Source organism: Nonomuraea sp. NPDC050643 (genome assembly GCF_040654715.1).
GTDB lineage: Bacteria > Actinomycetota > Actinomycetes > Streptosporangiales > Streptosporangiaceae > Nonomuraea.
Map to the genome: position 1 here is coordinate 170,241 of NZ_JBFAIM010000005.1, position 111,563 is coordinate 281,803.

The window sequence follows — 111,563 nt, forward strand, 5'->3', positions numbered from 1 at the left end:
CCTCCAGCCCGATGCCGGAGGTGTTGGGGACCATGCCGACCGTCATCAGCGCGTGCGACCCCTCGGCGGTGCGCCCGTCTTCCAGCGTGACGACCACGCCGTCGGCCGTGCGCTTCACGGACGAGGCCCGGGAGCGGCCCATGACGTTCATCCCGCGCCGCCGGTAGACCTCTTCGAGCACCTCGGCGCCGTCGGCGTCTTCGTTGGGCATCATCCGGTCGCGGCTGGAGACCAGGGTGACCTCGGCCCCGAGCGAGCGGTAGGCGCCCGCGAACTCGGCCCCCGTCACCCCGGACCCGACCACGATCAGGTGCTCGGGCAGCTCCTCCAGGTCGTAGAGCTGGCGCCAGTTGAGAATGCGCTCTCCGTCGGGCTCGGCCCCGGGCAGCACGCGCGGCGTGGCGCCGGTGGCGAGCAGCACGACGTCGGCCCTGATCGTCCGGTCGCCGGCCCGCACCACCTGCGGATCCACCAGCCGCCCGGTCGCCTTGACGATCTCGACGCCCTCGGCTTCGACCCGCGTGGCGATGTCGGCCGACTGCGCCTGGGCCAGCTCCTTGACCCGCTTGTTGACCAGCGGCAGATCGACGCCCACCACCCCGGCGTCGCCGTCGGGCCCGCCGGAGAAGGCCACGCCGAGCGAGGAGGCGTCGAGCAGCGCCTGTTTACGCACGGAGGTGGCGATAAGGGTCTTGGAGGGCACGCAGTCGGTCAGCACGCATGCGCCTCCCGGGCCGTCCTGTTCGACCATCGTGACTTGCGCGCCTAGTTGGGCGGCGACCAGCGCCGCCTCATAGCCACCTGGTCCGCCACCGATGATCACGATCCTCGTCACATGTCCCATTCTCCCGCACGAGGCGGACCAAGCTGCAACGGGGCCATGAACCGGTCGGGACACGACGTCGCGCCGCCCCGATCCGATGGACCGGCGCGGCCGTCCAGCGTGGCAGGATGGCGCGGTAGCTGGATGATGAGCGGCACCCGGCGAGAGGGGTGGATCGTGGCGTGGTCTTCAGATCGTTCGGGCAAGCCCAGTGATCTCAGACTCTATGGCGCGTATGGCACGAACATGGACCCGGAGCAGATGGCCATGCGTGCCCCCCACTCACCGATCTGGGGTGTGGGCTGGCTGCCCGGCTGGCGTCTGACGTTCGGGGGCATGGACCTCGCGTGGGAGGGCGCCATCGCCACGATCGTCGAAGACCCCGACGAGCATGTGTTCGTGGTCCTCTATGACGTGCCCGACTGGGAGGAGACCTCGCTCGACCAGTGGGAGGGCGCGGTCCGCGGCGCCTACCACAAGGTGCGGATGCGGGTGCAGACGCTGGAGGGCGAGGTCGTGGCCTGGTTCTACGTGCTCGACGGCTATGAGGGCGGTCTGCCGTCGGCCCGCTACCTGGGCAGCCTGGCCGAGGCGGCCGAGCGGGCGGGCGCCCCCGACGACTACGTCAAGGAGCTGCGGGAGCGCCCCTGCACCTCATACGGCGGTTAGCGCAGCGGCTGGTCCTTGGTCTCCTTGAGGACGAAGAGGTAGACCAGGGTGGAGATCAGCGCCAGTGCGGACATGTACCACGGGAAGAGCTCGGGCATCTTGGCCTCCTGCAGCGCGGTGCCGATCAGCGGGGCGGTGCCGCCGAAGAGCGCCACGGTCAGCGAGTACGGGAACCCGGCCCCCGCCGCCCGCACCCGGGTCGGGAAGAGCTCGGAGTTCACCGCGGCCGAGATCGAGGTGAAGCAGCCCAGGAACACCATGCCGACGAGTTGCACGACCAGCAGGCTCCCGTAGGAGTCGGTCAGCAGCCCCAGCAGCGGCACGGGCAGGACCAGGAACCCGAGCCCGAACGTGATCAGCATCGGCCTGCGCCCGATCCGGTCCGACAGCATCCCGAGCAGCGGCTGCAGGATCATGAAGAAGACCAGCGAGATCGTGCCGATCTGGAGCGAGTCCGCCTTGTCGAAGTTCACGGTGATCTGGGCGTACGTGGGCAGGAAGCTGGTCCACGTGTAGTAGGCGACCGTGCCGGCGATGGTGATGCCCACGATCGTGGCCGCCGACCTCGGGTGGTGCTTGAGGAAGTCGAACAGCTTGGGCCGCTGGGCCTCGCCCCGGCGGATCTCCTCCGCCACGGCCGAGGTCTCGTCGGCGCCCTTGCGGATCCACAGGCCCACGAGGCTCAGCACGGCGCCCACGATGAACGGGATGCGCCAGCCGTAGGAGTCCATGTCGGCCTTGACGAGCGAGGTGGCCAGCAGCGCCGCCAGCCCGGAGGCCAGGAGCTGGCCGATGGTGGTGCTGACGTACTGGAAGCTCGAGAACAGGCCGCGGCGGTTGGGCGGGGCCGACTCCACCAGGAAGGTGGTCGCGGCGGCGAACTCACCGCCCACCGACAGGCCCTGGATGAGCCTGGCCAGGGTCAGGATGATCGGCGCCAGGACGCCGACCGCCGCGTAGGTGGGCGTCAGGCCGACGAGCAGGGAGCCGGCGCCCATCAGCACGATGGTGAACGTCATGGCGGCCTTGCGGCCGTACCGGTCGGCGAACGCGCCGACCAGGAGGCCGCCCAGGGGGCGCATGAAGAAGCCCACCGCGAAGACCGCGAACGAGCTCAGCAGCGGCACCAGGCTGTTGCCCGCGCTCTTCGGGAAGACCTGCGCGGCGAAGTACGTCGCCAAGAAGGTGTAGGCGTACCAGTCGTACCACTCGACCACGTTGCCGATGCTGGCCGCCATGAGCTGACGTACCCGGCTCTTGGGGATGCCGAGGGGGGATTGGGCCACAGGGGACTTGGCCACGTGGGCTCCTTTGCTTGCAAGAGCGGTGATGGCTTACTGTGCATTCGGGCGACCGAAACAGTCAAATTTCTCGTCATATATTTACAAACCCGACACAGAAACGGGTCCGAGTGGATGTTCTCGACCGGCGGCTCGTCGCCGCGCTGCAAGTCAGCCCACGTGCCTCGTGGGGCGAGATCGGCCGGGCGGTGGGCGAGCACGAACGCACGGTGGCCAGGCGGCTGCAGCGCCTGATCGCCGACGGCTTCGTCCGGGTCACGGCCATCTACGACGACCTGCGCACCGGGCATGGGCGCCCGGTGCACCTGCACGTCCACGTACGGCCGGGGACGGCGGGACAGGTGGCCAGGGCGCTGGCCGACCGGCGCGACACGCGCTCGGTCTACGCGCTGACCGGGGCCGCGGACATCGGCTGCGAGCTGGTCTCCCCCTCCAGGGAGGATCTGCACCACGTCCTGTCCACGCAGCTCTCCGACATCGACGGGGTGTCGCAGACGCAGACGCAGGTCGTGCTCCACACGTTCAGGACCGTCGCCGAGTGGCACGCGCCCTACCTCAGCGAGCAGGAGGTGGCCGAGCTGCGGCCGGACCCGCCGCCCGAGCTCCTGCCTGACGAGGAGGGCCTGTCACCCTTGGAGCAGGAGATCGCCGAGTTGCTCGCCGCCGACGGCCGCATCGCCTTCACCGCGATGGCCGAGCGGCTGGACGTCTCCGTGCCGACCGCGCGGCGGCGGGTGGCCTCGCTGATCGAGCGGCGGCTGCTGCTGCCGCGGGCCGAGGTGGAGCCCGCGCTGCTCGGTCTGGAGGTGGAGGCCATGCTCTGGCTCAAGGTGCGCCCGTACGGGCTGGACCTGGTCGGCCAGCGACTGGCCGCGCACCCCCAGGTCCGTTACTGCGCCGCCACCACGGGCACGCATTCCCTTATCGTGCAGGTCGTCGCGGCGCACGAGGCGGACCTCTACCGTTTCATGACCGGCGTCGTCGGCCGGCACGACGAGATCACCGACGTCGATCTGACCCTCATCACCCGCGCCTACAAGCGCGGGCACCTCCACAAGTCCGGACTGCTCACGCTGGATCACCATTGGGAGACAACGCCATGACACCTGCCGAGAAGGAAGTCGCCGACCTCTGCGTGGAGCTGATCCGCGTCGACAGCAGCAACTACGGGGACGGCAGCGGCCCCGGCGAGCGGGCCGCGGCCGAGGTCGTCATGGCCCGGCTGTCCGAGGTCGGCATCGAGTCCACCTACATCGAGAGCGAGCCGGGCCGCGGCAACGTGATCACCCGGGTCGAGGGCACCGACTCCTCCCTGCCCGCCCTGCTCGTCCACGGCCACCTCGACGTCGTCCCGGCCAACGCGGCCGACTGGTCGGTGGACCCGTTCGCGGGCGAGGTGCGCGACGGCTACATCTGGGGCCGCGGCGCCGTGGACATGAAGGACATGGACGCGATGATGCTGGCCGTGCTGCGCCAGCTCAAGCGCGAGGGGCGCAGGCCGCGGCGCGACATCGTCTTCGCCTGGGTGGCCGACGAGGAGGCCGGCGGCGTGTACGGCGCCAAATACCTCACCGCCCACCACCCCGAGCTGTTCGAGGGCGTCACCGAGTCGATCAGCGAGGTCGGCGGCTACTCGCTGGAGGTCGACCCGTCCCTGCGGCTCTACCTGATCGAGACGGCCCAGAAGGGCCTGGCCTGGATGAAGCTGACCGCCGACGGCACGGCCGGGCACGGCTCGATGCTCAACGACGACAACGCCGTCACCGAGATCGCCAGGGCCGTCGCCAGGATCGGCGAGCACGACTGGCCCCTGACGTACACGCCGACGGTCCGCCGCTTCCTCACCGAGGTGGCCGACGCCTTCGGCATCCCGTTCGACGAGAGCGACCCCAAGCCGGTCCTGGACACGATCGGGCCCCTGGTGCGGTTCGTGGGCGCGACGCTGCGCAACACCGCCAATCCGACCCAGCTCAACGCCGGCTACAAGTCGAACGTGATCCCCGGCCAGGCCACGGCCGTGGTCGACGGGCGGTTCCTGCCGGGCTTCGAGGAGGAGTTCTTCAAGACCGTGGACGGGCTGCTCGGGCCGAAGGTGCGCCGCGAGTTCGTGCACCACGACATCGCGCTGGAGACCTCGTTCGACGGGGCGCTGGTGGAGTCGATGATCGCGGCGCTCAAGGCCGAGGACCCGGCGGCGCGGGCGATCCCGTACTGCATGTCGGGCGGCACCGACAACAAGACGTTCTTCGCCGATCTCGGGGTGCGCGGGTTCGGGTTCGTGCCGCTGCGGCTGCCCGGCGACATGGACTTCGCGTCGATGTTCCACGGCGTGGACGAGCGGGTGCCGGTCGACGCGCTGCAGTTCGGCGTACGGGTCCTGGACAGGCTGCTTCTAAACTACTGAAGGTGACCAAAGACGCATATACCCTGGCCGACGAGGCCGCCGCGGCACTGCGTGACGCCGCCGGCCTCGACACCTTCGACGTGGCCCTCGTCATGGGGTCGGGGTGGGTGCCCGCCGCCGACGCGATCGGCGAGACGGTGAGCGAGATCCCGTTCACCGGCCTGCCGGGCTTCCGGGCGCCCGCCGTGGCCGGGCACAGCGGCAAGATCCGCGTCGTGCGCACCCCGGCGGGGCGGCACGCGCTGATCTTCCTCGGCCGCACGCACCTGTACGAGGGGCTCGGGGTCGACCCGGTCGTACACGGCGTACGGACGGCGGCCGCGGCCGGCGTACGCACGCTCGTGCTGACCAACGCGGCCGGCGGCCTGCGCCCCGAGACGCAGAACGTCGGCGACCCGGTCCTGATCAGCGACCACATCAACCTGACCGGGGCCAACCCGATCACCGGCACCACGTTCATCGACCTCACCGAGGTCTACTCGCGCCGCCTGCGCGCGCTGGTCCGCGAGATCGACCCGAGCCTCGCCGAGGGCGTCTACGTCGCCTTCCGCGGGCCCACGTACGAGACGCCGGCCGAGATCCGCATGCTGCGCACGCTCGGCGGCGACATGATCGGCATGTCCACCGTCCTGGAGGCCATCGCGGCCCGCGAGGCCAAGCTCGACGTGCTCGGCCTCTCCCTGGTCACCAACCCGGGCGCGGGCCTGTCCGGCGAGCCGCTCAACCACGAGGAGGTCCTCGAGGTCGGGCGCGCCACGGCCGCCCGCATGGGCGTGCTGCTGGCCAAGGTGGTGGACCGGCTGTGAACGACGACGCGAAGGCGCCGGCGGCGAGCGGGAACGACGTGCCCGCCACGGCGCTCCTGCTCCAGGAGGCCGGGCGGTGGCTGGCGCAGGACCCCGACCCCGACACCCGCACCGAGCTCTCCGGCCTGATCGAGCGCGAGGACCTGGCCGCCCTGGACGACCGGTTCGGGGCCAAGCTGGAGTTCGGCACGGCGGGCCTGCGCGGCGAGCTGGGCGCGGGCCCCAACCGCATGAACCGCGTCACCGTCATGCGCGCCGCCGCCGGCCTGGCCAAGGTGCTCGGGCCGGGCCGGCACGTGGTCATCGGCTACGACGCCAGGCACAAGTCCGACGTGTTCGCCCGCGACACCGCCGCCGTGCTGACGGGCGCGGGGCTGCACGCCTCGATCCTGCCCGCGCCGCTGCCGACGCCCGTGCTGGCCTTCGCCGTACGCCAGCTCGGCGCCGACGCCGGGGTCACGGTCACCGCCAGCCACAACCCGCCCCGCGACAACGGCTACAAGGTCTACTGGGGCGACGGCTCCCAGATCGTGCCGCCGATCGACAGCGAGATCTCGGCCGCCATCGACGAGGTGGGCCGCGTGGACGAACTCCCGCTGAACGGCCCCGGCACGCTGACCGAGCTGGGCGAGGACATCGTCGACGACTACATCGAGGCCGTGACGTCCCTGCCCCTGGGCGAGGCGCGTGACCTCCGTGTCGCCTACACCCCGCTGCACGGGGTCGGCGCGGCCACCCTGACCGGCGCCTTCCTGGCGGCGGGCTTCGAGACCCCGATGGCGGTCGAGGAGCAGCGCAACCCCGACCCCGACTTCCCCACGGTCTCCTTCCCGAACCCGGAGGAGCCGGGGGCGATGGACCTAGCCGCCGCCCTGGCCGCCAAGCTGAACGCCGACCTGATCCTGGCCAACGACCCCGACGCCGACAGGTGCGCGGTCGGGGTCCCGCTGCCGGGCGGGGACGTCCGCATGCTCACGGGCGACGAGGTGGGCGGCCTGCTGGCCGAGCACGTGATCACCCACACCACCGGCGACCGCCTGGTGGCCACCACGATCGTCTCCTCCACCCTCCTGGGCAAGATCGCCGGGGCCCACGGCGTGCGCTACGGCGAAACGCTGACCGGCTTCAAATGGATCATCAAGGCGGGCGCGGGGCTGGTGTTCGGCTACGAGGAGGCCATCGGCTACAGCGTCGGCTCGGACGCCGGCCTCCCGGTCAGGGACAAGGACGGCATCGGCGCGGCCCTGACGGTGGCCGCCATCGCCGCGACGGCCAAGCGGGCGGGCCGTACGCTCCTGGACCTCCTGGACGACCAGGCCCGCCGCTACGGCCTGCACGCCACGTCCCAGCTCTCGTTCCGGGTGGACGACCTGTCGTTGATCGCCGACGCCATGGACCGCCTGCGCACGAACCCGCCGGCCTCGCTCGGCGGGCGGGCGGTCGAACGGGCGGACGACCTGAACCAGGGCGACGGCGGCCTGCCCCCCACCGACGGCCTGCGCTACCGGCTGGTGGGCAACGCCCGGGTGGTGGTCCGCCCTTCGGGCACGGAACCGAAGCTGAAGTGCTACCTGGAGGTCGTCGTCCCGGTGACGGACGAGGTCCCACAGGCCCGCGCCCAGGCGACCCGTGAGCTCGACTCCTTGAGCGCCGACCTGACGGTTCACCTGGGCTTTTAGCGCATTCCGCTTGCCCGGGCCACCGTATGGGACCAAAGTTGGTGGGTCCACATCCGGTAGGACCAAATGTGGACCCATGGACCGAAGCATCTCGCGCGGGGTCGACGCGAGAGGGAGCCGGGCAGCCGTAACCGGAGTCACCCCTTTCCACCCGAAACACCTGGCGGTAGTCCCGTCGGCAGCAGGCCGCCGAGGCCGAAGGCGACGTTGCGCGCAGTCCGGTCACCTGCTGGGCGAACAGCGACGTCAGCGGCAGGTAGAGGCCGCTGCCGAGGGCGTCGACGAACATGCCGACGAGGAAGGGCCGCACGGCCGGGCTACGCGGAGGGGAGACGAGCATCCGCGACAGTGTGCCCGGCCGGCGGCGGGTGGCGGACCTGGGCCCCAGGTCCGACCCCGGCTGTCAGGCCAGCTTGAACTGCAGGTCGACGTCCCAGTTGTCGAGGTCGGGCTCCTCCATCGGGTTGGTCTTGTACAGCTCCAGCCGGCCCGCCCAGTGCTCGGCCCCGTCCTTCTCCGTCATGTCCCACGAAAGCCTCTGCTCCTGTGCCCACCGCAGGAGATCGGCGGTCACCTTCATGAGCCCGTCGGGGTGGCCGTGGTGGGAGACGGTGACGTAGCGGCCCGCGGGCAGGGTGCCGGCGAAGAGGTCGCCCTCGGCCTCCACCGGTGCGGCCACCGGGACGCCCGCCTGCACCACCAGCCGGTCACCGGCCATGTCGATGCTGTCGTAACGGAAGAACGGCGCCCCGGCCGGGTACGCGCCGCGTTCGGCGAGCCAGCCGATGATCTCTCCGATGCGGTCCCCGACGACGCCGAAGGTGGTCATGGTGATGGTTGCGCGCACCCCGACGTACGGACGCTCGGGGAACTCGACGATTTCTGGCATGTGATGTTTCCTCCTTCACCCCTCAGTACGAGACGCGGGCACCGAACTCATCGGCAGATCGAAGAAAGGGAACAATCCCGGGTCGAGATAGGTGCTCGCCCCCACGATCAGCCCGCCGGCCACCTCTACCACGACCAGGGCGAACGGCTCGCCGTTGAGATACTGGCCGAAGGCCGGGCAGCCGTTGGCCCGCGTCGCGACGAGGCGGGAGCCGGCGCACGGCGCGTCCGAGGCGAGCAGGACCGCGCGGATGGCCTCCCGTCCCCGCAGCCACCACGTGAACGGCGGCATCGACGACGTCGCGTCCTCGTGCAGCAGCGACACCAGCGTGTCCACGTCATAGCGCTCGAATGCCGAGACGTAGCGGGCCAGGAGTTCCTCGTCCACCTCCGGGTCGAGGGGCGCCGTCGCCGGAAGGCCGGCCCTGGCGCGTTGCAGGGCGCTGTTGACCGAGGCGACCGTGCTCTCCAGGAGGGTGGCCGTCTCGGCGGCGCTCCACCGCAGCACGTCCCGCAGGATGAGCACGGCCCGCTGCCGGGGCGGCAGGTGCTGCAGGGCGGCCACGAACGCCAGGCGTACCGTCTCCCTGCCCACCGCCACGTCCGCCGGGTCGAGGACGCGGTGGTCGGGGACGGGCTGGATCCAGCGGTCGGGCGGGAGCGGCTCGCCCAGGGCGGCGCCGGGGACCGCGGCGGGGCCCAGGTCCATGGCGCGGGCGCGGCGCTGCGGGCCCTTGAGCATGTCGAGGCAGATGTTGGTGGCCAGGTGGAACAGCCACGGGCGCAGCGGTCCGCGGCCGGGGTCGTAGGTGCGCCACGCCCGGACGAACGCCTCCTGCACCGCGTCCTCGGCCTCGAAGCCGGAGCCGAGCATGCGGTAGCAGTAGCCGGTCAGCTCGGCCCGGTGCGGCTCCAGTTCCAGCTCCGTCATGGGACGGGGATCACCTCGATCTGCAGCTCCGTCACCCATTCGTCCCGGTTCGGCGGGCAGTGCAGGGAGATCTCCCTGGCCAGGTCGCGGGAGCGGTAGCCGTGCTCCTCGATCCAGTGGGCCAGCGCCTGGAACGTCGGCCCCACCGCCTCCATCGGCCCGTGGTGGATGATCGTGGCCGCCGTGTCGATGCCCGGCAGGTCCACCACCTCGACGTCGTGCGTGCCGGGTTCGGCGTTCACCGGCAGGCAGGCGTGCACCATGATCGAGCCGTCGTCCTCGGGCACGTAGTAGGCCAGGCCGGGGCCGGTGATCCGGATGGCGGCGGCCTCCACGCGCCGGCAGATCTCCTCGAAGAGGGGGCCGATGACCGGGCCGATGTCCTCTCCCTCGTAGCTGGCCGCCCTGGCGCTGAGCCGGGCGACCCTGATCGGGCTCACCGTCTTCAGCACGACCTCCGCGGTCCTCATGTGCCCCTCCGTCTCGATCGTACGAAGCCGCGCCTCGACGCTGCGCAACCTGGCCAGGTCGGCGCTGATCTGCGCTTCGAGCTGGGCACGGCGCAGGCGCACCATGCCGTGCAGCTCCTCCGTGCTCACCTTCTCGTCGAGGATCGCCCTGACCTGCTCCAACGTGAAGCCGAGGTCCTTGATCGCGACGATGCGGTTGAGCCTGGCGAGCTGCGCGGCCTGGTAGGACCGGTATCCGCTGACCGGGTCCACGTGCGCGGGCCGCAGTAGGCCGATCGCGTCGTAGTGCCGGAGCATCCGTACGGACACCAGCCCCAGTCTGGCGAAGTCTCCGATGCCGAACATGTCACCTCCAGAGGTAGGGGCTGACACGGTGTCAGAGTCAACCTATGGCGATTCCTGTGGAGTTGGGGTATTTTCCGCTTCAAAGGGCGACCGAACGTTCGGTAGGAATCCAGATGACCACAGATGCCAGTGTGCGGATCCGTACGGCGGCGGTGCTGCTGTTCGCCCGTCACGGGTACGCCGGCACGAGCATCAGAGACCTCGGCAAGGCCGTGAACATGACCAACGCCGGGATCTACCACCACGTGACGAGCAAGGAGGCCCTGCTGGCCGACCTCATGCGCGTCGCCCAGCGCGGGCTGATCGAGACCACCGAGCGCATGCTCGGCCCCTACGACCGTCCCGCGGACCGCCTCTCCCTGCTGATCGGCTCACTCACCGCCATCCACGCCCGCAACCCGATGACCACCCGCGTCATGGACGGCGAACTGCGCTCCCTGACGCCCGGCTCCGCCGCCCACGACGAGATCATCGCCCTCCGCGACGCCTACGAGGACCACTGGAAGAGCGCGCTCGCCGACGGGGTCGCCGAGGGCGTGTTCCACTGCGCCGACCAGCGGCTGACCCGGCTCGCGCTGATGTCCATGTGCACCGGCACCAGCGAGTGGTACCGCCCCGACGGGGACTCCTCGCTGGAGCAGGTGTGCGCCGAGTTCGTCACGATCGGCCTGGCCGCCGTCCGCGCCCCCGCCCAGAGCGTCGCCACCGCCGATTTCTCCCTGCTGCCCGAGTACCCCTGGGAGCCGCCGGATGCATGAGACGATCCCCGACCTGATGAGGCACGCCGCCGCCACCTACGGCACGCGTGAGTTCCTCCGCTTCCCCGACGCCGGCCCGACCCGCCCCGGCGCCCGCGTGACCTTCGCCGACGCCGACGCGCGGTCCGACCGCCTGGCCGCGGCCCTGACCGGCAGGGGCGTACGGCCCGGCGACCGGGTGGCCGTCATGATGGACAACGTGCCCGGCTGGCCGCTGAGCTGGCTGGGGATACTCAAGTCCGGCGCGATCACCGTGCCGGTGAACGTCCGCTACCGGGCGGCCGACCTGGAGCACGTCCTGACCGACTCGGGCGCCGTCGCGACCATCAGCACGCCCGAGCACGCCGCGCACATCCCGGGCCCGGTGTACGACCTCGACGACCTCGACGGCGGAACCGGCCCGACCGTACCGATCAAGAGCGACGATGTCGCGAATTTTCAGTACACGTCGGGGACAACCGGATTCCCCAAGGCCTGCATGCTCACCCACGACTACTGGCTCAGGACCGCCCAGGTCGTCGTGGACCAGATCGGGCTCCGCGACGACGACGTCTTCATGATCGCGCAAGCGTACTCGTACATGGATCCCCAGTGGGTCACGCTCCTGTGCCTGACGGGCGGCATCCCCCTCGTCGTGCTCCCCCGCTTCTCCGCCTCCGGCTTCTGGCCCTCGGCCAGGGAGCACGGCGCGACGCTCACGTACGTGCTCGGCACGATGCCCCTCCTCATGCACAAACAGCCGCCCCACCCCCATGACCGCGACAACCGCATGCGCCTGGTGCTCTGCTCGGGCATCCAGCCCGACCTGCACCGCACGTTCGAGGAGCGCTGGGACGTGCCCTGGCGGGAGCTGTACGGCTCCACGGAGACCGGCCCCGACCTGGTCGTGCCCGTGGACGCGGGCGAGACGGTCGGCACCGGCGCCTTGGGCGTGGCGCCGCCGGGCAAGGAGGTGGTCATCGACGAGGAGAGCGGCGAGATCCTGGTCAGGGGCGTCCCCATGATGAAGGGCTACTGGAACCACCCCGAGGCGACCGCCCACGCGTTCAGAGGCGGCTGGTACCACACCGGCGACCTGGGCGTCCGCGACGACCACGGCCACATCCGCCACGCCGGGCGGATCAAGGACATGGTCCGCAGGGGCGGCGAGAACATCTCGTGCGCGGAGGTCGAGAGCGTGCTCGCGCGGCACCCGGCGGTCATGTCGGCGGCCCTGGTGCCGATCCCCGACGACCTGTTCGGCGAGCTGCCCAAGGCGTTCCTGCAGCTCCGCCCCGGCTACGAGGCCACCCGTGACACCGCCATGAGCGTGATCGAGCACGCGCGGGAGCGCCTGGCCCGCTTCAAGGTCCCGGCGTACGTGGAGTTCGTCGAGGAGTTCGCCCTGACCCCGTCGGCCCGCATCGAGAAACGCCACCTCCTCAACCCCGAACGCGACCAGCGCGCCGCCCCGGCCATCCCCGTCGAGAAGGAGCAGAGATGATCGACGTAGCAGTACGCGACGACGTGGCCGTGATCACGCTCGCCCGCCCCGAGAAGCTCAACGCCCTCACCTCCGCCATGCGCGCGGACCTGGCCACGGCCGTACGCGAGCACGGGCGGCACACCAGGGGCATCGTGGTCACCGGCACGGGCCGGGCGTTCTCGGCCGGCGAGGACATCCACCAGGCCGTCGGCCGATCGCTGGTCGAGGAGGTGGAGACCTTCCACGACATGACCAGGGCCGTGCTCGAGACCACGGTCCCGGTGGTGGGGGCGGTCAACGGCCTGGCCGTGGGCGGCGCCGCCGAGTGGACGCTCTGCTTCGACGCCCGGATCGGCACGCCGGCGGCCGAGTATTTCCTCCCGGAGAACCACATCGGCCTGTCGATCTCGAACGCCTCCAGCTACCTGCTCCCCCGCCTGGTGGGCGCCAGGGCGCTGCGGCTGGTGCTCGACTCGGCCCGCGTCAGCGCCGAGGAGGCCCTGGCCCTCGGCCTGCTGGACGAGATCGTCGCCCCGGAGAGGCTGGTGGAGGCGGCCATCGCCCGGATCCACCACTGGAGCGCCCCCGGCGCCGCCACCGCGGTCCACCTCGCCCTGCTGCGCCCGTCACCGGCGGAGGTCGAACGCGCCTTCGCGGTGGAGACGGAGGCGGCCGGGCGGGTGGAGGCGTCGGGCATCGCCCAGGCGGGGATGTCCAGATTCGTCAACAGGGCCAGGGGGTGACGATCAGGTGAAGACGACGGCCGCCACGATCAGCGCCACCGCGGCCACCAGCACCGCGATCGAGTCGTAGGACCAGGTGACCCGGACCGGCGCCGCCGCCTCGTCGCGGCGCCGGGCCGACTCGGCGCGATCGCGGATCTGGTCGCCCACCCAGTCGGCGTGCGTCTTGCCCGCGAACGCCTCCACCGCCGCCTGCTCGGACTTCGACAGCGTCGGCTCGGTCTTGAAGCGCCCGCGCTCGACCCGGGGCGCGCCGCGCCGCTGCGCCTTGGCCCGCTCTCTGGCGCTGCTCATCGGCGTCCACAGCCGCAGCTCCCGCCCGTCGCCGTGCTGGACGTTGATGGAGTGGGACACGGTCACGTCGTCGATGGCGGCCCACGGCACGAACGTCGTGCGGAACGGGTTGCGCCCTACCAGCCCCTCCTCCGTGAACACGGTGGCGGGGCGCAGCGCGACCGCGTAGACGAGCGCCGTCAGCGCCCCGAGCACGGCCAGCGCCACCAGCGACGACTTGCCGCTGAAGCGGGCGATCAGGTCGTAGACGTTGAACGCCACGAACGCCAGCCACACCCACCCGAGCACGAACGCGGTCCTGGAGCGGTAGACCTGCTTCACGGCTGCCACTTGAGCCGGGCGAACCCGGGCTTGATCACGCCGTTGATGAGCGCCAGCCGCTCGTCGAACGGGAGGAACGCCGACTTCATCGCGTTGACGGTGAACCACTGCAGGTCGTCCCAGCCGTAGCCGAACGCCTCGACCAGCTTGTGGAACTCCAGCGACAGGTTGGTCGCGCTCATCAGCCGGTTGTCGGTGTTGACGGTGACCCGGAAGTGCAGCCGGCGCAGCAGCCCGATGGGATGGTCGGCGATCGAGTCGGCGGCGCCGGTCTGCAGGTTGGAGGTGGGGCACATCTCCAGCGGGATGCGCTTGTCGCGTACGTAGGCGGCCAGCCGCCCCAGCTTCGCCGACCCGTCGCCGGCCACGGAGATGTCGTCGATGATGCGCACGCCGTGCCCGAGCCGGTCGGCGCCGCACCACTGGATGGCCTGCCAGATCGACGGCAGCCCGAACGCCTCGCCGGCGTGGATGGTGAAGTGGGCGTTCTCCCGCTGCAAGTATTCGAACGCGTCGAGGTGGCGGGTGGGCGGGTAGCCGGCCTCGGCCCCGGCGATGTCGAACCCCACGACGCCGCCGTCGCGGTAGCGCACCGCGAGCTCGGCGATCTCCCGGGAACGCGCCTGGTGCCGCATGGCCGTCAGCAGCGTGCCGACGCGGACGCCGCGCCCCTCGGAGCCCTGCCTGAACCCGTCGAGCACCGCCTCCACCACCTGGTCGAGGCTCAGCCCCCTGGTGGTGTGCTGCTCGGGCGCGAAACGCACCTCCGCGTAGACCACGCCGTCGGCGGCCAGGTCTTCGGCGCACTCGGCGGCCACCCGGACGAGCGACTCGCGGGTCTGCATGACCGCGACCGTGTGGTCGAAGGTCTCCAGGTAGCGTTCGAGTGATCCCGAGTCGGCCGCCTCCTCGAACCAGTGGCGCAGAGCGTCGGGATCGGTCGTGGGCAGCCGGCCGTAGTCGGTCTCCCGGGCCAGCTCGACGATCGTCTCGGCGCGGAGCCCGCCGTCGAGGTGATCGTGCAGCAACACCTTGGGAGCCCGCCGGATCTCGTCAAGCGTGGGGCTCATCTGGCCATGATATGAGCACCCGGGCCGCGCCTGCTCAGTCGCGTCCGGCGCTTTCCGGGGTGAAGGCGGGCAGGCACACGGCGACGTAGTCGGCGCCCTCGGGCCCGGTGCTGTAACGCACCTTCTCTCCGGGGTAGGTCACCAGCGACTGCCCGGCCCCGACCTCGGTCGTGCCCTCGGCGTGCTCGACGATCACCGTGCCGCGCAGGACCACGGTGTACTCGGTGAACGACGGCGTCTGGGCCGGCTCCTCCCAGCCCGGGGGCGCGCTCATGTGGGCGATGGAGATCGCCTCGTCGCCACTGCTGACGCGGCCCACGTGCTCGTCGATGAGCTTGCCGCCGGGTACGGGAATGCGGGCCGGAGCCTCGATCTTTCTCACCACGACGTCAGTGTGCCACGTCGACTATCAGCCGGTTGGGCGTGCCCTGCTCCTTGACCTGGAACGGCGCCTGCTTGTCCAGCGCCAGCCCGATGCCGACGCGCCCCTCGAAGTCCCCGGTCCTGACGACGTCGGTGAGGTTGCCCAGGTCGGCCGCGTAGACGGGACCGCCGTGCCAGGTGGGCGCGCCCTCGTCGTCATGGGCGTTGGCCGGGAAGAGCGTGACCTGGAGGTAGGCGCCGCCGCGGACGTCGATGGGCTTGCCGGAGCCGTCCTGGACGAACTCGTCCACCCATTTCACGCTGTAGCCGGGGATGGCGCCCTTGAGGTCGATGACCAGGCGGTCGTAGGTCTCGTGGGCGGCGTACCGCACGGCCGTCACGACGGCGGGCTCGATGCCGGCGCGGTCGACCTCCACCTCGGCGGTGCTCGTCGGGGTGTCGGAAGCCGGCCCACTGGCGGGCGGGCTTTCGTGCTGGGTTTCGGGCCCTGTCTCGGGTCCTGTTCCGGGCAGGGCGGTCTGCCGGGCCGGGCCGCAGGCGGCGAGCACGGCGAGGAAGACGACGGAAAGGGCCACGCGGGCGCGCGGGGACAGCGAGCGCATGACCGGTAGATGCCCAGCTCACAGCCCCGCAAGCGGCGTCGGCACGGGATTCCCGGCCGGCGGCACCGGCGCTGGGCGAGCAGACCCGTCAGGGCCCCGCCGCCGTCGCGGCGAGGCCCTGACCGGTTACCGATCAGACGGTCTCGTAGACCTTCGGGTCCGCCGGCTCGGCGGCCACCGCCGGCTTGCGGGCGCGCAGGCCGGTCGCCGAGATCGCCAGCCCGACCAGGGCCAGCACCAGCGACACGACGATGGCCGCACGCAGCGAGCCGATGGAGAGGGTCTCACCGCCGGAGGTGAGCACGGCGGTCACCACGGCCAGCACGATCGCGCCGCCCACCTGCCCGGAGGTGTTGAGCAGGCCGGAGGCCAGCCCCTGCTCGTCGTCGTCCACGCCGTTGGTGGCCTGGATGTTCAGCGAGGGGAACGACAGGGCGAACGCGATGCCCAGCAGGATCATGCCGGGGATCACCATGCCGCCCACGCTGGGGGTGCGGTCGATGCCGAGGAAGACGGCGTACCCGCCGGCCAGGGCCGCGGCGCCGATGACGATCAGTTTGCCGGTGCCGAACCGGTCGGCGAAGTCGCCCATCTTGGTCGAGCTGACCGCGACCAGCAGGCCGGCGGGGAGGAACGCCATGGCGGTGCCGAGAGCCGACCAGCCCAGCAGGTTCTGGAAGTACTGCATGGCCACGAACTGGAACGACACGTACGAGCCCATCAGGATGAGCAGCCCCAGGTTGGCCCGCACGAGGTGGCCGGAGCGCAGGATGCCCAGCCGCACCAGCGGGTGGCGCATCCGCAACTCGGCGAAGACGAACAGGCCGAGCAGCGCGGCCACGCCCGCCAGGGAGCCGATCGTCTGCAGCGAGGCCCAGCCGACCTCGGGCGCCTGGACGACCGTGAACACCAGCAGCAGCATCGAGGCCGTGATGGTCACGGCGCCGACCAGGTCGTGACCGCCCTCGGCCCGCTCCTCGCGGCCCCGCGGCAGCATCTTCAGCGCGGCGACCAGCGCGATGACCGCGACGGGCACCGGCATGAGGAGCGTCCACCGCCAGCCGATCTCGGTCAGCAGGCCGGAGAGCACAAGGCCGAGCGAGTAGCCGCTGGCGCCGCAGGCGGTGAAGATGCTCAACGCCTTGTTGCGCTCAGGTCCCTCGGGAAAGGTCGTCGTGATGATCGACAACGCCGCGGGCGCGGTGAACGCGGCGGCCACGCCCTTGACGAACCGGGCCGCGATCAGCAATCCCCCGTCGTCCACAACACCACCGAGCAACGACGCCACGGCAAAGACACCCAGCGCGACCAGGAAGACCCTGCGCCGCCCGAGCAGATCGGCGGTCCTGCCCCCGAGCAACAGAAGACCGCCATAACCGAGCACGTAGCCGCTGACCACCCACTGCAGAGAAGACGTAGTAAGGCCCAGATCGTGCTGGATGGCGGGCAGGGCGACACCGACCATCGAGACGTCAAGGGCGTCCAGGAAGATCACTGCGCAGAGCACGGCGAGCGCGCCCCAACGGGATGAGGAAGAGGACATGGATGAGAACACTACATGCAGGCGCATCTAATGCAAACGCATTTAATGCCGTTGCATGAGTTTTAGCGAAGTGGTAACCTCCGCGACATGGACGAGCAGTTCGTGGTGGACACCTGGCATTACGTCCTGGCCAAACACGCCAAGGCCATGTGCGCGCTGGAGCGCGAGCTGGGCGATCGGCACGGTCTGGGGCCGAGCGAGTTCGAGGTGCTGGATCGGATCGTTCACCATGACAGGAAGCTGCGCATCCAGGAGCTCTGCGACGAGGTCCATCTGAGCCAGAGCGCGCTGTCCCGGGTCGTGGCCCGCCTGGAGAAGGCGGCACTGGTCTCACGCGGAGTGTGCGACGCCGACCGGCGCGGCGTCTTCGTCTGCATCACCGACGAGGGCCGCACCCGCCACGCCGAGGCCCTGCCCACCCAGCGCGCGGTCCTCACCGAGATCTTCGCCGACGCCCCGGCCCTGACCCGCTGACCCGGCCGACCCCGACCCGCTGACTCCGGGCCGCCCGAGCGTGCCGACCACTGGTCCGCGCCGCCCCAGGCGGTCTGAGCGCGTCCAGGGGACGGCGGCCTCCCCGGGGGCCGCGGCCCGCCCGGCGGGACGCGCCCGGGGGGCTACAGGGCCGTGACGCGGTCGATGACCAGCGGCAGGTGCTCCTCGGCCGCCGCCCCCACCGCGTAGCCGCCCTCCAGCGCCTCGAGCGCCCGCTCGAACCGCCAGGTCTCATCAGCGTGCAGCGTCATCAGCGGCTGCCCCGCCCGCACCAGATCCCCGGGCTTGGCGTGCAGCATCACCCCGGCCCCGAAAGAGACCGGATCCTCCTTACGCGCCCGCCCGGCACCGAGCCGCCAGGCGGCCAGGCCCACCGCGTACGCGTCCAGCCGCGTCAGCACCCCGGACGAGGGCACCTCCACGGTCATCGTCTCGGCCGCCCTGGGCAGCAGCGCGTCCGGATCCCCGCCCTGGGCCGAGATCATGCGCCGCCAGGCGTCCATGGCCGAGCCGTCCTCCAGCGCCTTGGCCGGGTCCTTCCCGGCGGGCACCCCAGCGGCCTCCAGCATCTCCCGCGCCAGCCGTACGGTCAGCTCCACCACGTCGGCGGGCCCGCCGCCGGCGAGCACCTCGACGGACTCCTCGACCTCCAGGGCGTTGCCCACGGCCCGGCCCAGCGGCCGGTCCATGGCCGTCAGCAGGGCGACCGTGCGCACCCCCGCGTCCGTCCCGAGCGCCACCATGGTCTCGGCCAGTTCCCTGGCCGCCGGGACCGTCTTCATGAACGCCCCGGAGCCCACCTTGACGTCCAGGACGAGCGACCCGGTGCCTTCGGCGATCTTCTTCGACATGATCGACGAGGCGATGAGCGGGATCGACTCGACGGTGCCGGTGACGTCGCGCAGGGCGTACAGCTTCTTGTCGGCGGGGGCGAGGCCGGAGCCGGCCGCGCACACAACGGCGCCCGCCGTCCGCAGGACGTGCAGCATCTCGTCGTTCGAGAGCGAGGCCCGCCAACCGGGGATCGACTCCAGCTTGTCCAGGGTGCCGCCGGTGTGGCCGAGGCCGCGGCCCGAGAGCTGCGGCACGTACGCCCCGCAGGCCGCCACCAGTGGCGCCAGCGGCAGCGTGATCTTGTCGCCGACCCCGCCCGTCGAGTGCTTGTCGGCGGTGGGCCGGTCGAGGGCCGACCAGTCCATGCGCTCGCCCGAGCGGATCATGGCCTGCGTCCAGCCGGCGATCTCACGGCGGTCCATGCCGTTCAGCAGGATCGCCATGGCCAGCGCCGCCATCTGCTCGTCGGCCACGTCGCCGCGCGTGTAGGCGTCGATCACCCAGTCGATCTGGGCCGTGGTCAGCTCGCCCCGGTCACGCTTGGCGCGGATGACCTCGATGGCGTCCATCAGGCACTCCTGCTGAGGTCCTGCGGCCCGAACGCGTACGGCAGGATCTCGGCCATGCGCTTGGGCCCGTCCTCGGTCTCGATCAGCAGGTCCTCGCCGCCGAACTCGTACAGGAGCTGACGGCAGCGCCCGCACGGCATCAGCAGCTCGCCGTGGCCGTCCACGCAGGTGAAGGCCACCAGGCGGCCGCCGCCGGAGAGCTGCAGCGCCGAGACCAGGCCGCACTCGGCGCACAGCCCGAGGCCGTAGGAGGCGTTCTCCACGTTGCACCCCGTGACGATCCGGCCGTCATCGACGAGCGCCGCCGCCCCCACGGGGAACTTCGAGTACGGCGCGTACGCGTTCCGCATGGCTTCCGCGGCCTCGGTACGCAGGCCGTTCCAGTCGATGCTCAATGCTGTTCCCCCCGGCGATAGCTGACGCCGTCGGCCTTGGGCATCCGCAGACGTTGCGAAGCGACCAGGAGCACGAGCAGCGTGAGCACGTGTGGCGTGATGAAGACGAACTCGTTCGGCAACTGGTCCACGGTCAGCCAGAGCCAGAACAGGATGACCATGCCCAGAGCGGCGGCGGCCATCAGGGTGTACTGCCTGGTGCTCCTGACCACCAGCTCGGCGGGCTGGGTGGAGGAGAGCAGGCGGCGGACCTGAAGGGCGAGGAAGATCAGCAGCAGCACCGCGCCGAACAGGAAGAACGAGGTGACGGCCCGCTGGTTGCGCAGTTGCAGGCCGTCGGCATAGCCGAACAGCGAGGCGCCGGCCGCGAGGCCGCCGGGCCGCCAGTTGCCGAAGATCATGGCGGCCAGGCCGATGAAGCCGCGCCCGGCCGTCTGGCCCTCCACGTACTTGCTGGAGACGAAGACCAGGAACACGCCGCCGAGCCCGGCGAAGGCGCCCGAGATGACGACGGCGACGTACTTGATGAAGTAGACGTTGACGCCCAGCGACTCGGCCGCCCACGGGTTCTCGCCCGCGGAGCGCAGCCGCAGGCCGAAGGCCGTGTGCCAGAGCACGAAGAACGTCAGCGGCAGCATCAGGACGGCCAGGACCGTCAGCACGTTGACGTTGTGGGTGAGCCCGCGCAGGATGCCCGCCAGGTCGGACAGCAGGAACCAGTGCAGGGACTCGAGCTTGCCGAACAGGTCGGGCCCGGACGAGAACACGGGAAGGCTGATCTCCCACTTCTCCCCGATCGCGGGCGAGGTGGTGATGCCCGCGCCCGCCTCGGCCGCCTGGGTGCCCTCCTTGTACAGGACCTCCGACAGGAAGCGGGTGATGCCGGGGCCCAGCAGGTTGATGGCGACGCCGCTGATGATGTGGTCCACGCCGAACGACACGGTCGCGATCGCGTGCAGGAGCCCGCCGAGCGCGCCACCGAGCAGCCCGGCGATCAGCGCGGCCAAGGGGCCCCACTGGTATCCGGCCCAGCCGGCCATCCAGGTGCCGAGCACCATCATGCCTTCGAGACCGATGTTGACCACGCCGGCCCGCTCGGCCCACAGGCCGCCGAGCCCGGCCAGGCCGATCGGCACCGCGAACCCGAGGGCGGCGGCGAACGTACCGGAGGAGGTGATGTCGTTCTGGCCCGACACGTAACGGACCAGCGACATCAGCAGGATGAGCGCGGCGATACCGAGCAGCACCACATGGTATTTGCCGACCCTGGTCATGCCGTCACCTCAACGGGAGTGTTCCTGCCGAGCTCCTGGGCGGCCCGCCGCTCTTCGAGCCTGAGCGCGATCCGCTTCGTCACCTCGTTGGCCACCACCACCAGCAGCACGATGGTGCCCTGGATGATCGTGATCACGGACGGGGGGATGTCCGCGAACTGCAGTGGCCCCTGCGCCCGGTCGAGGAAGGCGAACAGCAGCGCGGCGACCGCGATGCCGACCGGCTTGTTCCGGCCGAGCAGCGCCACCGCGATGCCGAGGAAGCCCAGTCCGGCGGTGAAGTTGGAGTTGTAGGCGCCCTTGTCGCCGAGGATCTCGGGCAGGCCGATGAGCCCGGCGATCGCGCCGGACAGCACCATGGCCGCGATCACCATGCGCTTCGGGTTGACGCCCGAGGCGAGCGCGGCCGGGCCGTTGAGGCCGCTGGCCTTGACGTCGAAGCCGAACCGGGTGCGTTCGAGCACGACCCAGATGACCACGCCGAGCACGGCGGCCACGATGAGGAAGCCCCACAGGCCGCCGTTGCGGGTGGGCGCCGGCAGGCCGAACCCGTCGAACACGAAGTTCAGGTCGGGGAACATGGCCGACTCGGACAGCTCCGGCGTGGTCGTCGAGAGCTGGCCCTCCGCCCGCTCACCGGCGAAGGGGCCACGGACGAGGAAGGCCGCCAGGTTGATCGCGATGTAGTTCAGCATGATCGTGGAGATGACCTCGTTCACGCCCCTGGTCACCTTCATGACGGCGGGGATGAGCGCGTACAGGCCGCCGACCGCGGCGGCGACCACGATGATCACCGCGATCTGGATCGGCGCGGGCGCCGTGAACGTCGAGCCCACGTACGCCGCGCAGATGGCGGCGATCCGGTACTGGCCCTCGACGCCGATGTTGAAGAGGTTCATGCGGAAGCCGACGGCCACCGCCAGACCGGCGATGAACAGCGGCACCGCGCGGTTGAGGAAGGCGGCGATGCCGTTGGACTGGGTCCGCGCGGTGGCGCCGAAGTCGAAGAAGGCGCCCATCGCGTCGAGCGGGCTGGCGCCCGCGATGATGATCGCCACGCTGCAGATCGCGATCGCCAGGACGATGGCGACGATGACACCGGCGACGGTGAGCAGCGCCCGGTTGAGCCCGGCGGGCATCACGTCTCCTCAGTGCCGGCGATCGCGCCGGTCATGTAGCCGCCCAGCCGCTCGGGCGTGACGTCGGAAGGATCGAGCGCGGCCACGAGCCGCCCCCGGTAGACGACCTGGAGCGAGTCGGACAGACCGATCAGCTCGTCGAGGTCGGCGGAGATGAGCAGCACGGCGAGGCCGGCCGCGCGGGCGTTACGAAGATGGTCCCAGATGGCGGCCTGGGCGCCGACGTCCACGCCGCGGGTCGGGTGGGCGGCGATGAGGAACGCGGGTTCGCCGCTCATCTCGCGACCGACGATCAGCTTCTGCTGGTTGCCGCCGGACAGGGCCAGAGCCAGGGTCTCCACGCCAGGGGTACGCACGTCGTAGTCCTTGACGATGCGCTCGGTGTCGGCCCTCGACGCGCGCCGGTCGATCCAGATGCCCTTGCGGGCGGGCGCCCTGGTCTGGTGGCCGAGCACCCGGTTCTCCCACAGCGACGCCTCCAGGAGCAGGCCCTGGCGGTGACGGTCCTCGGGGATGTAGCCGACGCCGGACTCCCGGCGCTTGAGCGTGGACCAGCCGGAGATGTCCTGGCCGGCCAGCTCAATGGTGCCGTGCGCCGGGCGGATGCCCATGATGGCCTCGATGAGCTCGGACTGGCCGTTGCCCTCGACGCCGGCGATGCCGAGGATCTCGCCCTTGCGGATCTCGAACGACACGTCGTCGAGCAGCAGGCGGGCGCCCTCCTCGTGGAGTTTGGCCACGTACGTGCTGAGCGGCGTGCCCTTCGGCAGGGGGCGGTGGCCGTCGGCCTCCATGGTCAGGTTCGCGACCTTGAGCGCCACGGTGTCGGTCACGGTGGACTCGCGGGTCTCCGGCGTGGGCAGCTCGCTGCCGACCATCAGCTCGGCGAGCTGACGTGCGGTGACGTCGCCCGGGTCGACGCTGGCGACCGTGGTGCCGCGCCGGATCACGGTGATCGCGTCGGCGATGTCGAGGACCTCGTCGAGCTTGTGGGAGATGAAGATGACGGTCAGGCCCTCGGCCTTGAGCTCACGCAGGTTCTGGAAGAGCTCTTCGACCTCCTGGGGGACCAGCACGGCCGTCGGCTCGTCGAGGATGAGGATGCGGGCGCCGCGGTAGAGGACCTTGAGGATCTCCACGCGCTGCCGGTCGCCGACGCCGAGGTCCTCCACCAGCGCGTCGGGGTCGACGCGCAGGCCGTGGGCGACGGCCAGCTCGGTGATGCGCCTGCGTGCCCTGCCGGTGTCGAGCATGCCGACGTTCGTCGGCTCGGCGCCGAGGACGATGTTCTCCAGGACGGTGAAGTTGTCGGCGAGCATGAAGTGCTGGTGCACCATGCCGATCCCGACCTCGATGGCGTCGCTCGGCGTGCGGAAGCCGACCTCCGTGCCGTTGACCTTGATCGTCCCCTCGTCCGGCTTCTGCATGCCGTAGAGGATCTTCATCAGCGTTGACTTGCCCGCGCCGTTCTCCCCGACGATGGCGTGCACCGTGCCGGGCCGGACGGTGATGCGGATGTCGTGGTTCGCGACGACACCGGGGAAACGCTTAGTGATGCCCTCCAGCTCTACGGCGGGTTTCGCCGTGGCCAGGGTGTCAGCACTCATTTCGCCTCTCCTACACAGGGGCGGCATAGACAGAAGGCCCGAAGTTTGCGGACTCCGGGCCCTCAGATGTCACTTCTACCCCGACTACGGCTTGGCAGGAACCGTGATCTTGCCGTCGACGATGTCCTTCTTCGCAGCGTCGAGCTTGTCCTTGATGTCGTCGATCTCGCCACCGGTGGTGGACAGGCCGACGCCGTCGACCTTCAGGTCGTACGTGACGTTCGCGCCGCCCTTGGCACCACCCTGGAAGGCCTTGATGAACTCGAACACGCCGACGTCGACGCGCTTGAGCATCGAGGTCAGGATGACCGACTGCAGGTCGGTCTCCTTGACCGTCTGCCGCTGGTCGGAGTCGACGCCGATGGCCTTCTTCTTGGCCGCGGCCGCCGCCTGGAACACGCCGAGGCCGGAGTCACCGGAGGCGTGGTAGACGATGTCCGCGCCGTCCTGGTACATCTTCTCGGCCGCGACCTTGCCCTTGTCGGGAGCCTTGAAGCCGGTGAAGTCCCCGTCGGGCGTGAGGTACTTGATATCGATCTTGGCGTCCGCCTTGACCGACTTCACGCCGGCCACGAAGCCCGCCTCGAACTTCTTGATCAGGTCGCTCTCCACGCCGCCGACGAAGCCGACGTGGCCGCTCTCCGACTTGGTCGCCGCGGCGACACCCGCCAGGTAGGAGCCCTGCTCCTCGGCGAACAGCAGGCCGGTCACGTTGGGCGCGTTGGAGGCGGAGTCGACGACCGCGAACTGGATGTCCGGGTATTCGGTGGCCGCGTTCTTGATGTCCTCGGCGTAGGCGAAACCCACGCCGATGATCGGGTTGTAGCCCGCGTCAGCGAGCTGACGCAGCAGGTCGCCGCGGTTGGAGCCGTCGGCCGACGGGCTCAGCTCCTTGATCTCCGCGCTCAGGTCCGTCTTGGCCTTCTCCAGGCCGGCGTAAGCCGCGTCGTTGAAGGACTTGTCGCCACGTCCGCCGACGTCGAACGCGAGCCCGACCTTGAGCCCGCCCTTCGGCGCCTCGCTGCTCGCGGCGCCGGTCGGCGCCTCGCTGGCCGTGGTTCCCCCACCGCCGCCGCCACAGGCGGCGGCTGCCATGAGCATGACACCGGCTACCGAGCCGAGCGCCAGCTTGTTGAATCGCTTGCCGAGCAAGGCGACTCCCTTCCCTTTCCCCGCCGTCTTCCGCCGCAGTCGAGAACTTCAACGCAGGCGTGAAGAAACGTACGGCACCTGCACGGAAGATAGTTGCTTGACCAGGGCGAACCAAACCGGCACACAGGGTCGCAACCGCTCCGTTATCGACATCACTCGTGTCCGTGACCTGAACCCTGCTTCAGGCACTCCGGCCGGCCGTGGAAAGTTTTGCCCAACTTTGGGCCTCGATCACCCCTTGCCCGCGCGGCGATCGTGGCGCAGATTCCCACAGACGGTGGAATTTTCGTATCGGAGTCCCGCATGCACCCTTGGAAGGCCCTCACCGTGCCGCTGGCCGCGTTACTCGTCGCGACCTTGGCCGGCACGGCACCCGCCACAGCAGACACACCCGCCATCAGGGTCGAGAACAACGCCACCCAGCCGATCTTCTCCCGGGCGGACGCCATCCAGCAGACGGTGTTCGTCGAGGTGGCCGGCACCGACAGCGACAACGACGGCGCCCCCGACCGGGTCGCCGTGGACATCCTGCGGCCCAAGGAGACCGACCAGGGCCTGAAGGTCCCGGTGATCATGGAGGCGAGCCCGTACTACGCGGGCGGCAACGACGTCTCCAACCACCCCGTGGACGTGGACGAGAACGGCAACCCGCTGCCCGCGCTCAGGGCGAATTCGAGCAAGCTGGCCGCCGAGCCCTTCGACGGCTACTACGACAACTACTTCGTACCCCGCGGCTACGCCATCGCGCTGGTGGAGAACCTGGGCAGCGGCCGCGCCACCGGCTGCCCGACCTCCGGCGACCGCAACGAGACGGCGGGCCCGAAGGCCGCGATCGACTGGCTGAACGGCCGCGCCAGAGGCTTCGACGCCGAGGGCAACCCGGTGGGGGCCACGTGGTCCACCGGCAAGGTCGGCATGATCGGCGTCTCGTACAACGGCACGCTGCCGAACGCGGTCGCCGCCACGGGCGTCAAGGGCCTGGAGACGATCGTGCCGATCGCCGCGATCTCGAGCTGGTACGACTACTACCGCGCCAACGGCGGCGTCCTGGCCCCCGGCGGCTTCCAGGGCGAGGACCTCGACGTGCTCGCCAAATACGTGCTGACCAGGGAGAACGGCCAAGAGGTCTGCGGCGCCCTGATGGATCAGCTCACCGCCACCCAGGACCGGGTCACCGGCGACTACAGCCCCCTCTGGGACGCCCGCAACTACCTGAACGACGTGAACAAGGTCAAGGCCAGCGTGTTCGTGGTGCACGGGCTCAACGACTGGAACGTCAAGACCAAGCAGTTCGCCCAATGGTGGTACGCCCTGGCCAAGCGGCACGTGCCGCGCAAGATCTGGCTGCACCAGGGCACCCACATGAACCCCTTCAACCTGCGTACGGCCGAGTGGCTGCGCCAGTTGCACGGCTGGTTCGACCACTGGCTGTACCGCATCGACTCGGGCATCATGCGCGAGCCGCAGGCCGACGTGGAGATCGCGGCCGGCCAGTGGGGCCGGCACGCCTCGTGGCCGCTGCCCGGCACCGCCACCGTGCCCGTCTATCCGGGGCCGGGCTCGAAGCTCAACCTGTTCCCGCGCCCGCAGTCGCCCCGGGAGTCGTTCACCGACCAGAAGGCCAGGACGGCCGAGCAGCTCGTGGAGGCTACGGGGGCGGACGCGAACCGGCTGGCGTACACGACGGGAGCGCTGCCCGCCGACGTGCGGATCTCGGGGACGCCGACGATCTCGGTGCGGGCCTCGATGAAGGACGGCGCGTCGCCGTACCTGACGGCCCTGCTGGTGGACTACGGCACCGATGTGCGGCCGAACGGCACGCTGCTCTCGACGGGCCAGACCTACTGTTACGGCCAGGGCATCCCTGGTGACACGGGCTGCACGACGCTCAGGACGCTCGGCACCGCCGGCACCCCGTACAAGATCGTCACCAGGGGCTGGCTGGACGTCCGCAACCGGCACCGCCCCGACCGGACCGAGCCGCTGCGGCCGGGCCGGGAGTACACCTTCACCTGGGACTTCCAGCCGACGGACTATGTGTTCAAGAAGGGCCACCGGCTGGGCCTGGTGATCATCTCGACCGACTACGACTACACCCTGCGCTACCCGCCGGGCACGAAGGTCACGGTCGCGCCCGGACAGTCGGCGCTGCGGCTGCCCGTGGTGTTCGGCAGACTGCTCTAGGACCTGACGGCCCGCCGCACGCGGCGGGCCGTCACGCCATGGCGCTGGTGATCGAGTCGAGCGGGCCGACCTCCCACAGCGCGGTCAGCGCGGTGGTGGCCATGACCCGCACGCCCATCGAGATCGCCTTCTCGTCCACGTCGAACGTGCCCTGGTGGATGTCGTAGGTGATGCCGTCGGGCGAGCGCGTGCCCAGGCGGGCGAACGCGCCGGGGATCGACTCGAGGTACCAGGCGAAGTCCTCGCCGCCGAGCGACTGCTGGGTCGGGACGACCGCGCCCGCGCCCAGCGCGCGCTCGGTGGCCTCGGCCAGCATCTCGACGCTGACCTCGTCGTTGACCACCGGCGGCACGCCGCGCGTGTAGTCCATCGTGGCCTCGACGCCGTACGCGCCGGCCACCGACTCCAGCAGCGACTTGATCAGGTCGGGGGCGGCGTGCCAGGCGTTCTCGTCGAGGCAGCGGACCGTTCCCTCGGCCACGCCGTCGTCGGGGATCGCGTTGGCGGCCGAACCGGCCTCGACCTTGCCCCAGACGAGGCTGAGCGAGGAGCGCGGGTCGACGCGGCGCGACAGCGCGGCGGGCAGCTCGGTGAGGATCTTGGCCAGCGCGAACACCAGGTCGGCCGTCAGGTGGGGACGGGCGGTGTGGCCGCCGGGGCCCGAGACCCTGACGACCAGCTTGTCGCAGGCCGAGGTGATCGGGCCGGACCGGAGCCCGACCTGGCCGACGTCGACGCGCGGGTCGCAGTGCAGGCCGAAGATGCGGTCGACGCCGCTGATCCCGCCGTGGGCCATCACCTCGAGCGCCCCGCCGGGCAACTCCTCGGCGGGCTGGAAGATCAGGCGTACGCGGCCGGGCAGCAGGCCGGCCGCGGCCTGCTGGGCGAGGAAGAGCGAGGTGCCGAGCAGGACCGTGGTGTGCACGTCGTGACCGCACGCGTGGCACGCCCCCGGCGTGGTCGAGCGGTAGGCCGCGTCCTTCTCGTCCTGCAGGGGCAGCGCGTCGATGTCGGCGCGCAGCGCGACGGTCGGCCCGTCGCCGTTGCCCACGTCGCAGATCAGCCCCGTGCCCCTGGGGAGCACCGATGGGGACAGGCCGGCGGCGGTGAGCCGGTCGGCGATCCGCTGTGTCGTGCGATATTCGGCGAAGGCGAGCTCAGGGTGCCTGTGGAGGTCGCGGCGGAACGCCACGAGATCCGGCTCGATCTCCGCCAGGAACGCGTCGAGTTCCCCCCGCAGCTCACGTCCCCGCATATGTCACCGTCCCGTCCCAGTGCCGCGCGTCCCACAGGTGCTGGCCATCGCGGCTCGTGCGCTAAAAAACTCTCCATCCCGCGGCGTCCACCCGGTTGAGCGGCCGCTCGGCGAATCAAAAAACACACCCGATTGTTTTGGTGCGCGAGATCGTCAGCACGGGCCTTGCGTTCATCGGTCGCGAGTGCCGCTGCAGCCCGGGAGCACAGCGGTCGGCCGTGAGCCCGATGGCGATGCTTCGACTTTATCGCCTGCGTGCGGCTTCGCGCCGACAGATACACCAAAAGTTAGCCGACTGCAGGGCCGTAACCCCAGGTGGTCACGTTCCGTGCAGGTACGGCTGATCCGGAAATAGTCACAAGGGATCATTAGATGGTGACCCGATGTCGCCACTTCCAAACGTGGTCAGTGATTCCGAATCCTGTCACCTTCCGTCATGGTCATGACACTTTGGCGATGGCTGCATTTGGGAAGAATGCGTGTTTCACTCGCTGTATGATCACTAATATCCCGTTCGGGGAGAAGAATGCTGGGTTGAGCATCTTCAAGCCGGGCGAGGGGACCCTGGTGGTCGTGCCCTCGCTCTCCCTTCCGCAGGATGAGCTCCGCCGGATCACGGGAGCCAGGTCCTACGAGGAGCGCCTGCTGTTCCTGCTGCTCACGCTGCGTGAACCCGGCGTCAAGGTGGTCTACCTCTCCTCCGCCCCCATTGATCCCGACATCATCGACTACTACTTCGCGTTCCTGCCCGACCCGGATGACGCCGCCAAGCGTCTCACGCTGATCAGCCTCGACGACCCCTGGTCCCAGCCGTTGACCAGGACGCTGCTGTCCCGTCCCGACGCGATCGAGCAGTTACGCTCGGTGATCGACGGGGACGCTTGGCTCGTGCCGTTCGTCCTGAGCGAGCTGGAGGAGGAGCTCGCGTCGTTACTCAACGTTCCCCTCTACGGACCCGCCACGTCCCTTTCCTATTACGGCTCCAAGAGCGGGGCCAGGGAGGTGGGACACGAGGCGGGCGTGCCGATGGCGCGTGGCTTCAGCGACGTGCGCACGGTGCCCGGGATCGAGGAGGCCATGGAGGCCCTGCCCGGCGAACGGGTGATCGTCAAGCTGAACGACGGATATTCGGGCCTCGGCAACGCGATCGTCACCAAGGCGGACCGGTCACTGACCAGCTTCTCCGCCGCCGGGGAGGACTGGGGGAGCTTCACCGCGAAGATCAGGGACCGGGGGGCCGTGGTTGAAGAGTTCATAGAGCATCGCCCGCTCTACTACCCGAGCGCGCTGGCTCAAATCACGCCCGGAGGCCAGGCTCAGGTGCTCGCCACGCACGACCAGGTGCTCGGCGGCAACAACGGGCACGTCTACCAGGGCTGCACCTTCCCGGCCGCGCCCGAATACCGCGCCGAAGTGGGCGCCTCGGCTGGCCGGATCGCGCGGATCCTGGCTGATCGGGGCGTGGTCGGGCTGTTCGGCATGGACTTCTTCGCGCTGAAGGCCGACGCCGGGTACGCGGCGCTGCTGTGCGAGATCAACCTGCGGATCGGCGGCACCACGCATCCGTTCGGCGCCGCCGTGCTCACGACCGGGGCCACGTACGATCCGGGCACCGGCCTGCTCATGGCCGGAGATCAGCCGAAGTTCTACACCGCCACCGACAACTGTGCCTCTTCGTGCCTGCGCGGGCGTACTCCCGGTGAGGTGATGCGGACGGCCGAGCGGCTGGGCATCGGTTTCGACACCGGGCGGCGTACCGGAAACGTGTTCCATCTGCTCGGGGCCGTCCCCGAGCACGGCAAGCTGGGCTTCACCTCGATCGGCGACTCACGCGAGGAGGCCGACGAGCTGCACGCCCTCACCCGGCGTCTCCTTTGCGGCCCCTGACCCGGGCGCCGCGCAGGCCGCGCCAGCCGATGACCCCCAACACGATGGCGAGGACGATGTTCACCGCGATCAGGATGCCGTGCACCACGTAGAAGCTGGTCGGATGCCCATCGGCCAAGTTAAACCCGAGATTCACCCACTCGAAGATCATGAACGCGCCGAGGATGATGAGGAATCCGGCGATCTTTCGTGACACATGTACCTCTCTCGCATCGAAGCTGGACCATCGGGGGATGTGTCGCCACATGGGTATGAACACGGAGCTACGCTGAGACCGCCATGTGGACGAAAATTCTGCCGGTCACGGCACTCATCGCCTCGGTCTCGCTCACCGGCGGGACCGCACACGCCGAACCGACGACGCCGGTCGGCGGCGAGGCGCTGGGCAGCCGCGGCCTTGTCGCCCCCGTAGGCGTCAAGAAGCCGCCCAAGAGCAAGGCTACGTCGTACGTCATCGCGGACGTCGAAACGGGTCAGGTGCTCGCGGCCAAGAACGCGCACGGACGTTTCCTGCCCGCCAGCACGCTCAAGTCGCTGACGGCCCTCACCCTGATCCCCAAGCTGGACAAGGAACGCAAGATCCGGCCCAGCCAGAACGCCTGCAACCAAGAGGGCAGCGCGGTGGGACTGACGCCCAAGGTGACGTACAAGGTCGACGACCTGTTCAAGGGGCTGCTGATGTCGTCGGGCAACGACGCCGCCATGGCCCTGGCCGAGACGAACGGCGGCCTGGCCCAGACCATGCGTGACATGAACGCCGAGGCCAGGCGGCTGCAGGCGAACGACACGGTGGCCAAGACGCCCAGCGGCCTGGACAAACCGGGGCAGAGCAGCTCGGCCTACGACCTGGCGCTCATCGCCCGGGCCGGCCTGGCCAACCCGGACTTCCGTCGCTACATCAGCACGAAGACCACCAAGTTCCCGGCCCCCAAGGGCAAGCACTACGAGATCAGCAACCACAACAAGCTGCTGTGGCGCTACGAGGGCATGCTCGGCGTCAAGAACGGCTGGACCACCAAGGCCCAGGCCAGCTTCGTGGGCGCGGCCTCCCGGGGCGGGCACACGATCGTGGTGAGCATCATGCGGCACGAGGGCTACTTCTGGGAGGAGGTGGCCGGGCTGCTCGACTGGGGCTTCTCGGTCAGGGGCAAGGCCGCGCCGGTCGGTCAGCTCGTGGACCCGCTGCCCGTCACGGCGCTGGCCGCGCCGCAGCAGCAGGCGTCCGCCGCGCCGGCCGCCTCGGTCACGCCGGCCGCCCAGCCGCCGCTGCTGGAACGTGCCGCCCGCGAACAGGACGACTCCACCAAGACGGTGGGCTCGGCGGTGATCGGCGGGGGGCTGCTGTTCGGGCTGATCTGGCTCGGCTACGGGATCCGCCGCAAGCGCGCCCGCTCACGCTCCTGACGTATCGGGTGACGGCGCGGGCTCGGTGTTCGCGGGCGGGATCGGGACCGGGGTGGGGACGGGTGGCGGGCAGAAGCCGGCGGTGGCCGTCCAGGCGGCGACGTACATGACGAGCCTGGCGGAGAAGTTCATCCAGATCAGCAGGCCCACGATGACGGCGAACGTCCCGTAGACCGGGTTGCTCAGCGTGCTGCCGAGCAGCAGCGTGGCCACCTGCTTGAGCACCCCGAACCCGATCGCGCCGAGCAGCGCGCCCTGGGCGATCACCTTGAACGGCTGGTGTGGCCGGGCCACCCACACCAGCAGGATCACGAACAGCAGCCAGTCGGCCCCGACGCTCGCCGCCACACCGGCGACGCGGAGCCCGAGCTTGACCGCCGGCGACTCGCCGCCGAAGACGAAGCCCAGGATGTTGTCGGTGGCCGTCGTGGCGAACCCGGCGACCACGACGGACGAGATCGCCGTCGCCCCGATCATGATCAGCGCGGCCACGTCGCGCAGCTTGCCGACGAAGAAGTTCAGCGGCGGCTCGGTGGTCATCGTCATCTCCCGCAGCGCCCCGCGCAGCGCGTCGAGCGCGCCGAGCCCCGCGTAGAGGAGACCGAGCAAGCCGATGATCCCGGCGGCCGTCTTGGCCTCGCTGATGCTCTCCAGGTTGAGCTGCCCGGCGATGCCGGGCAGGCGTTCCTCGATCGCCGCCTGGAGCGCCTTCCTGGTGGCCTCGCTGGTCGCCACCACGAAGCCGAGCAGCGCGTACGAGAGCGCCACCAGCGGGAAGAAGGACAGGAACGTGAAGTACGTCACCGCCGCCGCCAGCCGGTCGCCGGCCTGGGCCTGGTAGCGCTGCACCGCCCTGAGCAGGTGGTCGAACGACAGCCTGCGGACCCGCCAGTCGGCCACCTTGTGACGCCCCCAGCCCTTCACCGACTCGACGCGCTCCGTCAGACTCGCCATTCACATCCCCTACCCAGGGGCGACGGTCAGGTTCCCACCACCGCGGCGGCGGAGTCCGCCAGGGTCGTGAGGATCGTCGCCAGGTCGTGGTGGAGCAACTGCCCACCGCGTTTGACGACACGCCCCGCGACGAGGACGGTGTCCACCGAAGCGGTGTCGGCGTTGAGCACGACGGCGCCGATCGGGTCGTGGGCGGCCGACATGCCGAGCGCGTCCGTACGCAGGAGCACGAGGTCGGCCTGCTTGCCCGGCCGCAGCGACCCGATCACGTCGCTCATCCCCAGCACCTCGGCACCCTCGATGGTGGCCATGCGCAGCGCGTCGCGGGTGGTGAAGCCGAGCCCGGCCCCGTCGGGGCGGCCGCGTTCGAGCAGGTGGATGGTGCGCATCAGGGAGAACATGTCGCCGGGCGCGCAGACCACGGTGTCGGCGCCGAGCCCGGTGGGCACCCCCGCCGCCCTGGCCCGCCCGGTGGCCGGATAGCCCATCGCCAGGTTCATCTCGTCCACCGGGGCGAGCGAGACGCTGCCGCCGCTGCCCGCGATGCGCTTGAACTCCTCGTCGGTGTAGTGGAGGGCGTGCACGAACGTCGTGGGGACGGCGAGCAGCCCGTTGGACTCGAGGAACGTGAGCCCGGCGCCGGCGCCGTCCGGGCTGTGCCCGAGGTGCGAGGTGACCGGCAGGCCGAGCTCCTCGGCCAGCCGCCACTCCGCCAGCGCGTGCTCCTCCCCCGCGATCTCCGGGCCGCGGGCGGCGAGCGCCATCGTGACCAGGCCGGAGGCGTCCGGGAGCAGCTCGCGTACCCGCCGGGTCGCGCCCGCCAGCCCGGCCGTGTCGCCTCCGTGGCAGTAGCCGAACACGGCCCTGACGCCTGACTCGCGCAGCGCCAGGACCGCGGCGTCGGTGTGATCGGGGCTGCGCTGGATGTGCGACCAGTCGAGCAGCGTGGTGACGCCCGTGTCGAGACATTCCAGCGCGCCCGCGAGGTTGCCGATGTGGACGTCCTCCGGGCGGTAGCGGACCGACAGCTCGCCGACGATGCGGCGCATGTAGCCGGGGAAGTCGACGTCGGGGGCGACGGCCCTGATGGCCGCCTGCCAGGTGTGGCGGTGGGTGTCGACGAAACCGGGCAGGACGATCCGCCCGGTCGCGTCGATCACCTCCGCGCCGGGGACGCCGGGCAGGTCCGGACCCACCTCGGCGATCACGCCGTCCTCGACGCGCACGTCGGCGCGGCCCAGGACGACGGGCTCCGGCTCGGTGTCGATGACGACGCCGTTCTTGATCAACGTGGTAGTTGTCATACCGAAAAGCTTAATAAGAAGCTTTTCAGAAAGCAATCTGGCGCTGGGTATCCTCGTTGACGTGAAACAGGATGAGATCGACGCGCTGGTCCCCCGCTGGGAAGAGTCGGGCATGTCGTCGTCGCTCATCGCCACACTCGAGCTCGGCAAGCGGATCTCCCGCCTGCATCTGTTGTTCGAGCAGGCGCTCAAGACCGAGCTGGCGGAGCTGGGGCTGACCTACGCCGAGTTCGACGTGCTGATGACGCTCAACCGGGCGGCGCCGCCGTACCGGATGAAGCCCAGCGAGCTGGCCAAGTCGCTGCTGCTCACCTCGGGCGGCATTAGCAACGTGCTGCAGCGGATGGCGTCCGCCGGGCACGTGGAGCGGGAGGCCAACGCGGGCGACGCGCGCAGCCGCTGGGTCCAGTTGACGGCCGAGGGGCGGCGCCTGGCGGTGGCGGCCCTGGAGGCGTCGTCCCGGGCGTATGAGGGGGTGACGGCGGGGATCCAGGAGGAGACCGTACGCCGGGCGGCCGACGCCCTGCGCGAGGTCCTCCTCCCCCTGAGCGGCCGCCGCTACCGCTGACGATCCCCGGGAGGCGCCGCTACCGCAGGCCGTGGCGGTCGGCCCAGGCCGAGATCGCGGCGGCGATCTCCCGCGGACGGTCCTCCGTCACGTGATGGCCGGCCGGGCCGCAGTGCTCGGTCTCCAGGGCGGCCATGTGCTCCGCGCACCACGCCGCCACTTTCTCGGTGATCAGCAGCGTCGGCGAGGAGTCGAACGTGAGCAGCAGCTTGGGCACCTCGCCGCTGCCCGCCAGCCAGTCGCCGTAGCCCCTGACCCGCCCCACCACGTCGGCGGGGTCGCCGTCGAGCGGCGACGAGCGCGCCCACTCCAGCAGCGGCCGCCGGCTCTCCCTCGTCGGGTACGGCTCCAGATACGGCCCCAGCTCCTCCGCGCCCAGCGGCGTCAGCACCCCGCCGGTGAACGCGGTCTCCACGAGGAAGTTCCCGTCGAGCACCAGCGACTCGCCACCCGGCCCGCGGATGGCCTCGGACCTGGCCCGGGGCGCCTCTCCCAGCTCGGCCCAGCTCAGCTCGCGGACGATGGTCTCCATGAACGCCACCCCGCGCGCCCGCCCCGGGTGCCGGGCCGCCCAGTCGAACGCGAGCGCGCCACCCCAGTCGTGGCCGACCAGCACCACCTCCTCCAGCCCAAGCGCGTCGAACCAGGCGTCGAGATGGCGGGCGTGGTCGGCGAACCGGTACGGCAGGTCCGGCTTGCCGGAGCGGCCCATGCCGATGAGGTCGGGGGCGAGCAGCCGCCGCCCGGGAGCGGCGATCCCCGGCACGACGTTCCGCCACGCGCGGGAGGAGGAGGGATTGCCGTGGAGGAACACGAAGGGGACGCCCGCGCCGGAGTCCTCGTAGTACATCGTCGAGCCGAGCACGTCGATGACGGCCATGTCAGCCTTCTTTCGTTCGTTTGACTAACGTTCGTGGCACTAACGAAATTACATCGTTAGTGCCACTAACGCAATGGGTAGGATCGCCGCCATGACGGACACCATGGACGAGCAGGACACCCCCGAGCCGCTGCGCGCCCTGCCCAGCCGGATGTTGTCGCTGGTCGCGATGCACGCCGACCGGCTGGTGAGCGAAGGGCTGGCGGGCGCCGACGCCCGCAAGTGGCACTACGCGGCCCTCGTGGCGCTGCGCGAGTCAGGCCCGGTCAGCCAGGCACAACTGAGCAGGCGCACCGGCGTCTACCGCAGCGACATGGTCTCCGTCATCAACGAACTGGCCGGACGGGGCTTCGTCGAGCGCACCCCGGACCCCGACGACCGCCGCCGCAACGTCATCACCATCACCTCCCAGGGCCGCCGGCACCTCGAACGGCTGGACAAGCTGATCGCGGAACTCCAGGACGGCCTGCTCGCGCCCTTGACCCAACCGGAACGTGAGACCCTTACCGGTTTTCTGGCCCGCCTGCTGGCCCATCATTCGCGGCGCGAGGCTCCCTGAGCAGGGCGGAAACCATGGCAGCGGCACAACAGGAGCCCTAGCCTGTGGGGAGTCGGGAACGATCCAGGAGGCGGCGCGCCCATGGCCGAAATCAGCACCGGGCAGATGGTCCGGCTCCAGCGCGAGCGCCGGGGCATGAGCACCACCGCCCTGGCGACCCAGTCCGGCTGCACCCCCAGGCACATCGAGCTCATCGAGCACGGCAAGCGCACCCCGTCGCTCCCCCTCCTGCGGGAGATCGCCAAGGTGCTGGGCGTCCGCACCGCGATCCTGCTGGGAGAGGCCCCGCGCGACTCCCACGAGCCGAGCCGGCCGCAGATCAGCGACATCGAGCGGGCCCTGTTCGCCTCCCGCTCGCTGGCGCCCGACATCGAGCCGCCCGACGCCGAGCAGCTCTCCGAACGGGTGGCGGCGGCCCGCAACGCCTGGTTCACCTCGACGCGCCGCTACTCGATCCTGATGGCGGCGCTGCCGTCGCTGGTCACCGACGCCGAGAGCCTCGCCCTCGATCGCACGCCGTCGGCCTACAGCGTGGCGACAGACGCGTACATGCTGGCCAGGGGGGTGCTGAAGCACCTGCGGCGGGTGGATCTGGCGCATCTCGCGGCGGACCGGGCCATGCGCTTCGCCGAGGAGTCGGCCGATCCGCTGATGATCGCGTGGTCGTACTGGAGCCTGGGGCAGTCGATGTTGTCGGACGACATGCACCAGATCGCGTACGACGTCGCGCGGCGCGGCATCGAGCTCCTGGAGCCGCACGCCGGCGACGGCGACGACCGTCACCTCAAGGCGCTGGGCGCGCTGAACCTGCTCGCCGCGATCGGCGCGGCCCGCATGGGCGACGACGACGAGGCCAGAGAGCGCGTACGCGGGCCCGCCGCGCAGCTCGCCGAGCGCGTCGAAGACGCCTCCGGCGTCTACGACCTGGCCTTCTTCGGGCCCACCAACGTCGCCATCCACATGGCCAGCATCGAGAACGACACCGGCCGCCCGGAGGCGGTGCTGCGGATCGCCGACGACATCGACCTGCGCCGCACGCCGTCCATCGAGCGGCGCACCACCCACCTCGGTCACGTCGCCCGCGCCTGCGAGGACCTCGGGGACGACGCCGCCAGCCTGCTCCACCTGCTGCGCATCGAGCGCGAGTGCCCGGAGGAGCTCGACCACAAGCTGCTGCTGAGGGAGATGGTCCGGTCGCTGGCACGGCGGGCGCGGCCGTCGTGGGCGCCGGAGGTGCGCTATCTCGCCGAGCGGCACGACATCCCGATCTGAGACCCGAACTGAGAGTTCGGTCACCACGAACTGGGAGATCTTGCGCCCGAGTTCGTCACGGAAAGGCGCGAGGATGCGACTCTGCGTCCATGACCAGAGCGCCGAGTGCTGATTTCGTCATGGAACGCCTGCTCCAGGAAGCGACACGGGAGTTCCCCGGCTGGGCCTTCGAGCGAGATCATCAAGGCTGGACCGCCATCCGCGACGAGATCCGGGTCACCCGGCCCAGCCTGGCCGCTCTGCGTGCTCTGCTGCGCGTGCACCGGGCCATGCGGAGGAGATGACGTCCATGCCGCTCGAGGGCCGGACCGGATCGTCCGCCGAGAGCGAGACCCAGCTCGCGGGGCGGCAACTCGAGGTCCTGCGCACCACATATCCGGCATGGGAGATCCAGGTCCGGACGGACGAGCCCGGTGCCACCCGGTGGACGGCCGTGCTCCGGCGGCCGATCACGGCGCAGATGGCGGCGGCGGGCCTGCGGCGGCGGATCTGCGGCCCCGATGCCATCACTCTCGCCGGCGCCCTGGCCCACCAGGTCTCCCTCCTCCACAACCGCCGCTCCGGCCGCTGGCCGGACTGACGCTCCACGTCCGCCCTCCGGCCGCCGGCCGGACCGACGCTCCACAACCGCCCCTCCGGCCGCCGGCCGGAGTGACCCGCTCCCGGCCTTCGCCCGGCCCCCGACGGCCGAAGGCCGGGCCCCCATTTCCACGCACGGCTCATGCGCGGGGGTCCCGCGCGGGAAGGACCTTGGCGGCGAGGGTGCCGATGACCGCGGCCACCTGGTCGGGGGCCTTGGTGTGAGCGGCGTGGCCCTGGCCGCGCATGATCACGCGTTCGGCCCGCGGCAGCACCCGGGCCAGCGCGTCGAGGCGTTCCCCCAGGTGGGCGGGGCTGCGGTCGCCGCCGAGCAGCACCACGGGCACGTCGATCCCCGCGTAAGCGTCGAGCCTGACCCCCAGGTCGTCCAGGGCCGCGTTGTCCTCGACCTGGCCGGGAGCCAGCGCCCGCATCCTCGGCACGAGCGGCACGAACAGGCCGACCAGCAGCGCCGCCCACCCGGGCAGCCGCACGGTGTCCCGCGTGAAGATCCGCATCGCCCTGCCCGGCCGACCGGCGGCGATGGCGGCCCGCGCCCGCCGGTGGACCGCGCCGTCCGGGCCGCCGAGTGGTGGGCCGATGACGAGCGGGGGCTCGTACAGGACCGCGCCCGCGAACAGTGACGGCGCCGCCACCAGGGCCTCCAGGGCGACGACCGCGCCCGAGGAGTGCCCGGCCACCACCATCGGCCCGCCGACCGCCGACGCCACCGCGAGGACGTGCTCGACCTCCTGGGCCACCGTGCAGGGCGGTCCGGTGAGGTCCGGCCGGTAGCGGCGGCGGTGGACGCGGACGACCCGGTGGCGCGGGGCGAGCAGCGCGGCCACCCGAGCCCAGGAAGCGCCGTCGTCGAGCCCGGGGTGCAGGACCAGGATGGGCGGGCCACCACCCTCGTCGATCGCGCGCGCCTCGGTCCCGTCGGCCGCTCTCGCCGTCATGTCCATGGCCATCTCCTTAGCGATGCTAAGTCAACCTTAGCGCCGCTAAGGAGGATTTACGAGGCCCCTCCGACGTGTGGTGCATGGGGGACGTGATCGCGGGGGCTTTACGCGAGCGGACGCGCCACGTCGACCGGCCGCCCGCGCAAGGAGAGGCTCGCGACGTGAGCTCGGGACCGCCGCCCCCGCCTCGGGCAGAGCCCTGAGGGCGGCCACCAGCCCGGCCGGGATCGCCCCCGCGACCCCGCCGGCGCCGATGACGAGGGGAACGCCGGGTGACGAACTCGCTGCCCGGATGCCGGCGTGACGTCCGCCATGCCGACCACACCAACGGGATCCCTCCGATCCGGCCGCGACCTGCCCTTCCAGCCTGCGGGCCGCGGCGGTGCGGCTCCTCGGCCGCCGGGACGATTGCGCGACAGGACCGGGGCCCCTCGGCGGGGTCCCCGGTCCTGTCGCGAGGTGCGGCAGCCGCCCGGTCGGCGGCCCCGGTCAGTGCCCGGTGGACACCAGCACGGGCTCCTCGGCGGGGACGGCCGAGTCCGTACGGCGGCGCATGACCACGAAGGCGAGCACGGCCGCGGCCAGGACACCCGCCGCGCTGATGAGAAAGCCGGCGGACATCGCGGAGGTGAAGGCGTCGCGGGCGGTCTGGGCCAGGCCGGTGTCGCCGCTGCCCGCGGCCACCCCGAGGGCGTCGGGGAGGGAGCGCCGGGCCTGCTCGGGGGCCGAGGCCGGCATCGCGCCGGTGAAGCCGCCCGCCACGATGCTGCCCAGGATGGCCACGCCGAGCGCGGCGCCCAGTTGCTGGATGGTGTCGTTGAGCGCGGAGCCGACCCCGGCCTGCTCGGCGGGGACGGCGCCCATCAGCGCCGTGATGGCCGCCGGCATCGCCAGGCCGCCGCCGGCGCCCAGCAGGAACAGCGCGGCGCCGGTCACCAGGAACCCGTCACCGGCCGACACGGTTGCCAGCAGCCCGAACGCGCCCGCAACCACGACCAGCCCGCCCGAGGCGAGAGCCCGGTTGCCGACCTTGGGGCCGAGCGCGGCGCCCAGGGCGTTGCAGGCCAGGGAGGCGATCGCCATGGGGAGGTAGGCCAGGCCGGCCTGCGTCGGCGTGTAGCCGAGCACGAACTGCAGGTACTGCGTCAGCACCAGGAGCAGGCCGCCGTTGCCGATCTGGACCAGGGTGAGCGACAGGCTGGCGCCGCTGAAGTTCCGGTTCCTGAACAGGTCGAGCGGGACCATCGGCGAGGACGTGCGCAGTTCCCAGGCCACGAACCCGCCCAGCGCCACGACCGTGATCAGCGTGCTCATCTGGAAGACGCCGTGCGCGGGCAGCTCGATGATCGTCCAGACCAGCGCGGTCATGCCGACGATGGACAGGATCGCGCCCAGCGGGTCGGGCTTGCTCCAGGGCCCCTTCGACTCGGGCATCAGCACGAGGGCCGCGATGATCGCCCCGATCGCGATCGGCACGTTGATCAGGAACACCGCGCCCCACCAGAACCAGGCGATGAGCACCCCGCCCAGCACGGGCCCGCCGATCAACCCGGTCATCGCGACCGCGCTCCACGCCGACATGGCCTTGCGCCGCTCGTCCTCGTCGAACACCGTGATCAGGATCGACAACGTGCTCGGCATGATCAGCGCCCCGCCGACGCCCATGACGGCGCGGGCCACGATGAGCTGGGCGGGATCGGTGGCGAAGGTGGCGGCCAGCGAGGCGAGCCCGAACAGCGCCAGCCCGATGATCAGGACCCGGCGGCGGCCGAACCGGTCCGACAACCCGCCGGCGGTGAGCAGCAGACCGGCGAACACCAGCATGTACGACTCCATGATCCACTGGATGTCCTGGGCGCTCGCCCCCAGGTCCTCGGCCAGCGGCGGAATCGCCACATTGAGCACCATGTTGTCGATGACCAGCACGGCCGTGCTCAGGCACAGCACGACCAGGATCAGCCAGCGTCGCGGGTGACGCAGATCCGTCATCCTCCTCACCTTCCTTCGCATACGATGTTCCGTAGATGCGAACACTGTACGCACAAGAGATTGTTGTACGCAACCCTGGACGTCGTACGCAGAGCAGGCGAAGAAAAAGACCGGGCACGCCTCGGCGTGCCCGGTCCTCAGGTCGGCGGATCTATCGCGTGGGCAGGAACCCCACCCGGTCGCGGACCTGCGCCATCGTCTCCTTGGCCACCGCCGACGCGCGCTCCGCGCCGATGGCCAGCAGGCGGTCGAGCTCCGCCTCGTCGGACAGCAGCTTCTCCGTGCGCTCCCTGATCGGCGCGAACGTGTCGACCACCGCCTCCGCCACGTCCTTCTTGAACGTGCCGTAGCCCTGACCCTCGTAGCGGGCCACCAGCTCGGGGATGGGCGTGCCGGTCAGCGCCGACTGGATGCGCAGCAGATTGGAGATGCCGGGCTTGTTCTCCTCGTCGAACAGGACCTCCGAGCCCGTGTCCGTGACCGCCCGCATGACCTTCTTGCGCAGCGGCCCCGGCTGCTCGAGCACGTCGAGGATGCCCGCGGGGCTCGAGGACGACTTCGACATCTTCGCCGTCGGCTCCTGGAGGTCGGTGATCTTCTCGACCTCCTTCAGGATGTACGGCTCGGGCAGCGTGAACGTGTCGCCGAAGCGGTGGTTGAAGCGCTGGCCCAGGTCGCGCGTGAGCTCGAGGTGCTGCTTCTGGTCGGCCCCGACGGGAACCCGGTTGGCCTGGTAGATCAGGATGTCGGCGGCCTGGAGGATCGGGTAGGTGAACAGCCCGACGCTGGCCGCGCTCTCGCCGAATTTGGCCGACTTGTCCTTGAACTGCGTCATCCGCGCCGCCTCGCCCATGCCGGTGAGGCAGATCAGCACCCAGGCCAGCTCGGTGTGCTCACGCACGTGCGACTGCACGAAGACCGTGGACCGCTCGGGATCGAGCCCGGCGGCGAAGAGCTGGGCGGCGGCCACCCGGCTGCGGCGGCGGAGCGCGGCGGGCTCGGTAGGCACGGTGATCGCGTGCAGATCGACCACGCAGTAGAAGGCGTCGTGGGTCTCCTGCAAGGTGACCCACTGGCGGACCGCACCCAGGTAGTTGCCCAGGTGGAAGGAGTCCGCTGTGGGCTGGATGCCGGAGAGTACACGAGGTCTGGCCATAGCAGGCAATTGTGTCAGGAATCCTGCTCAGGAGGCGACTCGGCGACCGCTCGGCGTTTCACCCTCACCCGTGCGATACGGCGGCCGTCCAGCTCGGTCACCGTGAGCTCGAAGCCCGAGAACTCGACCCGCTCCCCGACCGCCGGCACGTGGCCCAGCATGGCCATGACGAAGCCGCCCAGCGTCTCGTAGGGGCCGTCGGGCAGCCGGATGCCGGTCTCGGTGACGATGTCGTTGAGGTTCGTCAGGCCCTCGATCTCGATCTCGCCGGCGGGCAGGATCACGACGTCCTCCTCGACGTCGTACTCGTCCCTGATGTCCCCGATCAGCTCCTCGACGAGGTCCTCCATGGTGACGATGCCGGCCGTGCCGCCGTACTCGTCCACCACGATCGCCAGGTGCTGGCCCTCGTCGCGCATCTCGTTGAGCGTGGTGAGCAGGCGTTTGGACGCGGGCACGAACTTGGCGGCCCTGATCGGCACGACCGCGCTGATCGGCTCGGTACGGCCGACGAGCTCGGGCTCCAGCAGGTCGCGTACGTGGACGAACCCGATGACCTCGTCATAGGACTCCCGGTAGACCGGGAAGCGCGAGTGCGGCAACTGGGCGGCCAGGCGCGCCGCGTCGTTCAGCGGCGTGTCGGCGTCCATGAACTCCACCTCCGTACGCGGCAGCATCACCTCCCTGAGCTGCCGTTTCCCGGCGGCGAAGACCTCGCCGATGAGCTTGCGCTCGTCGGCGGTCAGGTCGGTGTGCCCGACCACCATGTCGCGCAGCTCCTCGGTGGTGACCTCTTCCCTGTCGGCCTTGGGGTTGCCGCCGAGCAGCCTGACCACGCCGTCGGTGGACTTCGACAACATCCAGATGATCGGGCGCGACAGGGAGGCGATCCGGTCCAGGAACGGGGCCACGAACAGCGACAGGCCCTCGGCCCGCTGCAGCGCCAGGCGCTTGGGCGCCAGCTCCCCGAGCACCAGCGACACGTACGAGATCGCCAGCGTCACCAGCACGAGCGCCAGCACGGGCGACACGGCCGCGGGCACCCGCCAGCCCTCCAGGACGGGTACGAGCTGCGCGGCGAGCCGGTCGGCGCCGAACGCGGCCGACAGCATGGTCGCCACGGTCACGCCGATCTGCACGGCCGACAGGAACCGGTTGGGGTCGCGGGCCAGCTTGGCCACCCGCTCACCTCGGCGGCCGTTCTGCGCGATCTTGCGGAGCTGACTGTCCCTCAGGGAGACCATGGCCATTTCGGCGGCGGCGAAGAAGCCACCGATCAAGATGAACAGCAGGACCAGGGCGATGTTGGCCGCGACGGTGTCAAACATGGTGGTTGGCAGCGTACTCGTCCGTTTTCCCGCGTATGCTGAACGGCGAGCCGTACAAAATCAAACATATTTGAACAGGAGTGAACATGAGGCTGCTGGTCACGGGTGGTGCCGGATATGTCGGCAGTGTCGTCGCGGCCCAGCTCGTGGAGGCGGGCCACGAGGTGACCGTACTCGACGACCTGTCGACCGGGCACGAGGACGCGGTGCCGGAGGGGGCGCGGTTCGTGCGGGGCGGCATCACCGAGGCGCACGACGCGCTGGACGGCGTGGACGCGGTGCTGCACTTCGCGGCCAAGTCCCTGGTGGGCGAGTCGGTGGAGAATCCGGGGCTCTACTGGTCCCACAACCTGGGGGGCACGCTGGCGCTGCTCGACGCCATGCGGGACAAGGGCGTGGGCAGGATCGTGTTCTCCTCGACGGCGGCCACGTACGGGGAGCCCGAGCGCTCGCCGATCCAGGAGAGCGACCCGACCCGGCCGACCAACCCCTACGGCGCCTCCAAACTGGCCGTGGACACGGCTCTGACCGCGTACGCGGGGCTGCGGGGGCTCGGCGCGGTGAGCCTGCGCTACTTCAACGTGGCGGGCGCGTACGGGCGTTTCCGTGAGCGGCACACGATCGAGACCCACCTCGTCCCCAACGTGCTGAAGGTGGCCACCGGCGAGCGCCCGTCCGTGAGCGTGTTCGGCACCGACTACCCGACGCCCGACGGCACCTGCGTGCGCGACTACGTCCACGTCTCCGACCTGGCCAGGGCCCACCTGCTGGCGCTGGACGCGATCACCCCCGGCGAGCACCGGATCTACAACCTGGGCAGCGGCACCGGCTTCTCCGTGCAGGAGGTGATCTCGGTCTGCCGCGAGGTCACCGGGCACGCGATCCCCGCCGAGTTCGGGGACCGGCGGGCCGGCGACCCGGCCGTGCTGGTCGCCTCGTCCGCCAAGATCCAGAACGAACTGGGGTGGAAGGCCGAGCGCGCGTCGCTGCGCGACATCGTGTCGGACGCTTGGGGAGCGCTTTCCGCCAAATGAGCCATGCGGCGCGGCAATGTGTGCTGTGATACCGAAATGTGAGGAGCTTTTCACCAAGGGTCACGAAACTGCTCTTCGGCGCCCTCGTCGCGGTGGGCAGTCTCATGGCCGCGGGCGGCGTGATCTACGCGACGCCCCAGCCGGCTCCGGCCACCCGGCCCACGTCCTGTCCCGAGGTGCACGACAAGTAGGTCCGGGCCGACCAGCGCCCGCGCGCTCCGGCGTCCGGCGTGGGCGGCCGGCGTGAGTGGCCTGTGCGGATGGCCTGTGTGCGTCCCCGTGGGCGACGCGGGACGCGCGCCCCCGGACCGGCGGGAGCGCGCGTCGGGAGGCGTCCGGTCAGATGAGGTTGAGCGACCTCACCGCGTCGCGCTCCTCCTCCAGCTCGCGCACGCTGGCGTCGATGCGCTCACGGGAGAAGGCGTCGATCTCGAGGCCCTGGATGATCTCGAAGCGCCCGTTCGCCGCGCGTACGGGGAACGAGGAGATGAGGCCCTCGGGCACGCCGTAGGAGCCGTCGGAGACCACGGCCGCCGAGGTCCACTCGGTGCCGTTGACCCAGTCGTGGACGTGGTCGATCGCGGCGTTGGCGGCCGAGGCGGCCGAGGAGGCGCCACGGGCCTCGATGATGGCGGCGCCGCGCTTGGCCACGGTCGGGATGAACGTGTCGCGCAGCCACTCGGGATCGACCTGCTCGGCCGCGACCTTGCCGCCCACCTCGGCGTGGAACAGGTCGGGGTACTGCGTGGCGGAGTGGTTGCCCCAGATCGTCATGTTCCTGATCTCGGCGACCGGGATCTGGAGCTTGGCGGCGAGCTGGGACAGCGCGCGGTTGTGGTCGAGCCGGGTCATCGCGGTGAAGCGCTCGGCCGGCACGTCGGGCGCGTTCTGCTGGGCGATGAGCGCGTTGGTGTTGGCCGGGTTGCCCACGACCAGGACCCTGATGTCGTCGGCGGCGTGCTCGTTGATCGCCTTGCCCTGCGGGCCGAAGATCCCGCCGTTGGCGCCGAGCAGGTCGCCGCGCTCCATGCCGGCCTTGCGCGGCATGGCGCCGACCAGCAGCGCGACGTTCGCGCCGGCGAAGGCGACGTTGGGATCGTCGGTGATCTCGATCCCGGACAGCAGCGGGAACGCGCAGTCGTCCAGCTCCATCGCGGTGCCCTCGGCCGCCTTCACCGCCGCCGGGATCTCCAGCAGGCTGAGCTTGACCGGAACGTCGGCGCCGAGCAACTGCCCCGACGCGATGCGGAACAGTAGTGCGTAGCCGATCTGGCCGGCGGCTCCGGTGACGGTCACCTTGACGGGCACAGTGGCTGACGACGCCATGGCCTTCCCCTAACTCGCGGCACGATTCATTGACGTTCGGGATGTTACCCGCTCGTCATCAGCAGGTTTCCATCGCGGGCACTTTCAGCTCCAGATCGAAGTCGACCTTTCCGAACTGGCTGGTCAGGAGCTGCTTCATGAAACCGGTGCTGTAGAGATCGGCGATCACCGCCCGGACCGCCTTGCAGGTCGTCACGTCGCCGTTCCTGATGGCGACGGCGTAGCGCTCGTTGCTGAGCTTGGCGCCGAGGATCTTGTAGCGCATGTTCTGCTCCCGGCCCGCGAACCCGGCCAGGATGAGGTCGTCGCCCGGCACGCCGTCCACCTTGCCGCTCCTGAGCAGGTCCATGCAGGCGGCGTAGTCTCCGGCGTGGACCGGCTCGACCTTCACCTGGTCCTGCACCGCGCCGACGGACGGGTTGTTCGGGGCGCAGATCCTCTTGCCCGCCAGGTCCTTGATCGACTCGATGCCGCTGCCGGCCCGGACCAGGACGTCCTGGTGGGCCAGGTAGTAGGGGCCGGCGAACTGGGTCTCGCTCTTGTCGATGGAGTAGGTGGCGATGACCAGGTCAACCCTGCCCTCGGCCACGGCGTCCGGCCGGTCGCGCCCGCCGCCGACCCGGACGAACTCCGTCTGCTTGGCGCCCAGCTCCGCCGCTATCCGCTTGGCGAGCTCGACCTCGACGCCCTGGAAGTCGTCGCCGTTCTGCAGCCCCACGCCGGGCAGGTCGCCCTTCACACCGATCACGATCTTGCCGGTCTGGGCGACCTTGTCCATCACGCTGGCGAACGAGCCCGGCTCCTTCGTCTCGGGCGAGTCCGGGGGGACCTGGCGGAGCATCATCTGCGGCCAGCCGCTCCAGAGCAGGCCGAGCGCGGCGGCGGCGAGCAGCGCGGCGGCCAGCGCGATCCACATCTTCGCCCGCCCGCGCCGGGCCGGCGGGGCGGGCTCGGGCATCGGGTAGGGTGCCCCACCCCCTTCCGGCGGGCCGCCGAGGGCCGGCCGGCCGGAGGTGTGCTGGCCAGAGGTGTGCTGGCCGGTGGCCGGGTGGTGGTGGCCGCTGGCCGGGCCTGTGGTGGCGTGCTGCCCTGTGGACGGCGCCGTGCCCTGCCGGCCCCTGGCGCCGGGCGCCGCCTGCCCACCCGTCTGTCCTGGCTGTCCCGTCTGACCCGGCTGGCCCGTCGTACGGTCTGGCGGCTGCTGCGGCCCCGAGCCGGGGTGGGACGGCACCACGGAGCCCTGCCGGCCCGGCTGCTCGGTGATCGACCCGGCCGACACCCTGGTGAACGGCGTGGTGTCGTCGCTGGCCACCTGCACGCCCCTGGTGAGCACGGCCGTGGAGGCCCCCACCGTGGACGACTGCCCGAGCAGCCGCAGCAGGATCTGGTCGGCGGAGGGCCGTTCTGCCGGCGACTTGGCCAGCGCGGAGCGCACCACACCCTGCAGCGGCTCCGGCATCATGCCGACGTCGACCTCGTGGTTGAGGATGCGGTTGAGCACCGTCGCGATGGACTTGCCCTCGAAGGCGACCTTCCCGGTGGCCGCGAAGGCGATGGTCGCGCCCCACGAGAACACGTCGGTGTAGGGCCCGATGTCGTCGCCGGCGATCTGCTCGGGCGCCATGTAGGCCGGGGTGCCGATGGCCCGGCTGGTGATGGTGCCGGTGGAGTCGATGATGCGGGCGATCCCGAAGTCGACCACGCGCGGCCCGTCGGCGGCGATCAGCACGTTGTCGGGCTTGAAGTCCCGATGCACGATCGAGGCGTGGTGGATCGCGGTGAGCGCGGTGGCGGTGCCGATGGCCAGCCGGTCGAGCACCGTGCCGGTGAGCGGCCCGTCGGTCTCGATGAGCTCCCGCAGGGGCAGGCCGTCGATGTACTCGCTGGCGATGTAGGGTGTGTCGCCGTCGAGATCGGCCTCGATCACCCGGGCCGTACAGAACGACGCCACCCGCTGCGCCGCCTTCAGCTCCCTCGCGAAGCGCGACCTGGCGATGGTGTCACCGCTGAACTTCACGTGCAGGAGCTTGATCGCGGCCCGCTCACCGCTCTCGTTGACGCCCAGGTAGACGATGCCCTGGCCACCCTCTCCGATCCGTCCGGACAGCCGGAATGACCCCAGTAGGGTGGGATCGCCGGCCACCAACGGCGAGATTTGCGGCATTCGTCATCCCCACGTGTTCTGAACCCCAACGACGCAAACTTTACGACGCTCGGCAACTTCACAGGGATCCGTTAAGGCTTCGTGACGTCACGGGTTCGACTCTTTGCGGGAAATCCCGGGACGACGGGACACGTGACGAGTAGCACACTTGCGCCTCCCGCCCGCCGCGAGGAGTCTAGAGATCATGGACCGCCCTTACGACATCGTGCTCTTCGGAGCGAGCGGGTTCACGGGTGCGCTCACCGCCGCCTACCTGGCACGGGCCGCCGGTTCCGGCACCCGGTGGGCACTGGCCGGCCGCGACCGCGCCAAGCTGGAGCGGCTGGGGCTGGACGTGCCGATCCTGCTCGCCGACGCCACCGATCCGGCCGCGCTGGCCGACCTCGCCCGCCAGACCCGCGTCCTGGTCACCACGGTGGGCCCCTATGTCCGGTACGGCGAGCCGCTCGTGGCCGCCTGCGCCGACGCGGGCACCCACTACCTCGACCTCACGGGCGAGTCCGAGTTCGTGGACCGGACGTACCTGCGCCATCACGACCGGGCCGCCAGGAGCGGCGCGAAGCTCGTACACGCCTGCGGCTTCGACTCGATCCCGTGGGACCTCGGCGTCCTCTACACCGTCACCCACCTGCCCGAAGACGCCCCGCTCAAGGTCAGCGGCTTCATCAGGGCGCACGGGCGGCCGTCGGGCGGCACGCTGGCCAGCGCGATGTCCGTGCTCGGCCGTGCCCGCCAGGCCGCCGAGGCCGGCACCCAGCGCCGTTCGGCCGAGCCCAGGCCGAAGGGCCGCAGGATCAGCTCCCTGCCCGGCGGCCTGCGATACGTCGGCGGCTGGGCTCTGCCCATGCCCACCATCGACCACCGGATCGTCGGCTACTCCGCCCGCCTCCTCGACCGCTACGGCCCCGACTTCACCTACCGCCAGCACTACGCGGTCAAGACCCTCCCCGAGGCACTGGCCACCGTGGCCGGGGCGGGCGCCTTCACCGCGCTCGCCCAGCTCCCGCCCGTCCGCGACTGGATCCAGGGCCGCCTCAAACCCGGCGAGGGCCCGTCGCCCGAGCGGCGCGCGAAGAGCTGGTTCAAGGTGACGTTCCTGGGCGAGGGCGGCGGTGAGCGCGTGGTCACCGAGGTCGCGGGCGGCGACCCCGGTTACGACGAGACGGCCAAGATGCTCGCGGAGTCGGCACTCTGCCTGGCCTTCGACGACGTGCCCGCGCGGGCGGGCCAGCTCACGACGGCCGCCGCCATGGGACAGCCGCTCATCGACCGCCTGCACGCCGCGGGCCTCACCTTCACCACCCGCTAGTAGGGCAGGCTCCAGGTGGCGAACGACTTGCGCAGGTACGGGGCCTTGTACTTCGGATAGGCCACCGTGCTCACGTCGCCGTCGGAGGTGTAGCGCATGTCCGGGTTGCTCTTGAGCCAGTCGAGCCAGGCGGCGGAGCAGAACTGGGCGCAGTCGCCCTTCTTCTCCATGACCTTGATCCGCGGGATGCCGGCCGCGTCGAACGACTTGCTGAACGGCGCGGGAGCGGGCGTGTAACCCGCCAGGAAGGCGCCCTGGTGGTTGTACTGCTTGCCGCGCAGGGCCCATTCCTTCTTGCGCGGCTGGTTCCCGTACGGCAGGGCGATCGTCGTCGGGTTCGTGTAGGACAGCGAGTTGATCTGCTTGCCGATCGTGCCGATCTGCTCCTCGACCTCCTTCTGCGAGCGGCCCCGCAGGTTGAGGTGGTCGCGCGTGTGGTTGCCGATCTCGAAGCCGTTGTCCTTGAGCCAGAGCAGCGCCTGGGCCTGCTCCTCGCGTACGGTCTTGCCGAACATGTCACGGGTCACGTAGAACGTGGCCGCCGGGCGCCAGCCCGGGTGCTTGGCGGCCACCTCCTTCAGGATCGCGACCGCGGTGTCCTTCTGCGGCACGCCCATCTCGTTCAGCGTGAGCTGTGAGGGTGAGGAGTCGTCGAAGGTCAGGACCACCGGGTGCTTCCCGGCCGGGATGTTGATCTTGCCGGCCACCATCTCGGCGGCCGTGATCGGCACGTAGTCCTCCCTGACCAGCCGCTCCAGGTCCGCCCTGAACTGCTCCGGCGACCTGTCGTCCGTCGTCTGCGGCTTCGGGACGATCCGATGCCACATCAGCACCGGGATCTGCCCCAGCTCGTTCGCCTTGACCTTGGCCGCCGCCTTCGTCCTGGCCGCCTTGCCCGCCTTGATCCTGGCGGCGGCGTTCGCCTTGGTGTCCGTCAGCTTGGCGGTGTCGGGCTGCTGCGAGTCGCAGCCGGTCACGATCGCGGCGGCGGCGACCAGTCCCACCCCAGTCAAAATACGCAGTCGCATCCGAACCCCCCGAGACGCTTACGACTGTTACGAGGGGGCTCTTACCCAACTGATCAATTACGCCACGCCGCCGTACCGTCAAGAGATGGTCTGGGAAAAGCGGATATGACGCCGTTGGACCCGCCCATCCCACCTTGCCCCGCCGAGGCGGCCCAGGCATGCGAAACGGCCCCTACCGTACGGCGTGACCGCAGGTAGAGGCCGCGTTCGACGACTAGGCGGACATCTTCTTCTTGAGGTTGTCGTCCAGCGCCGCCAGGAAGTCCTGGGTGGTGAGCCACTTGGCGTCGCCTCCGACCAGGAGCGCGAGGTCCTTGGTCATCTGACCGCCCTCGACGGTCTCGACGCAGACCGCCTCCAGCGTGTCGGCGAACTCGGTCACCGCGGGGGTGTTGTCGAGCTTGCCGCGGTGGGCCAGGCCACGCGTCCACGCGAAGATCGAGGCGATCGGGTTGGTGGAGGTGGGCTTGCCCTGCTGGTGCTGGCGGTAGTGGCGGGTCACGGTGCCGTGCGCGGCCTCGGCCTCGACGGTCTTGCCGTCGGGGGTCATCAGGACCGAGGTCATCAGGCCGAGCGAGCCGAAGCCCTGGGCGACCGTGTCGGACTGGACGTCGCCGTCGTAGTTCTTCGCGGCCCAGACGTAGCCGCCCTCCCACTTCATCGCCGCGGCGACCATGTCGTCGATGAGGCGGTGCTCGTAGGTCAGGCCGGCCTTCTCGAACTCGTCCTTGAACTCGCTCTCGAAGACCTCGGCGAAGATGTCCTTGAAGCGGCCGTCGTAGGCCTTCAGGATCGTGTTCTTCGTGGAGAGGTAGACGGGGTAGTTGCGGTTGAGGCCGTAGCGCATCGACGCGCGGGCGAAGTCGCGGATCGACTCGTCCAGGTTGTACATCGCCATCGCGATGCCGCTGCCGGGGAAGTCGTACACGTCGAGCTCGATCGGCTCGGAGCCGTCCTTCGGCGTGTAGGTCAGGGTCAGCGTGCCCTCGCCCGGGATCTTCAGGTCGGTGGCGCGGTACTGGTCGCCGAAGGCGTGACGGCCGACGACGATCGGCTTGGTCCAGCCCGGGACGAGCCGCGGCACGTTCGACATGATGATCGGCTCGCGGAAGATGACGCCGCCGAGGATGTTGCGGATGGTCCCGTTGGGGGACTTCCACATCTTCTTGAGTCCGAACTCCTCGACCCGCGCCTCGTCCGGGGTGATGGTGGCGCATTTCACACCGACGCCGTACTTCTTGATGGCGTTGGCGGCGTCGATGGTGACCTGGTCGTCCGTCGCGTCTCGGTGTTCGATGCCGAGGTCGTAGTACTTCAGGTCGACGTCGAGGTAGGGAAGGATCAACTGGTCCTTGATGAACTGCCAGATGATCCGGGTCATCTCGTCGCCGTCAAGTTCGACGACGGGGCCCTCCACCTTGATCTTGGGCATGCGAATGGTTCCCCTTCAATGAATTGATGCGTTGAGGCTATCGGACCGTCCGGTCACCGGGCGAAAAGGGACAGGATCAGCGCCTTGAGCTCGTTGTTGTAGAGCAGGAGCGAGGTCAGGACGAGCACGAATCCGAACACGGACAGCGTGATGACGTCGTTCTTCTTGCTCCGGACGGCCAGCTGACCGCCGTACCCGGCGAAGCGGAGCGCGGCGGCGATCATGATGACGGCACCCAACGCGAACCCGCCCCAGCGCGGGTTCGCAATGAAGATCACGAGCACACTGATGGCCGCACCCGCCAGGATCAGCGGGTACGGCCCCCAGCTCTCGCGTTCAGTCACTTGTCGGCTCAACGCACCTGCTTAGACTCATCGCTCTTCGATCGGCTTCCACTTCTGGTCCGTCTCACCGATGTACTCACTGTCGGGGCGGATCAGCCGGTTGTCGGCATGCTGCTCGATGACGTGAGCGGTCCAGCCGGACATGCGGCTGATTGAGAATACCGGCGTGAACAGGTCGGTCGGAATGCCCAGGTAGTGGTAGACGGAGGCGGCGAAGAAGTCGACGTTGGGATAGAGGCCCTTCGTCTCGAGGACGACCTCCTCCATCTCCTTGGACATCCGGTAGTAGGTGTCGTCGCCGGTGGACTCGGCCAGCTCGGCGGACAACCTGCGCAGGTGGGTGGCGCGCGGGTCCTCGGTCTTGTAGACGCGGTGCCCGAAGCCCATGATCTTCTCGCCGGCCGCCAGCTTGTCGCGTACGGCCTGGGCCACCCCGCCCGCCGGGATCGACTCCAGCGTCTTCATGACCTGCTCGTTCGCCCCGCCGTGCAGGGGGCCCTTGAGGGTGCCGATGGCGGCGACGATGGCGGAGTGCATGTCCGACAGGGTCGCGGCGCACACGCGGGCGGCGAACGTGGAGGCGTTCATCGTGTGGTCGGCGTGCAGGACCAGGCACTCGTCGAAGATCTCGATCTCGCGGCGGCCGGGGGCGCGGCCGGTGACCTGGAGCAGGAAGTTCCCGGCGATGCTCAGCGAGTCGTCCGGCTCAGGGGCGCTGCCTCCGGTGCGGGCGGCATGGTAGAGAGCCACCAGCAGGGGCTGCTGGGCGACCAGCCGGGCGGCCTTGCGCAGGTTGGCGTCGGGGTCGATGGAGTCCTTGTCCGGATCATCCGCGCCCGCCAGCGACACCAGGGAGCGCAGCGCCTCCATCGGTTTCTGTTTCTCGGCGATTTCGGCGATGTTCGCGGACACCAGGGCGCCCAGCTCCCGGCCCTGCGCCAACTCCTCGCCGAAGGCGTCCAGCTCGGAGCGGGTGGGCAACTTGCCACGCTGGAGCAGGTGTGCGGTCTCCTCGAACGTCGCTCGGCCGGCCAGGTCGTGGATGTCGTATCCACGGTAGAAGAGGCGACCGGCCTTTCCGTCAATGTCGCTCAGCGCTGTGGACGCGGCAACGACATCGGCCAGACCTTTCGTGGGCTTGTCCGCCATGAGTGTTTCCTCCGCTTATCTTCGTCCGAAGTCTACCCGTGAGCAGGCAAAACCGACCGCAGAGGTCCAGACCAATTTCACGAGGGATTCTGCTTTCGGCAAAGGAGATTCCGCATCCCCTCGGTTGGGTAAGCCGGAGCTGTAGTAATAGTTACGGCGGGCTACCTGGGGAGGAACTGCCGTGGAGGGGCCGTTCATACGCATTGAGGACACTGGCGAGGTGGTCCCCTTGCGCCCCGAGATCACGACGGTCGGAAGGGGCCGGGGTGCAGACATCCGGCTCACCGATCCGAGCGTGTCTCGACTCCATGCCGAGTTCGTCAGACGAGGACCCTACCTGTATGTCGTCGACCTGGGACTGTCCAGGAACGGCACACGGGTGAACGGCAGGCCGATCGCCCGGAGGGTCCTTGACGACGGCGACGTCGTTTCCTTCGGCGCGGCGCGGGGTCGAATCGGTGGAGTCCCACGTGAGGACTTCACCCCCGAGGTCGAGCTGCGCAGGGCGGCCGCGCCCGAGCTGACCAGGCGCGAGGTCGATGTGCTGACCTCGCTCTGCAGGCCGGCGCTGTCGGACGAGGCGTTCGTCGCCCCGGCGACGGCACGCGAGATCGCCGACGACCTCGTCGTGACCGAGGCCGCGGTCAAGCAGCATCTGCTGCGGCTCTACCAGAAGTTCAGGATTCCCGAGGGCACCAACCGGCGCACACGGCTGGCCAATGAGGTCGTCGCGCTCGGTCTGGTTCGCCCGACCCCCGTGGTGCCACCACAGCGGTCGTCGGGAGCCCCGGCCGAGCAGCCTTCGGCGGCTGGGCGCAGGGCTTCCTAACGCAACCGATCGCGACCGGGGCTACGGCGAGGGGTTCCGGCAGCGTCGGAACCTGAACATCACCGTGCCCGTTCCATGGGCACGGCCACGAGCAGCGGCGAGCGTCCTGCTGAGGACTGCCCGCCGGGCTCGTCGCCGGTCAGGAAAGTGGCCGGCGACGCGCGCCGGCGCAGCACGCCCTCAGGTCACCTTGATTCCGTCGCTCGGCTGGCTGGTCCTGTTGGCGCGGTCCACCGCGACCACGTAGTAGTGGTGGCCGCGCCTGCCCTCGGGGTCGGTCCAGACGGCCTGGTGCTGGTCCAGCGGCACGACCGCGACCAGGTTGCGCGCGTCGGCGAAGGCGCCGGACGGAGCGCCGGAGTCGAACCGGTAGATGGCGAACAGGAAGGGCCTCGCCCTGCCGGTGGCCACCGCCCGGACCTCGACTCCGCCCTGCTTGCGCACCGCGTGCGCCAGCAGCGGCCGGTTGGGCGCCTTGCCGCCCGCGAGCCTGGGCAGCACGGGCGCGAGCGCGGGCCGCTGGTAGTGGTCGTTGACGGCGGTCGAGATGGAGCCGATCCTGTCCACCTTGACGTCGTTGGCGTTGTACCAGATGTCGCCGCCGATCTCCGGATGCTCCCGGTTGAGCGTCAGGTGCCTGGACAGCTCGTCCGGCGCCTGCCACTCGACCGCCTGGGCGGGATCGCCGGCCTTGTACGCCGCCTGCCCGATCCACAGCAGTGTGCTGGTGCCACTGGCCACGTCCGACCACCACGGCACGAGCTTGGTGTAGTCGGCCGGCGGCTGCCCCATGTACCAGTAGAGCTGCGGCGCGATGTAGTCCAGCCAGCCCTTCTTGACCCAGCCGCGGGTGTCGGCGTGCAGGCCGTCGTACGACTGGCCGCCGCTGGTCTCCGAGCCCAGCGGGTCGCTGGCCTTGTTGCGCCAGATCCCCGACGGGCTGATGCCCCAGGCGATGTCGGGCTTGGCCCGCAGGACGAGCTGCTGCATCTCCTGCACCATGAGGTCGACGTTGTGGCGCCGCCAGGTGGCCAGGTCGGGGAAGCCGGCGCCGTGCTGGGCGAAGGCGGCGCTGTCGTCGAAGGCCGTGGTGTTGGTCGGGTAGAAATAGTCGTCGAAGTGCAGGCCGTCGATGTCGTAGCGGGTGACCGCGTCCATCATGGCGTCCTGGCAGAACTTGCGGACCTCCGGCATGCCGGGGTTGTAGTAGAGCTTGCCGCCGAACGGCAGGATCCAGTCGGGGTGCTTGCGGCCGGGGTGGTCGGGGTGCAGCTTGGCCGGGTCGGCCTGCATCGACACCCGGTACGGGTTGAACCACGCGTGGAAGGCCAGCCCGCGCTTGTGCGTCTCCGCGACGGCGAAGCCGAGCGGGTCGTACCCGGGGTCCTGGCCCTGGGTGCCGGTCAGATACTGCGACCACGGCTCGAAGGGTGACGGCCAGAACGCATCCGCCGTCGGCCTGATCTGTACGAACACCGAGTTGAGCTTGCGCTGTACGGCCACGTCCAGCCAGGCGAGGTACTCGGCCTTCTGCTGCTCGGCGCTCAGCCCCGGCTTCGAGGGCCAGTTGATGTTGACCACGGACGCGATCCACATGCCGCGCATCTGACGCAGCGGGGGAATGTGCTCCGCCGCGGCGAACGCGGGCAGCGGGACGGCGGAAGAGGCGGCGGCGAGGGCGAGACCCTTCAGGAGAGTCCTTCTGCTGGGCATGGGGGGTGGCCTCTCGGAAGTGGTTGTGTCGAGGGCGACGATGACAGAAAATTACCTTCAGATCAACAAGTGTGAAGGAAAATGCCGATGAGCGGTGACCTGTACAGACTGGCGATGACGGTGCTGCATCCGGGGTTCGAGGGGACCTCCGCCCCCGACTGGCTGCGCCGCGCGCTGGGCGAGGGTCTGGGCGGCGTGGTGCTGTTCGCCCGCAACGCCATCAACGAGCCGCTGATCAGGCAGTTCCGGGCCGAGAACCCCGGCACGGTCGTGGCGATCGACGAGGAGGGCGGGACGGTCACCCGGCTGGAGGTCATGGCCGGCAGCTCCTTCCCCGGCAACCGGGCGCTGGGCGTGGTGGACGACGTGGAGCTCACCGAGCAGGTGGGCCGCCAGATCGGCAGGATGCTCGCAGATCTGGACATCACCCTCAACTACGCGCCCTCCGCCGACGTGAACGCCGACCCGGCCAACCCGGTGATCGGCGTACGGTCGTTCGGCCCCGATCCCGGCCTGGTCGCCCGCCACACCGTGGCCTACGTCAACGGCGTGCAGGGCGCGGGCGTGGCCGCCTGCGCCAAGCACTTCCCCGGGCACGGTGACACGGTCACCGACTCCCACCTCGCGCTGCCCACGGTGCACGCCTCGCGCGAGGTCCTCATAGAGCGTGACCTGCCGCCGTTCCGGGCCGCGATCGGCGCAGGGGTGCGCTCGATCATGTCCGGCCACCTGCTCGTGCCCGCACTCGATCCGTCGGGGCCGGCGACGCTGAGCCGTACCGTCATGACCGAACTCCTGAGGGGCGAGCTCGGTTTCGACGGGATGCTCGTCACCGACGCGATCGAGATGCGGGCGGTGGCCGCCATGTACGGCCCCGGCGAGATCGCGGTGCGCGCGCTCAGCGCGGGCGTGGACGCCATCTGCGTCGGGCTGTCCACCGAGGACAGCCTGCGCGAGATCCGCGACGCGATCGTGGCCGCGGTGCGGGAGGGCACGCTGCCCGAGGAGCGGCTGGCCGAGGCCGCCACACGGGTGCGCGCCCTGTCCACCTGGTACGCCGGCCAGTCCGCCCTGCGCGAGCGGGCCCACGAGGACGTCGACGAAGGCGTCGGCCTGCGGGCCGCCAGGGCGGCGCTGACCACGACCGGCAAGGCCGGGCTCGACCGCGGCCCGCTGGTCGTCGAGGTCAACACCCGCCACAACAAGGCCGTCGACCCCGCCACCCCGACCGGCATCACGGCCGCCCTCGCCGCGCTCCTGCCGAACACGGCCAGGGTGCAGATGGACCCGGAGGGCGAGCTGCCCGTGTTCGACGACCGGCCCGTGGTGCTGGTGGTGCACGACGCCGCCCGGCACGCCTGGGTACGCGACACCGTGGCCAAGGCGCTGGCGATCCGGCCCGACCTGATCGTGGTGGACACCGGCGTCCCGGCCCCGCCGGAGGGCGCCGCCCACATCGCCACCCACGGCATCTCCCGAGTGTCCGCGCTGGCCGCGGCGGAATGGCTGCTTCGATGACCGTAGAACCCGCGAACCCGATCGCGGCCGTACGTGCCGTCCTGCCCTCGCTCACCCCGGCGGCGCAGGCCATCGCCCGTCTCATCCTGGCCGACGCCGGCCTGGTCGTGCGGAGCACGATCACCGAGTTCAGCGCGGTGTCGGGGACGAGCGAGGCGACGATCGTACGCACGGCGCGGGCGCTCGGCTTCGCGGGCTACTCGCAGATGCGCTTCGCGCTGGCCGCGGCCGTGGCCAAGGAGCCCGAGCGGCTGGTGCCCGGCGACCTCGGGCCCGACGACCCGCTGACGGACGTGATCGCCAAGGTGGCGCGGGCCGAGTCGGAGGCGCTGGCCGACACGGCGGCGCAGCTCGACCCCGACCAGCTCGGCGAGGTCGTCCAGGCGATCTCGGTGGCGCGGCGGGTGGAGGTCTACGGTGTCGCGGCCTCCGGCCTGGTGGCCGCCGACATGTCGCAGAAGCTGCTGCGCATCGGCCTGTCCAGCCATCCGTTCAGCGACGCCCACCTGGCCCTGACCAGCGCCGCCCTGCTCAAGGAGGGCGACGTGGCGGTGGCGATCAGTTGCAGCGGCGAGACGCCGGACGTGCTGGTCCCCGCCCGTACGGCGGCCGAGGCGGGCGCGTTGATCGTGGGCATCACCAACAACCCGCGCTCCTCGCTGGCGGCGCTGGCCGATCACACGCTCGTGTCGGCGGGCCGCGAGACGGCCTTCCGTCCCGGAGCGCTGGCCAGCCGGATCAGCCAGCTCCTGATCGTGGACTGCATCTTCGTCGGCCTGGCGCAGCGCACCTACGACAAGGCCGACGCCGCCATCCGGGCCACCCGGGACGCCACCGAGCGCTACCGCAACCGCAGCCGCTGACCGCTCTCCGGCGCGGGTCATCATGGGCCGTCGAGGGAGAGCGGCAGGTCCGCCTGCGACCAAGGGACCCGTCAGGCGCGGGTGACCGAGACAGAGGCCAGGTCGGCCTCGATCTTCTCCGCCGTGGCCAGCAGCGGTGGCAGCAGGTCGCGTCTGGCCGCCTGCATGCTCGTCCGGGTGGCGTGCGTCGAGACGTTGACGGCGGCCACCGTACGCCCCGAGCGGTCGCGGATCGGGGCGGCGATCGAGCGCAGCCCCTCCTCCAGCTCCTGGTCCACCATCGCCCAGCCCATGTCGCGCACCTGGTCCAGCTCCGCCCGCAGCGCGGCGGGCAGCACGAGCGTCCGTGAGGTCAGCCGGCGCAGCTCCGCCCGCTCCAGGTACGCCTCCAGCTCCTGCGGCCGCAGACCCGCCAGCAGCACCCGCCCCATCGACGTGCAGTAGGCGGGGAACCGGGTTCCGATGCTGATCGTCACCCGCATGATCCTGGCCGTGGCCACCCGCGCCACGTACACCACGTCCTCCCCGTCGAGCACCGCGACCGAGGCCGACTCGCGCACCTCGGCGGCCAGCCGTTCGAGGTGCGGGTCGGCCACCTCGGGCAGCGACAGGCTGGAGAGGTAGGCGTAGCCGAGCTCCAGCACCCGCGGCGTCAGCGCGAACAGCCGCCCGTCGCCGCGCACGTAGCCGAGGTCGGTGAGCGTGAGCAGGAACCGCCTGGCCGCCGCCCTGCTGAGCCCGGTCGCCCGGGCCACCTGGCTGAGCGTGAGCTCGGGCTCTGTGGCGCTGAACGCCCTGATCACCGCGAGCCCGCGGGCCAGCGACTGCACGTGATCGGCCATGGTGATCCCTTGACAGGAGCGGACAAAGGCGTAGGTTCCGCGATACGGGGGTGTTCGGTCAGAGAATACATGTGCGCATCGCGAACAAAAATAGGAGCCAGTGTGCGTCGCGCTCTCGTGATCCTCGCCGCGTTACTCGTGGCCGCGTGCGGTGGCACGCAGCCCGCGGCGCCCGACCAGGCCTCCGGCGTGGCCAAGGTCAACGCCGGGGTGATCGCCATCGTCGATACCGCTCCCATCCATCTCGGCAAGGCCAAGGGCTTCTTCACCGAGCAGAAGATCGACCTCACGATCACTCCCGTCCAGGGCGGCGCGGCCGCCGTGTCGGGAGCGGTGAGCGGGCAGTTCCAGTTCGCCTTCGCCAACACGACCTCGCTGCTGACCGCCAAGCAGCAGGGGCTGGACGTCAAGGTCGTCGCCAACGGCGTCTCCTCGACCGGCGAGCAGGGCAAGGACTTCAGCGCGGTCCTGGTCAAGCCCGACAGCCCGATCAAGACGGCCAAGGACCTGGCGGGCCGGAAGATCTCGGTCAACCAGCTCAAGAACATCGGCGACACGACCGTACGCGCCTCCGTACGGAACGCCGGTGGCGACCCGGCCGGCATCGAGTTCGTCGAACTGCCCTTCCCCGACGCGCCCGCCGCGCTGCAGGGCGGCCGGGTGGACGCCATCTGGGTGGTCGAGCCGTTCGTCAGCCAGGCGATCAACCAGGGTGCCCGTCCCGTGGCCTGGAACTTCGCCGACGCCGCGCCCAACCTGACCGTGGCCATGTACTTCACCACGGGCCAGACCGACGCCGACCTGACCAGGCGGTTCACGGCGGCGATGCGCAAGTCGCTGGAGTACGCCGACGCGCATCCGGACGAGGTGCGTGAGGCGCTGAAGACGTACACCAAGATCGCGCCTGAGGTGATCGCGAAGATCAACCTGCCGAAGTGGCCGGTCGACGTGAACAAGGCCTCCGTGCAGACCATCGCCGACCTGGCGGTGGCCGACGGGGTGCTGAAGGAGAAGGTCGACGTGTCGGCGCTGGTGCCGTGAGCTCCTCCGCCAGATGGGGGTACGGCCTGGCCGGGCTCGGCGCGCTGCTGGCCCTGCTGGAGGCCGTGCCCCGGCTCGGCCTGGTGGACGAGCGCTTCCTGCCGCCCGCCTCCCGCATCCTGGGCACGCTGGCCGGGCAGCTCGTCACGCCCGGGCTGTGGATCGCGCTCGGCGAGACCATGCGCGGCTGGGCGCTGGGGCTGGCCCTGGCGTTCTGCGCGGCCGTCGTGACCGGCGTGATCATCGGCATCGTGCCGGGCCTGCGCGCGATGACGAACTCCACCGTCGAGTTCCTGCGGCCCATCCCCTCGGTCGCGCTCGTGCCGCTGGCCACGCTGCTGTTCGGGCCGTCGCTCGGCTCGACGCTGATGCTGGTGGTCTACGCCGCGTTCTGGCAGGTGCTCATCCAGGTCCTGTACGGCGTCGCCTCCGTGGACTCCGTCGCCTTCGACACCGCCAGGGCGTACGGGTTGTCGGCCTGGTCGCGGGTCAGGCACCTGGTGTGGCCGACCGCGCTGCCGTACGTCATGACCGGGCTCCGGCTGGCCGCGGCCGTGGCGTTCATCCTGGCGGTGACGGCCGAGCTGGTGATCGGCAGCCCCGGGCTCGGGGCCGAGATCCAGGTGGCGCAGAGCAGTGGGGCCGTGCCCACGGTGTACGCGCTGATCGTGGTGGCCGGGCTGGTCGGCATCGGGGTGAACGCGGCCGTACGGCTGCTCGAGCGCAGGGTGCTGGCCTGGCATCCGGCCGTCCGCGCGGAGGTGGCCGCGTGAGGGTCCTCAGGCTGCTGGCCCTGCCCGCCCTGCTGGTGCTGCTCTGGTGGGCGGTCAGCGGCAGCTCGTTCTACCTGCCGAGCCCCGCCGCGGTCGGGCGGGCGTTCGCCGAGACCTGGTTCTCCGAGCGGCTGGTGGACGACGTCCTGCCGAGCGTCGGGCGGCTGCTGGCGGGCTACGCGCTGGCCGGGGTGCTCGGCGTCGGGCTGGGCGTGCCGATCGGGCTGTCGCGGCGGCTGCGGGCCACGCTCGAACCGGTGCTGGAGTTCTTCAGGGCCATCCCGCCGCCCGTGCTGGTGCCGCTGATCATGCTGCTGGCCGGCATCGACACCCCGATGAAGGTGCTGGTCATCGTCTCCGGCTGCGTCTGGCCGATCCTGCTCAACACCGTCGAGGGCGTACGGGCACTCGACGAGGTCCTGTCCGACACCTGCCGCATGTACGGCGTGCGCGGCGCCTCCAGGATGCGGCGCTTCGTGCTGCGCGGCGCCAGCCCGCAGATCATGACCGGGTTGCGCCAGGCGCTGTCCATCGGGATCATCCTCATGGTCATCAGCGAGATGTTCGCCAGCTCCAGCGGCCTCGGGTTCACGATCGTGCTGTTCCAGCGGCAGTTCCAGATCGCCGAGATGTGGAGCGGGATCCTGCTGCTCGGCCTGCTCGGGCTGGCGCTGTCCCTGATCTTCCGGCGCCTGGAACGGCGCGTCCTGTCCTGGTACTACGGCAGTGGAGCCGCCCGTGCTTGACATCTCCGCGTTGAACAAGGTCTACGAGAGCCCGGGCCGCCGGGTCGAGGCCATCCGCTCGATCACGTTCAGCGTCGGCGCGGGCGAACTGGTGTGCGTCGTCGGCCCCTCCGGCTGCGGCAAGACCACGCTGCTGCGCTGCGTGGCCGGGCTGATGCCGGCCGACGGGGGCGAGGTGCGGCTGGAAGGCGTGCCGGTCACCGGGCCGCCGCCGCGCATGGCCGTGGTCTTCCAGGAGTACGGGCGCAGCCTGTTCCCCTGGATGACCGTGCGCCAGAACGTGGAGCTGCCACTGAAGGAGAAGCGGACACCCGCCGGACGGCGCGGCGAGCTGGTCACCGAATCCCTGCGCGCCGTCGGGCTCAGCGACGCCGCCGACGCGCATCCGTGGCAGTTGTCCGGCGGCATGCAGCAGCGGGTGGCCATCGCGCGGGCGGTGGCGTACGAGCCGCAGGTGCTGCTGATGGACGAACCGTTCGCCGCCGTGGACGCGCAGACCCGGGCCGACCTGGAGGACCTGATCCTGCGGCTGTGGCGCGACCTCGGCGTGACCACGCTGTTCGTCACCCACGACATCGACGAGGCCGTCTACCTCGGGCAGCGGGTGGTCGTGCTGTCCTCCTCCCCCACCACGGTCATGGAAGATCTGAAGATCGACCTGCCGCCCGAACGCGACCAGCTCACCACCCGCTCGCTGCCCCGCTTCGGGGAGCTGCGCGGGCACGTCTACCGGCAGATCCAGCGGGCGAGGGGCGAGCCGTGAGCACCGTCAGGGACGCCGTCTTCGACGTGCTGCGGCGCTACGAGCTGACCACGCTGTTCTGCAACCCCGGCTCGACCGAGGTCGCGCTGCTGACCGGGCTGCCGGACGACCTGCGCTTCGTGCTCGCCCTGCACGAGGGCTCCGTGGTCGGCATGGCCACGGGCTGGGCGATCGGGCACGACGCGCCCGCACTGGCCGTCCTGCACACCACCGCCGGGCTGGGCAACGCGGTCGGGGCCATCGCCACCGCGCGGGCGAACCGGGTGCCGCTGGTGATCCTGGTCGGGCAGCAGGACCGGCGGCATCTGGCACTGGAGCCGTTCCTGACCGGGCGGCTGGAGGGGCTCGCCGGAGACTATCCGGTACGCGTGGATCAGCCGGTGCGGGCGCAGGACGTACCCGGGGCGGTGGCCAGGGCCTTCCACGAGGCGAACACCTTCCGGGGTCCGGCGCTGGTCGTGGTGCCGATGGGCGACTGGGAGTCCTCGTTCGACGAGGAGACCGTGGCGGCGCCCGTACGGCTGCTGCGGCCGGTCGGGGTCGCGGACGCCGACCTCCTGCCGCTGGTGGAGCTGCTGGCCGGGGCGCTCTCCCCGGCGATCGTGACCGGCGCCCGGGCGGACTGGGACTCCTTGGTGCCGCTGGCCGAGCTGCTGGGGTGCCCGGTGTTCCAGGAGTCGTTCGGGGCGCGGGCCGGGTTCCCGCAGGACCATCCGCAGTACGCGGGCGTGCTGCCCGCCGACCGGACACGGCTGCGGGCAGTGCTGGCCGGGCATGACGTGGTGCTGGCGGTGGGGGCGCCGGTGTTCCGGCAGTACCCGTACGTGCCCGGGGCCCTGATCCCGCCGGGCACGGTGGTCGCGCTGGTCACCGACGACCCGGCCGAAGCGCATCGCAGCCCGGTCGAGCTGGCGTACCTGGCCTCCCCCGCCGCCGTCTGCACCCGCCTGGCCACCCTCCTGCCCTCCCATCCCGCCCTGCCACCACACCGCTCCACCCGTCCGCCGGACCACTCCGACCCGCTTGCGGACCGCTCCGCCCCGCCGCCGGCCCATGCCGCCCGTGCGCGTCATCAGCCGCCTCCCGCCGAGATCCCCGAGTTGCCGCCGGAAGGGCGGCCAATGCGGGCCGCGCACGTGCTGCGGGAGCTGGCCCTGCGACTGCCCGCCGACACCGCCCTCATCGAGGAGACCCCGTCCTCCCGGCCTGACCTGCACCGGCTCATGCCGGCCCGGACGCCGCTGGGGTTCCTGTCCGCCGCCATGGGCGGGCTGGGGTTCGCGGTGCCGGCCGCGGTCGGACTGCGGATGGCGCTGCCCGGCCGTCCGGTGGTGGCGGTCGTCGGCGACGGGTCGGCGCTCTACGGCGTGCACGCCCTCTGGAGCGCCGCGCACTACCGGGTGGGCGCGCTGTTCGTCGTACTCGCCAACGGCCGGTACGCGGCCATGGACCGGCTGGCCGACCAACGGGGCGGGGGCAAGGCGCCGTGGCCGGCGTTCGACGAGGTCGACATGGGGGCGCTGGCTCGGTCGCTCGGGTGCCCGGCGGTGCGCGTGAGGTCGTACGACGAGTTGACCGACGCCCTTGAGGAGATCGTGCCCACGCTCGCCTCCCGCGACTCCCCTCTGCTGCTCGACGTGTCCGTGACCGTGGACCCAGACTTCCAGCCCTGAATTCCGCCCCCGACCTCAGCCCCTGATCTCAGCCTTCGACCTCGGCCCTGCCCGTCGGCGACCCTGCCACGGGCCAGGTCGCGCTCGGCCCGCTCATCGACTCGGGGCAGCGCGACCGCGTGCGCCGGCTCGTGACGGCCGGGGGGCTGTTCCACCGGCCCACCGGTGCCGGCGGAGGTGCCCAGCCCCGCGCCGGCGTACGGGCGGAGGAGGTGTTCGGGCCGGTGATGACGTTCTCGTCGCTGGCAGCGGATTCGGACTATGGGCTGGCGCTGGCGGGCATCATCCGCATCAACGACCGGACGGTGGACGACGAGGCCCTCTTCGGCGGGGTGGGCGCGTCGGGCACGGGACGCGGTTCGGCGGGGCAGGGGCGAACCTGGACGCGTTCACGGAGACGCAGTGGGTGACGATGCAGGGCGACATCGCCAGGCATCCGTTCCAGCTCACCCGGGACGGTGGGTCCCCACCCTCCGCCCACACCCGCGACCCCGTTCCCCACCACACCCGCACTCGAACCAGCGCGCGTCCGGCGCCGAAGCCCGCGATCAGCGACTCCGACCACCTTCGGGCTAGTGGAGCCGCTCCGCGGCCTCGACCACGTTGGACAGCAGCAGCGCGCGGGTCATCGGCCCGACACCGCCCGGGTTGGGCGTGAGGAACCCGGCGACCTCCTCAACATCCAGCGCCACGTCGCCCGCGATCTTGCCGTCCACCCGGGACACCCCGACGTCGAGAACGGCCGCGCCCGGCTTGACCATGTCGCGCTTGATGAGCTCCGGCACGCCCGCGGCCGCCACCACGATGTCCGCCCTGCGCACGTGCGAGGCCAGGTCTTGGGTGCCGGTGTGGCAGAGGGTCACGGTGGCGTTCTCGCTGCGGCGGGTCAGCAGGAGGCCCAGCGAGCGGCCCACGGTGATGCCACGGCCCACCACGACCACGTCGGCGCCCTTGATGGGCACGCCGTATTCCTGAAGGAGCAGCACGATGCCGTGCGGGGTGCACGGGAGCGGGGCGTCGACCATGTGGACGAGGCGGCCGAGGTTGACCGGGTGGAGGCCGTCGGCGTCCTTGGCCGGGTCGATGCGCTCGAGCAGCGCCATCGTGTCGAGCTGCTTGGGCAGGGGAAGCTGCACGATGTAGCCGGTGCACGCCGGTGAGGCGTTGAGCTCGTCGATGGCCGCCTCGACGTCGGCCTGGCCGGCGGTCGCCGGGAGGTCGACGCGGATGGAGGCGATGCCCACCTCCGCGCAGTCGCGGTGCTTGCCCGCGACGTAGATCTGGCTGCCGGGGTCGTCGCCCACGAGCACGGTGCCCAGGCCGGGCGTGATGCCGCGCGCCTTGAGCTCGGCCACCCGGGTCTTGAGGTCTGCCTTGATCTTGGCGGCGGTGGCCTTGCCATCGAGTTTCACTGCGCTCATGCCGCAATCCTTCCATGTCTTTTCATGCTCCGGGCACCGGGACCGCGCGGGTGGCCAGGTGCGGACAGAGCAAAGGGTTATCCACACACGCCAGGCAGTCGGCCCCGAGTTATCCACAGCCCATCAGTGACATCGTTGTCATTGATCTTGGAAGGGCTTAGTGTTACGGGCGCCAGCAACAAGAGCACGGAGGTCCCCCTTGCCTGTCCGCCTGCCGTCCATCCAGGCCCGCCATACCGTGCCCCGCAGTGACCGGTCATCATCTTTCTCATGACCTCCACCACTTCATCGAGGCCGGGCGGCGACTGGATGACATGCGCGCCCAGCAGGTGAGACCCGCCCCCGGCCTATGGCACGCCGACGATCCCCGCCGGCCCGACAACCCCCACGAATATTGATGACCTGCGTACTTGCCATTGATATCGGAGGAACCAAGCTCGCCGCCGCGCTGGTGGACAGGGCCGGTTCCATCCTTCGCTCCGCTACCCGGCCGACGCCGCGTACGGATGTCATGTCCGTCCTGGCAGCCCTCATCACGGAGGTGATGGAGGGCGGCCCGAGACCCGAAGCCGTCGGCATCGGCTGCGCGGGCCCGCTCGACCTCGCCGCCGGAACCGTGAGCCCCGTCAACATGCCCAGTTGGCGAGGGTTCCCGCTGCGCGACGAGGTCCGGAAGCTGACCGGCCTTCCGACCATGCTCGCGGGCGACGCCCAGTGCTTCGCCCTCGGGGAGCACTGGCTCGGAGCGGGGCGCGGTTGCCCGTCCCTGCTGGGCATCGTCGTGTCGACCGGCATCGGCGGCGGCCTGGTGATCGACGGCGCCCCACTCCTGGGCCCCACCGGAAACGCCGGACATGTCGGCCACATGAGCATCGACCCTTATGGCGAACGCTGCGAGTGCGGCGGCCGGGGATGCGTGGAGCGCTACTCCAGCGGCCCGAACATGGTCCGCTGGGCCCTGGAGAACGGCTGGTCCCCCACCACCGACCAGCCCGGCCCGGCGACTCGCACGGGAGACCCTGCCATCGTTTCCGGGAATGCCGCTCCCAGCGGTGCCGGCCGAGTCGCTTCCACCGGTTCCAGGCAGACCGCGACCAGCGGTTCCAGAGGGATTGCGGCCGGCGGTTACGGAGACGGGGACGGCTTCGTCGTGCGAGCCGCCGACCTGGCCGCCGTCGGCGCCGAGGCCTCCAGGGATACGGGTGGCGAAGTAGTCAGAGACGCCCGTGGGGAGGTGACCGCCACCTCCGACGTCGGCACCGACCAACTGATGACCGCCGGAGCCGGTGATGGGAGCCACCCCGGCCCTGAGGAGGGAGTCAATGGTGGGCGCGGCACACCCGCCGTAGCCGACCAGGACGCTCGGGCATCGGCGAGGGACACCACACCTGCGGAACGGGCCGATGGCGGGGCGACCGAACGCATCGAGACGACCGAACGCATTGAGGCGGCAGACGGCGGAGCGAGCGAACGTATCGAGACGATCGACGGCGAGCCGACCGAACGTGCCCAGACGGCCGAGGGTGGGGCCGTTGAGCGTGTCGGGGTGCGGCCCGATGCCAGGGCGCTGGCGAAGGACGCCGCTGAAGGCCATCCCGTGGCGGTGGCGGCGTTCGAGCGTGGTGCGAGGGCGCTGGCAGGCATGATCGCCTCTACCGCGGCCGCCGCCGAGGTCACGACCGTGGTCATCGGAGGGGGCGTATCGGGGGCGGGCGAGGTCCTGTTCGACCCACTGCAGCGGGCGTTCGACGACGTCGCCGGGCTCGACTTCGTCAGAGCGGTCCAGATCAAGCAGAGCACCCTCGGGGTACGCGCCGGGCTGGCCGGGGCGGCGAACTTGGCCTGGCAGGCGATACAGCCGACGAGCTGACCCGTCGCCGAGGGGCTCCCGAACGACCGGCCTTCGGGAGCCTCCGGCGCCCTTGGATCACAACCAGGCCGACCGCGGCCCAGACCCAAGGCAAAACCCTCGCTCGGCACCGCATCGTGCGCCAACGAGACAAACCCGGCCCCGGTGGCCGATGCCCAGCGGCCGGTGACCGCGCCCGATGCGGCCGGTGCACATGTTCGGCGACTGGTGGCCACAACCCGCGCCGGGGGGCGAGGCCGGAGGGCTGGGGCCGTAGCCGACGGCCGAGTGTCGTGGCCTGTGACGGTCCTCGACTGACCAGCGCTCCGTGGCCGATGCCCGATGCCGGCGCCCGGTAGCCAGCGCTCCGTGGCCGATGCCTGGTGGCCAGTTTCCGGTGGTCAGAGGCCAGGGTGAGTGCCGTGGCCGGGTGCCGGGGGCGCGTACTTGGCGATCGCCGTGCGAGGTGTTTGCCGGGAAAGGCGCCGTTGGCGGGTGCTTGGGGTGCGCGTGGAGATGGACGCGCGTGTTCTGTGGCGCGGCGCGGGTGTCCGCGGTCGGGAGAGGCTACTCGCGCTCGGCGGCCTGGGCCTCGCGGCGCTCGATGAAGCGGCGGGTGACCGGGATGACCTCTACGACGCGGCTGCCCAGGTAGGCACCGATGAAGGCGAGGACCAGGAGGACGACGGGGCTGGTGGCCAGGCCGTTCACGGTGACGAAGGTCTGCAGGATCGCGTCGAGCGCCATAGGGGTACTCCGGGGAATGGTGAGCAGGGAAGAATTCAGGGTAACCGCAGAGGGACGATGCTCGTCGCAAAATCGGATAAAGGGCGACACGGAGGCCATGTCGCCCTTTATGGATGATCAGCGGATGATCAGTGGAAGAAGTGGCGGGTGCCGGTGAAGTAGAGGGTGATGCCGGCCTTCTTGGCCGCCTCGATGACCAGCTCGTCACGGATGGAGCCACCGGGCTCGACGATCGCGCGTACGCCCGCCTCCGCCAGCACCTCCAACCCGTCCGGGAACGGGAAGTACGCGTCGGAGGCCGCCACCGATCCCGCCACCCGCTCGCCGGCCCTGGTGATCGCCAGGCGGCACGAGTCGACGCGGTTGACCTGGCCCATGCCCACACCCACGGTCGCCCCGTCGCTGGCCACGAGGATGGCGTTCGACTTGACCGAGCGGCAGGCCCGCCAGGCGAACTCCAGGTCGGCCAGCAGCTCGGGCGAGGCGGGGTCGCCGGACTTGAGCTCCCACTGCGCCGACGCGTCGCCGGGCGCGTCCACGCGGTCGACCGTCTGCACCAGGAGGCCACCGTCGATCTTGCGGAACTCGGCCGGCTCCGACGGGCCCTCCGGGCAGCGCAGCAGGCGCAGGTTCTTCTTCTCGCGCAGCACCTCCAGCGCCTCCGCGTCGTAGCCGGGCGCGATGACGACCTCGGTGAACACGTCCTTGATCTGCCGGGCCAGCTCAGGGGTGACCTCGCGGTTGACGGCGATCACACCTCCGTAGGCCGACACGGGGTCGCACGCGTGCGCCTTGCGGTGCGCCTCGGCCACGTCGGCGCCGATCGCGATGCCGCACGGGTTCTGGTGCTTGATGATGGCCACGCACGGCTCGGAGAAGTCCCAGGCCGCGCGCCAGGCGGCGTCGGAGTCGAGGTAGTTGTTGTACGACATCTCCTTGCCGTGCAACTGCTCGGCGTTGGCCAGGCCACCGGCTGTGCCGCCCGTGTAGAGCGCGGCGCGCTGGTGCGGGTTCTCGCCGTAACGCAGCGCGGCCTTGCGCTCGTAGGCGGCCCCGGTGAACTCGGGGAACTCGCCCTCGTCCGCGTACGTCCCCGCGAACCAGTTCGCCACCGCCACGTCATAGGAGGCCGTGTGCGCGTACGCGATGCCCGCGAGCCGCCTGCGCTCGGTCAGCGTGAACCCGCCCGCGGCCACCGCGCTGAGCACGTCGCCGTAGGAACCGGGGTCGACCACGACGGCGCAGGTGTTGTGGTTCTTGGCGGCGCCGCGGATCATGGCGGGCCCGCCGATGTCGATCTGCTCGACGCACTCCTCGTCGGACGCCCCGGAGGCCACCGTCTCCTGGAACGGATAGAGGTTGACCACCACGAGCTGGAACGGGTCGATCTCCAGCTCCTCGAGCTGGGCCACGTGGTGCGGCTTGGTGACGTCGGCCAGCAGCCCGGCGTGTACGCGCGGGTGCAGCGTCTTGACCCGCCCGTCGAGGCACTCGGGGAACCCGGTGAGCTGCTCCACCTTCGTCACCGGGATCCCGAAGGACGAGATCGCGGCGGCGGTGCCGCCGGTCGAGACGATCTCCACTCCGGCGCTGTCGAGGGCTCTGGCCAGCTCCTCAAGCCCGGACTTGTCGTAAACAGCGATCAGCGCGCGCCGGATGGCGATGCGTGTCACGTGGATTCCCCTCCTGTGTGGTTGCCGATTCGGACGGTACGTCCGCTGACCGTCCAGCCCTCGCGGGCCATCCGGCCGACGATCTCGACGAGCAGGCGGCGCTCGACGGTCTTGATGCGCTCGTGCAGGCCCGCCTCGTCGTCATCCGGAAGGACGGGCACCGCCTCCTGCGCCACGATCGGCCCCGTGTCGACGCCGGCGTCGGCCAGCATGACCGTGCAGCCGGTCACCTTGACCCCGTGGGCCAGCGCGTCACGCACGCCGTGGGCGCCCGGGAACGACGGCAGCAGCGCCGGGTGGGTGTTCAGCAGCGGGAAGGCTTCGAGCGTCGGCGCGCCCAAAATTTTCATGAAGCCCGCCGAGACGACCAGGTCGGGTTCGTAGGCTGCGATCTTGGCGGCGATAGCGGCATCCCAGTCCGCTCGCGTCGCGTAATCACGTACTTTTTCGACAAATGTCGGGACGTCAGCCCTCGATGCCCTGGCCAGCCCTTCGATCCCCTCCCTGTCGGCGCCGACCGCCACCACGCGAGCGCCGTACGACGGATCGGCAGAAGCGTCCAGCAGGGCCTGTAGGTTGGTTCCAGAGCCGGAGACGAGGACGACAAGCCGCCCAGCCTTTGACACGCACACTCCAAAAGAGGAAACAGGGTGGGGGTCACAGGGTATCTGTTCATCGCCCGGCGACGCAGAGGAGGTCAGGTGTCGACACCGGTGAAGGCACCGGCAGGCCAGCAGCCCGCGGATTCAGCGGGCCGCCGAGCGATCTGGTTGTCCATCGCAGCGCTGGCCATGACGTTCATGTTGCCGCTGGCCGGTCTGGTGATGGCGCTGTTCGCCCTCATGGCCGGCATCCGGGCGCTGCCGCTGCTGAAGAGCGCGGGCAAGCCCTCAAGCATGGCCGTGAGCGGCATCACGGTCTCCTCGATCGCACTGGTCCTGTCGGCCATGGCCACGGGGATGCAGCTCTACCTCATGGACGAATACTCCGCCTACCAGGAGTGCATGAAGGGCGCGGGCACGGTGTCGTCGCAGGGCGAGTGCTTCACCCAGTTCAGGGACGCCGCACAGCGCAAGCTCCCGGCCGACGTGCTGGAGCTGCTCGGGGCCATGCAGCCCTGAGCAGTCTTCCGGCCACTTGGTCACGGTGGCCCGGGTCCGCACCGCTCGGAGGGCTGCGGCAGCGCTCAAGGGAGAGGGGCCAGGCGACGATGCAGGCGTCGGAGTTCCGGCGTGCGATGGCCGCGGCCATGTCGACCGCTTCGTCACTTGACCTGACGGTCGATGACGCGATCTTTCTTCACGACTCGAACAAGCTCACCCTGCGTCTGCTGCCCTGTGACGTCCTGGCCCGGGTGGCACCTGTGGCGCAGCAGGTCGCGGGGGTCGAGATCGACCTTGCCCAGCGGCTCGCCCTCTCCGAGAGCCCGGTGGCCGCTCTGGAGCCCCGGGTGGAGCCACGCGTCCACGAGCGTGATGGCTTCGTGGTCACGCTGTGGACCTACTACCATCCCGTGACGCGTCAAGAGGTCGCACCGGCCGACTACGCCCATGCACTCGATCGGCTGCACGCCGGCATGCGCAAGCTCGATGTCCCGACCCCGCACTTCACGGATCGGGTCGAGGAGGCCCGGCAACTCGTGGCGGACCGCGACCGCACTCCGGCGCTCGCCGACGCGGACAGGGAGCTGCTCGGCGACACGCTGCGAACCCTGAGACGAGTGATCGGCGGGCACGGCGGCCCCGAGCAGGTGCTGCACGGCGAGCCGCACCCGGGCAACCTGCTCACCACGAAGAACGGGCTGCTGTTCATCGATCTTGAGACGTGCTGCCGTGGGCCGGTCGAGTTCGACCTCGCCCATGCGCCCGAAGAGGTCGGCGAGCACTATCCGGGTGTCGATCGCGAGCTGCTGCGCCAGTGCCGGATCCTCGTGCCGGCGATGGTCACCATGTGGCGCTGGGATCGAGACGACCAGCTCCCGAACGGGCGCCGGCTGGCCGCGGAGTGGCTCGGCCAGATCCGGGCGGAGCTCGATCGCAACGGCCTGGACGCCCGCGGCTGATCACAGCCAGAGACACCGCGTGCGCGGCACCACGCCGATCGGAACCGTGGCTCAGTCGCGGTCCCAGGCGTACGGGTCGACGTAGATGACGTGACCACCCCGGTCGTCGGACTCGTCCACGATGTCCCTGCGCGGCGGGCGGGCCGACGGCTCCGGCTCGGCGAGCCGCGGGCGCGCCTGGGCCATCGTCTCGGCCTCCGCCGAGGCGTGCTCGTCCTGCCAGTCGTCCCTGATGACCGGGATCTCCTGGGTGTCGGCCTCCGTGGCGTCCATCCAGTGACCGGGCAGCGGTCGCGGGTCCGACTCGGCCAGGCCCACCTTGCTCGCCGCCTTGGCGATGGCCGCGCCAGCCTTGCGTACGGGGGCCGCCGCCTTGTCGAGCGGAGCCCGGGCGCGCTTGTTGAGCAGCAGCAGGTTGGCCACGCCCGCGCTGATGCCCGCGGCCACGCCCACCTCGAGCGCCACCGACAGCGCCACCTCCCAGGGCGAGGGGCCGACCGTGGCCAGCCGCCCGCCGCCGATGGGCCCGCCGGACAGCGCCGCCAGCGCCCCCGCCACGAGCCCGGTCGAGATCCCGGTGAGGAACCCCCACAGCGGCGCCGCCTCGTACGACGGTGACGGCGAGATCCTGGCCACCATCACGCCGGCCACGGCCCCGGCCGCGAACGGCACCGCGATCACCGCCATCATCCACGCCGGCACCGCCCCGCTCTCCGGCAGAGCGCCCAGCAGCGGCAGGCTCGGCACCGTGCCGAGTTGCACCCCGGTGGGCGCGACCAGCGTGTCGGCGCCGATGGCGAACCCGGGCCCGGCGATGTAGGAGAAGGCCCAGATGACGGCGTTGAGCAGGTAGAGCAACTGGAGCAGCGCCAGCAGCACCCCGCCGACGAATCCGGGCGAGAGCACGTCGGACAGGTCCTTGATCTGCCCGAAGTTCAGCGCGAAGGCGACCAGCACCAGCGCGAGCCCGGCCACGAGCAGCACCGCCGTGGCGACGGCGGTGCCGACCGTCATGGCGCGCACGCGCTCGGGCAGCAGGCGCAGCATCACCCGCCAGGGCCCGATCATCCGCGCCGTGGCCAGCGAACCGGCCAGGAACGCCAGGACGAAGTGGCTGAGCAGCGCCTCGCCGATGAACGGCTGCGTGATCTCGTTGCCGGCCACGAGTGCGATCAGGCCCGCGAGCAGCGCGTACGGTGCCGCCAGCGACACCCCCGCCTGGGCCACCACGACGAGCTGGGCCCGGCGGCGCGCCTGGGCCTGCTCCTTCGGGCTGTTCTTCGGCAGCCGGGCGGGCAGCCGCAGGCGCAGGTCGGCGTCGCGGGCCATCCACCGGCCCGCGCGGTAGAGCAGGATGGCGGGCAGGATCGTCAGGCCCAGGGGCAGCAGCCCGACACGCCCGCCGGGGATCGCGAACCCGGCGTGGTGGGCGGCCAGCCAGAGCTGCGCCGCCGTACGGAACACTCCTGGCAGTCCGGCGCCCAGCGTGCCGCGCGGCGCGGCGATCCAGCCGATCAGGGTGAGTGTGGTAAGTGCGGCGAGACCGACGCCGAGTGTGCAGGCGGCGGCCAGCATCCCCGACACCGGCAGCGGCCGCCTCGTCTCGTCGTCGTCGCTCGAGACTTTGGGGAGCTTGCCGAGCACCGACCGGGGGGCAGTGCGCAACTGGTCGAGAATCGCCGTCACAGTAGGCGATTTTCTCAAGGTTTCCCGACCAGCGCTTGGTTGACGCGCCGCCGGGTGCCCACTTTGTGCCGCTCCTTTTGTTACGCTCCGCCTGACTTGCCCCACCCACCGTCGCCGGCGCGCCTCCATCCAGGGAGACGCTTTCTGACCCGTTCAGTGGCGCGCCGCCGATACGACGCCCTGTGGGCCTCGTCCGTGGCATGCGAAGGCCCCGCGTGGTGCACCTGGTACAGGTGGCGCATTACCACACGGGGCCTTCGAAAGCGGCTAACGCGCCTGCATGATCTCGCGCATGAGGCGGGCCGTCTCGGAGGGGGTCTTGCCGACGCGGACGCCGACCTTCTCCAGGGCCTCCTTCTTGGCCTGCGCGGTGCCGGCCGAACCGGACACGATGGCGCCGGCGTGGCCCATCGTCTTGCCCTCAGGGGCGGTGAAGCCCGCCACGTAGGCGACGACCGGCTTGCTGACGTGCTGCTCGATGTAGGCGGCGGCCCGCTCTTCGGCGTCGCCGCCGATCTCACCGATCATCACGATGGCGTCGGTGCCGGGGTCCTCCTGGAACGCCTGGAGGGCGTCGATGTGCGTGGTGCCGATGACCGGGTCGCCACCGATGCCGACGGCGGTGGAGAAGCCGAAGTCGCGCAGCTCGTACATGAGCTGGTAGGTGAGCGTGCCCGACTTCGAGACCAGGCCGATGCGGCCGGCGGTGGTGATGTCGGCGGGGATGATGCCGGCGTTGGAGGCGCCGGGCGAGGCGATGCCGGGGCAGTTGGGACCGATGATGCGGGTCTTGTTGCCCTTGGCCACCGCGTACGCCCAGAACTCCGTGGAGTCGTGCACCGGCACGCCCTCGGTGATCACGACGACGAGCGGGATCTCGGCGTCGATGGCCTCCTTGACCGCGTCCTTGGTGAACGCCGGGGGCACGAACACGACCGACACGTCGGCGCCGGTCTGCTCGATCGCCTCCTTGACCGTCCCGAAGACGGGCAGGCCCTCGTGCGTGGTGCCGGCCTTGCGGGCGTTGACACCACCGACGACGCGGGCGCCGGACGCGAGCATGCGGCGCGTGTGCTTGGTGCCCTCGCCGCCGGTCATGCCCTGAACGATGATCTTGCTGTTCTCAGTCAACCAGATGGCCATGGGTCACGCACCTACCGCAGCGAGCTCGGCGGCCCGCTTGGCCGCGTCGTCCATCGTGTCTACCAGCTCGACGCGCGGGAGTGCGGCGTCGGCCAGGATCTGCCGCCCGAGCTGGGCGTTGTTGCCGTCGAGGCGGACCACCAGCGGGTGGGTCACGGCCTCGCCGCGGCTCTCCAGCAGCTTGAACGCCGAGACGATGCCGTTGGCGACGGCGTCGCAGGCGGTGATGCCGCCGAAGACGTTCACGAAGATCGACTTGACGCTCGGGTCGGAGAGGATGATCTCCAGGCCCGCGGCCATGACCTCGGCCGAGGCGCCGCCGCCGATGTCGAGGAAGTTGGCGGGAGACGGCTTGCCGGGGAAGGCCTCACCGGCGTAGGCCACCACGTCGAGCGTGGACATGACCAGGCCGGCGCCGTTGCCGATGATGCCGACGTCGCCGTCGAGCTTGACGTAGTTGAGGTCCTTCTCCTTGGCCTTGGCCTCGAGGGGGTCCTCGGCCGCCTTGTCGGCCAGCGCCTCATGGTCGGCCTGGCGGAAGGCGGCGTTCTCGTCGAGGGTGACCTTGCCGTCGAGGGCCTTCACCTGGCCGTCGGCCGACAGGATCATCGGGTTGACCTCGACCAGCGTGGCGTCCTCGTCGACGAAGCAGCACCAGAGCTTCTCGATGAGCTCGGCCGCGCCGTCGAGGGATTTCTCGGGCAGGCCGCCCGCCACCGCGATCTCCCGCGCCTTGGCGCGGTCGACCCCGGTCAGCGCCGACACCGGCACCTTGGCGACCTTCTCAGGCGAGGTGTGGGCGACCTCTTCGATGTCCATGCCGCCCGCGGCGGAGCAGATGGCGAGGAAGGTCCGGTTCGCACGGTCGAGCAGGAAGGAGAAGTAGTACTCCTCCGCGATCGCGCTGGCCTCCTCCACGAGCACCTTGTGGACCGTGTGGCCCTTGATGTCCATGCCGAGGATGGCCTCGGCCTTGCCGGTGGCGTCGGCGGCGTCATCGGCCACCTTCACACCGCCGGCCTTGCCCCGGCCACCGGTCTTGACCTGGGCCTTGACGACAACGCGGCCGGTCAGCTCTTCAGCGGCCGACCGCACCTCCTCCACGGTGTGTGCGACGATGCCGCGCGGCACCGGGATGCCGTAGTCAGCGAAGAGCTCCTTCGCCTGATGTTCGAACAGGTCCACGAGGGTCCGTCCTTGCTTATCCGACTGATGTTCGACGGCCCGGGCAACTGCGCTTACGGTCGCGTCCGCTTCGCCGCTCGGTGGCTTCGTTCCTTGCCCTCTCGCGGCGAGCTCCTACGCTCAGGGGTGCGTGCCGGGCGTTTCCGCCAGTGAAGCCTAGCCCGAAGCTTGACCTGCACAGGTCATCGGGTCGCGGTTCTCCCACTATGTGACGGTGATCTCACTTCTCCAGGACAGCCTCTGCACGAATTTTGCACCGATTGGATGCCTTACGCACCGATGCTCGATATAACTTCGTGATCTTCAATTGCCAAACTTACCCCCTCTTCTTTGCATCAAAGGAAACCTATGAAGCGAATTCTCGTGGGCCTGGCGCTGGCGTCGTCGGCCGCGCTCATCACGGCCGCACCCGCGCAGGCCGCGCCGGTGGATCCGTCGAAGGCTTTGAAAAAGCAGTACGTGGCCGGACACGGAGTGCGATTCTCCGAAACGACCCGCTCACAGGCGGACGGGAAAACGGTCGCGAGCCTGAGCCGGACCGGCGCTCTCGAGTTCGGCAAGAAGGGCGTCATCGCCGGGGAGGTGCGCACCAAGGGCAAGGGGTCCGAGCTGACCCCGCCCCGGATGATCGTGGTGGGCGACAGCACCTACGCCCAGGGCGACGTGTTCAGCGAGGACCTGCCCGAAGGCAAGAAGTGGGTGCGCTATCCGGGCGGCGCCAACGCGCGCGTCAGCGGACAGCCGCTGGACATCTTCGAGCCCAAGGTCCTGAAGAGGCTCGTCACGAAGGCCAAGAGCTTCAAGGGCGGCGCCTACCGCGGCTCGGTCACCTTCGCCGAGATGTCGAAGCTCTACGGCGAGCGGATCGACAAGAAGCTGGGTAAGATCAAGATCGCTTACGTGCTCGGTGCGAACTCCAAGGGCCTGATCACGGGGGTCCGCAGCGAATTCACGATGGACTTCGGCCTGCTGGGAAAGAGCACCTCGATCGTGAGCACCCGTTACACGGGCTGGGGTGCCAAGATCACGATCAAGGCGCCCCCCGCGGACGAGGTGATCGACTCCGACGAGCTCGGGTCCGACACCTCGGTGCCGCAGGAGATCCCGAACGGGTCCCTCAACTCGTTCGCCGGGGTCCAGTAGCTCCTCGACCCCGTTCGCAAGGTCGTACGACCTTGAGCACCGCCTGTTTCCCCCTCAACGACTAAGGACTTTCCGCATGAAGCGAATCCTGACGGGCGTGGCGTTAGCCACGACCGCCGCGCTGGCGACCGCCACCCCCGCCATGGCCGCAGCGCCCAAGGAACCGGTGGCGGCCCTCAAGCAGGTGTACGCCGCCGGCAAGGGCGTGAAGTTCACCGAGCGCACCACCGTCGGCAAGGGCGGCACGCGCGACGTGTTCGTCCGGCGCAGCGGCACCCTGCAGTTCGGCAAGCCGGGCATCGCGGCCTCCGACATCACCGGCAAGTTCAACATCTCCCTGAGCGACCTGGGCGAGCTGCCCGAGGGCGAGACCGGCGAGATGCTCAAGGCGATGGCCACCCCGGAGCGCACGGTCCGGGTCGGCACCACGTCCTACCTGTCCGGCGGCATCTGGGCGAGCATGCTGCCCGAGGGCCAGACCTGGTTCAAGGCGGCCAAGGGCCCGACCGGCGGCCTCACCGGCACCTTCGGCCAGCCCCTCAACCTGGCCGAGAGCGCCACGCTGAAGACGCTGCTCAAGGGCGCCAAGCCGATCAGCGGCGGCTACGCGGGCAAGACCAAGGTGAGCGACGTCTGGAAGGTCTCTCCCTGGCTGCGCGCGAGCTGGCTCAGCAAGCCGTCCGCCAAGGCGCTGAAGAGCACGATCTCCTGGAAGATCACCGTCAACTCGGCGGGCCTGCCGACGCGGCTGGTGTCGACGTTCAACGGGGCCGTCCTCGGTGGCGAGGACGTCGTGAGCGTTGACACGAGGTACACCGGCTGGGGTGGCGCCGTGTCGATCAAGGCGCCCAAGGAAGAGGTCACGGACACGTTCGAGAACGGCGAGGACGACCTCTCCAACCTCAACATCCCGCTGGGCAGCCTGGCCGGCTGATCCAGTGGCTCTGGCCCTCTCCTGCCGGTCGGCGGGAGAGGGCTTTTTTCACGCTGCGGATTCACGCTGCCGATTCACTCTGCGGATTCTCTGTGTGAATTCCTCTGCGAATTCTCTCCGCGAAGGCCGGTAGGCGTGCCTGACGCTCTCCTCAGCTCAGCCGCGAATCTCGCACGCTCGCCCACTCCAGGGAGTGCCTGATGCCCTCCTCGATCGAGTAGCCGGCCCGCCAGCCGAGCAGGCGGTGGGCCAGGTCGCTGCGGGTGTAGGCGCCGGCCACGTCACCTGGGCGGGCCGGGGCCTCGACGATCTCGATCGGGCGGTCGACGACACGGTTGAACGCCTCGGCCAGCTCGCGCACGGTGGTGCCGGAGCCGGTGCCCAGGTTGATCACGTCGGTGCCCAGCTCGTCGAACCGCCGCAGGGCCGCCACGTGGGCGGTGGCCAGGTCCCAGACGTGGACGTAGTCGCGGATGCCGGTGCCGTCGCTGGTCGGGTAGGTGGTGCCGGTGATCTGGAAGGGGACGCGGTCTTCGTACGCCTCGATCATCTTGCCCAGGGCGTGGCTGGGACGGCGTAGCTGCAGGCCGGTGCGCATCTTCGGGTCGGCGCCGATCGGATTGAAGTAGCGCAGCGAGAGGATCTTGATCGGGCGGCCGGCGGCGATGTCGGCGAACATGGCCTCGCACACCGCCTTGGTCCGCGCGTAGGGGCTCTGGGGGTCCAGCGGGGACTCCTCGGTCACCGTGTGGTCGTCGTCGGCGCGGTAGATGGAGGCCGAGGAGCTGAAGACCATCCGGGTGCAGCCGTTGCGGATCAGGTGGTCGGTGAACTCCAGGGACTTGGCGACGTTCGCACGGTAGTAGCCGACGGGGTCGGCGACCGAGTCGGGGACCACGATGAGCGCCGCGCAGTGAATGACGGCCTCGATATCCGAATTTTCGGCAAATATCTTGTCAATGAGTGGGCCGTCGCTGATATCCCCCTCATAGAACACCCGGCCATCGGCGAACTCCCGCCGCCCCGTCACGAGACTGTCCAGAATCACGGGGTCGATCCCGGCATCCAGGCACGCCGACGCGACCGTGCTTCCGATATAGCCCGCCCCGCCAGTAATCAAAACACGCATCCCTGCACCCTAACCATCCGCGCGCCGGCGCGCGGCCGGCCTGTGGACAACCTCCAGCCCTGTGGAAAACCCTCCCCACCCCCATCCCGTACGGCTCCGCCCCCCTGCCCGCCACCCGCCGCACTCCGGCTGAGGCCCTTCCAGGAACACGCCCGCTGAACCCGTCAGTGGCGAGCCGCCGTTACGGCGCGCCCAGTGGGCCGGGCTCCGTGGCCAAAAGCCGTACCGACCGAAGCCGGACCGATCGCGCGGCCTGATGCCGGCCGAGCCGCGCAGCCCGGACCCCATGCTGGTCGCGCAGCCCGGACCCCATGCTGGTCCCACGGCCGAACCCATCCGAGTCGCACAGCCGGAACCCCTGCTGTTCCCACGGCCGAATGCCATCCCGGTCGCACAGCCAAAGGCATCCCGGTCGCACAGCCGAAAGGGATCCCGGTCCCACAGCCGAAAGGCCCGTACCGGATCGCGCGGTTGAATGTCATCGCGGCCGTCCGGTGGGCGCTTGGGGTGGGTTGTAGTGGACCCCGGTCTGGTCTTGTCGGCTTTGGCGTGCGACATTTCCTGATATGGGCAGAGATGTGCCAGTCGTCGTGTTCAGCCGGGACGATCGCCGCAAATATCGGGAAAAGGTACACCGATGTCTCGACGTCTTCGCCCAGATGCTGCGTGAGTCCCGATTCGACTTCGACCGCCCACTCGCCGGCCTGGAGATCGAGCTCAACATCGTGGACGCGCGGGGCGAGGCGGCCATGCGGAACGCCCAAGTGCTCGCCGCCATCCAGCAGCCGGACTGGGCGACGGAGCTGGGCCAGTTCAACATCGAGATCAACATCGAACCCCAGGAGCTGGCGGGCGACGGCGCGCTGCGTCTGGAGGACGACGTCAGGGCCCGGCTCAACCACGCCGAGGAGCGCGCCCGCTCCCAGGACGGCCACCTGGTCCTGATCGGCATCCTGCCCACGCTGCGCGAAGGCGACATCGGCGAGGGCACGCTCTCCGCGAACCCGCGCTACCGCCTGCTCAACGAGCAGATCTTCGCCGCCAGGGGCGAGGACCTGCATCTGGCCATCGAGGGCGTCGAACACCTGGACACGCACGCGGACAGCGTCGCTCCCGAGGCCGCCTGCACCAGCGTGCAACTCCATCTGCAGGTCAGCCCGGAGACGTTCGCCCCCCACTGGAACGCGGCCCAGGCCATCGCCGGCGCCCAGGTCGCGGTGGCGGCCAATTCGCCGTACCTCTTCGGCAAGGAACTGCACAAGGAGACCAGGATCACCCTGTTCGAGCAGGCCACGGACACGCGGCCGGCGGAGTTGAAGGCGCAGGGCGTACGGCCCCGGGTGTGGTTCGGGGAGCGGTGGATCACGAGCGTCTTCGACCTGTTCGAGGAGAACGTCAGCTATTACCCGGCCCTGCTCCCCCTGTGCGAGGACGAGGACCCGCGCGGGGAGCTCGAACAGGGCCGGATTCCCCAGCTCCACGAGCTGACCCTGCACAACGGCACGATCTACCGGTGGAACCGGCCCGTGTACGCGGTCGTCAACGGGGTGCCTCACCTCCGCGTGGAGAACCGCGTCCTGCCCGCCGGGCCCTCGGTGTCCGACATCGCGGCCAATGCCGCGTTCTACTACGGGCTGATGCGCGTCCTTCCCTATGCCGAACGACCGGTCTGGAGCCAGATGTCGTTCCGCACAGCGGAGGACAACCTGGCGGCGGCAGCCAGGCAGGGGCTGGACGCACGGCTCTACTGGCCGGGGATGGGCGAGGTGCCGGCGGCCGAGCTGATCCTGCGGCGGCTGCTGCCCATGGCGTACGAGGGGCTGGCCGAGTGGGGCGTGGACCGCCCCGTCGCGGAACGGCTGCTGTCCATCATCGAGGGTCGCTGCCTGGCCGGCCGTACGGGAGCGAGCTGGCAGGTCGACCGCGTACGCGCGCAGAAGGGCGACCGGCACGAGGCGCTACGATCCATGACCCTCGAGTACATCGAGCGGATGCACACCAACGAACCCGTACACACTTGGGATGTGTAGCCTGTGGCCCGTGCCCTGATCGTCGCCCTGGTCCTGCTGTGCGCCGCCTGCGGCATCGTCCGGCCGCCCTCGATGGACACGAGGGGCGCCGACTCGTTCGAGGACGACGTCCGCGCGGCGCGTGAGCTGTCCGAGGAGTTCTGGAAGCAGCAGTTTCAGCAGCTCGGCCGCGATTACCAGCCGGTCAGGGACTTCATCCCCTACTCCGGCGAGTCCGGCCCGAGCTGTGGCGGCGAGCCGTCCGTGCCCAACAACGCCTTCTATTGTCCGGCCGGTCACTTCATCGCCTACGACCAGAGCTGGATGCGGATGCTGTGGGAGAAGATGGGGGACGGATCCGTCTATGTCATCATTCCGCATGAGTTCGGTCACGCGGTCCAGGCCCAGCTCCAGACCAGCTTCGCCCTGAACGTACAGCTAGAGCTCCAGGCCGACTGCTACGCGGGCGCCACCCTCTCGGCCCTGGTCAGCGCGCAAGCCCTGACGCCGGAGGAAGGCGACGAGAACGAGCTGTTCATCAGCCTGGCGGCCGCGGGCGACCCCACGGACGACTGGCTGAACCCGTCCGCTCACGGGACGGCGGAGCAGCGGCAGGCGTCGTTCGTGAAGGGGTATCGGGGCGGGGTGGGGGCCTGCTGAGGATGTACGGGCGGGCCCTCCCCCGAACCTGGGGATGTAGAGGCAGGTCAACCCAGAGGATGATGTAAGCGATCGCGGCCACGCTCTACCTTTGACCCATGCCTTTGGAGGAGATCGGCTGGCTGCGCCGGGGGGCGTGCAGGTCCAGCGACCCAGACCTCTTCTTCCCTCTCGCCCCCACCCCGCTGCAGGAGGCGCGCGCCAAAGCGGTCTGCGCCGGCTGCCAGGTCATGGAGGAGTGCCGCGCCTACGCCTTACGGTCCGGCGAGTCGGAGGGCATCTGGGGCGGCCTCACCCCCGAAGAACGCCGCCGCACCCGCTTCCCCGAAGGCTGGCGCCGCCCCGCCGCCTCCTGACAACCCAGGCCCGCATGCCACGACACCGACCACCTGGACGCACTACGCCCTCACCATGCCCACAACACAACCCCACCCAAGCCCGGGGTGGGGGCACAGCATGGGCGGGCACAGCGCGCAGGGGCACAGCGCGCAGGGGCGGGCACGGCGCGCAGGGGCGGTGGGCGCGCGTAGCCTGCAAGGGTGCTGTTCCGATCGATTGCCGTGCTCGCCGCCGCCAACATCCTCAACAACAAGGTCGCCCCTCGCCTCGGCCCCCTGACCTCCACCGCCGCGACCGCCGCACTGGTCGCCATGGCGCGCAAGTCAGGTCTGTCGTGGCAGGAGATCGGGTTCGAGCATGGTCGGCGGGGTGCCATCGCCGGGGGTGCATTAGCGGCGGCTGTGGCCGTCGTCTACACGGCCGGCATCGCGTCCGCACGCACCAGGCCGCTGTTTCACGATGAGCGCGCCCTGTCGCTCTCGCGTGCCCGCGTCCTGGAGGAGGCGCTGTTGCAGGTGCCGCTGGGCACGGTCCTGCTGGAGGAGGTCGGGTTCCGTGGCGCCCTGTACGCCATGATGCGCCGGCGGCATGGCACGGTCGCGGCCACCGCCGTCTCCTCGACTCTGTTCGGGCTCTGGCACATCCTCCCGGCCATCGACATGGCCCGGGCCAACCCCGCCCTCGGTGCCCTGACGGCGGGTGAGTCCCCTGGCCATCTGGCCACCGCTCGGGTGGTGGCGGGGAGCGTCGTGTCCACGGCGGCTGCCGGGGTGTTCTTCTGCGAGTTGCGCCGTCGCCGGGGGCTGCTGACCCCGTCCATGCTGCATCTGGCCACCAACTCGTTCGGCTACCTCTTCGCCCGGCTCGCCGCCAAGCGCGCCCACGTCTCCACCACGACCGCCCACACCTCCGCCACGCCCGGCCGCCCTTCCGTCACATCCGAACAGCCCTCGGCCACAGGCTGACGTTCCCCCCGGCAAACGGCACATTCCACGACCGCAAAGGGATGTTCCATGGGGGCAACCGGACGTCCGTTGACGGCGACCGGAGGCCCCTTCGCAGCAACCGAGTGTCTTCTCCGGGGCAGCAGGGTGCTCCGTCCGTGGCGCATTGCGTCCGGGCGCGGTGAAGGTCTTCGCTCGCTGGCCGGAAGGCTCCGCAGGGGGAGCTGACCAAAAGATCAACCACGTGCCGGCTCACCGGAGCCACAGATGCGAGTCCCCGGGCCTTCGTCGGGAGGGCCGACGTGATCAGCGCCAGGCACGCTGTTCAGTCGAGGAATTCCGCAGCGGGCGACAGTGCCACGGACTCGCGGTCGCGGACAGGCATCGGGACCCGGTACACCCGCCCCGCCTGCCCACCGTCCGCGCCGTCCCGCTCGATCTCGGTGAACAGCACGTCCACGGCCTTGCGGCCCAGTTCGTAGTGGGGCAGCGCCACGGTGGTCAGCTTGGGCCGCACCCACGAGGCGATGGGATGGTCGTCGAAGGAGACGACGGAGACATCCGCGGGCACCTTGAGCCCGAAGTCGTCGAGCGCCTGGTAGGCGCCCATCGCGATCCGGTCGTTGAAGCAGATCAGCGCACGCGGCTGGACGGTCCGCAGGAGGTCCCGCGTCGCGGCGAGGCCGTACTCCGGCAGCCAGTCGGGGCAGGTGCGGGCGCCCGCCACCTTGACGCCCGCCTCGCTCAGCGCCTCACGGATGCCGACGAGCCGTTCCACCGCCGCGAGGCTTTCGGAGGGTACGTTGCGCAGGCCCGGACCGACGCCGATCAGGTAGATGCCGTCGCGGTGGCCGGCCTCCAGCAGGACGCGGGCCGCGCTGCGGCCGGCCTCGACCTCGTCGGGCAGAACGGCGGGCAGGGGGGTGGGCTGCTTGGACAGCGCGTTGAGCAGCACGGCGGGCGCGGCCGTGATGGTCTTGGGCACCTTGATGGTGCGGGTGAACATGGAGGCCAGGATGAGCCCGTCGACCTGGCGGTCGTGCATGGCCTGCAGCAGGAGGCGTTCGAGTTCGGCGTCGCCTTCGGTCTCACCGATGAACAGCATGAAGCCGCGCTCGCGGGCGGCCTCGAGCGCTCCCTTGATCATGTCGCCGGCCAGCCGTGAGGTGGCGACGGTGTCGGAGATGAAGCCGATCGTCCGGGAGGTGCCCGTGCGCAGTCCCACGGAGACGATGTTGGGCCGGTACTGCAACTCCTCGGCGGCTTGCAGGACACGCTGTTCGACGTCTTGTGAGATGCGTAGTTCACGGCCGCGGCCTGACAGCACGAGTGAGGCGGTCGGGCGCGAGACGCCGGCGGCCTTGGCCACATCGGCCAGCGTGACCCGTCGTGGGCTCACCCAGAATCTCCGATCGTCAAAAGTGGGTTACGGGGGGTTGACATGGTGCGACGCGCGTGGTGAGACTATCGGGCGCTAACACGATTTAGCAACGGAATGGGAGCGTCAGCCCGGCGCCGATGGTCCCAAGCAGCAGAGGAGATGCACATGGCTCGTCGAGTCCGTCCCGGCAGGACCGGGGCCGCGCTTGTGATCGCCATGGGGACGCTGGCCGCCGCCTGCGCGGCTCCCGGCAGCGACAGCCCGCAGCCTCAGGCCACCAGCACGTCGTCGGTGTCCGCGGCATCCGGCTGCGGCTCGGCGCCGATCACGATGAACGGCTACTTCGAGACCGGCTTCCCGTTGCCCAAGGCGCTGACCACCGAGTTCACCAAGCAGCACCCGAACGTCACCTGGGACATCCGCGAGGACCAGTTCGCGGTCATCACGCAGAACGCCCCGCGCACCCTGGCGGACAATCCGCCCGACCTGATGCGCCTGCCCCAGGTGTCCGAGCTGGTCAAGGACAACCTGCTGAAGAACCTGGACGGCTACGCGACGGCGTTCGGCTGGGACAAGTGGCCGGCCTCGCAGCTCGAACAGCTGCGCCTGGGCCCGGGCGGACGGCCGCGCGGTCAGGGCTCGCTGTACGCCCTGGGTCTCAACTTCAGCATGACCGGCGTCTTCTACAACAAGAAGCTCGCCGCCCAGATCGGAATGTCCACGCCACCTGCCACGCTGGCGGAGCTCGACCAAATGCTGGCCAAGGCCAAGAGCGCGGGCATCACGCCCATCCTGCAGTTCAACGGCGGCGCCACCGGCGGCCTGGCATTCCCGCTGCAAAACCTCATGGCCTCCTACGGCCCTGCCGGGCCCATCAACGACTGGATCTTCCAAAAGCCTGGCGCCACCATCGACACCCCGTCGAACCTGCAGGCCGCCCAGCACCTGGAGAAATGGGTCAAGGCAGGATACTTCCCGAAGGACGTCAACGCGCTCGACTACGCGACCATGATGAGCCGCTTCATCGACGGCCAGGGCCTGTTCATGTTCAACGGCGACTGGGAGTCGGGCAACCTCGACAAGCAGATGCCGGGCAACGTCGGCTTCACTCTGATGCCGCCGGCGCAGCAGGGCGGCAAGCTGGCCGCCATGTCGGCGCCCCTCACCTTCGGTATCGCCGCGAACGCCAAGAACGCCGACTGCGCCGCCTTCTTCCTCAACTGGGTCGCCACCGACAAGCGGGCTCGCGAGATCGGCGTCGAGGTCGGCGGATCGCGTCCGATGGGACCGGCTGAGGCGTACATGCCGGCCGTGGCATCGGACAAGGTCACCGCGAGCACGCTGGCAGCCGGGGCGGACATCGCCAAGGACAACGGCGCGATGGACTTCATCGCCAACGCCACCGGCGCCATCTACGCCAAGAGCTGGACCCCGAACCTGCAGAAGCTGGCGGCCGGAGAGCAGACGCCGCAAGGGCTGCTGAAGGCGGTCCAGGCCGACTACGCCGGCCAGCTCGAAGGGAACTGAGGCAGTTGATGGCCCGCTCCGCCGGCGCCCGATCCGCGCACCGGCGGCCGGTCGTGACCAAGCTGCGTGACGCGCGCGGCCTGGTCGGCTGGCTGTTCGTCATCCCGGCTCTGGCCTTCTACGCGGTGTTCGTGCTGCGCCCGATCGTCTTGACGTTTCAGTACTCGCTGTTCGAGTGGGACGGCATCGGACCGTCCACGTGGGTGGGGCCGGCCAACTATGGCAAGGTCTTCACCGATCCGGACCTGTTCGACTCGCTGGTGAACGCCTTCCAGTTGATCGCGTTCTTCAGCGTGCTGCCGGTTGTGCTGGGTCTGGCGATCGCCGCGACGATCCGGCGGATCGCCGAGACCAGGTTGGCGCTGGTGGCGCGTATCGTGTTGTTCCTGCCGCAGGTCATCCCGCTGGTGGCGGCCGGCATCGCGTGGAGCTGGCTGCTGGCCTCCACCGGAGTGATCAACCAACTGCTTTCGCTCATCGGCCTCGGCGGGGTGACCCGGGCCTGGCTGGGCGACTTCGCCACCGCCCTGCCGGCGGTCGGCATGATCGGCGGGTGGGTGCTGCTCGGCCTGTGCACACTCCTGCTGCTGGCCGGCATGAGCAAGATCGATCCGGCGCTGTACGAAGCCGCCCGGCTGGACGGCGCCGGAGCATGGCGGGAGTTCATCTCCATCACCGTGCCCAGCCTGCGCCAAGAGATCGCGGTCTGCGTCACCGTGACCGTGATCGCGGCCCTGGCCAGCTTCGACATCATCTACATCTCCACCCAGGGCGGCCCCGGCAACACGACCATGGTGCCCGGCCTGCAGATCTTCTACCTGGCCTTCTCCGAACGCGAGGTGGGCCTGGCCTCGGCCCTGGCCGTGGTCCTCATGGTCCTCGTGATCGCCTGCGCCCTTCCCATCCAGTGGTTCGCAAAGGACGGCAACCGATGATCACCGCAGGGCGGGAGGCCTGGACCGGCCGGCTGCTGCTCCTCCTCATGATGGCGATCACGCTCCTGCCGTTCCTCAGCCTGTTCGTCACCGCCCTGCACCCCTCGGGCACCTACCCTGCCGGGCTGGCCTGGCCCGACGACCCGCAGTGGGGCAACTTCCCGCGGGCCTTCGAGGCCGCGAGCATGGGCCGACTGCTGCAGTCGAGCGTCCTCATCGTGCTGGGCGTGGTGCCGATCTCGATCCTGCTGGGCACGATGGCCGGCTTCGCCATCGGCCACCTGCGCGTGATCGGCGGTCGCGTCGTCTTCCTGCTGTTCGTGATCGGCCTGACCCTCCCCTTCGAGGGCATCATCACGCCGCTGTACTACCAGATCCGCGACATGGGGCTGCTGAACACGCGCTGGGCCATCATCTTGCCGCTCATCGGCCTGTTCATGCCGTTCAGCGTCTTTTGGATGCGCGCCCACTTCGTCAACATGCCCGGCGAGCTGTCGGAGAGCGCACGGATGGACGGCGCCAACGTGTGGCAGCTCTTCCGGCGCATCCACGTCCCCCTGGCCATGCCGGCGATCTCGTCCCTGGCCATCCTGCTGTTCCTGTGGACCTGGAACCAGTTCCTCCTGGCCATCGTCCTGGTCGACGACCCCACCAAGCGCACCATGTCCGGAGCCCTGGGCGCCTTCCAGGGCCAGTGGGGCACCGACATCCCGCTGTTGTGCGCCGGCTCGCTGCTGATCCTGACGCCCACGCTCGTGATCTTCCTCGTCTTCCAGCGTCACTTCGTCAAGGCCCTGCTCCAGGGCTCCCTGAAGGGCTGACGGGGATGAGCGCGACGCCGCCGCTCTACGGCGGGATCGAGGCGGGCGGGACGAAGTGGGTGTGCGCGGTCGCCGACGCCCAAGGCCGACTCCTCGCCACCGGCGTGATCCCGACGACCACACCGCAGGCGACCATCGCGGGCGCGGTGCGGTTCTTCCAGGAGCACCGGACGCTCACCGCGATCGGTGTGGGCAGCTTCGGCCCCGTCGATCTGCGGACGGGCTCACCGACGTACGGCCACATCACGGCCACGCCCAAGCCCGGATGGGCCCACACCGACGTCGTCTCCCCGCTGCGCTCCGCGCTGCAGGTCCCCGTCGGCCTGGACACCGACGTCAACGCCGCCGCGCTGGGAGAGTGGCGGCGCGGAGCCGGACGAGGGCTGGAAACGCTCGCCTACATGACCGTCGGCACCGGCATCGGCGTCGGGGCCGTGGTCAACGGCCGGCTGATGCACGGCCTGCTGCATCCGGAGTTCGGCCACGTCCGCATCCCGCACGATCGGAGCCGGGACGCCTTCGCGGGTAGCTGCCCCTTTCACGGCGACTGCCTCGAAGGGCTCGCCTCCGGCGAGGCCATGCGCCGGCGGTGGGGACAGCGGGCCGAGGACCTGGACGACCCGGCGGTCTGGGAGCTCGAGGCCGAATACCTCGCCCACGCCGTCATGAACCTGACCTACACACTGTCGCCCGAGCGGATCGTCATCGGCGGGGGCGTCGCCAAGCACGCCGGGCTGATGGCCCGCCTCCGGGCGCGCGCGTTCGATCTGGCCGCCGGATATCCGGCGACATCGGCGCTGACCGACCCCGCCGCCATGGACGAGTACGTGGTCAGCCCATCGCTCGGCGACCACTCCGGAATCGCCGGGGCCATCGAGCTCGGCATGCGCCGCCTCGCCTCGCCTGACCAATAGGCCCCGGCCGGCTCCAGCACATCCCACGAGTGAAAGAAGAGGTCATCCATGGTCCCACGAGGACGTCCAGGTGCCGCGCGGGGAGCGGCGAGCCGATCAGGCGTACTTCCGGCCGATGGCCACCGCCGCCGGCAGGGTGCCGCATGAGCGATGGCCGACCGGCGCGCTGGACCCGCCGGCACCTCGACCTGCTCGCCGAGACCGGAGCGACCACCGCGCCCGTCATCGACCCGGCGGCCGTACCGCGGATCCTGCCGGACCACGACCTGTGGGACCTGTGGCCGATCCAGGAGGAGGACGGCTCGACGAGCGTGGCCGACGACTACGAGCTGTGGATGGCCCTGTCGGCGCCCGCTCTCGGGCATCCCGAGCAGCGCCACGATCAGGCCCGGATCCGCCTGCTCGGCAAGAACGGCGAGCAGTGGAAGGACCTGGGCAACGCCTTCGCCGACGGCGCCTCGCCCGGCAGCCGCGAATGGTCAGGATCGGCGCTCCGCCGGCCCGACGGCACCGTGTCGGTGTTCTACACGGCCGCCGGCCGGCGCGGCGAAACACGCCCGACCTACCTGCAGAGCGTCGTCGAGACCCACCCGACCCTGATCGCCGACCGTGGCCGGATCCTGCTGCGACAAGACGCCCGGCATCGAGAGGTCCTGCGCTCAGACGGCCGGATGTATCTGCCGGCCGACGAGGCCGACGGGGCGCCGGGCCAGATCAGGGCCTTCCGCGATCCCGGCTGGTTCCGCGACCCGGCCAACGGCCGCGACCGTCTGCTCGTCGCCGCGTCCACCGCCTGGAAGGACGGCTTCGCTGGTGCGATCGCCCTCGCCGAACCACGGGGAGACACGTGGTCGCTGCTTCCGCCTCTGCTCGTCGCCGACGGCGTCAACCACGAGCTCGAACGACCGCACGTCGTCGTCCATGACTCCTGGTACTACCTGTTCTTCTGCACCCAGCGCCACTCCTTCCACCCGGCCGGCCGCGCGCCCACCGGACTGTACGGCTTCGCCGCGCCCAGCCTGACCGGACCCTACGAGCCCCTCAACGGATCCGGGCTCGTAATCCAGAACCCCTCCTCCGAACCCGACCAGGCCTACGCCTGGCTGGTGCTGCCCGACCTCCATGTGGTCAGTTTCGTCAACTACCGCTCCCACCAGGGCCTCGACCTGCGATACGCGGAAGCCGCGCAGGCGCGGGCCGGCTTCGGCGGCACCGCCGCCCCGATGCTCAGGCTCACCCTTGACGGCATGACCACCTCTGTCGTTCCGGTCGCGACGGCTCCGCGTACCGCCCCCACCGGTTCTTGACGTGGGCACCCCGAGACCGCCGTCCGTCGCCGAGGAGGATTCGGGGTGCCCGGGATGGGTGGTTCGTGCTGGCAAGTCAGGCATTGTGACCACGGAAAGTGAGATTGCGCGGCGCTCCGGGTGGGATCAACCGACCGCGGAGGATAAGGGTTTTCACCTGCCGGCAGAGTATTCTCCCCCGCCCCCAGGATCATGCTGTAGCCACGTCAGCCCAAGGCTTTAACGTCTGCGAGGCGCGCTCTCTCAAGTCCGTGCCGACTTGAGGTGCCCGCATACCGACATCGAGCCATTGGACAGACACCGGAGGTATGGAGGTGGTGTTGCATGCGTACGGTAATCGACATCGACAAGGAGCTCCTGGAAGCGGCCCAGCAGATGCTAGGTACGCCGACCATGAGAGAAACGGTCCACGCCGCGCTGCGAGCGATCGTCGACAGGGACGCGGGAAAGGAATGTGCGATCAGGGCGTTCGAGTTCTGGCGCACGGAGGGGAGCCCGGACCTGCTGGATCCGGAGATCACGAAGCATGTGTGGCTACGACGGGACTGATGTACCTCCTCGACAAGAGCGCGCTGGCCCGCATCCGTGTCAGTGACGTCGTCGCCAAGGCGCTCCACCCGCTCTACGCGGCTCGCGCGGTGGCGACCTGCACCGTCATCGACCTGGAGCTGCTCTACAGCGCCCGCGACTACGCCCACTACCAGCGCATCCTGCACGCCCAGCGGCAGTGCGTCCTGCTGCCCGTGGACCAGGAGGTGCAGGCGCGGGCCATGGCCGTGCAGCGGCAGCTCGTCGAGATCTCCCAGCATCGCGGCATCGGCCCGGACGAGCTGCTGATCGCCGCCTGCGCGGAGGTGCACGGGGCGACGATCCTGCACTACGGCCACGCCTTCGACATCATCTCGGAGGTCACCGGGCAGCCCTCGCTGTGGGTGGTGCCGCCCGGTTCGGTCCCTTAGGAGGAGTCAGGCCGTAAGAAGGGAGTCAGGCCGTGGGGACGACCTGGAAGCCCTCCGCGTAGTGCCCCTCGCCGAAGCCGGCCTGCTCGGCCCACGCGGCGAAGCGGCTCTTGACGAAGTCGGCGAAGCCCTCCACGTGGGCGACCTGGCTCACATGCGACTGCAAGGCCGCGAGCTTGCGGTCCATGGCCTCGGTGACGTCCACCCAGTGGTTGGGGGTGGAGCCGCCGTTGAGCCACACCTCACGTACGGTCCACGCCTCCAGCCCCTCATCCTTGATCAGCTCCGGGAACGCGTACGGATTGCGCGCGTCCGGGTAGACCGCGTCCAGGGTGGCGCCCCCCACGGCGCGGTGGTCGGGATGGCTGGGGGCGATGAACTGGTAGTTGCGGTCCGGGTGGTGGGTGATGACCAGGTCGGGCCGGACCTGGCGGATCACCCGGGCGATGGCGCGCCTGAGCTCCAGCGAGGGCACCACCTGGCCGTCGGAATGACCGAGGAAACGAACGTCGGTGACGCCGACCGCCTTGGCCGCGGCCAGTTGCTCGGATCTGCGCAGCTCCGCCATGCCGGTGTTGTCCAGGGTGCGCTCGTTGCCGCCCGCGTCACCGTCGGTCACGAGCAGGTAGGTGACCTCCACCCCTCTGTCCACGAACAACGCCACGCTTCCGGCCGAGCCGAAATCGGCGTCGTCAGGATGCGCGGTCACGACGAGTACCCGGTTGATCTCGGCTTCCGGCAGCATGTTTCCCCTCTCTGGACCTTCCATGAGGCACAACCGGCCCTCCGTCCATGGCATTCCGGGCGCCGATTGTCGGTGGGGAGACTTAACCTAGGTGGGTGCCGACCCAAGTCTCTGTTGACCACCCTTTGCTCGACGGCCTCAACCCGCAGCAGCGGGAGGCCGTGATCCACCACGGCAGTCCGCTGCTCATCGTGGCCGGGGCGGGGTCCGGGAAGACGCGGGTGCTGACGCACCGCATCGCGTACCTACTGGCCGAGCGTGACGCGCATCCGGGCGAGATCCTGGCGATCACCTTCACCAACAAGGCCGCCAAGGAGATGAAGGAGCGCATCGACAAGCTGATCGGGCCGCGCTCCAAGGCGATGTGGGTGATGACGTTCCACAGCGCCTGCATGCGCATCCTGCGGCGCGAGGCCAAGCGGCTGGGGTTCCCCTCCAGCTTCTCGATCTACGACCAGGCCGACTCGCAGCGGCTCATGGCGATGGTCTGCAGGGAGATGGAGCTCGATCCGAAGCGCTACCCGCCGCGGTCGTTCTCGGCGCAGGTCAGCAACTTCAAGAACGAGCTGGTCGACTACGAGACGGCGATCGACCGGGCGGGCTCGCACCTGGAGAAGACGCTCGCGCAGGCGTACAAGGCCTATCAGCTCAAGCTGACCGAGGCCGGCGCGATGGACTTCGACGACATCATCATGAACACGGTGTCGCTCTTCCAGCTCTTCCCCGAGGTGGCCGAGCACTACCGGATGCGGTTCAGGCACGTGCTGGTCGACGAATACCAGGACACCAACCACGCCCAATACATCCTGATCAGGGAGCTGGTCGGGCATCCCGAGCTGCGCACGACGGACGGCGACCTGGTCCGGTCGGGCGGCGGCATGTCCGAGCTGTGCGTGGTGGGCGACGCCGACCAGTCGATCTACGCCTTCCGGGGCGCGACGATCCGCAACATCCTGGAGTTCGAGCGCGACTATCCCGACGCGCGCACGATCCTACTGGAGCAGAACTACCGCTCCACCCAGAACATCCTGGCCGCGGCCAACGCCGTGATCTCGCGCAACGAGTCGCGCAAGCCCAAGAACCTCTGGTCCGACCAGGGCGACGGCCCCAAGATCGTGGGCTACGTCGCCGACAACGAGCACGACGAGGCCATGTTCGTGGCCCAGGAGGTCGATCGGCTCAGCGACGAGGATTCCGTCAAGCCGGGCGAGGTCGCCGTCTTCTACCGCACCAACGCCGCCTCCCGCGTGTTCGAGGAGATCTTCATCCGCACCGGGCTGCCCTACAAGGTGGTCGGGGGCGTGCGCTTCTACGAGCGTAAGGAGGTCAAGGACCTGCTGGCCTACCTGCGGGTGCTGGCCAACCCCAACGACGTGGTGTCGCTGCGGCGCATCCTCAACGTGCCCAAGCGCGGCATCGGCGACCGGGCCGAGGCGATGGTCGAGGCGCTGTCGTCGCGCGAGCGCGTCTCCTACTGGGAGGCGCTGCGCCGGGCCGATGAGGCGCACGGCATGGCCACGCGCTCGCTCAACGCCGTACGCGAGTTCGTCGCGATGCTCGAGGAGCTGATCGCGAAGGCGGAGGGTGTGCCGCCGTCGGCGCTGGCCGAGGAGGTGCTGGTGGCCACCGGCTACCGCGCCGAGCTGGAGGCCTCGGAGGACCCGCAGGACGAGTCCCGCCTGGAAAACCTCAACGAGCTCATCTCCGTGGCCTCCGAGTTCGAGGAGGCCAACCCGGAGGGGACGCTGGTGGAGTTCCTCGAGCAGGTGTCGCTGGTGGCCGACGCCGACCAGATCCCCGAGGCCGACGGCGGGCAGGGGGTCGTCACGCTGATGACCCTGCACACGGCCAAGGGCCTGGAGTTCCCGGTCGTGTTCCTGACGGCCATGGAAGACGGCGTGTTCCCGCACGTCCGGTCGCTGGGTGAGCCCAAGGAGCTGGAGGAGGAGCGGCGGCTGGCCTACGTGGGCATCACCCGGGCTCAGCAGCGGCTCTACATCACGCGGGCGGCCGTGCGCAGTTCCTGGGGGGCGCCGTCGTTCAACCCGGCGTCGCGGTTCGTCAACGAGGTGCCGGGGCAGCTCGTCGACTGGCGTACCGATCCGGAGAAGTCCGCCTGGAGCGCGGCCACGCGGCGCGAGCCGGCCGCCCGTCCCGCGCCGGCGAAGAGCGGTGGGCGCACGGTGCCGAACCTGACGCCCGGCGACCGGGTCTCGCACGACGCGTTCGGGCTGGGCACGGTGGTGTCCGTGGACGGGGTGGCGGAGAAGACCAAGGTCAAGATCGACTTCGGAACGAGCGGGGAGAAGACGCTGCTGCTGGCGTACGCGCCGCTGGAGAAGCTGTAGGAAGGCGTAGGCCGTTGCACGCAAGGGCCGCCCCCCAAACCCTGGGGGCGGCCCTTGCGTGAGGCTCAGCCGGTCTTGAGGGCGCTGCCCTTCTTCCACTGGGTCCAGTTGAGCTGCCAGTAGCTCCAGCCGTTGTTCCACTGGAGCTTGCGCTTGGTGCCGGTGATCTTCACGACGTCGCCGCGCTGGGCGATCGTGTAGAACCACTTGGCGCCGGCCGGGGTGGCGCGGACGCAGCCGTGGCTCTGGTTGGAGCGGCCCAGGAAGTGGTAGTAGCCGGCGCTCTGGTGGACGTACTCACCGCTGTCGGAGATGCGGACCGCCCACGGGATCTCCTCCTTGTAGTAGCGCGGGTCCTTGGGATCCGTCACGCCCATCCAGGAGGAGGTCATGGTCTCGACGGCTTTCTTGCCCATCGTGAGGTGGGTGCCGCTGGTGGTGAGGTAGACGTCCACGCCGTTCCTGATCATCCCGCCCTTGCCGGCGCTGATCGGGATCTTCTTGGCCAGCTTGCCGTTGCGGTAGACCTTCATCGTGTGCTTGCGGGTGTCGACCAGGGAGACGTGCTTGGCGCCGACGGCGAAGCGGCGGGAGACGTTCTTCTCGGCCTCGTTGCCGGGCAGCTCGGACAGCCGCGCGGTGAAGAGCACCTTCTGGTACGGCTGCCAGTACGTCTTCGTCCGGTAGATGACCTTCCGCTCCGACACCCAGCGCCAGGCGCCCTCGGCCGGCTTGTCCGCCTCGACGTCCAGCAGTGCCTCGACGGCCGCCTTGTCTTTGACGTCACGGTCGAACGTGACGATGATCGGGAACCCGACGCCGACCTTCTCGGACTTCTCCCCCATGGGGGTGATGTCGGCGATGGCCAGTTTGGGCTTCTTCGCCGGGGCGGCGACGGCGGCGGCCTGAGCCGCGGGGGCCTGAGTGGCCGGGACCTGGGCCGCAGCGGTGGCCGCCGGGGCGGGGACGCTCTCCGCCGCACAGGCTGTGGCGGCGACCAGAGCGACCAGGGCCGGAAGCATCCGGGTGACGCGCTTCAAAGGGGTTACTCCTGGACTTCGTGCTTCGACTACCTCCTTGTGTGACGACTGAGCTTCCTGATTCGTCGGCCAAAAGCCGATAACTATCGTGCAACGGTCCAAATCGGACTAATGATGGATCGCGCAGGCCGGGGGCGAGGTACCGGCGGCTCCGACCGGGATGCGTGGGTGGGAGCAGGTAGGGCGGTTCGGCATCCTCGGGCCGCGTGAGGGACCCCGGGTGACGGACGAACCGCTTGCGGGGCCGGCACCCGGGAGCGGTGCCGGTGGTTCGCGTAGCCGGGGGGCGGAGGCGTGCCGGGTCCGCGTACACGTGACGACGGCCGAAACCGGTCGAGCCGGATCAGACCAGGCGGCGGGCGGTGGCCCAGCGGGACAGCTCGTGACGGTTGGAGAGCTGGAGCTTGCGCAACACCGACGAGACGTGGGTCTCAACGGTCTTGACGGAGATGAACAGCTCCTTGGCGATCTCCTTGTACGCGTAACCGCGGGCGATCAACCGCAGCACCTCGCGCTCGCGCTGCGTCAGCGAGTCGAGCTCCGGGTCGATGGAGGGCGCCTCCGACGAGGCGAACGCGTCCAGCACGAACCCCGCCAGCCGCGGCGAGAAGACCGCGTCGCCCTCGGCCACCCGCCGGATGGCGTCGGTCAGCTCCTTGCCGCTGATGTTCTTGGTCACGTAGCCGCGGGCGCCGCCCCTGATCACACCGATCACGTCCTCGGCGGCGTCGGAGACCGACAGCGCCAGGAACCGCACCTGCGAGCCGGAGCCCAGGACCCGGCGCAGCACCTCCTGGCCGCCGCCCCCGGGCATGTGGACGTCGAGCAGGACCACGTCGGGCTGGTGCTCGGCGATCGCCTTGACCGCCGTCTCCACGTCCTCGGCCTCGCCCACCACTTCGATCGAGTCGCCCAGTTCGGCGCGCACGCCCGACCGGAACAACCGGTGGTCATCGACGATCAGTACGCGCGTCATGCCTTCTCCACCTTCATCGTCAACATCACTTCCGTGCCCTCGCCCGGCTCGGTACGCACTCGGGCCGTGCCTCCGTGACGTTCCATTCTCCCGATGATGGACTCCCTGATCCCCATCCTGTCGAGCGGCACCGCCTCGAAGTCGAACCCCTTACCACGATCTTTCACGAAAATCGTGGCCTCTTCACCCTCTACCTCCGCATAAACCGAAATAGACGGACTCTCAGAGTATTTGGCCGCGTTGACCATCGCCTGCCGGGACGCCTTCAGCATGGCGGCCAGCTTGCCCGCCGGGTCGAGGTTGATGTCACCGACGCAGACGACCTCGATCGGCACGCCGTGCGCGTCCTCCTCCTCGGCCGCGATCCTGCGTACGGCGGCGGCCATCGTGGCGTCGGCGTCCTGGGCCGGCTGGTAGAGCCAGTTGCGCAGCTCGCGCTCCTGGGAGCGGGCCAGGCGGGTGACCTCGCGCTGGTCGTGGGCGACGCGCTGGATGAGCGTGAGCGTGTGCAGCACCGAGTCGTGCACCATGGCGGCCACCTCGGCCCGCTCCTCCTGCCTGATGCGCTCGCGGCGCTCCAGTTGCAGCTCTTTCCACAGGCCGGCCAGCCACGGCGCGGCCATGACGCCCAGGCCGCCGACCACGACCACGGTGAACAGCAGGCTGTCCCGGATCTGGGGCAGCTCGCCCTCGGCGGCCAGGAAGCCGGTCGCGCCGATCACGATCAGGACGATGCCGAGCAGCGTGCGCACCCGGTTCGTCCTGATGCTGAGCGAGGCGCCGCTCACCCAGCCCTTGCGGCGTTCCGGGTCGGCCTGCTGCCAGAGGATCAGCGCGCCGATCCCGCCCACCGCGAACGGCAGCAGCCCGATGCCTCCTTGCGAGGCCCCCGTCAGCCAGCCGAACGCGAACAGGGCCGCCCCGATCGCGCTGAACGCGGCGAGCTGGCTCCAGTCGCGCTGGGGCGGATGCCCTTGGTACGGCTGCCGGGGAGTGATCATCCACAGCACCGCGTACGCCACCGCGCCCACGCCCTGGACCACGGTGAGCAGCACGAACATGAGCCTGATCACCACCGGATCAAGCTTGAGCTGCGTGGCGAGCCCCTGGGCGACACCGCCGAGCAGGCGGCCCTCCATGGGGCGCATCATCCTGCGATAGGGCGTGTCGCCGCTCTGCTCGGCGAGAGTCTTCTGGTCAGCCATAACATGGCCATAGTCACACGTCGCGGGCGTCACGGACATCAGGGAACAACCCCCGGGTCGGGTCAGGGGTGTCCCGGATGCGAGCACACCGCGCGTGGGTCCACGATGGTGGGCATGACAGAAGCTCCGCCCAGGCAACCGGCCGCCCCTCACCGAGAGCTGCGACGTAGCAGCGAGGGGCGCTTCCTCATGGGGGTCTGCGCGGGGCTCGGGCGGCACACGGGCATCGACCCGGTGGTGTTCCGCGTGGGCTTCGCGGTGCTCCTGCTCGGCTCCGGCATCGGGCTGTTCCTCTACCTCTCGGCGTTCCTGCTGATGAAGGAGCCGAGCGGCAGGCCGGGCCTGATCGAGCAGTGGACGCGGCGCGACTTCGACGCCGACACCGTGCTGGCGCTGCTGACCGCGGTGCTGGCGTGCGGGCTGGCGATCAACCTGGCCACGGTCTGGCTGGACACCGGCACGCTCGTGGTCGGGGTGTTCCTGGCGGTGTCGCTGCTGGCGGCGCATTCGAGCGGGGTGGATCTGCGCGGGCTGGCCCGGTCGATGCCCGAGCGGCTGGGCAGGAGGCGCGGCGCGGCGCGGCCGGCGGCCTACTACCGCACCCGGGACCAGGCTCCCCCGGCCCCCGGCCCCGCCGCCGAACCGGTACGCCCCGCACCCGCCCAAAGCCCGGTGCCGCCCGTACCGGTGGCCGAGCCGACCACCGCCCACCCCCGGACGGAGCCCGGCGAGACCGGCTCTCCCGCGGTGGCGGCGGCCGTGCACCAGCCCGCCCCCGCCGAGGAGCGCGAGCCCGCCAAGGACGAGCCGGTCAAGGACGAGAAGACGGTCAGGTACGGCGAGCCGATCCAGGACGACGCCTGGGAGCACGACATTGACGGCCGCGACATTGACGGCCGCGACACAGACCCCCGTGACACAGACGCCCGCGACACCGGCGACCGCGGCACCGGCGACAAGGTGGCCCCGGAGGCCGTGACCGCGGAGCATCGGGTGCCGCCGCACCAGCCGCCGCCCGCCTACCGCCCCCAGCCCAAGACCTCCGTCGACTACAGCAGCTACGGCGAGCCGTTCGCGCCCAAGGGCCCGTACCAGCCGCTGGACCCGGCCAAGCGGGCCGGGCACTCGCCGTACGACCCCGCCCGCTACGGCCGCACGCTGCCCCCACGGGAGCGCAGACCACGGCGCCCGACGTCGTTCATCGGCGTCATCACCTTCTTGCTGGCATTCATCGTTGGAGGAATCGTCGTGGCCGTCCAAGCCAGGTCGGCCGCCGGAGTGAGCCCGACCATCGTCGGCGGCGCCATGCTCATCACCGTCGGAGCGGGGCTGCTCATCGCCGCCTGGTGGGGCAGGGGCGCCGGTCTGGTGGCCGCGGGCACCATGGTGACGCTGATCGTGGCCGTGGGCCTGATGCTCGGTGGCCTGCCCAGGAACATCGGCTCGTCCGAGTGGACCCCGACCAGCATCGCCGAGGCGAGCAGATACTACGACGTCGGGGTCGGCGACGGCCGGCTGGACCTGTCGGAGCTGGAGCTGCCGCCGGGCTCGAACGTGACGTTCAACGCGGAGATCTCAGCCGGCGAGCTCGAGGTGATCGTGCCGCCGACGGCCAGGATCGAGGTGTACGCCACCAACAAGATCGGGGACATCAAGATCGACCAGTCTCTCAAGGGCGGCGTGGACGTGCGGCACCACAAGGTGCTGGAGCCCGAGACCAAGCCTGAGGGCAAGATTCCGACGATCGTGCTGAACCTGCGGGGCGGTCTCGGTGACATGGAGGTGCGGCGTGCCGCGTGAGGTCGAGCGGCCCCGGCGCCTGCACCGGACCGACTGGATGGCCCTGCTCAGTGGTGTGCTCTTCATCGTTCTGGGCATTTTGATCGTGACACGCTCGATCACACATTGGCTGGTCCTGACAGGGGTGATGGTGCTGGGATTGGCCTTCGCAGGGCTGGTGGCGATCATCGCGCGGGTGGTCCGCGGTAAGTAACCCTTGACCGGGAAAAACACCGGCGTACGTTCGGAGTGTCCGCCTTTCCCCCTGCTCCTGAGGGAGGACGTATGCCCCGAATCACCGTCACCGTCGACGGGATCCAGTACGAGGAGGATGTCGAGCCGCGGCTCCTGCTCGTCCACCTGCTACGAGAACGCCTGGGCAAGACCGGTACGCCCGTCGGTTGCGACACCAGCAACTGCGGTGCCTGCACGGTCATGCTCGACGGCAAGAGCGTCAAGAGCTGCTCGGTGCTCGCCGTGCAGGCCGACGGCTGCGACATCGTCACCATCGAAGGCCTGGGCGCCAACGGGTCGATGCACCCGATGCAGCGGGCCTTCCACGAAGAGCACGCGCTGCAGTGCGGCTACTGCACCCCCGGCATGGTCATGGCCGCGATAGACCTGCTCAGGGACGATCCTGAGCCTTCAGAGGAGACGATCAGACAGGGTCTGGAGGGCAACCTCTGCCGCTGCACCGGATACTGCAACATCGTGCGCGCCGTACGCAGGGGCGCGCAGGAGATGGGTCAGGCGGTGAGCACCTCGTGAGCGAGCTGGACCCGGAGAGGGTCGCCGAGCAGATCGCGCAGAGCGACCAGATCAACGAACCGGTGGCCACGTCCGAAGTGGGCCGGCCACGTAAGCGCAAAGAGGACGCCCGGCTGCTGACGGGGCGCACGCAGTGGACCGACAACCTCTCGCGTCCGGGCATGCTGCACGTGATGTTCCTGCGCAGCCCGATGGCGCACGCCAGGATCACCGGGATCGACGTGTCGGGGGCGCGCGGCCTGCCGGGGGTGGTGGCGGCGTTCAGCGGCCAGGACTTCGCGGCCGAGCAGGGCAGCCTGCCGTGCGCGTGGCCGGTGAGCGAGGACATCGTCATCCCCGACCACCCGCCGATGGCCGTCTCCGAGGTGCGTTACGTCGGTGAGGCCGTGGCCTGCGTGGTCGCGACCGACCGCTACCGCGCGGCCGACGCGCTGGAGGCCATCGAGGTCGACTACGAGCCGCTCCCGGCCGTGCTCGACATGAACGAGGCGCTCAGCCCGGACAGCCCGAAGGTGCACGAGGCGGGCAACAAGGCGTTCAGCGCCAAGATCAATTCAGGTGATCTTGACGCCGCGTTCAGGGACGCCGCCGTCGTCATCGACCGGACCTACATCCAGCAGCGGCTCATCCCGAGCGCGATGGAGCCGCGGGCGGTGCTCGCCGACACCGACGGCGAGGCGTTCACGCTGTGGTCTGCCACCCAGATCCCGCACGTGCTGAGGGTCATGCTGGCCGTGGTGACCGGCATCCCGGAGCACAAGATCCGGGTGATCGCCCCCGACGTGGGCGGCGGGTTCGGCTCGAAGCTGCAGGTCACCGCCGAGGAGGTGCTCTGCCTGCTGCTCGCCCGCAAGCTGGGCAAGCCGGTCAAGTGGAACGAGTCCCGCTCCGAGGGCAACCTGACCGTGCACCACGGCCGCGACCAGATCCAGCACATCCGGCTGGCCGCCGACGCCGACGGCCGTGTCCGCGGGCTGCAGGTCAACCTGCTGGCCGACATGGGCGCGTACCTGATGCTGGTGACGCCGGGCGTGCCGATGCTGGGCGCGGCGATGTTCAACGCGATCTACAAGTGGGACGCGTACGAGTTCGGCTGCACGGGCGTGTTCACCACCAAGATGCCCACGGACGCCTACCGGGGCGCGGGCCGGCCAGAGGCCACGTTCGGCATCGAGCGGGTGATGGACGAGCTGGCCGCTGAGCTCAAGATGGACCCGGTGGAGGTGCGCAGGCGCAACTGGATCAAGCACGAGGAGTTCCCGTACACGACGATCTCGGGGCTGACGTACGACTCGGGCAACTACGAGGCGGCGACCGAGAAGGCCATGTCGATGTTCGGCTACGACAAGCTGCGGGCCGAGCAGGCCGACCGGCGTGACCGGGGCGACCCCGTGCAACTCGGGATCGGGGTCAGCACGTACACGGAGATGTGCGGGCTGGCGCCGTCCAGGATGCTCGGCGAGGCCAACTACGGCGCGGGCGGCTGGGAGCACGGCGCGGTGCGCATGCTGCCGACCGGCAAGGTCGAGGTCATCACCGGCACCTCGCCCCACGGCCAGGGGCACGTGACGTCGTGGAGCCAGATCGTGGCCGACGCGCTCGGCGTGCCGTTCGACGACGTCACCGTGCTGCACGGCGACACGGCGATCGCGCACAAGGGCATGGACACCTACGGCTCGCGCTCGCTGGTCGTCGGCGGCATCGCGGTGCTCAAGGCGTGCGACAAGGTCAAGGACAAGGCCCGCAAGCTGGCCGCGCACCTGCTGGAGTGCTCCCCCGACGACCTGGAGTTCGACGCCGGAGCGTTCAAGGTGCGGGGCACCGACTCGCAGAAGACCATCCAGGAGCTGGCCTACTCCGCGTTCACGGCGCACGCCCTGCCCGAAGGGGTGGAGGCCCGGCTCGACTCCGAGGCCACGTTCGACCCGGAGAACTACTCCTTCCCGCACGGCACCCACCTGTGCGCGGTGGAGGTCGACACCGAGACGGGCATGGTGCGGATCCGCTCGTACGTGGCGGTGGACGACGTCGGCAAGGTCGTCAACCCGCTGATCGTCGAGGGCCAGGTGCACGGCGGCATCGCCCAGGGCGTCGCGCAGGCCCTGTACGAGGAGGCGGTCTACGACTCCGAGGGCAACCTGCTGACCACCACGATGGCCGACTACCTGCTGCCCTCGGCCGCGGACCTGCCGGACTTCACCCTGGACCGGACCGAGTCCCCGGCGACCAGCAACCCGCTGGGCGTCAAGGGCGTGGGCGAGGCGGGCACGATCGCCTCGACCCCGGCCGTGGTGAACGCGATCGTGGACGCCCTGCGCCCGCACGGCATCAGCGACGTCCAGATGCCGTGCACGCCCGAACGCGTATGGCGTGCCCTGGAAGGAGTGCGGCCATGATCCCCGCGCAGTTCGACTACGAGCGCCCCGACTCGCTCGCCGCGGCCTGCCAGGTCCTGGCGGCCGACGACGACGCCAAGGTCCTGGCCGGCGGCCAGTCGCTGCTGCCGCTGCTGCGGTTGCGGCTGGCCTACCCGTCGACGCTGGTGGACATCGGCCGGCTGCCCGACCTGAAGGGCGTGCACGACCGGGGCGACCACGTCTTCATCGGCGCGATGGCCACGCACGACGAGGTCCTGCGCTCGGGCGTGGTCCGCGAGGGCTGCCCGCTGGTGGCGCTGGCGGCCTCGCACGTGGCCGACCCGGCGATCCGGCACCGCGGGACGTTCGGCGGCTCACTGGCCCACGCGGACCCCGCCGGGGACATGCCCGCCGTGGCGCTGGCCCTGGAGGCGGTGTTCGTGGCCAGGTCGGCGCAGGGCGAGCGGGAGATCGCGGCCGCCGACTTCTTCGTCGACTACCTGGAGTCGTCGCTGCGGCAGGGCGAGATCCTGGTCGGCGTGAAGATCCCGAAGCTGGGCGCGGACTGGGGTTTCCACTACGAGAAGTTCCACCGGACCGCGCAGGCGTGGGCCATCGTCGGTGTGGCGGTGGCGGTCAGGCGCTCGAACGGGTCGATCGCCGAGGCCAGGATCGGGCTGACGAACATGGCGCCGACGCCGCTGCGCGCCCGCGCCACCGAGGCCGCGCTGGAGGGCGTGGAGCTGGGCGACCAGGTGCGCCAGGCGTGCCAGGAGGCGGCGGCCGACAGCTCACCGCCCGCCGACCTGCACGCCCAGCCGGACTACCGGCGGCATTTGGCCAGGGTCCTGACCCACCGCGCGGTACGCGCGGCGGCCGGATCTCCGTAGATCCCTCATGGGGGCGCCTCTTCCGGGGCGCCCCCACCCCGACGTAATGTCACAGCCACCGGGAGAAGGAGCGGATCGATGGCGATGCGGTTCGAGCACGAGTTCACAGTTCCCGTTCCGATCGAGCAGGCGTGGGCCGTGCTGCTCGACGTCGAGCGGGTGGCCCCCTGCCTGCCCGGGGCGACGCTCGACATCTTCGAAGGCGACGAGTTCACCGGCAGGATGAAGGTCAAGGTCGGCCCGATCACGGTGACCTACCGGGGCACGGCCAAGTTCGAGGACGTGGACAAAGACTCCTACACGCTCACCATCCAGGCGTCGGGCCGGGAGGCCCGGGGCTCGGGCACGGCCTCCGCCACGGTCAAGGCGCGGCTGGAGCCGCAGGGCGAGGCCACGGGGGTGACCGTGGAGACGTCGTTCAACGTGACCGGCCGCCCGGCCCAGTTCGGGCGCGGCGTGATGGCCGAGGTCGGCGGCAAGCTCATCGAGAGGTTCGCCGACAATCTGGCCGCCCTGCTGTCCGAGCCCACGGTCGGGCAGGTGGCGCCGGCCGAGGGCGCACAGGAGGACCGGCCCGATGGCCATACCGAGGAGCGGCGTCTGAGCGCGGTGCCGTCGACCGAGCAGGACGCGCGCCCGGCGGGGACGCTGCGCACCTCGCGCACGCCCGACGAGGAGGCGCTCGACCTGCTGGAGCTCGCCGGGCAGCCGCTGCTGAAGCGGCTGCTGCCGATCGCGGGCGCGGTCGCGGCGCTGGCCGTCATCATCTGGGTGATTCGTCGGCTGATGCGCTGATTTTCGGCAAATACTCCATCAAGTCCGGACACTTCCCCCTGGCTGGGGGAAGTGCCATTTCCGCCGGATAAGTCGTTATCGGGGGGACTGGGATGCCGGACTGCACCGTTGTCGTGATCACGTATAACGACGCGGCCCGCCTGCCCAGAGCCGTGCGTTCCGTGCTCCGGCAGTCGCTGCGCGACCTGGAAGTCATCATCGCGGACGACGCCAGCACGGACGGCACGCCAGAGGTGGCGCGGCGGCTCATGGACAGCGACCCACGCGTGCGCTATCTGCGCAGGGAGGTCAACAGCGGAGGCTGCGGGGCGCCGCGCAACGACGGGATCGACCTGGCGTCCGCGCCGTCCGTCATGTTCCTCGACAGCGACGACGAGCTGCCCAGGCACGCGTGCAAGAGCCTGCTCACCGAGATGGAGCGGACCGGGGCGGACTTCGTGTCGGGGCAGATCTCGCGGCTGTTCGAGTCGAGCGGGCGGCTGCAGGCGTACTATCCGGGGCTGTTCGCCGAGCGGCGGACGGTCGAGGGCATCCGGCAGGAGCCGGAGCTGTTCCTCGACTCCTTCAGCACCAACAAGCTCTACAACGTGGCCTGGCTGCGGGACAAGGCGCTGCGCTTCCCCGAGGACATCCACTACGAGGACCACGTCTTCGCCACCGAGCTGTACGCCGTCGCGCGCCGGTTCGCGATCGTGCCGTGGACGGTCTACCACTGGCACCGCGCGCCCACGAACGACTCGATCTCTCTCAGCATCGACGACCTGGAGAACGTGCGGCAGCGGGTGATCGCGGCCCGGCTGAGCGACGACATCCTGCGCGCGCACGACGCGGCCGACCTGGTGCCGCACCGGCAGTACCGCTTCGTCCGGCAGGACCTGCGGGTCTACCTCAACCCGCTGCCGCTGCGCGACCTGGTGTGGGTCAAGGAGTTCGCCTCGGTCGTGCGGCCGTACCTGGAGGAGGTTCCCGACGAGGTGCTCTGGCGGGTCGATCCGCTGAACCGGGTCTGCTGCCGGCTCATCCTGGACGACCGGGCCGAGGACCTGCGGGTGGCCGCCGGCTCGCTGACCGGCCCTCGGGCCGCGCCACGGGCGGCGGTGCAGCTCGGCGGGCGGACGTACTGGGGCACGTCGGCCTCCCCCGGCCTGGACATCACCGGGCTGCGGCTGGCCGAGCTGCCCTACACGGCCTCCCGGCTGCGGCACGAGGTGTGCGCGCTCTCGTCGGACGGCGAGCGGGTGCGGATGACCGTGCGCACGTACGACCCGTTCGGGGCGCTGCCGCCGGACTGGACGGCGTTCCTGCAGCTCGGCAAGAAGCGCGTCCCCATCGAGCCGGAACCGTCGGATGCCGGCGGGTACGTCAGCCACGTCACGTTCACCCCCTCCGGCAAGTGCGACCCGCGCATCGGCTTCACCAGAACCTCCGACGGGCACACCACGACCGACCGGCTCATCGTGGACCCGCGCACCGAGCCCATCGAGCTGCCCGGCTGCACGGTGAAGCCCGAAGGGTACGCGGCCTACCTGAGCGTGCGCCCCGACTCGATCCCCCGGTCGGTGTGGCGGCGGGTCAGGCATCGGCTGCTGAAGCGGTTCAACACGCCGGCGAACAAGCTGCGCGCCTACAAGCTGATGATCAAGGTGGTGCCGCGGCGCGACGACCTCGCGCTGTTCGAGTCGGACGTCGGCAAGGGCTACAGCGGCAGCCCGCGCGCCATCTACGAGGAGCTGCGGCGGCGGAGGCTGCCCATCGAGGTGGTCTGGTCGGTGGCCAAGGGCCGCCGGAACTTCCCCTCCGACGCACGGCTCGTGCGCCGGGGAAGCTGGCGCTACATCTGGACGATGGCCAGGGCCGGGATCTGGGTGGACAGCCACGGGTTCCCGCTGGACTACCCGAAGCCCAAGGGCACCCGCTACCTGCAGACGTGGCACGGGCAGGGGATCAAGTCGATCGGCTTCGACGCGCCCGATCTGCGCGGCGACTTCGACAGGCCGCGGGCGCAGTGGCGGGCCGCCGTGGCCCGCTGGGACGCGCTGGTGTCGCCGAGCGCGGAGTTCTCGCGGGTGTTCCTGCCGTCGAACGGCTACTCGGGCAAGGTGTACCGGTGCGGGACGCCCCGGTGCGACGCGCTGGTCAGGGCCGAGCCGATGGGCGAGGTGCGGAGGCGGCTGGAGATCCCTCCGGGGCGGCAGGTCCTGCTTTATGCGCCCACGTACAGGGATCGGGTGAAAGGTAGTGGCAAGTCCGTCCGGGTGGATCTGGAGCTCTTGGCGGAGGAGTTGGCCGACGACTGGGTGGTGATCCTGCGTACGCATCCGGTCGAGCGCTACAGCGCGCCCGAGCACCTGAGGCACTTCGTCCGCGCCGCCGGGTCCTATCCCGAGATCAACGATCTGATGCTGGCCTCCGACGCGCTCCTGACGGACTACTCCTCCGTCATGTGCGACTACGCCCTCACGGGCAAGCCGATGTTGTTCTTCATCGACGACTGGGACGACTATCGCCTCTCCGAACGCGGCGTCTACCACGACCTGCCCGCCATCGCCCCCGGGCCCTGCCTGTCGGCGACGGAGGACCTCGTCGCGGCACTGCGGAACCTGCCCGCCGTGCACGAGTCCTACGCCGGACGGTACGCGGCCTTCCGCGACCTGTGGTGCGCCGACGAACACGGTGACGCGTCGGCCAGGATCGTGGCCGACTTCTTCCAGGGGGCCCGATGAGCGTCGTCTTCGCCTGCCTGGACGCCGACACGCTCGGCGGCGTCCAGCAGGTCACCCACACCCTGGCCCAGGGCCTGGCCGAGCGCGGCCACGAGGTGCACGTGATCGGCCTGCACCGGGCCGCCACCCCGTTCCGGTACGTGGAGCGCCCCCGCTACCACCGGCACGTGATCAACCGGACCCCGGTGCGACCGGAGGGCCGCCTGGCCCGGCGCGGAGCCGACCGGCGGCTCAAAGAGCTGTTCGGGGCGATCCGGCCGGGTTACGCGGTCATGACCTCGCCGTCCGTGGTGGCCCGGCTGTCGGAGCTGCTGCCGCCCGCGTTCCGTCCGGTCGGGCAGTACCACGGCTCGTACGACCACGCCCGCGGCTGCTGGCACCTGGCCTCGATCAGACGCCACTACCCGGGCCTCGACCAGGCGGTCTTCCTCAGCGAGGACGACGCCTGGCAGTTCTCCGAGAACGCGCTGCTGCCCAACACCTGGGCGCTGCCGAACCCCCTGGCCACCTGGCCGGAGGAGATGTCCGCGCTCGAGGCGCCCCGTGTGCTCGGCGTGGGCCGGCTGGAAGGGGTCAAGCGGTTCGACCGGCTGATCAGCGCGTTCGCCCGCGCGGGCGCGCCCCGGCCGTGGGAGCTGCACCTCATCGGCGAGGGCGCCGAGCCGGCGCGGCTGCGCGCGCACGCGGATCGGGAGGGGGTCGGCGACCGCGTGGTCTTCAGGGGGCTGGTGCCGGCGGCCCGGATGACCGCCGAATACCTCGGCGCCTCGGTCCTGGGCCTGACCAGTGAGCACGAGGGCCTACCCGTCGTGCTGCTGGAGGCGGGCGCCCACGGGCTGCCGTCGGTGGCGTTCGACGTGTCCGGTGGCGTGCGCTCGGCCGGGCCCGTGCTGGTGCCGCCGGGCGACGTGGACGCGTTCGCCACCGCGCTGGCCCGGCTGATGGACGACGAGGAGGAGCGGCGGCGTCTGGGGGCCGACGCCCGCGCACGGGCCGAGGCCTTCCGCCTCGACCACGTGCTGGACCGCTGGGAGTCGATGTTCGCCCACATCGAGCGTTAGACGGGCTCGGCGAGCTCCTTGCGCTCCTGCGGCATCCCGCCCAGCTCGCGCTGGCGCGTGGTGAGCAGCGCGGCCACGGGGCTGGGCTCGCGCAGCCGGTTCAGCCGGTCGCGCATGCCCTTGCGCATGCGGCTGGCCTTGCGCTTCTGCATCGTCTTCTGGGCGGCGATCACGTGGTCCTTGGCCGGCTTGGGCGCGCCGGACAGCTCGTAGCCCATGGACTCCAGGCGGTCGCCGAGCATGTGCTCGCAGAGCGAGATCTCCCAGTCGTCCAGCCGGTTCGCCCAGCTCCCGACGCGGCTGCGGGTGACCTCGCGGTGCGTGTTGCTGTGCCAGACCTTGTGCTGCGGCACCGCCACGCTGGCCGCCTCGCGCGGGGAGATCATCGACGGCGAGAAGTCCTCCTCCAGGAAGTGGCAGAGCTTCTTCAGCTCGGTCATCGGGTCGTCGGTCAGGTCCTCGTAGCGCAGCTCGTAGTACGTGTCCGCGGCCAGCGTCCGCTTCAGCCTGCCGCCCGCGTCGATGGCCTCGGCCCAGGTCGAGACGGCGTGGAAGGAGTCCAGCGTGTACCAGGGCATCTCCTTCAGCGAGGCCACGCAGTCACGGCCGTCCCTGATGAGGTGGATGAACTGGGCGTCGGGGAAGAGCCTGAGCAGCAGGTCCACCTGCTTGACGTAGCTGGGCCGCTTGTCGCCCCAGCGGGCCTTGTCGAAGCGGTCGGCGTACATGCGGAAGGCCGTGCCGATCACCGATCCCAGCGAACCCGGGCCGGCCACGGTCTGCCGGACGAACTCGTCCTTGTCGATCTTGAGCTCGCGGAACTTGGTGCTGCGGTCGGTCGCGATCCACTGCGCGAGGGCGCGGCGGCGCTGGTCGATCCGCAGGTCGCCCCACGTGCGACGGCGGTAATAAGCGGGAACGAGGAAGCGCGTCTCCGGCGGCACCGCCATGCGGGGGTGCGAGTGGAGCATGAGCTGGAGCATCGTGGTGCCGGACCGCGGGCATCCGATGACGAAGACTGGCCGGTCTGACATTTCGTACTAACCCCCGAAAAATTAGACGAGAACGTGCTCTCGGCTCTCCTGAGCGGAGCCTGCGCCGTGCCTGCGCGTGAAGAGCCACATCCGGTAGACAAGGAAGAACTCGTTGGCCAGCAGCAGAGCTCCCGACGCCGCGGCGAGCGGGATCAGCGCCCATGCCCCCGCAAGAGGCGCGATCACGAACACCGCCGCGTGGAACTCGATGCCGCTGACCAGGTGTGAGCGGACCCGGTGGCGGGCCAGGAACCTGTTGAGGCGGCGGAAGAACCGGAAGAAGCCGCGCCGCCGCGCCCTCTCCGGCAGGGGATCCGTCCCCATGGGATCGGCTCCCATGGGGTCCGCGAGCAGGGGCTCCGGGCCCAGCGGATCCGGCCCGAGGAGATCCGGCTCCGGTTCCTGGCACTCCTCCCTGACGGCCTCGCGCACCCGCTTCATCTGCGGCGCGTTGACGTACCTGAACAGGTCGAGTACGGCCACCGCCGCGCCGAGCACCACGTAGACCACATCGCCGGTCAGCGTGTACTGCCCGTATGCCAGCCCCCCGGCACACAGGACCACCCTGACCCGGTCCCCCACGTAGTCGAGCCAGAGGCCGAAGGGCGTCCCCGTGCCCTTGAGCCTGGCGATTTTGCCGTCCACGCAGTCGATCATGAAGCTCAGATAGAAGACGCAGGCTCCCGCTACGAGCTGGTTCGCCGCGAAACACCCCGCCGACACCGCGCCGAGGACCAGCGAGAACACGGTGAGCCCGTTGGGCGTCAGCCGGGTGTGATTCGCGACGGGGAGGGCGACCCGGCAGGCGACCGGGTCCACGAAATACACGGTCCACCAAGAGTCTCTCCGCTTGCGTGTCTCGTGGACGTCATCGAGCGAATAGGTCCTCATGGATCCCAGCATGACCACGCGACGCGCACGAACGATTACTGTCTGGAACTACTGGGTGATGTCCATGCCGGTTCTTGACCAACCCGGCACCGAAAACCGCCACACGGAGTTGGCGTCCCCGTCCCGCGCCCAGCCCTTGAACACCAGGCCACGGGTCTCGACGCGGACCTGGAGGCGCCAGCTCGGCCCTCCGCCCTCCAGCCGCCCGGGGTCGACGGTCGCAACGACGCCGTAGCGGCCCGCGCGCCGCGTCTCCAGTGGGATCCGGCGCTGTCCGTCGCTGAGCCAGAGGGCGACCTTGTCCACCTTGCGATCGACGCGGTGGATGGAGGCGTGGGCGCGCAGGCGGTACTCGGTGCCCGTCCACTCGCACTCCTCGACCCTGGCGATCAGCTTGAGCTCGTCGCGGGCGTCGAAGACCTCGTCGGGGATGCGCAGACGCCGGTCGCGGAAGAAGGGGTAGTCGCCGTACCAGTTGGTGGTACGCCAGCCGCGCGGGCGTACGCGGGTGGCGTCCTCGCGGGCGCGGCGGAACTGCCTGACCGTGCGCAGCTCCGCGACCAGGCCGCGCCTGAGCAGGTGCAGCTCCAGGCGGCGCAGCGACGGCGCCCCGGCCAGCACGCGGGGGCCCAGCTCGGCCAGCCAGCCGCCGCTCAGCTCCAGCAGCGGGCCGGGGTCCTCGCAGTGTTCGAGCGCCTGGAACAGGAACACGATGTCCTTCTCCAGCACGAGCGCGTCGAAGCCGTCGAGCAGTTCGGGGGCCCGGTCGTCGAGGAAGGCCCGGACGGCGCGGATGGCCGTCAGGCGCTCGTTCAGGTTGGCCAGCTCGGCCCGGCGCTGCGTGATCGAGGTCTCCCCCGCGTCGCGCTTGCGCCAGTGGTAGACCACCTCGCCCAGCATGTCGACGCTGGTGGCCAGCACGTGCGCCTGCATGGCGACGGGCACGTCCTCGTAGATCCCGGCCGGGAACGCCAGCCCGCTGCGCTCCCAGAAGTCGCGCCGGTAGACCTTGTTCCACACCGTGCGATCCCTGATCAGCACCTGCTTGTCCGTGATGTGGGTGCACAGCTCCGGCCGCCTGAACACCTTCTCGTGCAGGATGGACTCCTCCAGCTCGCCGTCCACGAGCCGCCCCACGGCTCCGCACGCCAGGTCGGAGCCGGTCTCCGCGAGCTTGCCGACGAGCAGCTCGTACGCCTCGGGCGGCACGACGTCATCGCTGTCCGCGAACGCCAGGTAGGCGCCGCGGGCGTGCCTGATCCCCTCGTTGCGGGCCGGCCCCGGCCCCCGGTTGCGCTGCCCGATGAGGACGAAGCGGTCGTCGCTCGCGGCGAAGTCCTCGGCGACGCGCCGGCTGCCGTCCACCGAGCCGTCGTCGACCAGGATCACCTCCAGGTCCTCCAGGGTCTGGGCGGCCAGCGACTTCAGGCACTCGGTGATGTACGGCTCCACGTTGTAAACCGGAACGACGATGCTGAGCAGGGGGATCATGCCGAATTGCTCCTTGGCTCGGTATGGCATCGAGGGCAGCATGCCCGGATGGCCGGGCGGATTCCGTGTCCGATGCCTGTCCCTGATGAGCTCTTTACCGGACGCGTAATCCGCTACGTTGTGCAATGGATCGAGCACGAATAGTAGGGGGAGCGGTGCTGAGGAGCGTCCGGGACGATGATCTGCCGGTTATGCGCCGATGGCGCAACCACCCGCGCGTGCGTGCCGCCAGCTTCGCCACGCACGAGATCACGGAGGAGGAGCACGCCCGGTGGTGGGCGGCCACCCGCGCCGACACGGACCGGCACGTGCTGATCTACCACCATGACGGGGCCGCCGCCGGGGTGGTGAGCTACGCGGGCCTGTCGCCCGAGAGCGCCTACTGGGGCTTCTACCTGGACCTGGACGGTCTGGAGCGCTCGGGGGCGCTGCTGCCGGCCTGGGTCGGGCTGGAGCGGGCGGCCATCGAGCACGCCTTCGGGCCGCTGGGGCTGACGGCCCTGCACGGCGAGGTGCTGGCCGACAACGAGCCGGTCAGGCGGCTGCACAGGCGGTTCGGGTTCGCCGAGGTGCGGGTGTACCAGCGGGATGTGGACGGGGAGCCGCGCGACGTCGTGGCGCTCGAACTGAGGAAGGAACAGGCATGATCTCCATCGGGGGGCGGGCGATCGGGCCCGGCGAGCCGCCGTACATCGTCGCCGAGCTGTCGGGCAACCACAACGGGAGCCTGGAGCGGGCGCTGGCCATCGTGGACGCGGTGGCCGCGGCCGGGGCGCACGCGCTGAAGCTGCAGACCTACCGGCCCGACACGCTGACCGTCGACTGCGACGGCCCGGCGTTCCGGCTGGGAGACGAGCACGAGCTGTGGGGCGGGGAGAGCCTCTACCGGCTCTTCGAGCGGGC

The 111,563-nt window shown here is 70.2% G+C and carries 104 protein-coding genes and 1 pseudogene (2 of these 105 cut by a window edge); 56 read left to right on the forward strand and 49 right to left on the reverse strand.

Annotated elements, in window-relative coordinates; genetic code table 11:
- Positions 1–835, reverse strand: partial view of an NAD(P)H-quinone dehydrogenase gene (locus AB0I15_RS08575; RefSeq protein WP_358091892.1) — the 5' portion only. 554 nt of this gene lie to the left of the window's left edge; only the first 835 of its 1,389 coding nucleotides appear in the window; the start codon lies at positions 833–835; the stop codon falls past the left edge of the window.
- A gap of 165 nt (positions 836–1,000) precedes the next feature.
- Here AB0I15_RS08575 and AB0I15_RS08580 point away from each other — a divergent pair, with 165 nt between their 5' ends.
- Positions 1,001–1,492, forward strand: a complete 492-nt coding sequence (locus AB0I15_RS08580) for a gamma-glutamylcyclotransferase (RefSeq protein ID WP_358091894.1) — start codon at positions 1,001–1,003, stop codon at positions 1,490–1,492.
- Here the strand turns inward: AB0I15_RS08580 and AB0I15_RS08585 are convergent.
- On the reverse strand, positions 1,489–2,793 hold the full coding sequence (locus AB0I15_RS08585) for an MFS transporter (protein WP_358091896.1): 1,305 nt from the start codon (positions 2,791–2,793) through the stop codon (positions 1,489–1,491). The genes AB0I15_RS08580 and AB0I15_RS08585 overlap by 4 nt on opposite strands.
- A 110-nt stretch (positions 2,794–2,903) precedes the next feature.
- Here AB0I15_RS08585 and AB0I15_RS08590 point away from each other — a divergent pair, with 110 nt between their 5' ends.
- From AB0I15_RS08590 to AB0I15_RS08605, 4 genes are read left to right on the forward strand one after another with little or no spacing between them, the layout of a single operon-like run.
- Positions 2,904–3,896 (forward strand): Lrp/AsnC family transcriptional regulator, encoded by a 993-nt coding sequence (locus AB0I15_RS08590; protein WP_358091898.1) that lies wholly within the window; start codon positions 2,904–2,906, stop codon positions 3,894–3,896.
- The gene (locus tag AB0I15_RS08595; RefSeq protein WP_358091900.1) at positions 3,893–5,197 is read left to right on the forward strand and encodes a M20/M25/M40 family metallo-hydrolase; all 1,305 of its coding nucleotides are present in this window, start codon (positions 3,893–3,895) and stop codon (positions 5,195–5,197) included. Before AB0I15_RS08590 ends, AB0I15_RS08595 begins: the two co-directional genes overlap by 4 nt.
- A gap of 2 nt (positions 5,198–5,199) precedes the next feature.
- On the forward strand, positions 5,200–6,003 hold the full coding sequence (locus tag AB0I15_RS08600) for a purine-nucleoside phosphorylase (protein WP_358091902.1): 804 nt from the start codon (positions 5,200–5,202) through the stop codon (positions 6,001–6,003).
- Positions 6,004–6,041: 38 nt separating this feature from the next.
- Complete coding sequence (locus AB0I15_RS08605) at positions 6,042–7,682, forward strand: phospho-sugar mutase (RefSeq protein WP_358092194.1); 1,641 nt, start codon at positions 6,042–6,044, stop codon at positions 7,680–7,682.
- Between the two features lie 403 nt (positions 7,683–8,085).
- Here AB0I15_RS08605 and AB0I15_RS08610 read toward each other — a convergent pair whose 3' ends face one another.
- From AB0I15_RS08610 to AB0I15_RS08620, 3 genes are read right to left on the reverse strand one after another with little or no spacing between them, the layout of a single operon-like run.
- Complete coding sequence (locus AB0I15_RS08610; protein WP_358091904.1) at positions 8,086–8,571, reverse strand: GyrI-like domain-containing protein; 486 nt, start codon at positions 8,569–8,571, stop codon at positions 8,086–8,088.
- A gap of 15 nt (positions 8,572–8,586) precedes the next feature.
- A complete protein-coding gene (locus tag AB0I15_RS08615; RefSeq protein WP_358091906.1) occupies positions 8,587–9,501 on the reverse strand; it encodes a sigma-70 family RNA polymerase sigma factor in 915 nt (304 codons plus the stop codon).
- Positions 9,498–10,316, reverse strand: a complete 819-nt coding sequence (locus tag AB0I15_RS08620) for a MerR family transcriptional regulator (protein ID WP_358091908.1) — start codon at positions 10,314–10,316, stop codon at positions 9,498–9,500. Before AB0I15_RS08620 ends, AB0I15_RS08615 begins: the two co-directional genes overlap by 4 nt.
- A gap of 113 nt (positions 10,317–10,429) precedes the next feature.
- Between AB0I15_RS08620 and AB0I15_RS08625 the strand changes: the two genes are divergently transcribed.
- Genes AB0I15_RS08625 through AB0I15_RS08635 form a run of 3 tightly spaced genes read left to right on the forward strand, consistent with a single transcriptional unit; the run spans position 10,430 to position 13,282 of the window.
- A complete protein-coding gene (locus tag AB0I15_RS08625) occupies positions 10,430–11,074 on the forward strand; it encodes a TetR/AcrR family transcriptional regulator (RefSeq protein ID WP_358091910.1) in 645 nt (214 codons plus the stop codon).
- On the forward strand, positions 11,067–12,557 hold the full coding sequence (locus AB0I15_RS08630) for an AMP-binding protein (RefSeq protein WP_358091912.1): 1,491 nt from the start codon (positions 11,067–11,069) through the stop codon (positions 12,555–12,557). Before AB0I15_RS08625 ends, AB0I15_RS08630 begins: the two co-directional genes overlap by 8 nt.
- Entirely contained in the window at positions 12,554–13,282 is a 729-nt protein-coding gene (locus AB0I15_RS08635; RefSeq protein WP_358091914.1) for an enoyl-CoA hydratase/isomerase family protein, read from the forward strand. Before AB0I15_RS08630 ends, AB0I15_RS08635 begins: the two co-directional genes overlap by 4 nt.
- Positions 13,283–13,285: 3 nt before the next feature.
- Here the strand turns inward: AB0I15_RS08635 and AB0I15_RS08640 are convergent, their stop codons facing one another.
- The 5 genes from AB0I15_RS08640 to AB0I15_RS08660 form a co-directional block, all read right to left on the reverse strand.
- Positions 13,286–13,897, reverse strand: a complete 612-nt coding sequence (locus AB0I15_RS08640) for a PH domain-containing protein (protein ID WP_358091916.1) — start codon at positions 13,895–13,897, stop codon at positions 13,286–13,288.
- Complete coding sequence (locus AB0I15_RS08645; protein WP_358091918.1) at positions 13,894–14,967, reverse strand: adenosine deaminase; 1,074 nt, start codon at positions 14,965–14,967, stop codon at positions 13,894–13,896. The genes AB0I15_RS08640 and AB0I15_RS08645 overlap by 4 nt, the downstream gene beginning before the upstream one ends.
- A gap of 34 nt (positions 14,968–15,001) precedes the next feature.
- Positions 15,002–15,352, reverse strand: a complete 351-nt coding sequence (locus AB0I15_RS08650) for a cupin (protein ID WP_358091920.1) — start codon at positions 15,350–15,352, stop codon at positions 15,002–15,004.
- Between the two features lie 4 nt (positions 15,353–15,356).
- Positions 15,357–15,953 (reverse strand): hypothetical protein, encoded by a 597-nt coding sequence (locus AB0I15_RS08655; RefSeq protein WP_358091922.1) that lies wholly within the window; start codon positions 15,951–15,953, stop codon positions 15,357–15,359.
- 133 nt (positions 15,954–16,086) lie between these two features.
- On the reverse strand, positions 16,087–17,523 hold the full coding sequence (locus tag AB0I15_RS08660; protein ID WP_358091924.1) for an MFS transporter: 1,437 nt from the start codon (positions 17,521–17,523) through the stop codon (positions 16,087–16,089).
- Between the two features lie 60 nt (positions 17,524–17,583).
- Between AB0I15_RS08660 and AB0I15_RS08665 the strand changes: the two genes are divergently transcribed.
- The gene (locus AB0I15_RS08665) at positions 17,584–17,970 is read left to right on the forward strand and encodes a MarR family transcriptional regulator (protein WP_358091926.1); all 387 of its coding nucleotides are present in this window, start codon (positions 17,584–17,586) and stop codon (positions 17,968–17,970) included.
- A gap of 143 nt (positions 17,971–18,113) precedes the next feature.
- Here AB0I15_RS08665 and AB0I15_RS08670 read toward each other — a convergent pair whose 3' ends face one another.
- From AB0I15_RS08670 to AB0I15_RS08695, 6 genes are all read right to left on the reverse strand, one after another.
- Entirely contained in the window at positions 18,114–19,394 is a 1,281-nt protein-coding gene (locus tag AB0I15_RS08670) for a thymidine phosphorylase (RefSeq protein WP_358091928.1), read from the reverse strand.
- Positions 19,394–19,789 (reverse strand): cytidine deaminase, encoded by a 396-nt coding sequence (locus AB0I15_RS08675; RefSeq protein ID WP_358091930.1) that lies wholly within the window; start codon positions 19,787–19,789, stop codon positions 19,394–19,396. Before AB0I15_RS08675 ends, AB0I15_RS08670 begins: the two co-directional genes overlap by 1 nt.
- A complete protein-coding gene (locus AB0I15_RS08680; RefSeq protein WP_358091932.1) occupies positions 19,786–21,063 on the reverse strand; it encodes an ABC transporter permease in 1,278 nt (425 codons plus the stop codon). The genes AB0I15_RS08675 and AB0I15_RS08680 overlap by 4 nt, the downstream gene beginning before the upstream one ends.
- Positions 21,060–22,202, reverse strand: a complete 1,143-nt coding sequence (locus AB0I15_RS08685; RefSeq protein ID WP_358091933.1) for an ABC transporter permease — start codon at positions 22,200–22,202, stop codon at positions 21,060–21,062. The genes AB0I15_RS08680 and AB0I15_RS08685 overlap by 4 nt, the downstream gene beginning before the upstream one ends.
- Positions 22,202–23,809 (reverse strand): ABC transporter ATP-binding protein, encoded by a 1,608-nt coding sequence (locus AB0I15_RS08690; RefSeq protein WP_358091935.1) that lies wholly within the window; start codon positions 23,807–23,809, stop codon positions 22,202–22,204. The genes AB0I15_RS08685 and AB0I15_RS08690 overlap by 1 nt, the downstream gene beginning before the upstream one ends.
- Positions 23,810–23,893: 84 nt before the next feature.
- The gene (locus AB0I15_RS08695) at positions 23,894–24,961 is read right to left on the reverse strand and encodes a BMP family ABC transporter substrate-binding protein (protein WP_358091937.1); all 1,068 of its coding nucleotides are present in this window, start codon (positions 24,959–24,961) and stop codon (positions 23,894–23,896) included.
- Between the two features lie 303 nt (positions 24,962–25,264).
- On the opposite strand from AB0I15_RS08695, the gene AB0I15_RS08700 reads away from it, so the two are divergent.
- Positions 25,265–27,145 carry a Xaa-Pro dipeptidyl-peptidase gene (locus AB0I15_RS08700; RefSeq protein ID WP_358091939.1) on the forward strand — a complete coding sequence of 627 codons (1,881 nt, stop codon included), beginning with the start codon at positions 25,265–25,267 and terminating at the stop codon, positions 27,143–27,145.
- 31 nt (positions 27,146–27,176) lie between these two features.
- Here the strand turns inward: AB0I15_RS08700 and AB0I15_RS08705 are convergent, their stop codons facing one another.
- Positions 27,177–28,400 carry a M20 family metallopeptidase gene (locus AB0I15_RS08705; protein WP_358091941.1) on the reverse strand — a complete coding sequence of 408 codons (1,224 nt, stop codon included), beginning with the start codon at positions 28,398–28,400 and terminating at the stop codon, positions 27,177–27,179.
- Positions 28,401–28,934: 534 nt separating this feature from the next.
- Between AB0I15_RS08705 and AB0I15_RS08710 the strand changes: the two genes are divergently transcribed.
- Complete coding sequence (locus tag AB0I15_RS08710; protein ID WP_358091943.1) at positions 28,935–30,287, forward strand: peptide ligase PGM1-related protein; 1,353 nt, start codon at positions 28,935–28,937, stop codon at positions 30,285–30,287.
- On the opposite strand, the gene AB0I15_RS08715 is transcribed toward AB0I15_RS08710, so the two are convergent.
- On the reverse strand, positions 30,259–30,546 hold the full coding sequence (locus tag AB0I15_RS08715) for a hypothetical protein (protein ID WP_358091945.1): 288 nt from the start codon (positions 30,544–30,546) through the stop codon (positions 30,259–30,261). The genes AB0I15_RS08710 and AB0I15_RS08715 overlap by 29 nt on opposite strands.
- Positions 30,547–30,566: 20 nt before the next feature.
- On the opposite strand from AB0I15_RS08715, the gene AB0I15_RS08720 reads away from it, so the two are divergent.
- A complete protein-coding gene (locus AB0I15_RS08720; RefSeq protein WP_358091947.1) occupies positions 30,567–31,691 on the forward strand; it encodes a D-alanyl-D-alanine carboxypeptidase in 1,125 nt (374 codons plus the stop codon).
- On the opposite strand, the gene AB0I15_RS08725 is transcribed toward AB0I15_RS08720, so the two are convergent.
- Entirely contained in the window at positions 31,680–32,645 is a 966-nt protein-coding gene (locus AB0I15_RS08725) for a YihY/virulence factor BrkB family protein (protein WP_358091949.1), read from the reverse strand. The two genes, AB0I15_RS08720 and AB0I15_RS08725, sit on opposite strands and share 12 nt — an antisense overlap.
- Positions 32,646–32,671: 26 nt before the next feature.
- The gene (locus tag AB0I15_RS08730; protein ID WP_358091951.1) at positions 32,672–33,949 is read right to left on the reverse strand and encodes an amidohydrolase family protein; all 1,278 of its coding nucleotides are present in this window, start codon (positions 33,947–33,949) and stop codon (positions 32,672–32,674) included.
- Between the two features lie 61 nt (positions 33,950–34,010).
- On the opposite strand from AB0I15_RS08730, the gene AB0I15_RS08735 reads away from it, so the two are divergent.
- A complete protein-coding gene (locus tag AB0I15_RS08735) occupies positions 34,011–34,517 on the forward strand; it encodes a MarR family transcriptional regulator (RefSeq protein WP_358091953.1) in 507 nt (168 codons plus the stop codon).
- A gap of 19 nt (positions 34,518–34,536) precedes the next feature.
- Here the strand turns inward: AB0I15_RS08735 and AB0I15_RS08740 are convergent, their stop codons facing one another.
- Positions 34,537–35,397, reverse strand: coding sequence for a haloalkane dehalogenase (locus AB0I15_RS08740; protein WP_358091955.1), 861 nt, complete (start codon positions 35,395–35,397; stop codon positions 34,537–34,539).
- Positions 35,398–35,488: 91 nt separating this feature from the next.
- Here AB0I15_RS08740 and AB0I15_RS08745 point away from each other — a divergent pair, with 91 nt between their 5' ends.
- The 4 genes from AB0I15_RS08745 to AB0I15_RS08760 all read left to right on the forward strand — a co-directional run bounded on the left by AB0I15_RS08745 (position 35,489) and on the right by AB0I15_RS08760 (position 37,808).
- A complete protein-coding gene (locus tag AB0I15_RS08745) occupies positions 35,489–35,956 on the forward strand; it encodes a MarR family transcriptional regulator (RefSeq protein WP_358091957.1) in 468 nt (155 codons plus the stop codon).
- Positions 35,957–36,037: 81 nt separating this feature from the next.
- The gene (locus tag AB0I15_RS08750) at positions 36,038–37,228 is read left to right on the forward strand and encodes a helix-turn-helix transcriptional regulator (RefSeq protein ID WP_358091959.1); all 1,191 of its coding nucleotides are present in this window, start codon (positions 36,038–36,040) and stop codon (positions 37,226–37,228) included.
- Between the two features lie 89 nt (positions 37,229–37,317).
- Positions 37,318–37,512 (forward strand): hypothetical protein, encoded by a 195-nt coding sequence (locus AB0I15_RS08755; protein WP_358091961.1) that lies wholly within the window; start codon positions 37,318–37,320, stop codon positions 37,510–37,512.
- The gene (locus AB0I15_RS08760; RefSeq protein ID WP_358091963.1) at positions 37,509–37,808 is read left to right on the forward strand and encodes a hypothetical protein; all 300 of its coding nucleotides are present in this window, start codon (positions 37,509–37,511) and stop codon (positions 37,806–37,808) included. Before AB0I15_RS08755 ends, AB0I15_RS08760 begins: the two co-directional genes overlap by 4 nt.
- Positions 37,809–37,947: 139 nt before the next feature.
- Here AB0I15_RS08760 and AB0I15_RS08765 read toward each other — a convergent pair whose 3' ends face one another.
- The 4 genes from AB0I15_RS08765 to AB0I15_RS08780 all read right to left on the reverse strand — a co-directional run bounded on the left by AB0I15_RS08765 (position 37,948) and on the right by AB0I15_RS08780 (position 43,242).
- Positions 37,948–38,772 carry an alpha/beta hydrolase gene (locus AB0I15_RS08765; RefSeq protein WP_358091964.1) on the reverse strand — a complete coding sequence of 275 codons (825 nt, stop codon included), beginning with the start codon at positions 38,770–38,772 and terminating at the stop codon, positions 37,948–37,950.
- 486 nt (positions 38,773–39,258) lie between these two features.
- Entirely contained in the window at positions 39,259–40,758 is a 1,500-nt protein-coding gene (locus AB0I15_RS08770; protein WP_358091966.1) for an MFS transporter, read from the reverse strand.
- Between the two features lie 151 nt (positions 40,759–40,909).
- On the reverse strand, positions 40,910–41,914 hold the full coding sequence (trpS, locus tag AB0I15_RS08775; RefSeq protein ID WP_358091968.1) for a tryptophan--tRNA ligase: 1,005 nt from the start codon (positions 41,912–41,914) through the stop codon (positions 40,910–40,912).
- A gap of 14 nt (positions 41,915–41,928) precedes the next feature.
- Entirely contained in the window at positions 41,929–43,242 is a 1,314-nt protein-coding gene (locus tag AB0I15_RS08780) for a hemolysin family protein (protein WP_358091970.1), read from the reverse strand.
- An 86-nt stretch (positions 43,243–43,328) separates the two neighbouring features.
- On the opposite strand from AB0I15_RS08780, the gene galE (AB0I15_RS08785) reads away from it, so the two are divergent.
- Positions 43,329–44,276 carry a UDP-glucose 4-epimerase GalE gene (galE, locus tag AB0I15_RS08785; RefSeq protein WP_358091972.1) on the forward strand — a complete coding sequence of 316 codons (948 nt, stop codon included), beginning with the start codon at positions 43,329–43,331 and terminating at the stop codon, positions 44,274–44,276.
- 38 nt (positions 44,277–44,314) lie between these two features.
- The gene (locus tag AB0I15_RS08790) at positions 44,315–44,467 is read left to right on the forward strand and encodes a hypothetical protein (RefSeq protein WP_358091974.1); all 153 of its coding nucleotides are present in this window, start codon (positions 44,315–44,317) and stop codon (positions 44,465–44,467) included.
- 148 nt (positions 44,468–44,615) lie between these two features.
- On the opposite strand, the gene AB0I15_RS08795 is transcribed toward AB0I15_RS08790, so the two are convergent.
- The gene (locus AB0I15_RS08795) at positions 44,616–45,602 is read right to left on the reverse strand and encodes a malate dehydrogenase (RefSeq protein ID WP_358091976.1); all 987 of its coding nucleotides are present in this window, start codon (positions 45,600–45,602) and stop codon (positions 44,616–44,618) included.
- A gap of 58 nt (positions 45,603–45,660) precedes the next feature.
- Complete coding sequence (locus tag AB0I15_RS08800; RefSeq protein ID WP_358091977.1) at positions 45,661–47,766, reverse strand: transporter substrate-binding domain-containing protein; 2,106 nt, start codon at positions 47,764–47,766, stop codon at positions 45,661–45,663.
- 184 nt (positions 47,767–47,950) lie between these two features.
- Here AB0I15_RS08800 and AB0I15_RS08805 point away from each other — a divergent pair, with 184 nt between their 5' ends.
- The gene (locus tag AB0I15_RS08805; protein WP_358091978.1) at positions 47,951–49,075 is read left to right on the forward strand and encodes a saccharopine dehydrogenase NADP-binding domain-containing protein; all 1,125 of its coding nucleotides are present in this window, start codon (positions 47,951–47,953) and stop codon (positions 49,073–49,075) included.
- Here AB0I15_RS08805 and AB0I15_RS08810 read toward each other — a convergent pair.
- The 4 genes from AB0I15_RS08810 to AB0I15_RS08825 form a co-directional block, all read right to left on the reverse strand.
- Positions 49,072–50,079: a polysaccharide deacetylase family protein gene (locus AB0I15_RS08810; protein WP_358091980.1), complete on the reverse strand. Its 1,008-nt coding sequence runs from the start codon at positions 50,077–50,079 to the stop codon at positions 49,072–49,074. The two genes, AB0I15_RS08805 and AB0I15_RS08810, sit on opposite strands and share 4 nt — an antisense overlap.
- A gap of 238 nt (positions 50,080–50,317) precedes the next feature.
- A complete protein-coding gene (locus AB0I15_RS08815; protein WP_358091982.1) occupies positions 50,318–51,535 on the reverse strand; it encodes an NADP-dependent isocitrate dehydrogenase in 1,218 nt (405 codons plus the stop codon).
- A gap of 53 nt (positions 51,536–51,588) precedes the next feature.
- The gene (locus AB0I15_RS08820) at positions 51,589–51,879 is read right to left on the reverse strand and encodes a DUF3017 domain-containing protein (protein WP_358091984.1); all 291 of its coding nucleotides are present in this window, start codon (positions 51,877–51,879) and stop codon (positions 51,589–51,591) included.
- 27 nt (positions 51,880–51,906) lie between these two features.
- On the reverse strand, positions 51,907–53,028 hold the full coding sequence (locus tag AB0I15_RS08825; RefSeq protein ID WP_358091986.1) for a citrate/2-methylcitrate synthase: 1,122 nt from the start codon (positions 53,026–53,028) through the stop codon (positions 51,907–51,909).
- A 181-nt stretch (positions 53,029–53,209) separates the two neighbouring features.
- On the opposite strand from AB0I15_RS08825, the gene AB0I15_RS08830 reads away from it, so the two are divergent.
- Positions 53,210–53,857 carry an FHA domain-containing protein gene (locus AB0I15_RS08830; RefSeq protein WP_358091988.1) on the forward strand — a complete coding sequence of 216 codons (648 nt, stop codon included), beginning with the start codon at positions 53,210–53,212 and terminating at the stop codon, positions 53,855–53,857.
- A 180-nt stretch (positions 53,858–54,037) separates the two neighbouring features.
- Here AB0I15_RS08830 and AB0I15_RS08835 read toward each other — a convergent pair whose 3' ends face one another.
- Complete coding sequence (locus AB0I15_RS08835) at positions 54,038–55,570, reverse strand: family 10 glycosylhydrolase (RefSeq protein WP_358091990.1); 1,533 nt, start codon at positions 55,568–55,570, stop codon at positions 54,038–54,040.
- Positions 55,571–55,657: 87 nt separating this feature from the next.
- Between AB0I15_RS08835 and AB0I15_RS08840 the strand changes: the two genes are divergently transcribed.
- Positions 55,658–57,088, forward strand: a complete 1,431-nt coding sequence (locus AB0I15_RS08840; RefSeq protein ID WP_358091992.1) for a glycoside hydrolase family 3 N-terminal domain-containing protein — start codon at positions 55,658–55,660, stop codon at positions 57,086–57,088.
- Complete coding sequence (locus AB0I15_RS08845) at positions 57,085–57,951, forward strand: MurR/RpiR family transcriptional regulator (protein WP_358091994.1); 867 nt, start codon at positions 57,085–57,087, stop codon at positions 57,949–57,951. Before AB0I15_RS08840 ends, AB0I15_RS08845 begins: the two co-directional genes overlap by 4 nt.
- A 71-nt stretch (positions 57,952–58,022) precedes the next feature.
- On the opposite strand, the gene AB0I15_RS08850 is transcribed toward AB0I15_RS08845, so the two are convergent.
- On the reverse strand, positions 58,023–58,793 hold the full coding sequence (locus tag AB0I15_RS08850; RefSeq protein WP_358091996.1) for an IclR family transcriptional regulator C-terminal domain-containing protein: 771 nt from the start codon (positions 58,791–58,793) through the stop codon (positions 58,023–58,025).
- 102 nt (positions 58,794–58,895) lie between these two features.
- On the opposite strand from AB0I15_RS08850, the gene AB0I15_RS08855 reads away from it, so the two are divergent.
- From AB0I15_RS08855 to AB0I15_RS08880, 6 genes and pseudogenes are all read left to right on the forward strand, one after another.
- Positions 58,896–59,834, forward strand: coding sequence for an ABC transporter substrate-binding protein (locus AB0I15_RS08855; RefSeq protein ID WP_358091998.1), 939 nt, complete (start codon positions 58,896–58,898; stop codon positions 59,832–59,834).
- Entirely contained in the window at positions 59,831–60,607 is a 777-nt protein-coding gene (locus AB0I15_RS08860) for an ABC transporter permease (protein ID WP_358092000.1), read from the forward strand. Before AB0I15_RS08855 ends, AB0I15_RS08860 begins: the two co-directional genes overlap by 4 nt.
- A complete protein-coding gene (locus AB0I15_RS08865) occupies positions 60,604–61,353 on the forward strand; it encodes an ABC transporter permease (RefSeq protein ID WP_358092002.1) in 750 nt (249 codons plus the stop codon). The genes AB0I15_RS08860 and AB0I15_RS08865 overlap by 4 nt, the downstream gene beginning before the upstream one ends.
- Positions 61,346–62,116 carry an ABC transporter ATP-binding protein gene (locus AB0I15_RS08870; protein ID WP_358092004.1) on the forward strand — a complete coding sequence of 257 codons (771 nt, stop codon included), beginning with the start codon at positions 61,346–61,348 and terminating at the stop codon, positions 62,114–62,116. Before AB0I15_RS08865 ends, AB0I15_RS08870 begins: the two co-directional genes overlap by 8 nt.
- The gene (locus AB0I15_RS08875) at positions 62,113–63,789 is read left to right on the forward strand and encodes a thiamine pyrophosphate-dependent enzyme (protein ID WP_358092006.1); all 1,677 of its coding nucleotides are present in this window, start codon (positions 62,113–62,115) and stop codon (positions 63,787–63,789) included. The genes AB0I15_RS08870 and AB0I15_RS08875 overlap by 4 nt, the downstream gene beginning before the upstream one ends.
- Before the next feature lie 44 nt (positions 63,790–63,833).
- Positions 63,834–64,231 (forward strand): annotated as a pseudogene (locus AB0I15_RS08880) (benzaldehyde dehydrogenase); the annotation flags it as partial.
- Positions 64,232–64,361: 130 nt separating this feature from the next.
- Here AB0I15_RS08880 and AB0I15_RS08885 read toward each other — a convergent pair.
- Positions 64,362–65,210 (reverse strand): bifunctional methylenetetrahydrofolate dehydrogenase/methenyltetrahydrofolate cyclohydrolase, encoded by an 849-nt coding sequence (locus tag AB0I15_RS08885; RefSeq protein ID WP_358092008.1) that lies wholly within the window; start codon positions 65,208–65,210, stop codon positions 64,362–64,364.
- A 397-nt stretch (positions 65,211–65,607) separates the two neighbouring features.
- Here AB0I15_RS08885 and AB0I15_RS08890 point away from each other — a divergent pair, with 397 nt between their 5' ends.
- Positions 65,608–67,080, forward strand: coding sequence for an ROK family protein (locus tag AB0I15_RS08890; RefSeq protein WP_358092196.1), 1,473 nt, complete (start codon positions 65,608–65,610; stop codon positions 67,078–67,080).
- A 546-nt stretch (positions 67,081–67,626) separates the two neighbouring features.
- On the opposite strand, the gene AB0I15_RS08895 is transcribed toward AB0I15_RS08890, so the two are convergent.
- The 3 genes from AB0I15_RS08895 to purN form a co-directional block, all read right to left on the reverse strand.
- Positions 67,627–67,806 (reverse strand): hypothetical protein, encoded by a 180-nt coding sequence (locus AB0I15_RS08895; RefSeq protein WP_358092010.1) that lies wholly within the window; start codon positions 67,804–67,806, stop codon positions 67,627–67,629.
- A 128-nt stretch (positions 67,807–67,934) separates the two neighbouring features.
- Positions 67,935–69,479, reverse strand: a complete 1,545-nt coding sequence (gene purH / locus AB0I15_RS08900) for a bifunctional phosphoribosylaminoimidazolecarboxamide formyltransferase/IMP cyclohydrolase (RefSeq protein ID WP_358092012.1) — start codon at positions 69,477–69,479, stop codon at positions 67,935–67,937.
- Complete coding sequence (gene purN, locus AB0I15_RS08905) at positions 69,476–70,105, reverse strand: phosphoribosylglycinamide formyltransferase (RefSeq protein WP_358092014.1); 630 nt, start codon at positions 70,103–70,105, stop codon at positions 69,476–69,478. The genes purH and purN overlap by 4 nt, the downstream gene beginning before the upstream one ends.
- 75 nt (positions 70,106–70,180) lie before the next feature.
- On the opposite strand from purN, the gene AB0I15_RS08910 reads away from it, so the two are divergent.
- On the forward strand, positions 70,181–70,600 hold the full coding sequence (locus AB0I15_RS08910) for a hypothetical protein (protein WP_358092016.1): 420 nt from the start codon (positions 70,181–70,183) through the stop codon (positions 70,598–70,600).
- An 89-nt stretch (positions 70,601–70,689) separates the two neighbouring features.
- A complete protein-coding gene (locus AB0I15_RS08915) occupies positions 70,690–71,541 on the forward strand; it encodes an aminoglycoside phosphotransferase family protein (protein WP_358092018.1) in 852 nt (283 codons plus the stop codon).
- Between the two features lie 51 nt (positions 71,542–71,592).
- Here AB0I15_RS08915 and AB0I15_RS08920 read toward each other — a convergent pair whose 3' ends face one another.
- The 3 genes from AB0I15_RS08920 to sucC form a co-directional block, all read right to left on the reverse strand.
- Positions 71,593–73,227, reverse strand: a complete 1,635-nt coding sequence (locus AB0I15_RS08920; protein ID WP_358092020.1) for a DUF6350 family protein — start codon at positions 73,225–73,227, stop codon at positions 71,593–71,595.
- Between the two features lie 267 nt (positions 73,228–73,494).
- On the reverse strand, positions 73,495–74,370 hold the full coding sequence (gene sucD / locus AB0I15_RS08925; RefSeq protein WP_358092022.1) for a succinate--CoA ligase subunit alpha: 876 nt from the start codon (positions 74,368–74,370) through the stop codon (positions 73,495–73,497).
- 3 nt (positions 74,371–74,373) lie between these two features.
- Positions 74,374–75,555, reverse strand: a complete 1,182-nt coding sequence (gene sucC / locus AB0I15_RS08930) for an ADP-forming succinate--CoA ligase subunit beta (RefSeq protein ID WP_358092024.1) — start codon at positions 75,553–75,555, stop codon at positions 74,374–74,376.
- Between the two features lie 348 nt (positions 75,556–75,903).
- Between sucC and AB0I15_RS08935 the strand changes: the two genes are divergently transcribed.
- Both AB0I15_RS08935 and AB0I15_RS08940 read left to right on the forward strand, forming a co-directional pair.
- Positions 75,904–76,698 (forward strand): hypothetical protein, encoded by a 795-nt coding sequence (locus AB0I15_RS08935; RefSeq protein ID WP_358092026.1) that lies wholly within the window; start codon positions 75,904–75,906, stop codon positions 76,696–76,698.
- Between the two features lie 76 nt (positions 76,699–76,774).
- Entirely contained in the window at positions 76,775–77,632 is an 858-nt protein-coding gene (locus AB0I15_RS08940; protein ID WP_358092028.1) for a hypothetical protein, read from the forward strand.
- A gap of 151 nt (positions 77,633–77,783) precedes the next feature.
- On the opposite strand, the gene galE (AB0I15_RS08945) is transcribed toward AB0I15_RS08940, so the two are convergent.
- On the reverse strand, positions 77,784–78,761 hold the full coding sequence (gene galE / locus AB0I15_RS08945; RefSeq protein ID WP_358092030.1) for a UDP-glucose 4-epimerase GalE: 978 nt from the start codon (positions 78,759–78,761) through the stop codon (positions 77,784–77,786).
- A gap of 566 nt (positions 78,762–79,327) precedes the next feature.
- Between galE (AB0I15_RS08945) and AB0I15_RS08950 the strand changes: the two genes are divergently transcribed.
- The 4 genes from AB0I15_RS08950 to AB0I15_RS08965 all read left to right on the forward strand — a co-directional run bounded on the left by AB0I15_RS08950 (position 79,328) and on the right by AB0I15_RS08965 (position 82,734).
- On the forward strand, positions 79,328–80,791 hold the full coding sequence (locus AB0I15_RS08950) for a glutamate--cysteine ligase (protein ID WP_358092032.1): 1,464 nt from the start codon (positions 79,328–79,330) through the stop codon (positions 80,789–80,791).
- 3 nt (positions 80,792–80,794) lie between these two features.
- Positions 80,795–81,430 (forward strand): neutral zinc metallopeptidase, encoded by a 636-nt coding sequence (locus AB0I15_RS08955; RefSeq protein ID WP_358092034.1) that lies wholly within the window; start codon positions 80,795–80,797, stop codon positions 81,428–81,430.
- Positions 81,431–81,528: 98 nt separating this feature from the next.
- On the forward strand, positions 81,529–81,786 hold the full coding sequence (locus AB0I15_RS08960) for a WhiB family transcriptional regulator (protein ID WP_358092036.1): 258 nt from the start codon (positions 81,529–81,531) through the stop codon (positions 81,784–81,786).
- 183 nt (positions 81,787–81,969) lie between these two features.
- Entirely contained in the window at positions 81,970–82,734 is a 765-nt protein-coding gene (locus AB0I15_RS08965) for a CPBP family intramembrane glutamic endopeptidase (protein ID WP_358092038.1), read from the forward strand.
- 304 nt (positions 82,735–83,038) lie between these two features.
- On the opposite strand, the gene AB0I15_RS08970 is transcribed toward AB0I15_RS08965, so the two are convergent.
- Positions 83,039–84,112, reverse strand: coding sequence for a LacI family DNA-binding transcriptional regulator (locus tag AB0I15_RS08970; RefSeq protein ID WP_358092039.1), 1,074 nt, complete (start codon positions 84,110–84,112; stop codon positions 83,039–83,041).
- Positions 84,113–84,259: 147 nt separating this feature from the next.
- Here AB0I15_RS08970 and AB0I15_RS08975 point away from each other — a divergent pair, with 147 nt between their 5' ends.
- The 7 genes from AB0I15_RS08975 to AB0I15_RS09005 all read left to right on the forward strand — a co-directional run bounded on the left by AB0I15_RS08975 (position 84,260) and on the right by AB0I15_RS09005 (position 90,557).
- Complete coding sequence (locus AB0I15_RS08975) at positions 84,260–85,621, forward strand: hypothetical protein (protein WP_358092041.1); 1,362 nt, start codon at positions 84,260–84,262, stop codon at positions 85,619–85,621.
- Between the two features lie 8 nt (positions 85,622–85,629).
- The gene (locus AB0I15_RS08980) at positions 85,630–86,556 is read left to right on the forward strand and encodes a sugar ABC transporter permease (RefSeq protein WP_358092043.1); all 927 of its coding nucleotides are present in this window, start codon (positions 85,630–85,632) and stop codon (positions 86,554–86,556) included.
- Positions 86,553–87,377, forward strand: a complete 825-nt coding sequence (locus AB0I15_RS08985) for a carbohydrate ABC transporter permease (protein ID WP_358092045.1) — start codon at positions 86,553–86,555, stop codon at positions 87,375–87,377. Before AB0I15_RS08980 ends, AB0I15_RS08985 begins: the two co-directional genes overlap by 4 nt.
- A 5-nt stretch (positions 87,378–87,382) precedes the next feature.
- Positions 87,383–88,291 (forward strand): ROK family protein, encoded by a 909-nt coding sequence (locus AB0I15_RS08990; protein ID WP_358092047.1) that lies wholly within the window; start codon positions 87,383–87,385, stop codon positions 88,289–88,291.
- A gap of 143 nt (positions 88,292–88,434) precedes the next feature.
- Entirely contained in the window at positions 88,435–89,598 is a 1,164-nt protein-coding gene (locus AB0I15_RS08995; protein WP_358092049.1) for a glycoside hydrolase family 68 protein, read from the forward strand.
- Between the two features lie 324 nt (positions 89,599–89,922).
- On the forward strand, positions 89,923–90,147 hold the full coding sequence (locus tag AB0I15_RS09000) for a type II toxin-antitoxin system VapB family antitoxin (RefSeq protein ID WP_358092051.1): 225 nt from the start codon (positions 89,923–89,925) through the stop codon (positions 90,145–90,147).
- Positions 90,147–90,557, forward strand: a complete 411-nt coding sequence (locus AB0I15_RS09005) for a PIN domain-containing protein (RefSeq protein WP_358092053.1) — start codon at positions 90,147–90,149, stop codon at positions 90,555–90,557. Before AB0I15_RS09000 ends, AB0I15_RS09005 begins: the two co-directional genes overlap by 1 nt.
- A 25-nt stretch (positions 90,558–90,582) precedes the next feature.
- Here the strand turns inward: AB0I15_RS09005 and AB0I15_RS09010 are convergent, their stop codons facing one another.
- Positions 90,583–91,302: a PIG-L deacetylase family protein gene (locus AB0I15_RS09010; protein WP_358092055.1), complete on the reverse strand. Its 720-nt coding sequence runs from the start codon at positions 91,300–91,302 to the stop codon at positions 90,583–90,585.
- A 125-nt stretch (positions 91,303–91,427) separates the two neighbouring features.
- On the opposite strand from AB0I15_RS09010, the gene pcrA reads away from it, so the two are divergent.
- Positions 91,428–93,650, forward strand: coding sequence for a DNA helicase PcrA (gene pcrA, locus AB0I15_RS09015; RefSeq protein WP_358092198.1), 2,223 nt, complete (start codon positions 91,428–91,430; stop codon positions 93,648–93,650).
- Positions 93,651–93,715: 65 nt separating this feature from the next.
- Here pcrA and AB0I15_RS09020 read toward each other — a convergent pair whose 3' ends face one another.
- From AB0I15_RS09020 to AB0I15_RS09030, 3 genes are all read right to left on the reverse strand, one after another.
- Positions 93,716–94,690: a L,D-transpeptidase gene (locus AB0I15_RS09020; protein ID WP_358092057.1), complete on the reverse strand. Its 975-nt coding sequence runs from the start codon at positions 94,688–94,690 to the stop codon at positions 93,716–93,718.
- A 343-nt stretch (positions 94,691–95,033) separates the two neighbouring features.
- Positions 95,034–95,666 carry a response regulator transcription factor gene (locus AB0I15_RS09025; RefSeq protein WP_358092059.1) on the reverse strand — a complete coding sequence of 211 codons (633 nt, stop codon included), beginning with the start codon at positions 95,664–95,666 and terminating at the stop codon, positions 95,034–95,036.
- The gene (locus AB0I15_RS09030; RefSeq protein WP_358092061.1) at positions 95,663–96,871 is read right to left on the reverse strand and encodes a PspC domain-containing protein; all 1,209 of its coding nucleotides are present in this window, start codon (positions 96,869–96,871) and stop codon (positions 95,663–95,665) included. Before AB0I15_RS09030 ends, AB0I15_RS09025 begins: the two co-directional genes overlap by 4 nt.
- Before the next feature lie 114 nt (positions 96,872–96,985).
- Between AB0I15_RS09030 and AB0I15_RS09035 the strand changes: the two genes are divergently transcribed.
- The 8 genes from AB0I15_RS09035 (at position 96,986) to AB0I15_RS09070 (ending at position 107,244) form a co-directional block, all read left to right on the forward strand.
- Positions 96,986–98,671 (forward strand): PspC domain-containing protein, encoded by a 1,686-nt coding sequence (locus AB0I15_RS09035; protein WP_358092063.1) that lies wholly within the window; start codon positions 96,986–96,988, stop codon positions 98,669–98,671.
- Positions 98,661–98,864, forward strand: a complete 204-nt coding sequence (locus tag AB0I15_RS09040; protein ID WP_358092065.1) for a hypothetical protein — start codon at positions 98,661–98,663, stop codon at positions 98,862–98,864. The genes AB0I15_RS09035 and AB0I15_RS09040 overlap by 11 nt, the downstream gene beginning before the upstream one ends.
- A 71-nt stretch (positions 98,865–98,935) precedes the next feature.
- Positions 98,936–99,418 (forward strand): (2Fe-2S)-binding protein, encoded by a 483-nt coding sequence (locus AB0I15_RS09045; RefSeq protein ID WP_358092067.1) that lies wholly within the window; start codon positions 98,936–98,938, stop codon positions 99,416–99,418.
- Positions 99,419–99,468: 50 nt separating this feature from the next.
- Positions 99,469–101,814: a xanthine dehydrogenase family protein molybdopterin-binding subunit gene (locus AB0I15_RS09050; RefSeq protein ID WP_358092200.1), complete on the forward strand. Its 2,346-nt coding sequence runs from the start codon at positions 99,469–99,471 to the stop codon at positions 101,812–101,814.
- Positions 101,811–102,665 carry a xanthine dehydrogenase family protein subunit M gene (locus AB0I15_RS09055; protein WP_358092069.1) on the forward strand — a complete coding sequence of 285 codons (855 nt, stop codon included), beginning with the start codon at positions 101,811–101,813 and terminating at the stop codon, positions 102,663–102,665. The genes AB0I15_RS09050 and AB0I15_RS09055 overlap by 4 nt, the downstream gene beginning before the upstream one ends.
- A 78-nt stretch (positions 102,666–102,743) precedes the next feature.
- Complete coding sequence (locus AB0I15_RS09060; RefSeq protein WP_358092071.1) at positions 102,744–103,460, forward strand: SRPBCC family protein; 717 nt, start codon at positions 102,744–102,746, stop codon at positions 103,458–103,460.
- Positions 103,461–103,552: 92 nt separating this feature from the next.
- The gene (locus AB0I15_RS09065; RefSeq protein WP_358092073.1) at positions 103,553–106,183 is read left to right on the forward strand and encodes a CDP-glycerol glycerophosphotransferase family protein; all 2,631 of its coding nucleotides are present in this window, start codon (positions 103,553–103,555) and stop codon (positions 106,181–106,183) included.
- Positions 106,180–107,244 carry a glycosyltransferase gene (locus tag AB0I15_RS09070; RefSeq protein WP_358092075.1) on the forward strand — a complete coding sequence of 355 codons (1,065 nt, stop codon included), beginning with the start codon at positions 106,180–106,182 and terminating at the stop codon, positions 107,242–107,244. Before AB0I15_RS09065 ends, AB0I15_RS09070 begins: the two co-directional genes overlap by 4 nt.
- Here the strand turns inward: AB0I15_RS09070 and AB0I15_RS09075 are convergent.
- The 3 genes from AB0I15_RS09075 to AB0I15_RS09085 are packed head-to-tail and all read right to left on the reverse strand — an operon-like array spanning position 107,241 to position 110,660.
- The gene (locus AB0I15_RS09075) at positions 107,241–108,278 is read right to left on the reverse strand and encodes a sulfotransferase (RefSeq protein ID WP_358092077.1); all 1,038 of its coding nucleotides are present in this window, start codon (positions 108,276–108,278) and stop codon (positions 107,241–107,243) included. The genes AB0I15_RS09070 and AB0I15_RS09075 overlap by 4 nt on opposite strands.
- 21 nt (positions 108,279–108,299) lie before the next feature.
- The gene (locus AB0I15_RS09080) at positions 108,300–109,169 is read right to left on the reverse strand and encodes a CDP-alcohol phosphatidyltransferase family protein (RefSeq protein ID WP_358092079.1); all 870 of its coding nucleotides are present in this window, start codon (positions 109,167–109,169) and stop codon (positions 108,300–108,302) included.
- A 48-nt stretch (positions 109,170–109,217) separates the two neighbouring features.
- Complete coding sequence (locus AB0I15_RS09085) at positions 109,218–110,660, reverse strand: glycosyltransferase family 2 protein (RefSeq protein WP_358092081.1); 1,443 nt, start codon at positions 110,658–110,660, stop codon at positions 109,218–109,220.
- Positions 110,661–110,785: 125 nt separating this feature from the next.
- On the opposite strand from AB0I15_RS09085, the gene AB0I15_RS09090 reads away from it, so the two are divergent.
- Both AB0I15_RS09090 and pseI read left to right on the forward strand, forming a co-directional pair.
- Positions 110,786–111,307 (forward strand): GNAT family N-acetyltransferase, encoded by a 522-nt coding sequence (locus tag AB0I15_RS09090; protein WP_358092083.1) that lies wholly within the window; start codon positions 110,786–110,788, stop codon positions 111,305–111,307.
- Positions 111,304–111,563, forward strand: partial view of a pseudaminic acid synthase gene (gene pseI, locus AB0I15_RS09095; RefSeq protein ID WP_358092085.1) — the start only. 784 nt of this gene lie beyond the right edge of the window; 260 of the gene's 1,044 nt are visible here — the first part of the coding sequence; the start codon lies at positions 111,304–111,306; its stop codon lies off the right edge, out of view. The genes AB0I15_RS09090 and pseI overlap by 4 nt, the downstream gene beginning before the upstream one ends.

What these genes read in the sequence shown, in the direction of transcription:
- AB0I15_RS08720 (WP_358091947.1), top strand. Translation starts at nt 30,567, where the DNA reads ATGTGGACGAAAATTCTGCCGGTCACGGCACTCATCGCCTCGGTCTCG.
- AB0I15_RS08895 (WP_358092010.1), bottom strand. Translation starts at nt 67,806, where the DNA reads ATGGCGCTCGACGCGATCCTGCAGACCTTCGTCACCGTGAACGGCCTG.
- galE (WP_358092030.1), bottom strand. Translation starts at nt 78,761, where the DNA reads ATGCGTGTTTTGATTACTGGCGGGGCGGGCTATATCGGAAGCACGGTC.
- trpS (WP_358091968.1), bottom strand. Translation starts at nt 41,914, where the DNA reads ATGGCCAGACCTCGTGTACTCTCCGGCATCCAGCCCACAGCGGACTCC.
- AB0I15_RS08950 (WP_358092032.1), top strand. Translation starts at nt 79,328, where the DNA reads ATGGGCAGAGATGTGCCAGTCGTCGTGTTCAGCCGGGACGATCGCCGC.
- AB0I15_RS08685 (WP_358091933.1), bottom strand. Translation starts at nt 22,202, where the DNA reads ATGCCCGCCGGGCTCAACCGGGCGCTGCTCACCGTCGCCGGTGTCATC.
- AB0I15_RS09090 (WP_358092083.1), top strand. Translation starts at nt 110,786, where the DNA reads ATGGATCGAGCACGAATAGTAGGGGGAGCGGTGCTGAGGAGCGTCCGG.
- AB0I15_RS08915 (WP_358092018.1), top strand. Translation starts at nt 70,690, where the DNA reads ATGCAGGCGTCGGAGTTCCGGCGTGCGATGGCCGCGGCCATGTCGACC.
- AB0I15_RS09035 (WP_358092063.1), top strand. Translation starts at nt 96,986, where the DNA reads ATGACAGAAGCTCCGCCCAGGCAACCGGCCGCCCCTCACCGAGAGCTG.
- AB0I15_RS09005 (WP_358092053.1), top strand. Translation starts at nt 90,147, where the DNA reads ATGTACCTCCTCGACAAGAGCGCGCTGGCCCGCATCCGTGTCAGTGAC.
- AB0I15_RS09010 (WP_358092055.1), bottom strand. Translation starts at nt 91,302, where the DNA reads ATGCTGCCGGAAGCCGAGATCAACCGGGTACTCGTCGTGACCGCGCAT.
- AB0I15_RS08665 (WP_358091926.1), top strand. Translation starts at nt 17,584, where the DNA reads ATGGACGAGCAGTTCGTGGTGGACACCTGGCATTACGTCCTGGCCAAA.
- AB0I15_RS09070 (WP_358092075.1), top strand. Translation starts at nt 106,180, where the DNA reads ATGAGCGTCGTCTTCGCCTGCCTGGACGCCGACACGCTCGGCGGCGTC.
- AB0I15_RS08705 (WP_358091941.1), bottom strand. Translation starts at nt 28,400, where the DNA reads ATGCGGGGACGTGAGCTGCGGGGGGAACTCGACGCGTTCCTGGCGGAG.
- AB0I15_RS08995 (WP_358092049.1), top strand. Translation starts at nt 88,435, where the DNA reads ATGAGCGATGGCCGACCGGCGCGCTGGACCCGCCGGCACCTCGACCTG.
- AB0I15_RS08595 (WP_358091900.1), top strand. Translation starts at nt 3,893, where the DNA reads ATGACACCTGCCGAGAAGGAAGTCGCCGACCTCTGCGTGGAGCTGATC.
- AB0I15_RS08655 (WP_358091922.1), bottom strand. Translation starts at nt 15,953, where the DNA reads ATGCGCTCGCTGTCCCCGCGCGCCCGCGTGGCCCTTTCCGTCGTCTTC.
- AB0I15_RS08885 (WP_358092008.1), bottom strand. Translation starts at nt 65,210, where the DNA reads ATGAGCGCAGTGAAACTCGATGGCAAGGCCACCGCCGCCAAGATCAAG.
- AB0I15_RS08700 (WP_358091939.1), top strand. Translation starts at nt 25,265, where the DNA reads ATGCACCCTTGGAAGGCCCTCACCGTGCCGCTGGCCGCGTTACTCGTC.
- AB0I15_RS08990 (WP_358092047.1), top strand. Translation starts at nt 87,383, where the DNA reads ATGAGCGCGACGCCGCCGCTCTACGGCGGGATCGAGGCGGGCGGGACG.
- AB0I15_RS09065 (WP_358092073.1), top strand. Translation starts at nt 103,553, where the DNA reads ATGCCGGACTGCACCGTTGTCGTGATCACGTATAACGACGCGGCCCGC.
- AB0I15_RS08615 (WP_358091906.1), bottom strand. Translation starts at nt 9,501, where the DNA reads ATGACGGAGCTGGAACTGGAGCCGCACCGGGCCGAGCTGACCGGCTAC.
- AB0I15_RS09030 (WP_358092061.1), bottom strand. Translation starts at nt 96,871, where the DNA reads ATGGCTGACCAGAAGACTCTCGCCGAGCAGAGCGGCGACACGCCCTAT.
- AB0I15_RS08815 (WP_358091982.1), bottom strand. Translation starts at nt 51,535, where the DNA reads ATGCCCAAGATCAAGGTGGAGGGCCCCGTCGTCGAACTTGACGGCGAC.
- AB0I15_RS08800 (WP_358091977.1), bottom strand. Translation starts at nt 47,766, where the DNA reads ATGCCGCAAATCTCGCCGTTGGTGGCCGGCGATCCCACCCTACTGGGG.
- AB0I15_RS08645 (WP_358091918.1), bottom strand. Translation starts at nt 14,967, where the DNA reads ATGAGCCCCACGCTTGACGAGATCCGGCGGGCTCCCAAGGTGTTGCTG.
- AB0I15_RS08770 (WP_358091966.1), bottom strand. Translation starts at nt 40,758, where the DNA reads ATGACGGATCTGCGTCACCCGCGACGCTGGCTGATCCTGGTCGTGCTG.
- AB0I15_RS08980 (WP_358092043.1), top strand. Translation starts at nt 85,630, where the DNA reads ATGGCCCGCTCCGCCGGCGCCCGATCCGCGCACCGGCGGCCGGTCGTG.
- AB0I15_RS09085 (WP_358092081.1), bottom strand. Translation starts at nt 110,660, where the DNA reads ATGATCCCCCTGCTCAGCATCGTCGTTCCGGTTTACAACGTGGAGCCG.
- AB0I15_RS08935 (WP_358092026.1), top strand. Translation starts at nt 75,904, where the DNA reads ATGAAGCGAATTCTCGTGGGCCTGGCGCTGGCGTCGTCGGCCGCGCTC.
- AB0I15_RS08845 (WP_358091994.1), top strand. Translation starts at nt 57,085, where the DNA reads ATGACCGTAGAACCCGCGAACCCGATCGCGGCCGTACGTGCCGTCCTG.
- AB0I15_RS08850 (WP_358091996.1), bottom strand. Translation starts at nt 58,793, where the DNA reads ATGGCCGATCACGTGCAGTCGCTGGCCCGCGGGCTCGCGGTGATCAGG.
- AB0I15_RS08835 (WP_358091990.1), bottom strand. Translation starts at nt 55,570, where the DNA reads ATGCCCAGCAGAAGGACTCTCCTGAAGGGTCTCGCCCTCGCCGCCGCC.
- AB0I15_RS08805 (WP_358091978.1), top strand. Translation starts at nt 47,951, where the DNA reads ATGGACCGCCCTTACGACATCGTGCTCTTCGGAGCGAGCGGGTTCACG.
- AB0I15_RS08760 (WP_358091963.1), top strand. Translation starts at nt 37,509, where the DNA reads ATGACGTCCATGCCGCTCGAGGGCCGGACCGGATCGTCCGCCGAGAGC.
- AB0I15_RS08780 (WP_358091970.1), bottom strand. Translation starts at nt 43,242, where the DNA reads ATGTTTGACACCGTCGCGGCCAACATCGCCCTGGTCCTGCTGTTCATC.
- AB0I15_RS09025 (WP_358092059.1), bottom strand. Translation starts at nt 95,666, where the DNA reads ATGACGCGCGTACTGATCGTCGATGACCACCGGTTGTTCCGGTCGGGC.
- AB0I15_RS08725 (WP_358091949.1), bottom strand. Translation starts at nt 32,645, where the DNA reads ATGGCGAGTCTGACGGAGCGCGTCGAGTCGGTGAAGGGCTGGGGGCGT.
- AB0I15_RS08620 (WP_358091908.1), bottom strand. Translation starts at nt 10,316, where the DNA reads ATGTTCGGCATCGGAGACTTCGCCAGACTGGGGCTGGTGTCCGTACGG.
- AB0I15_RS08630 (WP_358091912.1), top strand. Translation starts at nt 11,067, where the DNA reads ATGCATGAGACGATCCCCGACCTGATGAGGCACGCCGCCGCCACCTAC.
- AB0I15_RS09080 (WP_358092079.1), bottom strand. Translation starts at nt 109,169, where the DNA reads ATGAGGACCTATTCGCTCGATGACGTCCACGAGACACGCAAGCGGAGA.
- AB0I15_RS08680 (WP_358091932.1), bottom strand. Translation starts at nt 21,063, where the DNA reads ATGACCAGGGTCGGCAAATACCATGTGGTGCTGCTCGGTATCGCCGCG.
- AB0I15_RS08960 (WP_358092036.1), top strand. Translation starts at nt 81,529, where the DNA reads ATGCCTTTGGAGGAGATCGGCTGGCTGCGCCGGGGGGCGTGCAGGTCC.
- AB0I15_RS09000 (WP_358092051.1), top strand. Translation starts at nt 89,923, where the DNA reads ATGCGTACGGTAATCGACATCGACAAGGAGCTCCTGGAAGCGGCCCAG.
- AB0I15_RS08610 (WP_358091904.1), bottom strand. Translation starts at nt 8,571, where the DNA reads ATGCCAGAAATCGTCGAGTTCCCCGAGCGTCCGTACGTCGGGGTGCGC.
- AB0I15_RS08625 (WP_358091910.1), top strand. Translation starts at nt 10,430, where the DNA reads ATGACCACAGATGCCAGTGTGCGGATCCGTACGGCGGCGGTGCTGCTG.
- AB0I15_RS08750 (WP_358091959.1), top strand. Translation starts at nt 36,038, where the DNA reads ATGGCCGAAATCAGCACCGGGCAGATGGTCCGGCTCCAGCGCGAGCGC.
- AB0I15_RS08975 (WP_358092041.1), top strand. Translation starts at nt 84,260, where the DNA reads ATGGCTCGTCGAGTCCGTCCCGGCAGGACCGGGGCCGCGCTTGTGATC.
- sucD (WP_358092022.1), bottom strand. Translation starts at nt 74,370, where the DNA reads ATGGCCATCTGGTTGACTGAGAACAGCAAGATCATCGTTCAGGGCATG.
- AB0I15_RS08765 (WP_358091964.1), bottom strand. Translation starts at nt 38,772, where the DNA reads ATGGACATGACGGCGAGAGCGGCCGACGGGACCGAGGCGCGCGCGATC.
- AB0I15_RS08740 (WP_358091955.1), bottom strand. Translation starts at nt 35,397, where the DNA reads ATGGCCGTCATCGACGTGCTCGGCTCGACGATGTACTACGAGGACTCC.
- AB0I15_RS08670 (WP_358091928.1), bottom strand. Translation starts at nt 19,394, where the DNA reads ATGGACGCCATCGAGGTCATCCGCGCCAAGCGTGACCGGGGCGAGCTG.
- AB0I15_RS08985 (WP_358092045.1), top strand. Translation starts at nt 86,553, where the DNA reads ATGATCACCGCAGGGCGGGAGGCCTGGACCGGCCGGCTGCTGCTCCTC.
- AB0I15_RS08825 (WP_358091986.1), bottom strand. Translation starts at nt 53,028, where the DNA reads ATGGCGGACAAGCCCACGAAAGGTCTGGCCGATGTCGTTGCCGCGTCC.
- AB0I15_RS09055 (WP_358092069.1), top strand. Translation starts at nt 101,811, where the DNA reads ATGATCCCCGCGCAGTTCGACTACGAGCGCCCCGACTCGCTCGCCGCG.
- AB0I15_RS09045 (WP_358092067.1), top strand. Translation starts at nt 98,936, where the DNA reads ATGCCCCGAATCACCGTCACCGTCGACGGGATCCAGTACGAGGAGGAT.
- AB0I15_RS09075 (WP_358092077.1), bottom strand. Translation starts at nt 108,278, where the DNA reads ATGTCAGACCGGCCAGTCTTCGTCATCGGATGCCCGCGGTCCGGCACC.
- AB0I15_RS08690 (WP_358091935.1), bottom strand. Translation starts at nt 23,809, where the DNA reads ATGAGTGCTGACACCCTGGCCACGGCGAAACCCGCCGTAGAGCTGGAG.
- AB0I15_RS08730 (WP_358091951.1), bottom strand. Translation starts at nt 33,949, where the DNA reads ATGACAACTACCACGTTGATCAAGAACGGCGTCGTCATCGACACCGAG.
- galE (WP_358091972.1), top strand. Translation starts at nt 43,329, where the DNA reads ATGAGGCTGCTGGTCACGGGTGGTGCCGGATATGTCGGCAGTGTCGTC.
- AB0I15_RS08940 (WP_358092028.1), top strand. Translation starts at nt 76,775, where the DNA reads ATGAAGCGAATCCTGACGGGCGTGGCGTTAGCCACGACCGCCGCGCTG.
- AB0I15_RS08635 (WP_358091914.1), top strand. Translation starts at nt 12,554, where the DNA reads ATGATCGACGTAGCAGTACGCGACGACGTGGCCGTGATCACGCTCGCC.
- AB0I15_RS08890 (WP_358092196.1), top strand. Translation starts at nt 65,608, where the DNA reads ATGACCTGCGTACTTGCCATTGATATCGGAGGAACCAAGCTCGCCGCC.
- AB0I15_RS08660 (WP_358091924.1), bottom strand. Translation starts at nt 17,523, where the DNA reads ATGCGCCTGCATGTAGTGTTCTCATCCATGTCCTCTTCCTCATCCCGT.
- AB0I15_RS09060 (WP_358092071.1), top strand. Translation starts at nt 102,744, where the DNA reads ATGGCGATGCGGTTCGAGCACGAGTTCACAGTTCCCGTTCCGATCGAG.
- AB0I15_RS08795 (WP_358091976.1), bottom strand. Translation starts at nt 45,602, where the DNA reads ATGGCGTCGTCAGCCACTGTGCCCGTCAAGGTGACCGTCACCGGAGCC.
- AB0I15_RS08745 (WP_358091957.1), top strand. Translation starts at nt 35,489, where the DNA reads ATGACGGACACCATGGACGAGCAGGACACCCCCGAGCCGCTGCGCGCC.
- AB0I15_RS08840 (WP_358091992.1), top strand. Translation starts at nt 55,658, where the DNA reads ATGAGCGGTGACCTGTACAGACTGGCGATGACGGTGCTGCATCCGGGG.
- AB0I15_RS08755 (WP_358091961.1), top strand. Translation starts at nt 37,318, where the DNA reads ATGACCAGAGCGCCGAGTGCTGATTTCGTCATGGAACGCCTGCTCCAG.